This window comes from Novosphingobium indicum, from assembly GCF_014645195.1.
Lineage (GTDB): Bacteria > Pseudomonadota > Alphaproteobacteria > Sphingomonadales > Sphingomonadaceae > Novosphingobium > Novosphingobium indicum.
In genome coordinates, this window is the sequence record NZ_BMLK01000008.1 from 108,439 (window position 1) to 218,592 (window position 110,154).

Sequence of the window (110,154 nt, forward strand, 5' to 3'; positions counted from 1 at the left end):
GATATTCATGTGCGACGGCAGGACCGTCACGACGTTGCCGTCCTCGACCGCGATGCGATTGCCGCTGGCGAGGCGGATGTAGATCGAGCCGCGCGGCGCGAAGTCGACCGCTGCTGTCACCGCCGCGCTCTTGAGCAGAGCGAGCGCCTGCGCCTCGGACTTGAGGCCAGGGATCCGTTCCATGGCGCGGGCGATGGCATGGGCGGTGACACGGATCATTACAGCCCCGCCTCCTGCAGCGCGTTCTCGATCAGGTCCCGGTGCAGGTCCGTGAACCGGCCCTCCCTGATCCCGGCCCTGAGCTCGACGCGGGTGAACGCGCAGCGGCCTTCGCGGGCGTTCTGGATCAGGCCGAGGACGGTGCCGTTGCCGCCGCGATGATGCGTGGTCGAGGCCGGGGCGAAGAGGTCGGGCGGCATGGTCAGATGTTCCCGCCGGTGCGGCGAACATGCTCGTTGAACTCGTGCTGGGACCAGCCCTCCGAGACGAAGCGCGACACACGGATGTTGATGTCCTCGACCTCGCCCGGTTCCGGCTTCCAGTATCCGGACCGCTCCCCGGCATCGGTGCGGCGGGCTTCCTCGGCGCGCCAGCCTTCGAGCCGCTCGACGTAGCGCTGGCGCGAGCCGTCAGGCATGTGGCGAACCGCGATGCGGAAGAACCAATCCATGCCCTTGGCGCGAGCCTCTCGGTTGCCATCCTCGACCATCCGCTCGAGGTCGCAGAATGCGCCGGGTGCTTGGGCAGCCTGCATGTCCTCGATGATGGCGTGCAACTCGCTGGCCTTGGGCAGGTACGGCTTGACGTGAACCCAGCGCTCGATCGCGCGGGCCAGCAGGTCGGGATTGGCTTCGGCCATGTCCTCGGAGAGCAAGGCGATGCGTGCGCCATGGGCCTGCAGGTCAGCTTGACGGGAGGGCTCGTAGCGAAGACCGAGGCTGCCAATCAGCGTCCGAATCTGCGGTGGCACGGATTTCCTGCTCGGCGGCGAGGAACATGTCGAGGCAGGGATTTGGCCGCTCGCCACGCGGGCCGGCAGATCGTGAAACGGGCTGTTGCTGAGACTGTCGGTCATTTCGGGTTTCTCTCGGGTCGTAGGCTCCGCCCCATCCTCGGGCGACGATGGCTTCCAGCAGGCGGCCGGGTGGCCATTCGTCGTCGACCATGGCCATCAGGTCCCGGATGAACTTGGTGTGCGCCGTGGCGGTGTTGGTCAGCCGCTTGGACTTCCGGTTTTTCAGGAGATCGGACCACACTGCCGGGTCTGCCCACTCCGGACGAGGGAACGGGTCGGCCTTACGCGTGCGCGGGGATTCACATTCCGGGTGGGTATGGGTGGGGGGGTTAGAATTATTTTCATTGGGGGGGCGGGAAAGGGAGGGCTGATCGGGACAGTCCCCGGACGGTCCCGGTACTGTCCCGTCTGTGTCCCGGGACGGTCCCGGGACATCATCGGATTTGTCCCGGGACATCGAGCGCTGGCGGCGCTTCTTGTCCCGGGCGGCCGTGCGCTTCGCCTCGAGCTCTTCCAAGGCCATGCCTGCGCGTTGCTCGGCTTCTTCGATGGCCCGAACGGCGATGAGGATTGCCTCCATGGGCGCGCCCGCATCGCTCATGGCCTGCATGAGTTCCGACACCTTCACGACAGCACCCCCGCATCCCGCAGGATCTGCAACCCGCCCTCGGCGCTGCGCACGACATGGTGCGGCACGCCCATGGCCTCGCACCAGTCGCGGAAGTCCTTCTGCCCCTCCGTCATGCTGCCGTTCTTCGATTTGAACTCGATGGCGAGCGAGCTGTCGCACATCATGAACAGGTAGTCCGCCGTGCCGGTGATCAGACCCAGCGCACGGGCGAGGGCGACCTGTGCGGGCACGATGACCTTGCCTCCGGGCCCCTTGCGCACCATGCCGGCGAGTTCATTCGCCGGGTGGGTGAACACGGCCCGCAACCGCCCCTCCAGCGCTGCGGCGCGAAGCTCGGTCGCGAACGCCAGGCACTCGCTATCCTCCGGTCCGATCCGGACGGAGCGCGAGAGGCCCCGGTACTGCATCAGGCGCACGAGGAAGGCAGGCGTTGGCATCAGGCAGCCGCCCTCAGCGCCGCGAGGAGCGTCTGCGAGCCTTTGCCGATATCGGCGTGGAACCGGTGGGAATCGTCCTGCTCTTCGCCTTGTGAGGAAAAGTCGTTCCTCGGTTTGATCGACGGTTTGTAAGAGATGGCCGGTGGAGCAATGGGGCGACAAACGAGAAGCTTGCGTTCGTTCGGCACCGTTTCCGGCGGTGTCGTTTCGGTAGGCGCCTCTTCAATCGGCTTGGTGCGCACGGCATCGAGAAAATCTGCGTAGTCGGGGCGCGATGCCTCCAGATCACGCGCGCGCCGAATGCTGCTCAGAACGGTCGTATGGTCCTTGCGGCATACCGCTCGGGCTATCTGGGGTTGGCTATGGTAGCACTCCGCCCCGATCAGGCAGACCGCGTGACGGATCATCACAATGGGGCGCTTGCGCGAAGGCCCCTTGATATCGGCCACCGTGACGTTGGCATGGTAGGCAGCGGCTGCGAGAATGTCGGCCATTCGGCGCGTCCGGACACGCGGGGGCATGTTGTTCTCGGCGCAGCGGCGCACAGTATAGTCGGACAGGCCTAGCTCACGAGCCACCTGGGCGACGGGTAGCCCGGCGGAAAGCATCGTCACGATCCTGGCTTCGTTCAACAGCCGATTGACCGTGCGGGCCTCGTTGTGGTGCGTGACGCACAGGCCCCCTTTCGTTTCCGCCTTGATCGGGCGCCTGCAGATGTCGCAAATCTTCATGTACGGGCCTCACAGCATCATGAGTTGCGGATCGGGGTTGTTCGCGATCCATTCGGTCCGGGCCTCGCGCGCCGTGATGAGCGCTTCGGCGGCCTCAGCGAGTTCGGTCTGGGCCCGGTCGAGGCGTTCGGAGGCTCGGCGCACCCGGCGTTCAGCGCAGGCGACGATCTCCTCGTGCCGCTCAAGCGTCGGTTCGGCGGCCGTCAGGGCCTTGCGGAGATGGTCCTGATCGTCGGTCAGCATGGTCAAGCCGCCGGGCGAAGTTTGGAAAGCTGCTCCTCGATCGCATCGCGCGCGTTTTCGAGCACGGCGCGGTTGGCGCGGATCATCTCGAGCGGGATTTCGTCGCTCTTGGTCAGGGCGTCCGAGAGCGTCATTGCCGCCTGCAGCACGCTATGCGCGGCGAGACGGTCATCCACGGATCCGGGGCGGCTCTCGACGCACAGGCGGTCGAAGTACCCTGTGAACCGTCCGTTCCACTCCCGCTTGCCGCGACCGAAGGTGACGGCGTTCATGGTCGCGGTGCCCTCGGCATATTTCGAGGCCTGATCGTCGGAAACGCCGAGGATTGCGCCCACATCGGACCATGTCAGGCCGTCTTCGGCTTTGATCTCGGAGATAGCCCGGCCCAATGCTGCAAGTGCGTTGGAAGCGGAATAGGCCGGTCGTTTCCCGGCGATTGTCGGGTTAGACATAGTATATTCCCGTGGTATGAAATTTCTGAAACTCGCCTTGCACCGCAGCATCGTCGTTCGCGGGATGCGCGCACGCGGTGAAGTGATGGCGCCAGTGGGCCAGTGCTGCAGTGCGGACGATTGCGCGGCGGAAGTCGGCTTTCGTGGCCATCTATGCGGCCCTCCGCAGGGCGCAGGCGATCAGCGCGCCCGACAGGACGAGCATCGCAGCAAAGGGGCCGAAGGCTTGGGCGTATTGCTCGAGCATGGCCTAATGCCTCACGAACTCGACGGGACGGTCGAGCGGCATGGCCCAGCACAACGCACACGTACCGCAGCACCGCTTGCCCTTGGGGTCGGACTGCGCGGGGCAGACGACATGCTCGCTGTCCTCGTGCCGGTCGATCACGAGACTGTCCCGGCCCGAGAAGCGGATTGCGCAGCGGCCCGGGTTCTCGGCATTCATGGCCGTCACTGCGGCGCCGATGTCGGTTCCGGGCTGGCGCGCCGTGAAGCCGAACACGTGAAGGGCAGGGCACTCGGCGAGCAGGTGGCGCCACAGGTTCGCGTAGGCCACGCTGTAGAAGTCGCCCAGGATGTGCAGCCGCACAGCGAACCCGCTGGGATGCTTGCGCTCAAGCTCGACGATTTCGTCGATGAGGCGCACCTCGAGGTCGATGCCGTGCATGTGCCGGCGCGACCAGTTCATGTTCGAGCCGTAGCAAGTGGCCCACTCGCTGCAGCTGCGCGGACAGGTCGCGCGCTCCTCCAGCGTGAGGGTGTAGAGCGGGAAGCCCTTCCACCGGCCCTTGGTGACCTTCACGCCGATCTTGCGCTGGTTGGTGCCCGAGACGAGCAGGCGCGGGCTGTCGTCGGGATGGACGACGCGCGAAGGGAAGATGGTGCGGCCCTCGCGCATGGCGGGATGATCCGGCATCAGGGTGATGCGGGCCCCGGTGCCTTTGACCGGCTTGTTGGCGATGCGGTGGTGCGGGCCTCCGTACTGGATCGCGCGCGGAGTGGGTTGGCGGGCGGTCATGCAGCGGCGTCCTGCTGGTCAGGAGACCAGTCTCGCATCCAGTTGCGAGCCCGCAGTTCAGTTTCCGGCCAGAGCCGTCGACCATTGCGGATGTCGCGCACAAAGTGCGGATCGCTCATCGCTTTTCGGCCAAACGTGATCTCAGACATTCCGGCCTCAGCCACAAATGCCTCTATCTCTGCGAGCAGGTCAGGGTGATGCTTGGACATGACCAAGCTTCTAACGTAGGATCAGTCCTACGGTCAATAGGACAAAGTGGGATAAGTCCTAACCTTCCGCTTGGCGGCGGAAAGTGGGATGCGCCCTACATGAGCGACGACAGCACGCCTCTGCAGCGATTCATCCGTCAAGCCGTGGCTTTGATGCCGCAGAAGCGCGACTATTACGACCGAATGTTGCAAGAGAAGCTCGGCACCAAGGGTAAGCCGATCTACGATATCGATCGCGGCAAGAGTAAAAACCCCAGCCTGGCTCAACTGAATGCGATCTCCGAGGTATTGGAGCAGCCTAGAGACCTACTGGAGCGCGCGGTGGCCGGGGAGGACGTTGAGCCGCAAAGCCAATGGTCCGGGGGAGTTTCGGAAAAGAAGGAAGATCTCGACCTCAGAAGCGTCGAGCTTCACGCCTATGCGCTTGGGCGGGCAAGCGAGACTGAAACCGTAAACATCCAAAAGCTCGACTTATCCCTCTCAATGGGCCCCGGCACTTTGATCGACGAGTGGGTCGAGGCTGAGCCGGTTTCTTTCGACCTGGCATTCATCCGCGGCATCACCCGCTCGCCGCCCGACCGGCTTAAGCTGGTGACCGGCATCGGTGATAGTATGTATCCCACGCTCAATTGGGGTGATGTGATCCTGATCGACACCACCGACCGCCAGCTCGCCCGGCAGGACGGCGTCTACTGGATCGACCTCTTCGGCGCCTCCGGTATCAAACGCTTGCGAACCGTCGGGCAGGGCAGGGTGCTCGTCATCTCCGACAACCGCGACGTCCCCGATCAGGAAGTCGACGCCGCCGATCTGCGAATTCAGGGAAGGGCGATCTGGCTGGCAAGGGGGATCTGAAGCCATGTCCAAGGATGATTTATACGACCAATTGCGCAGGCAGCAGCTTGAGTTGGCAGTTGCTCAAAAACAAATGCACGATAGCTATAAGGAGGCGGTTGAATCGCATTTCTTGGCTGTCGAGAAAGAGATGGCGGTGATTGCTGCGCGCACGTCACTGGGCCTCAGGAATGTGGCGTTGGCGATGGATGCTTTGAGGCGCGATGCTCCTGAATTCGACAAGCGTCTCCGTGACATTTTGGAGTCTTCCAACGACTTATGGTCGATGGCTGAAAGACTGGCCGCCACGGGGGGCGAGAATGGTGGATCTTGATCTGAGGTTGCTTCGTGAAGCTTACGACCGGCAAACTGAAGAGTTGCGGCGATTGAAAAGTGGCGGTGGCGGTGGCACATCCGACGGCATGGAAGGTCGTGTAAATCGTGTTGAAGAACGTCTCGATAGAATCATTGACCGGCTGAGTGCCGTCGAAGTGTCTATCGCAACGCTGACGGAGCGCGTCGCCCATTTGCCAAGTAAGGGCTTCATTGTGACTGCCATGGGGTCGTCTGTCGCAATCCTCGGCGGCATCGTGCTCGCCGCGGACCGCTTAAAAGACTTCTTCAATTGAGCCTTATTCGCTTCACCATTGCCGTCATAGGCTCTAGCCATCAAAACAAATTTGGCCGCGGGTATCGCATGCACTGCCGCGCAATCTGGCTGGTGAATGGGAATTGAGCGCCGCAGCAAACCGATGGTTTGACGACGCCTGCAAGCTCAAGGAAGTCGGCGATTTTTGTGCGTTAAGAAATGACTGGCGCGGCGCTTACCGTAGCTATGGATCGTCAGTTGAGTACATGCTGAAGGCGTTATATCTTCGCAACACACAGCAAAGAAGTATGCCTTCACACATGAGAACAGCGGCTTCGCACGATCTGAATTTCGTGGCTCAACAGGCTGGGCTTGGGCAGGCATTAGGGAATTTGAAGGGTGCCCAGCTCTTTAATTGGCTTACTGTCCGAGACTGGGACCAAGGGCGCAGATATCCGAACCAAGCCTTCCCGGTAAAGGAAGGCAAGGACTTTAGACTTGCACTATTGCAGCCTGAATTGGGGATTTGGCAATGGCTATTGAACGAGTGGCACCGGACTTGATTGAGGCTGGTCGCACGCTGCTGGAGCACCTCGATGAGATGGGGATCGAGCCCCAGGGCGCGCTTTGGATTCATTTCTACCACCTCAAAGATTGGCGCTACACCGTGGTAACTGATTTTGTTGATGTTATTGGTAGAAGGAAAACCTATGCGCTGATCTCCAAGGCGCTTTCACAATTCGATCCTATCGACGGACTGAGTTTGGTAGACGTTCACCTGTCGGCGCCGTCTGAAGTGCTGCCCAAGGTGCTCGGAGGCATATTCCATATCGACGGCGATGGCACGGGTGTGGCTTCTGTGAAGGAATGCACGATCAATGACATGCCGGTGGATGCTGAAATCTACAGGCTCAGGCCGGCTCGGGAAATGGCACTAGCGCAAAGAGCCGCGAGGAAGACATTGCGCAAGTTGGAAAAACTCCCCGCCTGAGCCTTGCTCCCATTCTCCCTCGCCGTCGTCGGCGCTGACTACCCCAACAAGTCCGGACCCGACCGCCGCTTCGAGATCGCCATGTGCATCCCCGGCGAGCCGGTCGACCTGCGCCCCGAACCCGACAACGCGGCAGATGAGCGCGCCGTCGCCGTCTACTCCGCGCGCGGCATCCAGATCGGCTACCTCACCGCCGAGCGCGCGCCACGCATGGGACAGCTGATCCGCAGCGGGGTCGAGTGGTCTGCCATCTTCCAGGAGCCGGCACCTTACGGCGCGGTCGTGCGCGTCGCCTTTGATGGCGAGCAGCCGGAACTGCCTCTGCGACGAGAATCGGCTCAGCACGATCTCGATGAGGTTCGCGACTATGATCCGGGCTGGATGCCCGACGAAGAGTGGCCAGACTGAAAATGTGGGACAAGTCCTACTTATTAGATTGACACGTAGGACCAGTCCTACTATTCAGTCTCCAACAGCCCAGCGGTGAGCCGAAAGCGCAGACCCAACGGGCCCTTCGTTGGAGATCGTCATGGCACACCCCGCCAACATCACCGAAGCCCGCGCGATGCTCGCCCCGTTCGTGGGCGCTCGCCTGAACCGCAGCCGCAACGCTGACGGCTACCTGATCCCCCGCACCGTATTCGTCGACATCTTCACGCCCGGCGTGGCGTTCGTGGATGCCGATGTGCGCGCCGTGTCGGATGATGGCATCGAGGTCAGCCGCATGGGCGGGTTCGCCGAGGTCGCGCGCTGGTCCGACGTCGAGGAAATCCGGTTCAGCGGCGAAGGTCGCCCTGATCGTGTGCTCTACTTCGGCGACGATGAGCCGGAAGGCCGCGCAGCCGAGAGCAACATTCCGATGGGAGCGGCGGCATGAACATGACCCAGCAAGCCCGCGTCATGGTCGCTGCCGACCGCGACGCCCGCCCGGCTCCGAAGGAAGTCTTCGCGGCATGGCGCCTGTCCCCGGACAACCCGCGTGCCGAGGCCATCCCGTGCACGATCGGTGAGGTCCGCACGCTCGATGAGGCGGTGAATGCCGCGCTCGTCGGCAATGCCCTGCAGCACAAGGACGCGCTCGTTGTGCTGGTCACCGATACCGTCTCAGCCAAGCGCATGGCGCACTTCTACGCCATCAAGCAGGACACCAAGGCGCCCTACGTCTTCGACAAGGAGAAGGGCAGGGCGGTGAAAGCCAAGCGCTTCTATCCCGCCGCGCTGTTCACGATGGCCGTGTCCGAGTTCTCGCCGGTCGAGCCGTTCCGCTGGAGCCCCGGCGCCGATGTGGTGGGCGCTGATCGCGACCTGATCGATGGGAGGGCACGATAATGCCTGCAACCCGCGCCGATGGCCGCCCGGCCTACGTGAACGCTCCGCCCCGCCTGCGCCAGAGCACGGTCAACAGCACCCGTAGCTACTCGCAAAAGCTGCGCGAAATGCGCTGCGAGGAGGCCCAACTGGCCCGCGAGGCTGGCGAGGATCCGCAGCCGGGCCCCGGCAACGGCACGGCCTACGCGATCCTCGGCCTCCTCACGCTCGCCGTGTGGCTCGTCCTCTTCAAGGGCCTCGGCCTGATCTGACCCCCCGCAGCACCGACCGGCTCAGTCCCCCCTGCCGGATATGCTCAACCAGTGTCGCCCTTTCGGTGCAGGGCGACACACAGGGAATGACGCGATGAACGCTCAGACCGAGATCAAGCCTTCCATCATCGGCGCACTGGCGAAGGCGCTCGCCGATGTCGAGGGCGCGCAGAAGAACGCAGAGAACCCGCATTTTAAGAAGACCTATGCGGACCTCTCGTCGGTGATTGCCGCGATCCGTCCCGTAGCCAAGCATGGTATCTGGTACCGCCAGGTTCCGAAGCGCGATCCTGACGGTGCGCTGATCGAGACGTTCTACATTCACGAGAGCGGGGACGAACTGTCGGCGGGCGAAATGTTCGTTCCGACCAACAAGCGCGATCCTCAAGGCTTCGGCTCAGCAGTGACCTACTGCCGCCGCTACGCGCTGCAGACGGCCTTTGGCATCGCCACGGAAGACGATGACGCAGAAGCCGCCATGCGTGGTGCCGAGCGCCGCGATCCATCCAATGGACGGCAAGGCAACGGCAATCAGCGCCACGAGCAGCATCAGGACAGGCAGCAGCAAGGACCTGAGCTTATCAGCGAGGCGCAGTGGTCACGGATCGTCGACATTCTCGACAACCTGAAACTCAATCCGGCGCCGTATCTCGACCATTTCAAGGTCAACAACCTCAAGCAACTGACCTCCGCGCAGGCGATGAAGGTCATCAACAACCTTGAGGACAAGTTCGCCGAGAAGGCGAAGGAACAGACAAACCGCGCCGGCCAGTCCGATGGCGGCGACTTCAACGACATCAACCCGGACGATGTGCCCTTCTGAGGAGCCCTGCACGATGCTCACCCACTACAAATCCAGCAAGGGCGCGAAAGAGATCGCAACCATGCCGCTGCCCTACGCGAAGAACGCGCTTGCCAAGCTGCATCGCGAGGAGCCGGAGCGTACCGCCGAGATCGAAGCCCTGACCGCGCACGTCGAGCGGCTCGAAGCCGAGGCTGCCGAAAGCGACACGGAAACGCCGGTTCGCGACGGCCCGGCGCCGATGGGCGACAACAACCCGCCAACTCCGATACGCGACAAGGCCGCACCGAGCCCCACGGGCCGCAGTGCCATCGACGCCCATGTTGACGATCTGCTGACCGAGGCGGCGAATTGGGCCGATGGCTTCGTGATTGAAAGCCAGGAACAGGCCGACGCGGTCGGTCGCCTCATGCGCCAGCTGCAGCAAGCCGCAAAGCTGGTCGATGACAACGCTGCCGAGGAGAAGAAACCTCACAACGAAGCCATCGCGAAGATTGCGGAGTGGCAGAACGGCTACACGTCCAAGGGCAAGAAGACGATCCCGGACGGCAAGCTGACCAAGGCCATCCTCGCATGCGGCAACATGTCCACGGCATGGTTGACCAAGAAGGACGAGGAGCGCCGCCAGCGCGAAGCCGAAGCTGCCGCGGCTGCCCAGAAAGCCGCGCAAGAAGCCATCGCTGCACGCGAGGAGGCGAAGACCTCTACCGACCTCGCCGACATGGACAAGGCCGACGACATGCTCGCCAGTGCCGAGGACCTGCTCAGGCAGGCCAAGGGTGTGAGCAAGGAGCGTGTCGGCGCTGGCGGCGGCGAGGGCACGCGCTCGCTGGGCCTGCGGTCGTACTGGCGCGCCGAGATCACGGATCAGAAGGCCGCGCTGCTCCACTATCTCGCGCAGCAGCCCGAGGCTTTCCGCGAACTCATCCAGACGCTCGCCGACCGCGATGCGCGCAACGAAGCCACGCGCCGCAACATCCCTGGCGTGACATTCCACGAAGACAAGAAGGCCGCGTAGTTATGGCAGGCAGCGTCAACAAAGTAATCCTAATCGGCAACCTGGGCGCCGACCCGGAAGTGAAGTCGTTCCAGAACGGTGGCCGCATCGCGAACCTGCGCATCGCCACATCCGAGACGTGGAAGGATCGCCAGACCGGCGAGCGCCGGGAGCGTACCGAGTGGCACAGCATTTCGGTTCAGTCGGACGGCCTTGTCGGCATTGTCGAGCGCTATCTGCGCAAGGGCTCGAAGATCTATGTCGAGGGCCAGCTGCGCACCCGCAAGTGGCAGGATCAGCAGGGCAACGACCGGTACACGACCGAGGTCGCGGTCGGCGGGATGGGCGGCAAGATTACCATGCTCGACAGCGCCGGAGAAGGGCAGGGCGGTGGCCGGTCCAACGATGGCGGACGCGGTAACCAAGGCGGAAATGGCTGGGGCTCGCAGGGTGGATCGAGCGATTGGGGCTCTGGCGGCGGCAGTGGTGGCGGTGGCTTCGGCGACGACCTCGATGACGATATTCCATTTTGAGGGGATGACCGATGTCTGACCCCCTCAAGCGCACCATCTTCCTCGTTGGCGATACCCAGCGTCAGCACGCGAAGAACCTCATCGACCAGGCGCCGCCCAACTTCGTGATGCGGCTCGGCGAGGCGACCCGCAGCGATGCGCAGAACCGCAAGATGTGGCCGATGCTCGCCGATCTGCAGGCGCAGGTGCCCGAGTTCGCCGAGTTCAGCGCGAACGACATGAAGCTGCGGTTCCTGAACCTGCTCGGCATGGAGATGCGCTTCCTGCCAGCGCTTGAGGGGCAGGGCATGTTCCCGGTCGGCATGAGCTCATCGATGCTGACCAAATCGCAATTTTCCGGGCTGATCGAACTGATCTACGCCGTTGGCGCCAAGCATGGCGTGCAGTGGTCGGAACGCTCAGCCGCCTACTTCGCAGAGGAGCTTGGCCGCCATGCCGCTTAATTTCGTCAATATGCAAGTTGTGGTCGACGTCCGCGACGTAGACGATGCCAAGCGAGCCGCCGTTGAGGAGGGCCACGAGGGCATGGTCGTGACCGTGTCGGCCGACGTTGATATCGACGAAGCGCTTGAAGAGGCGACCGTCGAGCAGCTGCGGGAAGCCCTTGGGCGTGAACTTCCCGGTTACACGGCTGATCAGCTTGTTGCGATTGAGGCGTGCCTCAACGCTGTTGCTGCGCACGATATGACGACCGCGAGCGCGATGCTTCCGCGAATTTTCGAGCATACTGCCCAGATTGAAGCCGCTGAACGCGCCATCCATGCCAACCACTTCCGGAGTGTCGCTGCATGAGCTGGTCCCCGCAACAGGATGCCGCGATCCGCGGCGTGAAGGCATGGCTAGCCGATCCCGCTGCCAAGCAATGCTTCCGGCTGTTCGGCTATGCAGGCACCGGCAAAACGACGCTGGCTAAGGAACTGGCCGGGTCCGTGAAGGGCAAGGTGCTCTATGCCACCTTCACCGGCAAGGCCGCTCTCGTGCTCCGCAAGAAGGGCTGCGAAGGCGCCTCGACGATCCATTCCTTGATCTACTGCGTGGAAGTCGACGAGCGGACCGGTGAGGCGGAATTCAAGCTCAACGATGAGAGCGACCTCGTCGATGCCGCGCTGCTGATCGTGGACGAGGTGTCCATGGTCGGCGAAGCGCTGGCCCGCGATCTGCTCAGCTTCGGTACGCGCATTCTCGTTCTGGGCGATCCGGCGCAGCTGCCGCCCGTGAAGGACGAGGGCTTTTTCATCAACGCCGAACCGGACGTGATGCTGACCGAGGTCCACCGCCAGGCACAGGACAACCCGATCATCCGCATGTCGATGGACATTCGCGCGGGCAAGCGCCTGCAGATGGGCCAGTACGGCAACAGCCTTGTGACCCGCAGTCGCGACATTGGCCGCGACAAGCTGGGCGAACTCGTTCTCGGCGCTGACCAGCTGCTATGCGGTCTCAATCGAACCCGCACGTCCTACAACCAGCGCATCCGGGCCATGAAGGGCCTGCGCGGGTCGCTGCAGCCGTGGCATCCGACCGCAGGCGACCGCCTCATTTGCCTGCGCAACGACAAGACGAAGCACATATTCAACGGCGGCCTGTGGGATGCCGAGGTGATCGAGGACCTTGGCGGCAAGCTGGAAATCACGGCCAGTTCGCTCGACGAGAAGCGCGATCCGATCAAGGTCGAGGTGTTCGAGGAGTTCTTCAACGGCACCGAGCAGACCGTCCCATGGCAGGAGAAACGCGGCACGCAGGAGTTCACCTTCGGGTGGGCGATCACGTGTCACAAGTCGCAGGGCTCCCAATGGGACGACGTGATCATCTTCGATGAAAGCGGGGCTTTCCGGGATGCGAAGAAGAACTGGCTCTACACGGCCGTAACCCGTGCGGCCGAGCGCGTGACGGTGATCGTATGAGTGTTCCGCTTCTCTCCGATCTGCGCGTCCCGCCGGTTCCCGGACAGTTCTACATGGTCCCGGTTGTGCCCTACATCTACTGCGGCGTGAAAGGTGATTGGCCGGTCATCGGGCCGATGCACACCGATCTGGAGCACTTCAATTTTCCGGATGCGCACTATCACGTGGACCCGAGATTTCTAACTGAGCAGCAAGCGCGCCGCGTCGAGAGATACGGCGGAACCTTCTACGGCTCGCTGGCTGCGGTGACACAGGCGCAACCGCTGTTTCGTCGCGGTGAGCCGCACGAGAAGGGCCGGCCTATCCTCAAGCTTCGGAAGTGTCGGTCTGCGGACACGCCTTACGTGCATGGCGGCAAGCCGGTAATTCAGGCCTTGCGCGCCGACTATCCCAATCCAGCCGAACCCATCCGGCGTACCGATGGCCGCCTGCTGTGCCCGCACCGCAAGGCCGACCTCTCCAGTCTCGTACCGGATGACCAGGGCATTGTGACCTGCCCCCTGCATGGGCTGCACGTCGATTGCAGGAGGCCTGCATGACCGACTATCGCGCCTTCCTTGAAGCGAAGGCTCCGCTCGCACTCCCGGCCGGGCTACCTTGTACGCTCGACGACATACCGACACACCTTCGCACCGGCGACGAAATCAAGCCGCATCAGCGCGCGATCGTGCGCTGGGCCGTTGAGGGCGGGCGTCGTGCCCTTTTCGAAGCCTTCGGGCTAGGCAAGTCGATCCAACAACTGCTGATCTGCGACATCATCCTCAGCATTGTCGAGAGGATGCGCATTACCAATGATGATCCAGTGCGAGCGATCATGGGGTTGATCGTGGCCCCGCTTGGCGTGCGCCGGGAGTTCATCGCCGATGCCAATAAGCTAGGCATCCCCTTGCACTTCGTGAAGTCGGACGCCGAGATTGACGAGATCGGCGATGAGTGCGGGCTCTACCTGACGAACTACGAGAGCGTGCGCGATGGCAAGGTCGATGTCAGCCGGTTCACGGTCTGCAGCCTCGATGAGGCGAGCGTCCTGCGCAGCTACGGCAGCAAGACGTTTCAGGAGTTCCTGCCGCTTTTCGAGGCTGTCCCGTACCGCTTCGTCGCCACGGCCACGCCGAGCCCGAACCGCTACAAGGAACTGATCCACTATGCCGGGTTCCTCGGCATCATGGATACAGGGCAGGCCCTCACGCGCTTTTTCCAGCGCAACAGCGAGAAGGCAAACGACCTCAAGCTATACGAACATAAGCAAGATGAATTTTGGTTGTGGGTGAACAGCTGGGCGGTGTTTCTGCAGCGCCCCAGCGACCTCGGGTTCAGCGACGAGGGATACGACCTGCCTGAGATCACGGTCCGCTGGCACGAGGTGAAGACGGACATCTCCGGCGGCAAGGAAGTCGACAACTTCGGCCAGGCGGCGCTGTTCCGTGACAAGGCAGTCGGCGTGGTGGGCGCCAGCCGCGAGAAGCGCCGCACGCTCGACCAGCGCATCGGCAAGGTCGCCGAGATCATGGAGCAGGATCCGGACGCCCACTACCTACTCTGGCACGACCTCGAGGATGAGCGCCGCGCGCTTGAGAAGATCGCGGGCGTCGAGAGCGTCTATGGCGCGCAGGACCTCGACCGCCGCGAGGAGATCATCGGCCGATTTGCAGACGGTGAGCTCTCACGCCTCGCCGCCAAGCCGGTAATGCTCGGCAGCGGGACGAACCTGCAGCGCCATTGCCACCGGGCGATTTTCGCGGGCGTCGGCTTCAAGTTCAACGACTTCATTCAGGCGATCCACCGTCTGCACCGCTTCCTCCAGCCGTGCCCGGTCGAGATCGACATCATCTACGCCGAAACCGAGGATCAGGTGCGGCGCGAACTGCTGGCCAAGTGGCAGCGCGACGATGAGATGAAGGCCCGCATGTCGGAAATCATCCGCAAGTACGGCCTCAACCACGCCGCTGCCGCCGACGCCATGAAAAGGAGCATCGGAGTGGAGCGTACCGAAATGACCGGCGCCGGGTGGAAGCTTGCGCATAACGATTGCGTCGAGGAGGCTCGCACGCTGGCCGATGGATCTGTCGACCTGCTTGTCACGTCGATCCCTTTCAGCAATCACTACGAGTACACGCCGAGCTACAACGACTTCGGCCACACCGACGATGATGCGCATTTCTTCGCGCAGATGGACTTCCTGACGCCCGAACTCCTCCGCGCGCTGGCTCCCGGCCGTCTCGCCTGCATCCACGTCAAGGATCGAATCATGTTCGGCAACGTGACCGGGCATGGCGTACCCACGGTGAACCCGTTCCATGCCAAGTGCATCGATCACTATCTGCGCCACGGCTTCCAATACATGGGCATGATCCACGTCAACACCGACGTCGTTCGCGAGAACAACCAGACCTATCGTCTCTCCTACAGCGAAATGCTCAAGGACGGCACGAAGATGGGCGTGGGCTCGCCCGAGTATGTGCTGCTGATGCGCAAGCCGCAGAGCGACCGGAGCCGCGGCTATGCGGACCGACCGGTGCGCAAGGAGCCTGATGCCTATAGCCTCGCGAAATGGCAGATCGACGCGCATGCCTTCTGGCGTTCCAGTGGCGAGCGCCTCGCCATGCCAGCTGAACTCGGCGCAGCGGCTGAGCACTTCGGAGAGATGGGCGTCGGGCCGCTGGTCAAAGCCTTCACCGAGGGTACGCGGGCCATGATCTACAATTTCGACAAGCACGTCGCGATCGGCGAGCACATCGAGGCGCGGGACGTGAACGACACGCGCGGCCATCTTCCGCGCACCTTCATGAGCCTCGCTCCCGGTGCGCACGATCCCGACACCTGGGACGACATCGTCCGCATGCGCACGCTCAACGCCGAACAGGTCGCCAAGGGCCGCGAGAAGCACGTCTGCCCGCTGCAGTTCGATATCGTCGACCGCCTGATCGACCGGTTCAGCATGGAAGGCGAGCTCGTCTACGATCCCTTCTGCGGCCTTGGAACCGTGCCGATGCGCGCGATCCTCAAGAAGCGGCGCGGGCAGGGTAGCGAGCTCAACCCCGACTACTTCGCCCACAGCGTGCGCTACCTGCAGGAAGCGGAGCGGCAGGCGGCTATCCCGACGCTGTTCGGGCTCCTCGGTCTGGAGGATGCGGCATGACCGGAAACCGTCAGCAGAATCGCCACGCAGTCGCCCTTGAGCGCAAGGCATGGAAGACCGGCCATTGGGGCGCGTGGCGCTTCTCGAACCTGCCGTTCGGCCTGCCTGGTGGAAACGGTTGGTGCAAGGAGATCAGGTCGGCGCATGCCAACGACCTCTATGCGGTGCTCGTGCGCCCGGTGCGAACTGAATGGGGCCTCGTGCAGCACTGCGCGATCCGGACGGCCAGCAACCTTGAACCGCCATGGCGCGACAAGCAGCGCATCAAGAACGAACTGTTCGGCCCGGAGTACACCGCCGTCGAAGTAATGCCGCCGGACGCGGAGCTCATCGACCAGGCGGACATGTACCACATGTGGGTGCTACCGCCTGAGATGGTGCTGCCTTTCACGATCTTTGACCGGAGCAAGGAGGTGAGGGCAGCATGACCGTCTACGTAGACGACGTCCGCCACCGCTTCGGCAACATGGTCATGTGCCACATGTGGGCCGATACGCTCGATGAGCTTCTCGCCATGGTTGATCTGATCGGCGTGCAGAGGAAGTGGATACAGGGGCACCCGACGCTCTCTTTCGGCAAGCACCGCAATGCGAGCTGGGTCCACTTCGACATTGCGCTGAGCAAGAAAGCGCTGGCGATCCGCCACGGCGCGGTGCTGACCGATCGGTATGGCCCGGTCGAGCATGAGGCACGCCGCATGCTGGCATGGGACGGCGCCACGCCGGAGCAGCGCGAGCGGGCCCAGATGAAGCTCGATACTGTTGCGGCCATCAGGGAGCGTGACGCGGCATGACCGACAAAACCCCGCCCGTCGTCGAACAGGATTACCTCTATGGCTTGAAGGTCGTCGACATCGGCGATCTGCGCGTTGCGCGCGGCATGTCCCGCCGTCCGGTCAGCGCCTGCAAGCATCGGCCGCTGGTCTATGATCAGAAAGAGCGCCGGATCTGGTGCAAGGACTGCGAGACGGACGTAGAAGCGTTCGACGCCTTCATGCTGATCGTCGAGAACTTTGACCGCGCGGCCAAAGAGATTGAGCGGCGCCAGGCGGAGGTCAAAGAGGCCGTTTCGCACAACATCATCCGCATCGCCGCCAAGCGGATGGACGAACTGTTCCGCCGCAAGAAGATGGTCCCGTCCTGTCCGCATTGCGGTGAGGGCATCTTTCCCGAGGATGTGGCGAAGATGGGCAGCATCAACCGCGAGTGGGAAGAGGCAAGGCGAGCGAGAAAGGCGAAGGGGAATTCGGAATGAACCTCCTCGACCAAGCCACCGACTGGCGCAACCACACCAACGAGGAGCGTGCAGAGCACTGCGTCGCATTCCTCCACACCATGGGCGTCTTTTTCGACGCTCCTGCGGATTACCAGCGCGCGCTCAACCGGATTCGGGCGAGGGGCGACATCCAGCGAGAGGAGAGGGCGAGGCAATGAGCTCCGCAGCCCGCAAGCCCCGATCACGACACTACGCCACCAAGGCGAAGGTGAAATCGTATGTCGAGACGGCGCGCGAGCTCGGCATCAAGATCGGTGGCGTCGAACTCGCCCCCGATGGTACTATCCGCATCCTCGCTGAGCAGGCCGTTCGCGCCGCCAACACCGGCAGTGCTTATGACGACTGGAAGCGCGAAGGAAACTGAGCTTGGCACAAGGCCCGCACATCGTCACGAAACGCAAACCGGGCCGTCCGGTGCGTTACTACGTCTATGCGTGGCGCGGCGGGCCGCTCGTGCACAAGCAGGAGGGTGGGCAGCGCCCCAAGATCACCGGCGAGATCATCGACGCCATCGGAGCGGCTCGACAGAAGCACGGCGCATTCGTCGCGGCCGAGACAATGAAGGCGCTTGTCGTTGGCTATCGCGCCAGCCCGGAATGGAAAAAACTCGCCGACACGACGCAAAGTGGTTGGCGGCCTTGGCTCGATCGCATCGAGGCGAAGTTCGGCAAGGCCCGGCTCGCCGTCTTCAATGACCGCCGAATCCGTGGAGACATCCTCGAATGGCGCGATCAGTGGGCCGATAGGCCGCGCAGCGCCGACATGGCGATACAGGTGCTTTCGCGCGTCCTGTCGTGGGGTGTGGATCGCGGTCGGCTTGAGAAGAACCATGCCAGCGGCATCGAGCAACTCTACGATGTGAACAGGTCTGCCATCATCTGGGAGGCGACGGACTTCAAGGCCTTCAACCCGCAGGCGTCGGTCGAGGTGCAGGAGGCTGTCGAATTGGCGGCATGCACCGGCCTGCGGCGCGGTGACCTGGTCAAGCTGCCATGGGACGCCATCGGCGAACACGCCATCATCTGGCACACCGGCAAGAGCCGGGGGCGAACGCGCATCGTGATACCTCTACTGCCAGAGACACGCGCGGTTCTCGACCGGATCAAGGCCCGCCACGCCGAGGATATGGAAAGCAGGCGGCCGTCGCGCCGCAAGCCATTGCCCGAGACGGCGCTGTCGAACTCGTCATGGCGCCCTTGGACGCCAAAGGGATTCGGTAGCCGCTTCAACGACGCCAAGCAGGCGAGCGGGATCAAGGTCAACCTGCACGACCTGCGCGGCACTTTCGCCACGCGCTGCATGATCGCCGGTCTGACCGATCAGGAGATCGCAGACATCCTCGGATGGGACACCAAGGACGTGGCATCGATCCGGGTTCGCTATGTCGATCAGGCGCGCGTCGTGGTCGCTCTTGCCGACAGGATCAGCCGCGGAACAAAGTGAGACTGCGTAAACCGCGTGTAAACCGCCAGAAGTACGGAGACGCTAAGTGATTGAAAGAATGGTCGGGGAGACAGGATTCGAACCTGCGACATCCTGCTCCCAAAGCAGGCGCGCTACCGGACTGCGCCACTCCCCGACCCTTCGGGCGTGTATGTCCACGGTGGTGGTGGGCCCGGCAGGATTCGAACCCGCGACCTAGCCGTTATGAGCGGCCAGCTCTAACCGCTGAGCTACAGGCCCCAACCGCCGTGCGCCCGGCGGTACACGAGCCGACCGGGCCGACGCGCGTTAGCGGGATGTGCGCGATCAGGCAAGCGTCACGGACGACATGATTTCCCGAACACTGGTCGGTTTTACACCGCGCTGTTCGAGATGGCCGAAAAGCGTGCGCCACCAGTCGTAGAGCGCATCCAGATCCTCGTCGTTTCGGACATAGGGTGTGTGCCCCGGTGCCAGCGAGGGGCTGTGGAACGAGAACACCAGCACCGGCAGGCCTTCGTCGATGGCGATGTCGACGCCGCGCAGTGCTTCTTCGGCCTTCACGCCTTCCGGAGTGAGGGGAATACGCTCGAGCAGACCCGTGCGGGCGAGCACACCACGCATCTGGGGCGCGCGCCACAAGTGCGGATAGATGACATTGCCCATTTGCCGCAGCGGCCCCCAGTAGACGGTGGTGAGCGGCAGTTCGAGCAGCGTGTGCTCGGGGTCGATCCAATAGGGGTGCAGCGGATGTTCGCGGTAATTGGGGCCGCCCTTGCCGCTATAGTCGAAATGCGCGCGGACCGAGGTGTCGATGGCAAGGCCGCACTCGCGCAGGATTTCCGCGGTGCGCGGGCCGAGCCCGTAGCGGCCGGCGCGGTAGATCAGCGGCGCGGCGCCAAAGGCCGTTTCGATCTTGTCGCGAAGGGTGCGGAACTTGGCGCGCTCCAGTTCGAAGGGCAGATTGCCGGCGTAGCTGTTGAACTCGCTGACCTCCTCCTCGAAGGGAGGGGAGACCCAGGGATGAAGCTGCACGCCCACATCCGCCCGGCCGCTGCGGACCGCGTCTCCGATGGCTTCGGGCGCGAAGCTGGAGCAGGCGACGGGATAGTCGATAAGATAAGTCGGCGCAACGCCGAAGCCTTCGCAGAACTGCTGGAACTTGCGCAGGGCGGGCACAGTGACGACGCTATGCTTTTCCCGGTTGAGCGGGGCGTCCCAGTCGAACTCTTCCTCGGTGTCGACGGTGACGATGAAGCGCTGGCCAAAGCCCTCCTTGAAGGAGGCCCTGGCATCCTTGCCGGGTGGTTCCAGAAGATTGGGCCCTGGCAAAGAACGTCCCCTTGTTCCGCTACGGATGATCGGCACTGTTGAAACTGACGGCGCGCGGGCTGCTGTCAGGAAAGCTTGCGCGCCTGTGCCTTAATGCGAATGGTGTTCTGAAGAGCTATTGCCTGCATCTGCGAGGGTCAAGCAGGGGAGGGACAGGTGCAGAGAATTATCCTGTCTTTGCAGCGATCCACCGGCAGCTGCGGCCTCGGCAGCGGCGAGACGCAGGCTGAAGCCGATCCCGAACATCCCGGCTGAAAGCGACTGCCCGCGCCCGCCCGCAGGCGTGCCGAAAAGTTGGCCGTCCTCGCGCTCGGCCAGGGCGGCCGGCAAGGTGACATCGACCGTGAGGGCATCGCCTTCGCGCTTCCATGTCAGCGGCAAGGCCTCGTCGGGTGCGGTAGCGCCGGCCAGCGCGGCGAACAGCCGCCAGATCAGCCGATCGGCCTCGGTCGGATCGATGCCGACAGGGAGCGTGGCCGCGACTTGCGCAGGGTCGATGGTGAAGCCGGAGTGCCGGGGTTCGGTCCAGGAGCGCAACTGGTCGACCGTACGCGTCAGGACCTGAACGAGATCGCAGCTGCCCGACTCGATCTGCTGTGCGCCGGTTTCCAGCTTCACGAGACGGTCGAGTTCCTCGAACCCGGCAAGGATGTGGGCGCAGTCACTGGCAATGGCCGCGGCGAGGGCGCGGTATTCGTGCGGGGCAGGGCCGTAGAGCTGCTGCTGGATGATCTCGGCGGCGACCTGGATCGCATTGGCGGGCGTGCGCAGCTCGTGCAGAATTTCGCGCATCCGGTCGGCTTCGCGCCGGGTTGCCGCAGCGGCCTCCACGGAAGCGAGCACTACGGGGCGCCGCATGCGGCCGCAATAGCCGGTGAACTGGCCTGCAGGATCGAAGCGCGGCACAGCATCGACCTGCCATTCGCCGCTGACGGCAGGCGCGCCGTTGACCTGAAGCCGGGCGCCTTCGAGCGGCAGCCGTTTGCGCACGGCGGAACCGGGACCGGGCATGTCGCCGGGATCATCGTCGTTCGCCGCGATACTGAGACCGAAGACCGCCGGTGCATGCGGCCCGTCCGCCCAGCGAATCCGGCCCTCGGGATCGGTCGTGAAGTCGATGGTCTTCGCCCGACGCTCGGCGGCCGACTTCGTATCACCAAGCGGCAGGCGGGGATCTTCATTGGCTGCCTGCGGCAACGAGCGGGCTTCGCGCGCCTTGCGAAACTCCTCGATGCGCCGGACGATGGCGCCGATGCCGGCCTCGTCGGAGGCGCGCGATACCGGCGCGGCGGCGGAAAAAGGCTGCCTGTCGCGGACGGCCTTGGTGCGGGCCCATTCACTGAGCGAGGTGGGTTCGGGCGGATCGTCGGCTATGTCGAGCAGTTCGAGCACGTCGTCCGAGATGTACTCTTCGTTCGTGTCGTCGACGCCGGTTGCGACTACCGGGCTTTCCGGCACGGCAAGGCTTGCCGGAGGCAAGCCACGGTCGTGCACGCCCAACCGTTCGAGCAGCGCTTCCACAGGGGGCGAGAGATCGCGGCGATGACGCAGGAAGCCGCGAGCCCGCACGGGGAGGGCGGGTATCAGCTGCAGCCAGTGCGCATCGTCGAGCCGGGCCGAGCACACCGCCGCCGAGGCGACTTCGGGTTCGTCCTGCGCGAGCGTGTGGAGCAGGCGCACATTGGTGATCGGCTGCAGCGGCTGGCGCAGAAAACGGGCGCGTTCGGCAGCCGGAATGCGCTTCGCCAGCGTATGGAGCTGCGCGAATCCGGCATCGAGGGCATCGGACGAGACATGCGCGGGCAGGCGTCCGATGATGTCGATCAGCTGCCGGTACTGGATACGGGCCAGCCCGTCGCCGGAATCGGGTAGGCGCAGTACCGTTTCCAGGCGATCGTCGAAGTGCATCGATACTCCAGGCGCGGCCCCGCGAGCCCTCGATGATGGGCTCGCGGCAGCAGGTGAACCCCGCCTTTTACCCAACACGGGAAAGCGGGGAAGGTTTTCTCCTACCAAAGTGGTGGATGATCGAAAGCGTTCACTTTGAGGGCGTTGCAAAGCGGGACGATTACGCTATGGAACAATAATATTACAGGCTGGCGGTGTTTTCGATGTGGATGTTGCATCGAAGGGACAGGGAGAGGCCTGCAGGGGAATTTGAATGATCAATCTCGACGAAATTGACCGTCGCTTGCTCGCCGAACTCCAGGCCGAAGGACGGATCACCAACGTGGAACTCGCCCAGCGTGTCGGACTGACCGCGCCGCCGTGCCTGCGGCGCGTGCGCAGTCTCGAAGAAGCAGGCATCATTCAGGGTTATCACGCCGATCTCGATGCGTCCAAGCTGGGCTTCACGATCACCGTGTTCGCGCTCGTCAGCCTCAAGAGCCAGGCCGAGGAATCGCTGCGCGCGTTCGAGGATCACATGAAGACGCTGCCCGAAGTGCGCGAGTGCCACATGCTCAACGGCGAGATCGACTTCATCCTCAAGATCGTCAGCCGCGATCTCCAGAGCTTCCAGGAATTCCTGACCAGCAAGCTGACGCCTGCGCCCAATGTGGACAGCGTGAAGACGTCGCTGACGATCCGCACGTCCAAGTGTGTGCCAGGCGTACCGCTGGAGGGGTGATTCCCTTGCGGGCTCTCCTGCGCCGGATTTTCAAGCGGCCAGCAGCAAAAGCCTCGCCCCCCGTGCTCCAGCCCGAATGCGAATGGGAAATTTCCTGCACCGCCAGTTCCATAGAACTGCGCGATAGGGACGGATCTAAAAAGCGCATGCAAAAGAATGCTCTTCGCGGCATCGCTATCGAGACAAATGACAGCGGCCCTTGGGGCAGCGATGTCTGGTGGCTGCTTTTCGGAGAGGATGACCGGCTGGAGATTGTCTGGCCTCAGGGCGCAAGCGGCGAGCAGGCAGTGATCGATTGGATCATGGCGCTGCCCGGATTCGATAAAGATCATTTCACGGATGCGATGCGAAGCACGGGCAATGCCGTGTTTCCCGTTTGGCGGGCCTAGATCAAAGCCCCGCAGCGGCCTCCAGCGCCAGCAGGTAGCTCTGCGCGCCGAAGCCGGCGATGGTACCTTTCGCGGCCTGACCGACCCAGGATACATGGCGGAAAGCTTCGCGCGTGTGCGGGTTCGACAGGTGGACTTCGATCACCGGCACCGAAATCGCGCGGATCGCGTCGAGCACGGCGACGGACGTGTGGGTATAGGCGCCGGCGTTGAGCAGCACGGCGTGCGCGCCTTCGTCGTCGGCCTCGTGCAGCCAGTCGACGAGGTGGCCTTCGTGGTTGGTCTGGCGCATCTCGATGTCGCAATCGAGCGCCTGCCCGCGTTCGACGAGCAGGGCGGCGATGTCTTCCAGCGTCTGCGAGCCGTAGATTCCCGGCTCGCGCTTGCCGAGCCGATTGAGGTTCGGTCCGTTGAGGACATAGACCAGCTTGCTTGCCATAATTGCTTGGATCCCGGACCCGCTTTGACGATGGGCACGACCTTTAGCTGTCGTGCCGCCGCGCGCAAGCGTCGCGGTCAGCCCCCGGCGGCGGGCAGACCGGCGATGGGGGCATCCGCGAACGGGGCGGGCGGGCCGTCGGGAAGCGAGGCGGAGCCGCTGTTTGCTGCGGGGGCTTCTTCGGGCGCCTCGGGCGGTTCCTCGTCGGGGCCGCTCTCGCCGGCATAGAAATCGGCGAGTGCGGCATCGCGCGCCTTGGCCCGCAGCGCGGCGGCATCATGTTCGGCCGCCTTGCGCGCGGCGGCCTGCTCGGCCGCCGTGGCCTTGGCCTCTGCCAGTTGCTTGGCAAGCTCCTCCTCGCGCGAGGAATCGCATGCGCCCAGCGCAAGGGCAGGGCTCAAGAGAAGGGCGATGCGCGCGACTTTACCAAACACCGGACGTACCTGAATTGCCAAAAACACGAGAGTTCAGGCGGTCTGGTTAATCGAAAAGGCTTATCGTTTTCTTAGTGCCGCGCTCGCGCGACGCTTCGTCAGCGGTCCGATCCCTTGGTCTTGCCCCACTGCCGCATCGCCGAATAGCCGAGGTAGCCGGTGCCGAAGAGGGCATAGAGCGGCTCGGGGATGCCCGCGAGATAGTCCGTCATGCCCGAGGCGATGGCGCGTGCCGTGGCCGGACTGAAGGCGCCGATCAGGCCCATCGGCAGCGCCCAGAGGATCATGGCATACATGACATAGAGAAAGCTTGGCCGCGCGCGGCTGGTCCAGGGATCGGGCGAACCCGCCTCGGCAACGATCGCGGAGAGGCTCGCTTCCAGCTTCTGGAGTTCCTGCGAGCCGCCCAGCTTGAGCAGTTCCAGCTTCGCCCGGTCCCGGGCTTCGGGATCGGGAATGACCTTGTCGATGATATGCGTGACGGGGCCGAGTATCGAATCGAGCAGCGGCATGGACGAGTCTCCCGCGTGAGGTGATGACTCGTTCCCAGATAACCATATCGGTCGATGTAGGAAAACGGCGGCTCTCGTGCAGGAGCGCCGGGGTGTTTCGTGCTGTTCGGAGAAATTTGGTCGGGACGAGAGGATTCGAACCTCCGACCCCCACACCCCCAGTGTGATGCGCTACCAGGCTGCGCTACGTCCCGACCGGAGCCGCGGCCTATAGGCACCTCGTCGCGCTTAGGCAAGCGCTCCCGAAAAGAGTTTTGATCTTCGTCTTGTCGCGCCCCGCACAGGTGCGGTTAAGGCAGATGTCGCCAAGGGGCACCGGCTGGCCGCGCGTTGCCAGTGCCGCGCTTTGTTGCTAGTCGCCCGCATCCGGAAAGGTCGGGTGCACGGATTCCCGGCGAGATGTGCGGCATATCGGATGCCGCGTGTGAGTCGCCAGGCAAGCCGGTACCCGGTCGCACACGAGAAGGCCCCTCAGTTCAATGAACACCTCGATCCTCAACCAGCTTGCCGCCGCCGGCCCGACCGGCGCGCCCCCGGCCTGGATTCAGTACATGCCGTTCGTCGCGATGGCGGTGATCTTCTGGTTCCTCATCCTGCGTCCGCAGATGAAGCAGCAGAAAGAACACAAGGCGAAGCTCGCTGAGATGAAGAAGGGCGACGAGGTGCTCACCGGCGGCGGGTTCGTCGGCAAGGTGCTCAAGGTCGATGACAACTACGCCGAGATCGAACTGGCGCAGGGCGTCAAGGTCAAGGCCTTGAAGTCGACCATCGTCGATGTGATTCCGCCGGGCGGTGCGAAGCCCGCGAACGACTGAGGTCTCGCGAATTCGCGGATTTTCCGGGGCCGTCCCATGTAAGGGGCCCCGAATGGAGAGAAGCCACAGGCAATGCTCGAATTTCCCACCTGGAAGAAGGTCTGGTTCTGGGGGCTGACACTGGTCATCGCCGCCGCCGCGCTGCCTTCCCTGTTCAACGTCGCCAATTTTCCCTGGCCCAGGTTCCTGCCCGATCCGGAGATCAACCTCGGCCTCGACCTGGCCGGCGGTAGCCACATCCTGCTCGAGGCCGATGAAAGCCAGGTCGAGCAGCAGCGTCTGGAAAACATGGAAGAGTCGGTTCGTGGTCGGCTGAGGCTGGCCGAACCGCGTATCCGCATCGGCGACATTTCCAGTGCCAACGGCCGTCTCTCTTTCATGCTCAAGGACCCCTCGCAGGTCGATGCCGCGCGCGACGAGATCCTGCCGCTGACGACCGGCGCGGGCCTCACCGGCCAGCGCGACTGGGACATCCGCGTCGAGGACGGCAGCCGTTTCGTGCTGACGCCGACCCGTGAAGGTCTCGATCAGGCGGTTTCCAATGCCATGGACTCGGCCATTGAAGTCGTGCGCAAGCGTATCGACGCGCTGGGCACGCGCGAGCCGACGATCATCCGCCAGGGCGAGAACCGCATCGTCGTGCAGGTTCCCGGCCTCGACGATCCGCAGGCGCTCAAGAGCCTGCTGGGCCAGACCGCCAAGCTCGAATTCAAGCTCGTCGACGAAAGCGCGACGCCGAGCGACGTGGCACAAGGCATCGCACCTCCGGGTGACGAGATTGTCCCCTGGGCCGATCCCAGCTCGCCCGGTGCCGGCGGTGTTCCCGTGATCGCGGTGAAGCGTCTGGGCGGCATCAAGGGCGATCAGCTCACCAACGCCAAGCAGTCCTTCGATCAGCAGAACAACTCGCCTGTCGTTTCGATCACCTTCGACCAGACCGGCGGCGCCAAGTTCGCCAAGCTGACCAGCGAGAACGTCAACAAGCGCTTTGCCATCATTCTCGACGGCAAGGTGCTTTCGGCGCCCAGCATCAATGAGCCGATCCTGGGCGGCAGCGCTCAGATCTCCGGCAGCTTTTCGGTGCAGTCGGCCACGCAGCTCGCCATTTCGCTGCGGTCGGGCGCGCTTCCGGTAGACCTGACCGTTGTCGAGGAACGCACTGTCGGACCTGACCTCGGTGCCGACTCGATCCGCAAGGGCCTGATCGCCATGGGGATCGGCTCGCTGCTCGTCGTCTTGTTGATGATGCTCACGTACGGGCGTTTCGGGGTCTACGCGACCATCGCGCTCGTCTTCAACGTCCTGATGATCCTCGGCATTATGGCGGTCATGGGCACGACCCTGACGCTCCCCGGTATCGCCGGTTTCGTGCTGACCATCGGCGCTGCGGTGGACGCCAACGTGCTGATCTACGAGCGCATGCGCGAGGAGCGAAAGAAGGGGCGGCGTGTGATCGCGGCGGTCGAGAACGGCTACAAGGAAGCCAGCCGCGCCATCTACGACGCCAACATCACCAACTTCATCGCGGGCGTCCTGCTGTTTGCCTTCGGCTCGGGTCCGGTGCGCGGTTTCGCCGTGGTTCTCATCATCGGCCTGTTCACCTCGGTCTTCACCGGCGTGATGCTGACGCGCATGTGGGTCGCCAACTGGCTGCGCAAGGCGCGGCCGACCGAACTGAACGTTTAAGGGACTGCGATCATGCGTCTTCTCAAGCTTGTCCCCGACGACACGAACATCAAGTTCCTGCGCTGGCGGGTGCCGTTCTACGTGGTCAGCATCATCCTGATTGCCGCGAGCTGGGGCCTGATCCTCACCAAGGGCCTGAACTACGGCGTCGACTTCGCCGGCGGTCAGGAAATCGAGGCGACTTTCACCAAGCAGACCGAAGCGCCCGTCGCGGCGCTGCGCGATCAGGTGGGTAAACTCGGTTACGGCGATCCGGTGATCCAGCGTTTCGGCGCGCCCAACGAGGTCTCGATCCGCACCAAGCTGCCGGAAAGCGCCGAGGGTAACCCCGGCGCGGCCGAGGCAATCTCCAAGCAGGTGATTGGCGCGATCCGCGACAACAATCCGGATGTGCGCATCGAAAGCGTCAGTACCGTGTCGGGCAAGGTCTCGGGCGAATTCCGCCAGACCGCGCTCTATGCACTGGGCGCGGCGATGCTGGCGATCTCGATCTACATCTGGGTGCGCTTCGAATGGCAGTTCGGCGTGGGTGCGCTCTTCGCGCTGTTCCACGACGTGTCGCTGACGCTGGGCATGTTCGCGCTGCTCCAGCTCGAATTCAGCCTGCAGATCATCGCCGCCATTCTCGCGATCATCGGCTACTCGCTGAACGATACGATTGTCGTCTACGACCGTATCCGCGAGGACCTGAAGAAATACCGCAAGATGCCGCTGCCCGAGCTGCTCGACATGTCGGTGAACGAGACGCTGGCGCGTACGGTGATGACGTCGGCGACGCTGCTGGTGGCGCTGATCCCGCTGCTGGTCTTTGGGCCGGAAAGCCTGTTCGGATTGACCGCGGCCATCGTGCTGGGCATCTTCGTGGGTACTTACAGCTCGATCTACATGGCGGCCCCTATCCTGATCTGGCTGGGCGTGAGCGGAAGCAGCTTCGTGCCCACCGAATCGGCGGTGGACCGTCAGGAAAGGCTGGCGCGGGAGCGCAGCGCGAAGCCGTAACCCGGTTCCGCTCCTCGCCCGCCGCCGACCAGCGAGCGGGATGAAGGAGAGGGACGATGGCAAAGGTTCTGGTGGTCGAGCCGGAGAAGGCGGCGGAAGCATCCATGCCGGCGGGAATGCGCGGGCAGGGCAAGGTCTTCGCCGCCGTCACGGCGGACCGCTTTCCGCTGGAACTGCACCGTTTCGAACTGGAGCCCGGCGAGCGCGTGGCGATCGGCCCGCGCGAGGCCGATACGGTACTTTACGTCGTGAGCGGCGGCATCGGCGCGGGCGGGTGTTCGCTGCCCATCGGATCGAGCGTCATCGTCGAACGCGGCGCCAACGAGACTGTTCAGGCCGGGTTTGACGGCGCTGTCGTTCTGGCTTTCGCCGGAACCCGCGCGGGGCGGGGCGAGGGCGGTCATGTCCACCTGCTGCCCCGGTCGCGCGTCCCAGCCTGCAAGCGCATGAGCGAGCAGAGCGACACTGGCGGCGCCATCCACGCCGACTCGGATTGCCCGAGCTGCGAAGTGTGGCTGCACGAGAACCATTTCAGCGGTGCCGAGCCGCCGACCCCGGAAGAAGCCGCCAAGGGTGTCCATTCGCATAGCGAGGACGAGATCATCGTCGTGCTGGATGGGTCTATGCGGCTGGGCGGCAAGCTGGTCGGCCCGGGTACGGCGCTCGCGATTGCCGCGGATACCCTCTACAGCTTTACGCCGGGGCCCGAAGGCCTCTCCTTCGTCAACTTTCGCGCGCACCGGCCGGGCGACATCCGCTTTGTCGAGGGGCCGTCCATGAGCGAGACGGGAATCTGGCGCGAGATTCTGCCAAGGCCGGAATATCTCGAGCCCTTGGCTTAGGTCCGTCCATCCGGTTCATGTGAACCTAAACTCCACGAACGGAATGGACTGACGGAAAAAGGGTCTAGGCCTGCATCAGTTCTTGGTTACCGGCGATGGGCTTGCCTTCGAGCACATCGCGCCAGAAGTGCACGATATTGCTGGCATTGAGACCCCAGCTGAACCGGCTGGCGTTTTCGGCGACATCCTCCTGGCTCGGCGGGTTCGCGAGCAATTCGCGTACGGCGGCCGCAATACCTTCGGGGGTGCGCGGGACGATGCGTCCGGCGCTGTCGTCCTTCACGATTTCGCGGGCGCCGCCGATGTCGGGAATGACGATGGGGGTGCCGCAGGCAAGGCCTTCCACCCACACATTGGCGAGCCCTTCACTGGCAGAGGGCAGCACCAGCACATCGGCAGCGCAGAGCAGGTGCGGTAGGACCTCGTGGTCGACCAGACCGAGGAAGTGGACGCGGTCCGCAACGCCGAGGCGCTTGGCCATCGCTTTCAGCGCCGCTTCATCGTCGCCTGCACCAGCGAAAGCGAGCCGGGCCTCGGGGACCAGCTTGAGCGCCTCGATCACCAGCCGCTGGCCCTTGCGGGGTATCAGCGCGCCGGGTGTGACCAGCAGCGGGCCCTCTGACCAGATGCCGAGGTTGGGCATGGCCGACACGAGCGCGCGGGCTGCGCCGCGTTCCACCGGGTGGAATTTTTCGCGGTCGAGTCCGGTGTAGTGCACGCCGATGCGCTCGGCGGGCATGCCGAGCGCGATCATGTCTTCGCGCAGGGCAAGGCTGACGGCGAGCAGACCGGCGGCCTGACTTGCCGCCTCCTTCATCTGCGCTAGGGCACTGGGGCGTTTCCCCCAGAAGTGGATATCCGCCCCGCGCGACTTGATGGTCAGCGGCAGGTTCAAGTCGCGCGCAACCTTCGCGGCTGCCGGCCCGTCGGGAAAGAAGAACTGCGCGTCGATCAGATCGAACGGCTTTTCCGCGTGCAGTTTTCGCGCGAGCGGCAGCACCGCATCGGCAATACGGCCGGGGTTCGAATCGCCGCCGATCTTGGGGATGAGCGTGAAGCGCGGGTAGTGAACCTTGAGCCCCACGGCATCGCTCATTTCGGGCACGTTCTTCAGCCGGGCGTAGTTCGACCGCATCGACAGCGGCCAGGGCGGCATTCCGATGGGGCTGATCATCGTCAGGTCGACATCATCGCGCGCCACGACGGCACGCATCTGATTGCCGACGAAAACGCCGAACGAAGGCTTCACCGGATTCGGGAAGAGCGTGGAAATCGAAAGGATCCGCATGGGTTGGTGCCGTTGCTAACGCGCCTTACAGCTTTCTGACAAGCATTTCGGCAACGGCCAGCCATGCAGGATGTTCCACCACCACTTGCCGCTGCCCGCTGGAAGGAGGCAGAAGCGCGACGCGGTCCTTGTCGAGATCGATCAACCGGCCGAAGGAAAAGCGGCCTCCCGGGCGCGGTGCAAGCACGTCGCGGTTCATCAGCTTGCTCGATTCTGCGGGCTCGTGTTGCCGCAGCCAGACCTGATCACCACTGCGGTATTCGCCGCAGGAGGCTTCCACCACCAGTACCAGCCAGGGGGTGTCGGCGGAAAGCGCATTGGGCAGAATCGGTTCGACCTGATGGCGCGCCGCTTCGGCGCCCTGTTCGCCGAGCACCGCGACGATCCGGGGCGGCTCGCTGTCCTCGCTGCGTAGCAGCACTTCGGGCTCTACTTTCAGCGCGGCGGCAATGCGGTTCATCCACGTCAGCGACAGATTGCGCATACCGGTTTCGAGCCGTCCGATCGTCTGCGCCGTCGTGGGGGGATCGCAGGTTGCCGCGACGTCGGCCAGCGTGAGGCCTTTCTGGCGGCGGATGTCGCGGATGCGGTTGATCATCGTGCATGCCCCTTAACCGATATGGTTTCCAGCTTTCCTACAAATGGGCCGGTCTGGCAAGTTTGGCCTTCACTTTCAGGAGCCAGCCATGAAGCGAGAACTCGTCGAACGCGAACTGACCAGCGAGGGCCCGGCGCGGTGTAGGCCGCGAAAGGGTCGGCGCAGCGCGACGGTGAATGTCGCAGAATCCCCGCTCACGTGGCTGCATGCGCGTGGCCACCTTACCGATCGGCAACTGGCGGCGGGGGAGCAGTTGCGCGCCGACTGGGAGCGCGCGGCGCTTGCCCCGCGTGTCACTATGCGCTGGGATCCGGTGCGGGTCTCGGGCGGACGGGATGCCGATCTGTCGCCGGCCGAGCGGCAAGTGGCCGCCAAGGCGCGGTTCGATGGCGCGATTGCCAAAGCGGGGCCGGGCCTCTCGGACATCCTCTGGCGTGTGGCTTGCGCCGGGGAGGGGGTGCCTGTGGCCGAGAAGGCGCTGGGTTGGCCGGTGCGCAGCGGAAAGCTGGTGCTGGGGCTGGCGCTGGACCGGGTGGCCGCATTCTACCGGCTACCGGGGTAGGGGGAGACATGTTGCCAAGTGGCCCTTTCCGTTCGTGTCGAGCGAAGTCGAGACACGGTAGCGCGGACCTGACGTGTCTCGACTTCGCTCGACACGAACGGTGGGGTTGGGGTGCCGTGCAAAGTGACACTTCAACCCACAAGGTTACACATGCAGGCCAAGATGACACTTCTTCCCCTGGACACTGTAAACCGTGTCAACCGGGTGTCACCTTGCGCATCCTTCGACAGGCTCAGGATGAGCGGGGCATCATGCGCACTCCGCTCACCCTGAGCCTGTCGAAGGGTCAGCCCTCGACCTGTTCCGCCAGTTCCAGCCAGCGCTCTTCGGCCGCTTCCTTCTCGGACCGGGCCTTTTCGATGGCAGCGGTCAGCCTTGCGAACGTGTCCGGATCGCGGGTGTAGAGATCGGGGTCGGCCAGGGCCTCCTCGTCGCGGACTATAGCCGCTTCCAGCTCCTCGATCCGGCCCGGTAGCAGGTCGTAGTCGCGCTGATCCTTGTAGGAGAGCTTGGTCTTCTTCGGCGGCGGGGGAGGGGGCGGCGCAGAGCCCTCGGCTTTCGCCTTGGCCTTGGCGGAGACGGTGCGCTGCTTGCGCTTGGCTTCCCAATCGGCATAGCCGCCGGCGATGATGTCGATCTGGCCCGAGCCATCGAGGCCCAGCGTCAGGTTCACCGTGCGGTCGAGGAAGTCGCGGTCGTGGCTGACGATCAGTACGGTGCCGTCGTAGTCGGAGATCACTTCCTGCAGCAGGTCGAGCGTTTCGAGGTCGAGGTCATTGGTCGGCTCGTCGAGCACCAGCAGGTTGGAGGGCCGCGCGAATTCGCGGGCCAGCAGCAGGCGCGAACGCTCGCCGCCCGAAAGCGTGCCGACCTTGGCGTCGATCAGGCCTGGATCGAACAGGAAGTCCTTGAGGTAACCCTGCACATGCTTGCGCACGCCGCGCACATCGACCCAATCGCTGCCTTCGGCGATCACGTCGCGAAGCTGCATGTCGGGCTTGAGGAAGCTGCGCTGCTGGTCGATGACGATGGTGGTCAGCGTATTGGCGAGCGTGATCGTGCCTTCGTCGGGCTCCATCTCGCCGATCAGCACCTTGAGCAGGGTGGACTTGCCCGCGCCGTTGGCGCCGACGATGCCGATCCGGTCGCCGCGCTGGATGCGCAGGTTGAAGTCCTTGAAGATCGTGCGCTGGTTCTCGCCTTCGCCGAAGCGCTTGGTCACATGCTCGGCGACGATCACCGACTTGGTCTTGCTGCCGTCTCCGGAGACGGCGAGCTTGGCCGTCCCGGTGGGGCTGAGCATGGCGGCGCGTTCGGCGCGCATTTCCCACAGCTTGGCAAGACGGCCCTGATTGCGCTTGCGCCGCGCCGTGACGCCGCGCTCCAGCCAGTGCGCCTCGATCTTGAGCTTGGCATCGAGCTTTTCGGCGGCGCGCGTCTCTTCCTTCTGGACTTCCTCTTCCCAGGCCTCGAACCCGCCGAAGCCCACTTCCTTACGGCGCAGCGATCCGCGGTCGAGCCAGAGGGTCGCCCTGGTCAGGCGGGTGAGAAACGTGCGGTCGTGGCTGATGACCACGAAGGCGCCGGTATAGCGCTGCAGCCAGCTTTCCAGCCAGTCGATGGCGACAAGGTCGAGGTGGTTGGTCGGCTCGTCGAGGAGGAGCAAATCGGGATCGGAAGCCAGCGCGCGGCACAGCGCGGCGCGGCGGCGTTCGCCGCCCGAGGCACTGGCGGCCTCGCGAGACAGATCGATGCCGAGCTGGTCGGCAATGGCCTCCACCTCGTGCTGCTGCGGTGCATCGGGCCCGTGGATCGCGAAATCCAGCAGGGTCTCGTGTCCCTTGAAGAACGGGTCCTGCTCCAGCGTGACCACCCGGGTCCCGGGCTGGATCGAACGGTTGCCCTGATCGGCCTCGACATCGCCGGCGATCAGCCTCAGCAGCGTGGACTTGCCCGCGCCGTTGCGGCCGATCAGGGCCAGCCGGTCGCGCGGACCGATGTTGATGTCCAGGTCCTTGAAGAGCCAGCCGGAACCCTGGATGAGGCCGAGGCCCTCCCAGCTGAGGATTGGTGCTATTGCCATGGGCCGCGCCCTACAGGGCGTGGCATGGAGCTGGCAAGCGGGAGTGGGAATTCGGCAACACCTGAAAGCCCGTGCGGCTATCCGGACACATTCAGGGCTTGTTCAATGCCAGTAGCTTAGGCACCCAAGTCACCATGAAGATGCTTCTTGCCCCTCTCTCCGCGTTGTCGCTCCTTGCACTCGGTGTCGCTTCGCTCCCGCATCCCGCCCATGCCGAGAGCGGCGAGCAGGGCGAAGCGCGCAAGGAACGCAAGGCGGGCAATATCCTGTCGATTCGCCAGATCGAGAAGATCGTGCTGCCGCGCATGTCCGGAAAGCAGTACCTCGGCCCCGATTACGACCCGGCAGCAATGGCTTACCGCTTGAAGTTCATACAGGACGGCAAGGTCTATTTCGTCGATGTCGATGCCCGTACCGGGCGCATTATCGGACAGTCACGATGACTTCGCGTGTGGGGGGCGTCGCTTGACGCTGCCCGGCTTTGGGCCCATCTCGGGCGGGTTCACGAAGGGAGACCTGAATTGCGCATCCTGATCGTCGAGGATGAACCCACTCTTGGCAACCAGCTCAAGACCACGCTTGAGCAGAACGGCTATGCCGTCGACCTGTCCGCCGATGGCGAGGACGGCCACTTCCTGGGCTCGACCGAAGACTATGACGCTGTCGTGCTCGACCTCGGCCTGCCGGAGATCGACGGGCTGACGGTTCTGGGCATGTGGCGCAAGGAAGGCCGGAACTTCCCGGTTCTGGTTCTCACCGCCCGCGATAGCTGGTCCGACAAGGTGGCCGGTCTCGATGCCGGGGCCGACGACTATCTCGCCAAGCCGTTCCAGACCGAGGAACTGATCGCCCGCCTGCGCGCGTTGATCCGCCGCGCCTCTGGCAATACTTCCAGCGAGCTGACCGCCGGCGATGTGAGGCTGGACACCCGCTCGGGCCGCGTCACGCTGGCCGGCGAGCCGGTGAAGCTGACCGCACAGGAATACAAGCTGCTGTCCTACCTGATGCACCACAAGGGCAAGGTGGTCAGCCGCACCGAACTGATCGAGCACATCTACGATCAGGACTTCGACCGCGATTCGAACACGATCGAGGTCTTCGTCACGCGCATCCGCAAGAAGCTGGGTGCCGATGTCATCACGACGATCCGTGGCCTTGGCTACAGCCTCGACGATCCCGCCGACGCCCCGCGTCGCTGAGTCCCCGGTCGCTCCGGCCGAGGGTGCCGCCGCAGTGGCGGTGGCCTCGGAAGCAGCGGGCGGCCAGGAGGTTGCGCGCACGCCCCATACAGGTTCGCTTGCCCGGCGCATGATGCTGGTGGCCGCGGGGTGGATTTCCATCCTGCTGCTCGTCGGCGGCCTTGCCCTCGACCATACGCTGACCGGCCTGATTACCCGCAATTTCGACGAACAGCTCGGCTACATGCTGACCGGGATGATCGGCTCTGCCGAGATCGGCCCGGATGGCGAGGTGTTTTTCATCCGGCCGCTGGGAGACCAGCGCTTCCTCGAGCCCAATTCCGGTCTCTACTGGCAGATCCGCGGCAAGGGGCATGAGGATTTCCCCTCGCGCTCCTTGTGGGACCGCAGCCTCGATGTTCCCGAAGACCATTTCGATGCCAAGCCGCACGTTTACGACAGCGATCAGTTCGCCGGCGAGCCGCTGCGTATCATGGAGCGCTCGATCATCCTGCCGGGCAGCGATACCCGCTGGATGTTCACGGTGGCCGCAAGTCGCAAGGATCTCGACGAACAGATCAAGATGATCCGCTCGATCCTCGTCTACAGCTTCGTGGCGCTCGCGGTCGGGCTGATGCTGATGGCCGGGCTGCAGACCTGGTACGGCCTCTATCCGCTACGCCATGTGCGCCGCGCGATCCAGAAGCTGCGAACCACGGGGGCAGGACGGGTGACCGAACCGCTTCCGCAGGAAGTCGAGCCGCTGGTCGACGAACTCAACGCCCTGCTGGCGCACAACGAGCGGCAGGCCGAGGAAGCGCGCCGGCACGCGGGCAATCTCGCCCATGCGCTGAAGACACCGCTGACGGTGCTGATGAATGCCGCGACCGCGCGGGCGCCGGACCTTTCGGACACCGTCATTCGCGAGGCAGCGGTGATGCGGCGGCAGGTGGATCACCATCTGGCCCGGGCAAGGGCCGTCGGACGCCGCGCAGCAGGGATGTCCCGCGCCGAGGTCTGGCCGAGCCTGGAGGCGGTGCTGCGCGCCGTCGAGCGGTTGTACGAGGAGGCCCGCTTCGATCTGGACGGCAACCACGATGTCAGCGTGGCGATCGAAAAGCAGGATCTCGAGGAGATCCTCGGCAACCTCATTGAGAATGCGGCCAAGTACGGTGGAGGCAGCGTCTTCGTCACCGTCGATGTGGTCAGGAATTCGCGCTACTGCGAAATCTGGATCGAGGACGATGGCAAGGGAATCCCGCAAGCGGAGCGGACGCGGATTTTTGATCGCGGCGCGCGGCTGGATACCGAGAAGCCCGGCACCGGCCTTGGCCTTGCCATTGTGCGCGATGTCGTCGAAATCTATGGCGGTACGGTAGAACTGGACGAAAGCGAGGACCTTGGCGGTCTGCTGGTCAAGCTCAAGCTGCCCCGCGCGGTGGCCTGAGGGCCGTGGACAAGCTGCACATTACGGGTTGCAGCCGGGCGGTCGCGTCCTCATGTGCGCATCTGTGATTTTCAAGGAGCATCCATGAACAAGACCATCAACCTCTCATTGACCTCCGACGAGATCGAAATGCTGGTCGATGCGCTCGAGGTCGACATGGAGGGCTATGTCGAATCGGCCAAGGAAGCGCGCGGCAACGGCAACCGGGCCGACGTGCAGACCTTCACCGAAGCCGCCACGCGCATTCAGAACCTGATGGCGAAGCTGCAGGATGTCGTCGAGGACTAACCAGCTTCGGGCGGAGCCCGTCAGGCTTCGCCCTTTGCCTTTTCGTGGTGGCGGATCACCTCGTCGATCACGAAACGGATGAACTTTTCTCCGAAATCGGGATCGAGGTTGGCGTCTTCGGCCAGCTTGCGAAGGCGGGCGATCTGGCGTTCCTCGCGGGACGGATCGGAGGCGGGAAGCGCATGCTCAGCCTTGTAGGCACCCACCGCCTTGGTGATGCGGAAGCGCTCGGCCAGAATGTGGATCAGAGCAGCGTCGATGTTGTCGATGCTCGCGCGGAAACCGGCGAGAACGGGGTCGGGAGCGGTTGTGTCCTGGGTCATCGTGCGGCTGCGCTAGCACGGGTTTCGGGGCTCTGCCAGTCGGACAGTTTGTACATCTGGTGGTGTTTGCACTTGCGTTAATCGCGCGCAGCCCCCAATGCGCCCGACGATGAGTGCAGATGTCGTACCCCTGCGCCCGCGCAGGCAGCAGCCCTCCCTTGCTCCCATGCTGGCGCTTACCGCCCCGGGCATGAACAGCGTCAATTCCGTGATTCTGGATCGGATGCAGAGCGAGATTCCGCTCATTCCGGCACTGGCGGGGCACCTGATCTCGGGAGGCGGCAAGCGCATGCGCCCGATGCTGACGGTGGCAGCCGCGGAACTGTGCGGCTACCAGGGCACCCGCCATCACAAGCTCGCCGCCGCGGTGGAATTTATTCACACGGCGACGCTGCTGCATGACGACGTGGTGGACGGATCGGACCTGCGCCGCGGCAAGGCAGCCGCCAACATCGTCTATGGCAACCCGGCCACGGTTCTCGTCGGCGACTTCCTGTTTACCCGCGCTTTCGAACTCATGGTCGAGGACGGCAGCCTCAAGGTTCTCAAGATCCTTTCGAAAGCCAGCTCGGTCATTGCCGAAGGCGAGGTCGATCAGCTGACCGCCCAGCGCAAGATCGAGACGAGCGAAGAGCACTACCTGCAGATCATCGGCTCCAAGACGGCAGCCCTCTTTGCCGCTGCTACCAGGATTGCCGCCATCGTGGCCGAAAAGAGCGAGGCCGAGGAGCAGGCGCTCGATACCTATGGCCGCAACCTCGGCATTGCCTTCCAGCTTGTCGACGATGCCATCGACTACGATTCCGAAGCCGCCGAGTCGGGCAAGGACAAGGGCGACGACTTCCGCGAGGGCAAGATGACCTTGCCGGTGATCCTTGCCTATGCGCGCGGCGATGCCGAAGAGCGCAAGTTCTGGGAGGATGCCATCGCCGGTTTCCGTACCGAAGACGAGGATCTTGCCTACGCGGTGGAGTTGATCAATCGCCACGGCTGCGTCGAGGCGACCCGCGAGCGCGCCCGGCTTTATGCCCAGCGCGCGATCGATGCCATCGCCGGGTTCCCATCGGCCGAAGCGCGCGCGGCGATGTCTGAGGCTGTGGAATTCGTTGTCGCGCGGCGTTACTGAGGCAACTCGCGGTTTTCTGATGGCGGAAGCTGCAACATCGGCGTAATTGCAGTGCAACTCAGGCTTACAAATTTCACCGCGTGATGCGTTCTGAATCCGATCGGGCGGCAACGGGCTATCAACCCGGTTCGCCCCGCCAGCGTCTGGTCTCGACGGTGCTGTCTGCCAGCATCATCGTGCTCGGGCTGCTGCTGGCCATCTACCAGACCCAGGTCGCGCCGAAGCTCAAGACGCAGAAGAACCCTGTCACTTTCGACGTCGCCGGCGACCAGTCCGATGCCGGCCAGAAAGGGCAGGAGAAGAAGAAGGAGCCGGAAAGGCAGGAACGGGATGAGCCGAAGCCCGAACGGGCAGAGGTGAAAACGCCGGTTCCACCCGTCGAGACGCCCGTTACGCGGGAAAAGCCGGCCTTCACTTTTCTGAAGCTATCGCGGGCAGACATGGCAGCAGCCGACATCGGCAACATGACGAAGCCCGGCGGCGGTGATACCGCCAGTACCGGAGCTACTTATGGTCCCGGCGAAGGGCCGGGCGGAGCCATCCTCTACAATGCCGACTGGTATCGCGAGCCGACCAACGCACAGTTGGGCGGTTATCTGCCTGCCAGCGCGCCGCGTGAGGGATGGGGCATGATCGCTTGCCAGACGCTCGAACACTATCGCGTCGACAACTGCCAGATTCTTGGCGAATCCCCGCGCGGCTCCGGCTTTGGGCGGGCCGTGCTGGATGCTGCATGGCAGTTTCAGGTGGTGCCGCCGCGAATCAATGGCAAGCCGCAACTCGGGGCCTGGGTGCGCATTCGTATCGATTACGGTACGGCCAGGGCGACTGGCTGACCCGCCAATGCTTACTCGGCGGCAGTCTGACGGGTGCTTTCCTGTCCTGGAAGGTCGCTGAAGCGCTCGAGCAGATCGGATAGCGGCATCGGGCGATCGATGAAGAACCCCTGAACCAGCGTGAAACCGGCAAGCCGGGCACTGATCAGCTGGTTTTCCGTCTCGATCCCTTCAATCACGCACTCGAGAGACAGGGCGCGCGCGAGGTTGCGGATCGCGGTGATGAGGCGGCGGCCGGAGGACTCGTCGAGCCGTGCGGCAAAGCTGCGGTCGATCTTCACCATGTCCAGAGGCAGGCGATGGAGCGAGGAGAGGCTCGAATAGCCTGTGCCGAAATCGTCCAGAGCGATGCACGCGCCGGTTTCGCGCAGCCGGCGCAGGGCGCGGTCGGCCATTCTGAGGTCGGTGATGAGCGATGTTTCGGTGATTTCAAACATCAGCCTGGAGGGATCGCACCCGGCATCCGTCATGCGTTTCAGGAGCGCCGTGATCGTCTCCGCATCGCACAGATTATAGCCGGACAGGTTGAAGGTCATGCGCAACGAAGGCGGTAGCTGCGCAAGCGCGGCCAATGCGGTATCGAAAAGGAGGAGCGTGACTTCGCGGGCGCGGCCGACGCGCTCGGCAGAAGCAATCAGTTGCTCGGGCGATACTGCTCCGAGCGTGGGTGACGTCCAGCGGGCTAGGCACTCCACGGCGATTGGCGATAGGTCGTCGGTCGCGACGATCGGTTGATAGACCAGCGATACCTCGTTTGAGAGATCCGCCGTCTGGATCGCTGCATCGATGGCCTGCTCCGAGCGGATGAGCTTTTCAAGGTTTTCCGAGAAGCGGACCGACTGGCCGCGCTTGTTCCGCTTTGCATGATAGAGGGCGAAATCGGCCCGGTCGAACAGCAGGTCTGCCTGTCTCGCGGTTTCGGGATAAACGGCCAGGCCGGCAGAACAGCCCACTGAAACCAGCGTGTCGCCGATCCGTACCGGCTCGTGAATGGCCTTGCACAGGATCTGGGTGATCCCCTCGGTCTCTTCCGGGCCGGACATGACGATCATGCCGAATTCGTCGCCACCAAGCCGGGCAATGATTGCGCTTTCCGGGCACTGCGCCTTGATCCGACTGCCGATCACCTGAAGCAGCCGATCCCCGTGGGCGTGCCCGTGGGTGTCGTTGATCGGCTTGAACCGGTCGAGGTCGATGAGGCCCACTGTGAACACTTCGTCCGGACCGGCGTTTTCGAGCAGGTTTTCCAGCGTCGCGAAGAAATACCGGCGGTTTGGTAGCCCGGTCAGGGCGTCGGTCTGGGCCAGCCGTGCATTTTCCTCGCCCAGCGCCTGGGCCTGCCGCCGTTCTATTTGCAGTTCGCGTTGCGATACTTCGAGACTGACGAAGGAATCGTAGTAGTCGCGCAGGATCTTGACCACGACGGCGGTAACCAGTGTGATGTTGAGGGCACCAGCGATCGACACCTCCGAGCCTACGCTGAAACAGTAGACCAGAAAGGTGCCCAGCACGGCGACAGCGACGAGCAATGCCGCCAATGGCAGAAATGTTAGGCAGAAGATGCAGCCCAGAACGGTCACCGCCACGAAGATCGCGACATGTCCGTGCTCGTCTGGTCCTCCGTAGCGATCGAGCATCAGCGCCCAACTCACGTAGGCAACGGACAAGGCCACGGCGAGCGCCACGACCCGCGCCATGCGCATCTTCACGAGGGCCGGGTCGAGGTCCGTAGCGGTGATCGGGCGCATCCACACCAGCATCCTGATCATGCATATGGCGATGAGAATTGCCGGCACGGTGAGTACCAGCGGCCCCGGCGCCAGCCCCCGATGCGTGTACGCAAGGATCGCGGCGTTGACCGACAGTACCCCGTACAGGGCCGGGATATGCTCACGCAGTCGCAGATATTGCGCTACTAGGAGGGGATGTTGACCGGCGGGACTCATTGCATGAATGCTGGGGCTCTATGCTTGATCGGCGGTAAGTGCATTATCAAGTAATAAGGAAGTCTTTAGGAAACGTGGACAGATTTCAGCAACTGATGCTGATCGTGAAAAATCCGCGTTTTCATGCGATGACTGTCTGTAATGTTCGGCTGGCAGGTGCTTTCGCTTGCCTCTCCATACCCCTAAGAGCGGCGGCGTGACCCAATTGCCCGTCCATACCGTGCTGCCCGATCTGCTTGACGCGTTGCGGCGAGGTCCCGGTTCCGTGCTGATAGCGCCGCCGGGCGCGGGCAAGACGACGACAGTCGCGCCGGCCCTGCTGGGCGAGGCATGGTGCGCTGGCACCGTGATCCTGCTTTCCCCCCGTCGCGTGGCCGCGCGGGCCGCGGCAGAGCGGATGGCGGAGCAATTGGGGGAGAAGGCCGGCGAAACGATCGGCTATGTGACGCGTCTGGATGTCAAACGCTCGGCTGCAACGCGTGTGCTTGTGATGACCGAGGCGATCTTCGTTTCCACCATTCTGTCCGATCCCGAACTTGCCGGCGTCTCGGCGGTGTTGTTCGACGAGGCCCACGAGCGGCATCTCGACAGCGACCTCGGTCTGGCGCTCGCTATCGAAAGCCGGGATGTGCTGCGCGAGGATCTGCGGCTGGTTGTTATGTCCGCTACCATCGATGGCTCGCGCTTTGCGAACCTCCTGGGACCAGAGACGCCAGTCATCGAGAGCGAAGGCAAGGCCTGGCCTCTCGGCCTGCGCTGGCTTGGCAGCTCGCCCGATCAGCGGGTCGAGGATGCCATGGCCTCCGCTATCGCGACGGCATGGCGCGAAGAGCAGGGCGACGTCCTCGCTTTCCTACCCGGCGTGCGCGAGATTGACCGCGTGGGGGAGCGGCTGTCCGACCGTTTGCCGCAAGCCCTGGTGCTGCCGCTGCACGGCCAATGCGAACCGGCGGCGCAGCGCGCGGCGATCCGACGCGATCCGCAGGGCCGCCGCCGGGTGATTCTGGCCACCGCAATTGCCGAGACTTCGCTGACGCTGGATGGTGTGTCCGTCGTGGTGGACAGCGGCCTTTCGCGCCGGGCGGAGTTCGACAAGGCGGCCGGAGTTACCCGGCTGGTGACCCACCGCGCCAGTCAGGCGTCGGCCGCGCAGCGGGCAGGGCGTGCCGCGCGGCAGGGCCCCGGCGTTGCCTATCGTCTCTGGGAAGAGGCGGCCCATGCCGGGCGCCTCGCTTTCGATCCGCCGGAAATCGTCACCAGCGATCTGGCACCCCTGACTCTGGCACTGGCCAAATGGGGCAATACCGATCCCGCGGCTATGGCATGGCTCGATGCGCCGCCTGCACCGGCGCTCGATGCTGCCCGCAAGAGCCTTCAGGCGCTCGGTGCTCTCGACGAAGATGGGCGCATCACGCCGTTCGGAGCCAAGGTGGCGAGCTTGCCGATGGACCCGGCGCAAGCGGCCATGATCCTGAAGGCTACGGAACTGGGCGCGGGACCTGGGGCAGCGAAGCTGGCCCTGCTGCTGCAGGAGCGCGGGCTGGGCGGGCGCAGCGACGACCTCGTGCAGCGGCTGTCGCGCTGGAACGGGGACCGCTCGCCAAGAGCGGAAGCCTCGCGCAAGCTGGCGGCCGGATGGACCAAGCGGGCGCGTTCGCTCGTGTCCGGCGATCTGCGCGATGAAGACGTCCCTGTCGGCGTCCTCCTGGCGCTCGGCAGGCCGGACATGGTGGCCCGGCGCCGCGATGGTTCGGGTGAGAGCTGGTTGTCGGCCGGGGGCAGGGGCTACGTGCTCGATCCAGCATCGCCGCTGGCCACGCGCGAATGGCTGGTGATCGGCGACGCGCAGGGGCAGGCGAAAGGTGCGCGCATTCTCTCCGGAGCCTCGCTTGAGCCCTCGGAAGTGGAGCAATGGCTTGGGGGGGCGATTGAGCGCCGCTCGTTCCTGCGCTGGAACGAGGACGAAGGCCGCGTCGAAGCGCGGCTGGAGCGGCGTCTTGGCGCCATCACCCTGTCCAGCGGCCCCGATCCTTCACCGGACCCGGCGGCTATTGCGGCGTTCCTGCTCGACCGCGTGCGACAGAAGGGATTGGGGCTGCTGCCCTTCGGCAAGTCCAGCCTCTCGCTGCTGCGTCGCGCACGCTATGCCGGGATCGAGGCGCTGTCTGAGACGGCACTGCTGGACGACCTCGATATCTGGCTTGGGCCATTGTTGGGCCGCAGGCTCGATGCCGTGGACAAAGGGGCGCTTGGCGGAGCGTTGCGCGGCCGGCTGACGTGGGACGACCAGCAGACGCTTGAAAAGCTGGCGCCTGCCGAGTTTCGCAGTCCGGCGGGGACATCGCACGCGATCGACTACGAGGATGAGGGCGGCCCCAGCGTCGAGGTGCGCGTACAGGCGCTGTTCGGGCTCGATCGGCATCCCACATTCGGGCAGCCACCGCAGCCCTTGCTGCTCAAGCTGACGTCGCCGGCGGGGCGCTCGATCCAGACTACGCGAGACCTGCCCGGCTTCTGGCGTGGATCGTGGAAGGACGTGCAGCGCGAGATGAAGGGGCGCTATCCCAAACACCGCTGGCCGGACGAACCGTGGGCCGAAGATCCCAGCCTGAAGACGCGCAATGCCTTCGAGGCTTCGAAGAGAACGTAATTCCAGCTTGATTTTCGCCGCGATTCGGAGGCAAAGCGCTGGTTCATGAGTGCACGCATCTATCAACGCCCGAAAAACGCCATGCAGTCTGGCAAGGCGTTTCTCGACCAGTGGGTCCTCGAATTCGCGCCAGCCGAGGCCAAGAAGCCCGATCCGCTGATGGGCTGGGCCGGTTCGGGTGACACGAAGCAGCAGGTTCTCCTGCGCTTCCCGACGTGCGAGGATGCCAAGGCCTACGCCGAACGCTACGGTATCAACGCGGAAATTCATGCGACGCCGCCGCGCCGCCTGAAGATCCAGGCTTACGCAGACAATTTCCGCTGAGCCGGTGATCCGGTCCCGAGGGGGACTGGACAAACGGTCGGACGACAGCCATATGGCCGCCCGGGAGTCGGGTGGACGTTTGCGTCCGCCAACCTGGTCAGGTCCGGAAGGAAGCAGCCACAACGGATTGCGGCGGGTCGCTCGGCTCCTTCATCGCCGCATCGTAGCGTAAAACATGCCCGCCGGGCGTGACCTGATCGCGTTTGGTCCCTACCTTGAGAAGCGATGGACGATTCACGCGACACCTTTGGCGATTCCCCTCCCTGGAACGATGGGGAGGAAGGCAGCGCCGGACCCAGCGCCGGACCCAGCGCCGCCGAACTGGAGGCGGCCGGTCAGTCGTCGATGTTCGGTGCTCCCGCTCCCGAACCGCCTGAGCCCGAACAGCCCTCCGAGCCCACGACTGCGGAACTGGAAGCCGCGGGGCAATCGGCCATGTTTGCCGCTCCGGCAGAGGCGGCGCCTGCGCCCGTCGCTGCTGCCCCGGCAAGCCCGCCGACGGGTACACCCACGCAGCCCTATCGTGTTCTGGCGCGCAAGTATCGTCCGCAGACTTTCGGGCAACTGATCGGGCAGGAGGCGATGGTCCAGACCCTCGCCAATGCGATCAAGCGCGACCGACTGGCCCACGCCTTTCTGATGACCGGCGTGCGCGGTGTCGGCAAGACCTCTACCGCCCGTCTGATTGCCAAGGCGCTGAACTGCATCGGACCGGACGGGCTGGGCGGCCCGACCATCGATCCCTGCGGCGTGTGCGAGCCGTGCCAGGCGATTGCCGAAGGCCGGCATATCGACGTGATCGAGATGGATGCCGCCTCGCACACCGGCGTCGACGATGTGCGCGAGATCATCGAGGCGGTGCGCTATGCCGCGGTTTCCGCGCGCTACAAGATCTACATCATCGACGAAGTTCACATGCTCTCGCGCAATGCGTTCAACGCCTTGCTCAAGACGCTCGAGGAACCGCCGGCGCATGTGAAGTTCCTCTTCGCCACGACCGAGGTCGACAAGCTCCCGGTCACCGTGCTGTCGCGGTGCCAGCGTTTCGATCTGCGCCGCATTGCCACGCCGATGCTGGCGGAGCACTTTGCCTGGGTCTGCACCAACGAGGGTGTTGGCGCCGAGCAAGAGGCGCTCGCGATGGTGGCTGCCGCTGCCGAAGGCTCTGTGCGCGATGGTCTGTCGATCCTCGATCAGGCCATTGCCCATGCCGACCTAGACGGGGAGGGCAAGGTTCGCGCCGATAAGGTGCGCGACATGCTCGGTCTCTCGGACAAGTCGGTGCAGCGCAAGCTGCTCGGCGCGATCCTCGATGGCAATGGCGCGGATCTGCTCGCGCTCGTGGCACACCAGTTCTCGCTGGGCGTCGAACCGCTGGCGATGATGCGCGGGCTGATGGAACTGGCGCATCGTATCGCCGTCACCCAGGTGAGCGGCAGCGCCGATGCTCCCTCGACCGAAGAGCGCGAGGCCGTTGAAAGCTGGGCCAAGGCCTTGCGGGCCGGACACCTTCACCGCCTCTGGCAATTGCTGCTCAAAGGCTATGAGGAAGTGAAGTCCGCGCCCGATCCGCTGGTTGCCGCGCAAATGGCGCTGCTGCGGATCATGCACGCTTCGGACATGCCCGATCCGGGCGCACTGGTGAAAAAGCTCGAGGATATGGCTTCGCGCGCTCCCGCCCCGGCACCGGCGAGCGACGGCGGGGCTGCGCCGTCGGGCGCGCCTTCGGCTTCGGCGCCCTCTGCGGCTGCGCCGCGCTGGGAAGCGCTGGTCGACGAAGTCGAGCACTACGGGCAGCCGGTTGCGGCCAATGTCATGCGCATGCAGGTGCGGGTGGTCGAACTCGCGCCCGGCCTCTTGCGCTACACGCAGCCCCCCGGGTTCAGGGAAGACATTTCCGGTCAGCTGCGTTCCAGCCTTGCCGAGGCGACCGGCCAGCGCTGGCACGTCGAGCGCGTCGATGCCGAAGGCGCGCCGACGCTGGTCGAACAGGCCGAGGCGAGCAAAGCTGCCGATACCCAGGCCGTGCGCCGTTCGCCGCTTGTCGAGGCGACGCTGGCCGCTTTTCCCGATTCCGAACTGATCGAAGACGACCGGCCTGCCGCCATCGGCGGGTCCCGCAATTGGAGACGCTGAAATGAAGTCCATGGAAGAGATGATCCAGGCGGCCCAGCAGGCCGCCGAAACCATCCAGAAGCAGATGAACGAGACCCAGGCGAAGCTCGACCAGCTCGAGGTCGAAGGGCTTTCAGGTGGCGGTCTCGTCAAGATCCGTTGCACGGCCAAGGGCCGCGTCATCGGCGTTTCGATCGACGACAGCCTGCTGCAGCCGTCCGAAAAGGGCATGCTGGAGGACCTTGTCGCCGCCGCCTACAATGATGCGCGCGTCAAGTCGGACTCGGTCGCGAACGAGGAAATGGCCAAGGCGCAGCAGGGCATGGGCCTGCCGCCGGGCTTCAAGATGCCGTTCTGACCTGCGGGTGATGACTTGGGGGGAAGTCATGCGAAGCGCAGCGCGCGCTTCCACAGGCTTTCCTGCCCAATCCATTGCATGGCGGAAGAGACACCCCATATCCTTCGCTGAATGCTGCGGGAGGGGTACCGTCCTTTTTCGCAGGCGATGAAATGGATGTATTTGTAGTGAACCTGTTACCTCTTCTGCCGCTGCGCGATATCGTCGTTTTCCCCGGCATGGTTGTGCCGCTGTTCGTCGGCCGCGAAAAATCGGTCGCCGCTCTGGAAGCGGCCATGGCCGGCGAAAAGGACATCTTCCTGCTAGCGCAGCTCGATCCGGGCTGCGACGATCCCGATCGTGACGATCTCTACGACACCGGCGTCATTGCCAGCGTCCTGCAGCTTTTGAAGCTGCCCGATGGAACTGTGCGCGTGCTTGTCGAGGGGCAGGACCGGGCACGGCTGAACACTCTGCAGACCGAACCTACCAACGATGGCGACATGCTCATTGCCGAGGTCGAGAAGATCGATCCTCTCGAGGCCGAAGGCACCGAAGTCTCCGCGATGATGCGGTCGGTGATCGACCAGTTCAACGAGTACGCGAAGCTCAACAAGAAGCTGAGCCAGGATGCCGGCGATCAGCTCGACGACATCGAGGACCCCGCCAAGCTTGCCGACACTGTCGCTGCGCAGCTGTCGGCCAAGGTGTCCGACAAGCAGGCCGTGCTGTCCGAAGCTGATCCGCTCAAGCGCCTCGAGATGGTCTATTCCTTCATGGAAGGCGAACTCGGCGTCCTGCAGGTAGAGCGCAAGATCCGTGGCCGCGTGAAGCGGCAGATGGAAAAGACGCAGCGCGAATATTACCTCAACGAGCAGCTCAAGGCGATCCAGAACGAACTGGGTGGCGGCGATGGCGAGGAAGCCAACGAACTGCAGGAGCTGCAGGAAAAGATCGAGAAGACCAAGCTTTCGAAGGAAGCGCGCGAGAAGGCCACGGCGGAGCTGAAGAAGCTCAAGTCGATGCAGCCGATGAGCGCGGAAGCGACGGTCATCCGCAACTATCTCGATGTGCTGCTCGGCTTGCCCTGGGGCAAGAAGAGCAAGCTCAAGCGCGACATCGCGGCGGCGCAGGACGTGCTCGACGCCGACCACTACGCACTCGACAAGGTCAAGGACCGGATCATCGAGTATCTCGCCGTGCAGGCGCGTACCAACAAGCTGAAGGGGCCGATCCTGTGCCTTGTCGGCCCTCCGGGCGTCGGCAAGACCTCGCTCGGCAAGTCGATCGCCAAGGCTACCGGGCGCGAGTTCATCCGCCAGTCGCTGGGCGGCGTGCGCGACGAAGCCGAAATTCGCGGTCACCGTCGCACTTACATCGGCTCGCTGCCGGGCAAGATCGTGACGAACCTCAAGAAGGCTGGCAAGTCGAACCCGCTGTTCCTGCTCGACGAGATCGACAAGCTCGGCCAGGACTTCCGGGGCGATCCGGCATCGGCATTGCTCGAAGTGCTCGATCCCGAACAGAACGCGAAGTTCCAGGACCACTACCTGGAGCTGGATATCGACCTGTCGGACGTGATGTTCGTGTGTACCGCGAACTCGCTGAATCTGCCGCAGCCGCTGCTCGATCGCATGGAGATCATCCGGCTCGAAGGCTATACCGAGGACGAGAAGGTCGAAATTGCCGAGCGGCACCTGATCGACAAGCAGGTCGAGGCGCACGGGCTCAAGAAGGGTGAGTTCACGCTGACTCACGACGGCCTGCGCGACCTGATCCGCTATTACACACGCGAAGCCGGTGTACGTACGCTGGAGCGTGAAATCGCGCGTCTCGCCCGCAAGTCGCTGCGCCAGATCCTCGAAGGCAAGGCGACCGAGGTGGTCATTACGCCGGAGAACCTCGCCGACTTCGCTGGCGTGCGCAAGTTCCGTCATGGCGTGGGCGAGGAAGAGCATCAGGTCGGCGCGGTTACAGGCCTCGCCTGGACCGAAGTCGGCGGCGAACTGCTGACGATCGAAAGCGTCACCGTTCCCGGGAAGGGTGCCATCAAGGCGACCGGCAAGCTGGGCGAAGTGATGAACGAGTCGATCCAGACTGCGTGGAGCTTCGTGAAGGCGCGCTCACCCGCCTATGGCGTGAAGCCGAGCGTCTTCAACCGCCGCGACATCCACATCCACTTGCCCGAAGGCGCCGTGCCCAAGGACGGCCCGTCGGCAGGTATCGGTATGGTCACCTCGATCATTTCGACGCTGACCGGTGTGCCGGTGCGCAAGGACGTTGCCATGACCGGCGAAGTCACCCTGCGTGGCCGGGTGCTGCCGATCGGCGGTCTCAAGGAAAAGCTGCTGGCGGCACTGCGCGGCGGCATCACCACTGTTCTCATTCCCGAGGAGAACCGCAAGGACCTCGCGGAAATTCCCGAGAATGTGAAGGAAGGCCTTGAGATCGTGCCGGTTTCGCACGTTGATGAGGTTCTGTCGCGCGCGCTCACCGAGCCGCTCGAAGCCATCGAGTGGACCGAGGCGGACGAACTGGCCGCTGCGCCCGTGCACAGCGCTGTCCCTTCGGCCACCGCACACTGATTCGAACGGGCGGGGCTTCGCATTTCGTGGCGATGCCCCGCCCTTGCAATTTTCAGTCGCATAAGGCGGACTGAAAGCAATCGTCGTGCGCAGATGCTTGTCACGCGCACGTACTGGCGCTAACGCGCCGCCCTCGTGCGGAAACGCTTTTCCGCATGGGCCAAGAAAAAGGAATGTGAAATGGGTTACCGGGTAGCCGTTGTCGGTGCGACCGGAAATGTCGGCCGCGAAATGCTCAATATCCTCGCCGAACGCGAGTTTCCCTGCGACGAGATCGCGGCGGTTGCGTCGTCGCGCTCGACGGGTACGGAGATCGAATTCGGCGAAACCGGCAAAATGCTCAAAGTGAAGAACATCGAGCATTTCGATTTCACGGGTTATGATATTGCGCTGTTTGCCGCGGGCTCGGGGCCGACCAAGGCTTATGCGCCAAAGGCGGCTTCGCAGGGCTGCGTGGTGATCGACAACTCGTCGCTCTACCGTATGGACCCGGACGTCCCGCTGGTGGTTCCCGAAGTGAACCCGGACGCGATCGACGGCTATACGAAGCGCAACATCATAGCCAACCCCAACTGCTCGACCGCGCAGATGGTCGTGGCGCTCAAGCCGCTGCACGACAAGGCAAAGATCAAGCGCGTCGTCGTCTCGACCTACCAGTCGGTTTCCGGCGCGGGCAAAGCAGGCATGGATGAGCTGTTCGAACAGAGCCGTGCGATCTTCGTCGGTGATCAGGTCGAGCCCAGCAAGTTCACCAAGCAGATCGCCTTCAACGTGATCCCGCACATCGACGTGTTCCTCGATGACGGTTCCACCAAGGAAGAGTGGAAGATGGTCGTCGAGACCAAGAAGATCATGGACCCGTCGATCAAGGTGCAGGCCACCTGCGTGCGCGTGCCGGTCTTCGTTGGCCACGCCGAGTCGATCACGCTTGAGTTCGAGGACGAGATTTCGGCCGAGGAAGCGCAGGATATTCTGCGTGTGGCTCCGGGCTGCATGCTCGTCGACAAGCGTGAGGACGGCGGATACGTCACCCCCGTCGAGTGCGTCGGCGACAGCGCAACCTACATCAGCCGCGTGCGCGAGGACCCCACCGTGGAGAACGGCCTCGCCCTCTGGTGCGTGTCCGACAACCTGCGCAAGGGTGCTGCGCTCAACGCCGTGCAGATCGCCGAGCTGCTGGGACGCCGTCACCTCAAGAAGGGCTGATTTTTCAGGGCTATGCAATAGCCCGTTTAGATGAGAAGAAGGCCTCCGGGAGCGATTGCCGGGGGCCTTTTTTGTGCGATTTGAGCGATTTCTGGTGCGGGCCAATCTCGTGGCCCTTGCTGCCTTGCTGGTATTGTTGATCACTATCGTCGGTTTTGGAATTGCCGAGTACACTCGTTCAGACGACCGTTATTCGGAGCAGTTTGTTCGTTCCACTGAACCGCGAGGTGAAATTCTCAAAGGGCCTCAGGGCAAGATCACGCTTTATGCAAGGCAGGATTCTGACTCCGAGGCACAGCGCGATATCAGGTTCGTCGACATGCAAAGTGGCAAAGTGGTGGCGCTTGCTGATGATCGGGATGCCAAAATCTATGGGGCCGGAAGCGTTGCAACGTTTGGTTATGTCGGTTTGGTCAAGACGGGCGAGCAGAGCGGACGGCCAATTTTCGATTTCGTCTTTGTCCGGTTTTCAGACATGTCGCGCCACGTAGTGGCTTCTGCGATTGATGCACTTGATGCGGTAACCCGGCTTGATGATGCGTCGTTCAGTGCGATTGTTTGGGACAGCGCCATAAAGGCGCGCTTTGTCATAGTAGATGCCAAGGCAGCGAAAATTGTAACTTCGCGGTCGCTAGATTTTTCGGATGCGGATGCAGGCCGGACTGGTACCGGGTCAGCCGAACAAGGCGCTCAGCAAGCAGCGGCTGCTGCCCAAGAGGCAGCAAACGCTGCCGCGCCAATCAACAAGTTTGATTGAAACGAATTCACTTTCCTACGCTTCGTTTGATTTGTGCCAAGGCAACCCGCCCACAACACAGGTTAGCTTGATTTGAAGGAGGAAGCCTCATGTCGAAAAGCAACTTCAAGGACTGGCCGAACATGGCCAAGTCTCTCAATCCTGCGGTGGGTGAACTCAAGCGCTCTTCGCCGGGGCCAATGCAGGCATTTTCCGAAATGGGGAAGGCGGCGCTGGAACCGGGCGCGCTCGATACCAAAACCAAGGAGCTGATTGCGCTGGCCATTTCCGTGGCGGTGCGCTGCGACCCTTGCGTGACCTATCATTCGTCCGCCGCGCAGCGACAGGGCGCGACGCGTGAGGAAGTTGCCGAAGCGATGGGGGTTGCCGTCTATATGGGTGCGGGCCCCTCGGCGATGTATGCCGCGCAGGCGCTGGAAGCCTTCGACCAGTGGGACGAGAAGGCCAAAGGCTGAGGCGATGGTGAAGCGAAGTGCTGCGCGGAAAGCTTGCAGGAAGGCTGGCTGGGTACCAAGGAGCTACCGCGCCATCGCACAGCGGATAGCGCGAGTGTCGCCGCAAAGTGGAAAGCGGCCGGACTGGAGATTCCCGAGTGAGTGAAGTGCGCAAGGATTACGTGGAAGGTTTCGGCGGGACGCACCTGGCGGTCCATACCATGGGGCAGGGCCGGCCGGTTCTCTTGCTGCACGGTCTGTTTTCGAGCGCGCAGGTCAACTGGATCAAGTTCGGCAACGCCGAGATCCTGGCTGAGGCCGGGTTCGAAGTCATCATGCCCGATCTGCGCGCCCACGGCGAAAGCGAGGCGCCGCACGATCCGCCCCTCTATCCCGAAGACGTTCTGGTCGAAGACCTGCGTATCCTCGTAGCCGAACTGGGGCTGACCGATTTCGATCTGGGCGGTTTCTCGCTCGGCGCGCGGACCGCGGTGCGCGGCGTCCTCTCCGGACTGGCGCCGCGCAAGCTGATCCTTGGCGGCATGGGACTTTCGGGACTGGCCGGTTGGGCGCGGCGCAGTGCTCATTTCGTCGATGCCATCGACCGCTTCGGGAGTATCGAGCGGGGCGATCCGGCGTTTGTGGCACAGGCGTTCATGAAGACGATGAAAGTCGACCGCGTTGCCGCGCGTCTCCTGCTCGGCTCGGTGGACGACACACCGCCGGAAGCGCTCACCGAAGTGACCATGCCCACGCTATGTGTGTGCGGTGCCGACGATGGCGATAACGGCTCCGCGCCCGATCTGGCCCACGCGCTTCCCGATGGGCGTTACGAGGAAGTGCCGGGCAACCACATGTCCTCGGTCACCTTCAAGGAAATGGGCCGCGCAATGGCGGCATTTCTCAAGGACTGACCAGTCTTTGGCGTTCAGGCCGAACACTCGGTGTCTGTCGCGGACGCTGTCGCAGGCACTCGCTTGTCCCGGTTATAGATGTCCGGTTCGACAACGAAGGAGCCGTCTCCGAGACGCGTGGCCGTGAAGTAGGTGATGTAGACGGGCAGGGGCGTCGGCAGGTCTACAGTCGTGGTTCGCCGCGTCTCGACAATCTGGTCGACCTCTTCGCGTGACTTTGCTCCGTCCAGCAGGGTGGTGGCAAAATTCAGTGCATCGCCGACGCGTATGCAGCCGTGGCTGAATGCTCGCACGTCGCGAGAAAACAGGCTCTTGCTTGGCGTGTCGTGCATATAAACGCTGAATGGGTTGGGCATGACCAGCTTCATTTCGCCGAGCGCATTGTTGGGGCCGGGCTTCTGGCTGTAGCCATTTGCTGTTTTCACATACCCCAGGCGTGCCGGGAAATTGCCGCGTTTTTCTCGAATGATGCTGGCGGGAATGTGCCACCAGGGATTGAGCACGACACCGGTTATCGTGGCTGAAAACACCGGGCTCGGCGTCGAGCGCTTGCCGACGATGACCGGCCAGGTCTTCTGGCGGGCTCCGTTGCGCCAGAGGCTGGCCTCGAAACTCGCGGTGTTCACCAGCACGTAGGAGGACCCCAGCGAATGCGGCATCCAGCGCCAGCGTTCCATGTTGCGGGCTATCGTCTTGCGTCGTTCCGGATCGGTTTCCTCAGCATAGGCCGATCGCAAGGCGGCGTAGTCGGGGTGCGAGGGACGCATTCCGTTGAAGAAGCCGTCGACATCGTCTTTCGAGATGGCCGCTCGAAGACGCGACGGCAGGTCGATAGAGGTGTCGGTGTCCTTGATGCGCCAGCCTGCACGCTGGGCCGTGTCGGCAGTGCCGAAAAGGTGCAAGCGCGCGAGCTTGAGCGCCAATGCAGTCGCGGCCTCATCAATGGCAGCCTGGTCTCCACTGGCGACGGCTGCTTCGAGCGCGCCGGCATCCGGCGAGGGCAAGGCATCGCGCGGCGCGCAGCGGACCCACTGCCTGAGGCTGTCGATTTCACCGGTGCTCCAGCTGTCCGCTGCAATGGCGGGAGTTTGCGATGCGGTCACTGAGGGTGTGGGGGCATCGGTTGCGCCACAGGACATGAGGCCAAGGACCATCAAGACGATCGAAACGCGTCCTTTGATTCCCGCAGCGATGGCGCCGTTCTGAATTTCCATGCCCATGTGTAAGCATATCAGAGGATCGGAATACAACGGGTTTTCTGTAATTCTCGCCAGGGCAGGCGCTACGACGGATTGCCTTGCGAGATCGACCCTGACGCTGCGCGGTCTGGCGAAGCTGAAAGTGTGCATTCACCACAAATTTGTCTCTGAGAGAATGCTTCGTTCGGCGCGATTGTCTGACAATGCAAGTTTTTGCAAAAATTAGACACTTGTACAAATCTGTACTTGTTGAATTTCGGCTTCGCGGGCACCCCTTTCGCATAACAGGTTATGCCATCGGCTGACCGGAAAATCCGGCAGCGCGGACAAGTGCAAGGGAGAGGCATTTGTGATGGGCACCGGGATAGAGGAGCCGCAGGCTCTGACACGCTTAGGCTGCGTTTCGTGCACCCGTGACGTGTCACTGGTAGGCGGAAGCACACGCGCGCCAGGTTTCTCGGTCGTTTCATCACAGCATTATCGATCTCCTTTCTCTGGCCGTAGCGGGCCCTTCGATCGCAAGCGCCAAAGGCGGTGCCCGCTCATGTGAGCGGGGATCGGCAATCAACGTGACCCGGAACGGGCACGAAAACCAGGGGAGAGAGGATATGCTGCGAGAACTTCAAAGACCGGCTCATGGGCCGGGCAGCAGGATGCGTCGCTGGCTTGCCGTTATTGCCGGGGCAACTGCCCTCACGGCGCCGGTCTTCGCTGCTCCGGCACTCGCGCAGGAAACCAGCCGGGTCGACAACAGCGTTATCATCGTGACCGCGCAGCGGCGTTCGGAAGCACTGGAAGATGTGCCGATGTCGGTGGCCGTACTCAGTGGCGACGCGCTGCAAAGCGCGGGTGTAACCTCGCTGCGCGATATCCAGGCCGTCACCACGGGCATTCAGCTCGGGCAGGGCGGCGCCTTTCCGCAGCCCTCGGTCCGCGGTGTGACGACCGTGATCAACGGCACATTTGAAAACAACGTCGCCGTCTATGTGGATGGAATTTACCAGGTCAATCCGCAGACCATCAACATCGACTTGCCCAACATTGCGAGCGTTCAGGTTCTGAAAGGGCCGCAGGGCACGCTTTACGGACGCAATGCCACCGGCGGCGCGATCCTGCTTGAAACCATTACCCCTTCGGACTGGTGGCAGGGCGAGGCCTCGGCGACTTATGCGCGTTTCGATGACAAGCGGATCAGTGGCTATGTGGCCGGTCCTGTCTCCGATCGCGTGGGGATCAGCCTTTCGGGCTATATGCGCCGCAGCGATGGCTACATGAAGCTGGCCAGCCGTACGACGCCGGGTGAGACCGACGGCAATGCGGCGCCGCTCAAGCAGGACTCGATCCGGGCCAAGTTGAAGCTGGGCCTCACCGATACGTTCACGGCAACGTTGGCCTACAACTACACGCGCGTCAGCGACGGGCGCGGCAACATGTTCACGACTTTCGAGAATGTGCCGCCCACGTTCCTGCTGCCCGGCGGCGAACTGCAGCCCAACCGACTGGGCGTGGCGGCATACGATATCGGCACGGAAGTCACGACCAAACAGCACGAAGGTTCCTTGACGCTGCAACTGGATACCTCCGTTGGCGTGCTCAAGTCGATTACCGGCTATACCCAGACCCGCGCCCGGACGAGCTTCGACTTCGACGGCTCCTACATTCCGCTGTCGTGGTCGACGAGCCGCATTCAGAACCGCACCTTCCAGCAGGCTCTCGACTTCACGGTGACGGCGATCGACCGGGTCGACCTCATCGTGGGCGGCACCTATTTCCGGGATCGGACCAAGTACATCGATCCCAACCAGTTCTATCTCGGCCCGGCAGTCTTCGGTGCCCCTTATGATCCGGCGAACCCGCCCGGGCTCGACAGTTACGTGAAGTTCTTCGAGGCCGATTTCGCGCAGACCAAGGAAGCTTGGGCTGTCTACGCGGATGCCACTTTCCATGCGACCGATGCGCTCAGTTTGAACATCGGCGGTCGCTACAGCGAGGAGACGCAGGATCCCTGGGCGGTCCAGACGAGCATCTCGCCGACGTCGACCCGTCCGGAAACCAGCGCCCATGCCAAGTTCAGCAAGTTCACGCCGCGCGCCTCCATCCGGTACGAGGTGGCTCCCCGCACGAATATCTATGCTTCGTACTCGAAGGGCTTCCGTAGCGGCGCGTTCAATTCAACCTTGCCGGGCTGTCTGCTGACGGACCCGACCTGCTACCGGCCAGCCAGGCAGGAAACCATCGATGCCTATGAAATCGGCTTCAAGACTGCGGGGGCGACGCTTCGTGCAGAGGTCGCTGCTTTCTACTACGATTACAAGAATCTGCAGGTGAGTTCGACGGTCACTCTGGCCGACGGCAGTACCTTCGTCGATGTGACCAACGCGCCCAAGGCGAAGATCAAGGGCATCGAGGCCAGCTTGGAACTCGAGCCGATCGAGAACCTCAAGATCCGGGCGGGGGCGATCTACCTGCATGCGCGCTATGGATCGGGTTTCACCTTCAGCGGCACGGGTGTCAGCAACTCGCCTGCCGAAGGTGGCGGTGTCGGCGTGAATACCAATTCCGATCCGCTCAAGACCTACCTGAACGTTTCGCAGGTGCAGGATCTGTCGGGGCTGCAGATGTCCCGTGCGCCTGACTTCTCGGCCAATATCGGTGTCGATTACTTCGTGCCGATCGGCGAAGGCGGGGTGCTGTATGCAGCCAACCTGAAGTACACCGACAGCTACGTCGTCACCAATCCCGGCATCTGGGGCGACGGCGCCGGCGTTCCCGCGGATCGCCAGCGAGAGCAGCGCTACCGCGAAGGCAAGTACGCCCTGTTCAATGCCTCGGTCACCTGGACCGATCCCACGGACACCTATTACGTCCGCGTGTTTGGGACTAACCTGTCCGATCATCGCTATCGCCTGCACTACAGCGGGACGACTTCGTATGGCACCTATTCGCCCATGGCCGAACCGCGCACTTATGGTGTGACCATCGGCTACAAGTTCGACGGCGGAAGCTGATATGGCAGTGCGCCCGAGCCAAATGGGTTCGGGCGCACGTGTTGCGGATCAGCGGAAGGGCGGCTCGTTGAAGGCGCGCAGCTTGCGCGAATGCAGGCGTTCGCCCTGTTCACGCAGCAGGTCGCAGGTTATGAGGCCGATCTTGAGGTGGCTGGCGATGGCCTCCTCGTAAAAACGGTTCGCCTGCCCGGGCAGCTTCAACTCGCCGTGCAGCGGCTTGTCTGACACGCACAGCAGCGTGCCGTAGGGCACGCGGAAACGATATCCCTGGGCGCTGATCGTGGCGCTTTCCATGTCGATGCCAATGGCGCGGCTGAGGCTGAAGCGCTTGGCCGAGGCCGTGTAGCGCAGTTCCCAGTTGCGATCGTCGGTGGTGACGATGGTGCCTGTACGCATGCGCTTCTTGAGGTTCATGCCACCTCCGCCGCTGACCATTTCAGCCGCCTGCGCCAGCGCCTGCTGCACCTCGGCAATGGCCGGGAGCGGGATCTCGGGCGGCAGGACCGGGTCGAGCACGTGATCGTCGCGCAGATAGGCATGGGCAAGCACGTAGTCGCCGATGCGCTGGCTTTCGCGCAGGCCGCCGCAGTGGCCGATCATCAGCCATGCTTCCGGACGCAGCACCGCGAGGTGATCGGTGATGGTCTTGGCGTTGGAGGGGCCGACCCCGATGTTGACCAGCGTGATGCCAGAGCGGTCTTCCTTGATCAGGTGGTAGGCCGGCATCTGGTGGCGGCGCCATGCGGTGTCGGACAGGCGCGCGCGGGCATTCTCGGTCGGGGAATCGATGTAGAGCCCGCCGGCACCGGACAGCGCGACGTAGCCGTCCGAGCCGACCTGCTTGCCGGCCCAGTCCACGAATTCGTCGACGTAGCGGTGGTAATTGGTGAACAGCACGTAGCGCTGGCAGTGCTCGGGGCTCGTGCCGGTGTAGTGCGCCAGGCGCGCAAGGCTGAAGTCCGTGCGTAGTCCGTCGAACAGTGCCAGCGGTTGCGGGTCGCTCTCGCCGAAGACATGGATGCCGTCGGCGATTTCGTCGCCGATCATGGCGAGGTCGGTGCTCGGGAAGTGCTGCGCCAGCTCCTGCGGCTTCACCGTGCCGATGGCGACGCCGTCGAGCACATAGGGAAAGGGGATCTCCTGCGCCGAGCGGCTGACTTCGAATTCCACCTCGTACTCGGCTTCGAGCAGCGAGAGCTGTTCAGCGAGGTACTCGGCGAAGAGGCCGGGGCGGGTCACGGTGGTGACGTAGGTCCCCGGCGCCTCGAGACGGCCGAAGGCGCGCGATGCGGTCGCGGCGCGCTCCTTGCCGCGATAGGTCACGCGAAGCTCGGGATAAGACCAGAGCCGGTCGGCGCGGCGGTCGGACGGGGGCAGGGTGCCGTTATCGATGAAGGCGATGATATCGCCCTTCAGGCAGGCTACGGCGGCTTCATATACGCGGACCAATTCCGCGAGGGTTTCTTTCATCATTTGCATGGCCGTCTATCGCGCAATTCATGCTGCATCGCAATAGGTGGGCTTTTTGCATGCCAGTGTTGCAGAAAATGGAAGCGTTGCAGAAAAGGGAAAGGCCCCCGCTCCGGTGGGAGCGAGGGCCCTGAATTCCCTGACCAGGCAGAGGAAGCTCAGGCTTCCTCTTCGCCTTCGGCCGGAGCCTCGTCGGCGTCCTCGGTCGCGATCTCGCCGGGTTCGGCATTGGGATCGTAAGCCTCGGTGAAGCCCGAAGTGTCCTGTTCGAACATCTCGGCCATGACGTCGACGCCCTGCGCCTGCAGTTCGGCTTCGTCCGGCGAACGGGCGACGTTCACCTGGACGTTGACCGAAACTTCGGGGTGCAGGTTCACGCGCACGTCGAACACGCCGAGCGTCTTGATCGGGCGTTCGAGCACGACCATCTGCTTGGCGACTTCGGCGCCCTGTTCGTTGAGGGCTTCGACGATGTCGCGCACCGAAACCGAACCGTAGAGCTGGCCCGAGTTCGACGAGGCGCGGATCAGGACGACCTGCTTGCCTTCGACGTTGCTCGAGTGCTTCTCGGCGTCCGAACGCTTCTCGGCGTTCTCGGCTTCGATCTTCGCGCGGTTGGCTTCGAAGACCTTCTTGTTGCGTTCGTTGGCGCGCAGGGCCTTCTTGTTGGGAAGAAGGTAGTTGCGGGCGTAGCCGTCCTTGACGGAAACGACGTCGCCGATGGCGCCCAGCTTCTCGACACGTTCGAGGAGGATGATGTCCATGGGAAAGTCCTCCTTACTTGACGATGAAAGGCAGCAGGCCGATGTGCCGGGCGCGCTTGATGGCCTGGCTCAGCTCGCGCTGCTTCTTGGCGGAAACCGCGGTGATGCGGCTGGGGACGATCTTGCCGCGCTCGGACATGAAGCCCTGCAGCAGACGGACGTCCTTGTAATCGATCTTCGGCGCGTTCTTGCCCGAGAACGGGCAGGACTTGCGGCGACGGAAGAATGCACGTGCCATGGATCAGTTCTCCCGGTCGCGACGGCGACGCTGGTCGCGGTCGTTCTTGCGCATCATCACGGACGGGCCACCTTCGTGCTCGTCGACGCGGATGGTGATGTAACGGATCACGTCTTCGTTGATCTGCGTCTGGCGCTCGAGCTCGGCAACGACGTCGCCGGCGCACTCGATGTTCAGCATCACGAAGTGAGCCTTGCGGTTACGCTTGATCTTGTAGGCGAGGTTCTTGAGGCCCCAGGTCTCGGTCTTGGTGACCTTGCCCTGATTGCTCTCGACGATCTCGGTGGCGGCGGCGGCCAACGCATCTACCTGCGACTGGCTGAGGTCCTGGCGTGCCAGGAACACGTGCTCATATAGAGCCACGGGCGCTTCCTTTCATTCATCTAACCGATCGCTGGCTTGTCCGCGGGATTGCGGGGCCCCTCCGGCTTTCTTCAAACTCCCCCGAACAAGGGGAAGGCGGGCCCTTAGCGGATTGGCGGGTAAATGCAAGCGGTTTGGGGCCGGCGTGGTGCGGCGGAGGTTGCGTTTGGGAGCCCACCCCGCTGCGACTAGGCCCTGCGCCGCAGGACCAAGTCTCGCGGCCCTCCCGCCTGCGGGAGGGGCCGGGGGTGGGCTTCCAAGCGCAGCCTTTCCGCAAGGCCCCCGCAAGGTGACAGGTTGACACGCGTGACACGGTCCAGAGCCAAAACCCGTCACCTTGCGCCTCCATTGTCACCTTGCCGCCCGAAACCGTCACCTTGTGCTGCTATTGTGTCACCATGCGCGGAGAACCTGTCACTTTGCAGGCCGCCGGTGTCACCCTGTAAACTGCGCGTGTCACCATGCGGCTCGCGCACAAACCGCCCGTCCTGCACCAGCCCGTCCCGGCGCAGCGCGGCGCCGATCGCCAGCCCATCGTCCCAGATCCGCGCAAACTCCGCCCCCAGCCGCGCGCGCAGGCGATAGGCCGACTGCCGGCTCATCCCCACCTCGCGCGCCGCTTTTGCGACCGACCCGCGTAAGGCCAGCACGCGCAGAAAGGCGAGGATCTTGTCGCGGGTCCAGCGGTATTCGGCGTTGGACCGGCGGGGCGATGAGGCGGGAGAGGAGCGGCGCATCCGCGCAGAATACCGCGCGGCGGGGCGTGTAGGAAAATGGTTTGGGGGGCAGCAGATCAGGCGTTGGCGTTTGGTTTGCGCCCGAGCCGGCCGTTCAGCTGCCAAAGCAGCAGGTTGAAGTTTGGCGTGCTAGAAAACGCCGCCTTTCGGGAATTGTGCAGGGGGGTGATGGAATTGTGCTCGCGACAAGGAAATATAGTCGTGAAGGTCGTCTTCTTGTGCATTATACAAAACCTATGATCTTCATCAGAACGAAGACACGATTGGCTTCTGCGTATCGCCATTGGATGGCGCGGCGTGCAATTCAGCGAAGTATAAAGAATGTCCAGATGGGAACGCCCTGCGAAGTTATAGAGTTATTGATTGACAGCAATGTCCACTCTCACACAATCACCCACGAGACAGGCTGGGTCGTGACCGGCGAATCAAGATTTGGGTCAGCCGTCAGAGGAACGGGGTATGCGGCGAGGATTCCCGTCTACCCAAAGGGCTCGAAATCCGAGACATACGAGGACGTTTGCTATCTCGCCGCCATTGCTCAGCTGGCCAAGGTTGAAAGGGCAAAGCTCTGGACTTCACACCACCTGATACTTGAGCGGGACCCACACCCTCGGGCGCGTTATGCAGACGTAGGTTGGTTTGATTTCAATCTCTTCGGTCGCAACGAATTGCCTAGTATTGATGGAGATCCGTACGACAAAATCCTTTCAGTCCCATTCTCGCCTCAAGCTTGGACGGCGCCCGCATTGAAGGATGTCTTGCAGCAGTCCCAAGATGAACTGTATTTGGCCCTCTTAAAAGTTATGGGTCCAACAAACTCCCAAGATGCTTGGCATATTCGAACAGCCGAGGTGCATGGTTTGTATTCCTTTCTGACTATGGACAAGAAATTGCTCAACATTGTCCATAGTCAAAGAGATCGACCGGTTATGAAGAACCTAAAAACTAAGGTTATGTCTCCCAAAATGCTAGGAAAGGAGCTGGGGCTCAAGCCTATTGAGTTAAGGCACTTCGACCATGAAAGTTCTAGCTGGTTTGTAAGATCTGATTTAGATTGGGGAGGCGAACGTCGGCCAACTCGACGGCATCCGAAATAGAGATCCCCTGCCAAGGGAGGTATGCGATTTCATCATATGCAAGCCGCGCGGGTCGTCGCCTGCACTTTGTGCGGAGTGGGATGAAACATAAAACCTATAGGATTGAGAAAGCTTCAGAAACCCTCCCTGGCTAGGCTTTCTGGCATGGCCTTGCGACAGCAATTTGCGTAACAAATCCCTAAGTCGATTTTTTGCAACGGACCCGAAAATGCGTGATTAGCGCGGTAGGCGATAGCGCACAGTTAGGCTTGCCCCTTTGCCACTCGGCGGACTCGAAATGATTTCGTCTAATACACGACGTTCTTGTTCCATCACCTGACAACAATTCGGCATCTGATGATTGCCCCCGGGATAGCCGCCGAGTTTTCGGTGGAGTTCGCCCGCATTGATATCAACAAACTGTAGGCCTTGAAGCTCTGCTGCGCGGAGGATTGCGCCTACCTCACTCCGAAACTCATCTGCCGTCGGCATTGCTCGAATCCCTATATGCTTCCCCCTACGACGTTTTATCGTCATTCTGGGAAACTGCCTACCGGCCCATTGCAGCCTTACTTTCTCCCCACCTCACCCATGAAACGCCACCGGCACCGTAAAGGTCAGTCCGGCGTCATCTAGCTCCGCAGGCGGAGCCGGGAAGGGCGCGGCCTTGCGGACGGCTTGCAGCGCCAGCCGGTCGAGCAGGAACTGGCCACTCGAACCGGCAACTTCGGTCGAGACGAGCGCGCCCTGGCGGTCGATGCGGAAGCGGATGGTGACGGTGCCGGTTCCGCTCGCCCGGCGGGGACGGGCGGCGAGGATGCGGTGCCATAGCTGCTGGCGATAGGCGTCGAGGCGGTCGGCGTTCGGTGCTGGCCTGCCCGGTGGCGGCGCCATGGTCGGCGCGGCGGCGGGGAGCAGCGCCGGTTTCGGTTCGGGGAGCGTGGTCGCGGCGGTGTTCGCCGGTGGCGCGCCGCGTGGGGCTATCGGCAGCGGCGCGGGGTTGTCCTGCGGCGCGGGCCGTGTCGGGGCGAGGCTCGGCTTTTGCGCGGGCGGGGTATTCGACGGAGGCGGCGGCGGGGCCGTCTTTTGCGGTTTGGGCGTGATCGAGATCGATACGAGCGCGGGGTGGTTTCCCGAAGGCAGGAAATCGGGGCCCCGCATGGCGGCAACTACGCCGGCAAGCAGCAGGAGGTTCAGCAACAGGCTGCCTGCCAGCGCAGCGCCATGACGCGTGCGCGAGCCCCGGCCGGGGGCATAGCGGCCGGGGTCCCTGTCCGGGGGGGAGGCAGGGCGCACGCGCATGATCAGAACTTCGTGCTCACACCCAGATTGATCGACCGGCCGCGCCCGGCGACCGGGCGCAGCGTGCCGGTGCTGCGGTATTCGCCGATGGCCATGCCGCCGAGCGGCAGGTCATAGCCCTTGTCGAACAGGTTCGCCGCCTCGACGCTCAGGCGCACACCGGCGAGCGTATAGGCCGCGCGCAGGTTTACGAGGGCGTAGGAGGCGGTCTCCGGTTCGTTGCGGCGCGGGTCTACGCGGTCCTTGCGGTCCACCCATTCGACTTCGCCGCCCAGTTCCAGCGCACCGGTGCGGTGGGCCACGCCCAGCTTCGCATTGAGCGGCATCTGGTGATAGAGCGGCAGGTCCTCGGTGAGGTTCTCGCCATGGACCCAGGCCAGCGACGCGGTGACAAGCGTGCCCTGTTCGCGCGTGCCCGAAACGACGGCCTCGCCCGAAACGTCGACACCGTAGAATTCGGCATCGAGGTTGGCGAACTGCAGCTGCACGAACGGGGTGGGCATACCCATCATGTCGCGCAGGACCTGCACGTAGACCGCATCGATGTAGTCGTCGACGCGGGTGTAGTAGGGCGAGACCTTGAAGCTCAGCCCCGCCGCCGGGGCGAAGGACGCGGTGGCGCTGACGGTGTCGGCACTTTCGGGCTTGAGGTTCAGGTTGCCGACATAGCCGTTGCCGTCGCCGAACCAGCCGATCATCCGGCTCGCCATCGAGCCGCGGCCCCAGGTGTAGCGCTCGTAGATATTGGGCGAGCGGGTCTTGTGGGCATAGCCCAGCTCCAGCGCGAGGCTGTCGCTCGGCGCCCAGGTGAGGATGGCCGAACCGCTCCAGTTGTTGTCGTTGCGGCTGCGGTCGCTGGCGTTGAAGGCATTGGCCGCCATGACGTCGGCCATCTGCATCATCGACGTGCCGTAGGGCTGGACGTCGCCGGTGTTCATCTCGACCCGGTCATAGCGCACGCCGAACACGCCCGAGAGCGTTTCGGAGAACTGCGCCTGCCACTCGGCGTAGGCGCCGATGCGGTTGCGGTAGGCCTCGTTAACGTTCACGAAAGTGTTCGGGCCCATCATCATCGAGCCTTCGACCGGGGGCCAGTAATCGTCGAGCCACTGGTGGTTGTATTCCAGGCCGAACTTCGCGGTGTGGTTCGCGCTCACCGGGATCTGGAACTTCGCCGCGCTGGTGAAGGTGTGGACCTCGGTGTTCATCGGCATGTCGCCGGGAAGCTTGTCGGCGAGGAAGTTCATCTCGTGGTCGGTGTCGCGGTAGCTGGCCGACAGGTCGACGTCGCCCCAGTCGAACACGCCCCGGTAGCGGCCCTGCACGAACCAGCTCTTGTTGGAGGTCATGTCCATCCACTGGTTGGCGAAGCCTTCGTAGGGGCTGAAGTGGTAGCCGCCCTTGATCTCCCACAGGCCCGCCGCGTTCTGCCAGGCGAGGGCGAGTGCATGGTCGGTCTTGGCGTATTCGGTCGAGAGCACCTCGCCCTTGCTGCCGCCGCCCTTGTAGTTGTCGGCCTGCGTGTAGGAGCCGGTGTAGGTGGCCGAGAGGTTGGTGCCCGCTGCGGTCAGCGTGACCGCGCCGCCGAAGCCGTCGCCGTTGGAGCGGTAGAAGGCCGAGGCCTCGCCCGTCAGCAGCAGCGTGCCGTCGGTGGAAAAGCGCGGTTCGGGCGCGGTGACGGAAATGACGCCGCCGATGTTGTCGCCGCCCATGCTCACCGGCGCGACGCCGGGCACGACCGTCACCGAGGCGATGGTCTGCGGCATCGTGTAGGACAGCGGCGAGTTCATGTCGTTGGGGCAGGCGGCGTCGATCGGCTGGCCGTCGACCAGCACCGTGATGCGCTGTTCGGAGAGGCCGCGGATCGCCGGCATCGAGGAGAAACCGCCGCCGCCGTTGACGCTCACGCCGGGAATGGCGGTGAGAATGCCGGCGGTGTCACTAGAGGTTGCGTCGCCGGCGCGCAGGGTCTCGGCGGAAACACTGGTTTGCGAGAGCGTGGCGCCGGGCTGGACCTGTGCCGAAGTGTCGACATCGACGGTGGGCAGGGCGTTGTCCCCGTCCTGGGCATGGGCATTGGAGGCAAAGAAGACGCAGGTGGTCAGAAGGGCTGCGCGCAGGGCGCGGGTATGCCTAAGGCGAATAAGTTGGGGCATTGAATATTCCTGAAAATCGCACGGTAAAGCGGCATCGTCCGGCCGACGCGAAGGCGCGCGGGTTCGGCGATGGGCTGCGTCACGGCACGTGCGGTGCGCTCACTCGGCGCAGGCAACGGGCCGGTTTCAGGAAAGGGCTGGCGGTCCTCGCAGCGGAGGCGTGAGAAAGCCGATGCGCGGCAGGCACAGCTGCGCGACAGCGACGAAGCCGAGCGCCAGGATGAAGGCCAGCGCGATGAGCAGCAGGCCGTCGTCGGTGGCCGAGAGCGAATGCATCGAGAGCGCGGTGAAGGGGCAGTCCTTGGCCGCCTTGGCGTGGTCGCTGCCAGCATCCCCGGCCTTGCCCGGAATGGTCAGCTTCGAGAGCACCCGATCGCCCTGGCTGCCGCAGATCTCGATGGTGATCGATGTGGAATTCGATCCCACCATGTAGCCGGCGGGCACGAACGCCTTCATCGCCAGCGCCAGCGCCAGGATCGTGGCCGCGACCGCGAGGTGCCGGCTCAGGAAGGCTCGAATCGAGTGCATCTGGAAGCGCCCGTATCGCCCTTCACCGCATAAGTCATCGATTTGAATCAAAACATCGCGAGGCGGGTGCGCTGCGTCGACAGTCCGCTGGAGCCGCGATCAATGCCGCAATCAGTGCATAGCCAGAACGAGATTGCGGACCTGCGGATAGACCTGCTTTTCCCACTTCGAACCCGAAAACACGCCGTAGTGGCCGACGCCGGGCTGCAGATGATGGCGCTTCAGGTGCGGGCGCAGGCTGGTGCACAACAGGTGCGCCGCTGCGGTCTGGCCCACCGCGCAGATGTCGTCGCGCTCGCCTTCGACCGTGAGCAGCGCTGTCTTGCGGATCGCGCCGCAATCGACGGTGCGGCCGCGGTGGGTCAGTTCGCCCCTGGCGAGCAGCGCGCGCTGGAACACCTTGTCGATGGTTTCCAGGTAGAACTCTGCCGTAAGGTCGAGCACGGCGAGATATTCGTCGTAGAAATCGATGATCTTCGAGGCCTCGGCTTCCTCGATGTCCGCGATGTGCTGGTAGAGCTTGCGGAACTGGCCGACGTGGCGGCCCATATTCATCGACATGAAGGCCATGAGCTGGATGAAGCCGGGATAGACTTTCCGTCCCGCACCCTTGTAGCGCCACGGCACGGTGTGGATGAGATTGGCCTCGAACCAGTCGTAGGACTGGCCGATCGCCAGCTCGTTGACGACGGTCGGCGATTCGCGCGTGTCGATCGGGCCGCCCATCAGCGTCATCGTGCGCGGCTGGCACGGATCCTCGTTCTGCGCCATAACAGCCACGGCAGCGAGTGCCGGCACGCAAGGCTGGCACACGGCGAGCAGATGGGCGCCGCGCCCCGCTTCCGCATCGCCGATCTCCTGCAGGAACCGAATGATGTAGTCGACGTAGTCATCCAAGCCGAATTCACCGGCGGACAAGGGCACGTCGCGGGCATTCTTCCAGTCGGTGATATAGACGTCATGGTCGCGCAGCAGCGTTTCCACGGTATTGCGCAGCAGCGTCGCGAAGTGCCCCGACAGTGGTGCGACCACGAGAATTTTCGGTTGCGGTGCAGTAACTTCCGGCTTGGCGAAATGCAGCAGGTCGCCGAAAGGCATGTCGAGCGCCACTTCCTCGCGGACGTCTACCATGGCGTTCCCGCAGAGCACTTCGGTGATGTTGTAAGGCGGGCGCCGGTGGGTGATCTTGGACTTTTCGAACACTTCGGCGAGCGCAAAGAAGCGGCGCGCGAAGGGCATGGCGTCTGCATCGCCCAGAAAACGGTCGCGAAATCCGGTAGCCGCGCGTGCTGTAATCCGCGCGGGTTCCATCAGATCGCAATAGGCCTGATATGCCTGATAGAGCACGTGCAACATTCCTCCGACCGGCCAAATCCGCCTCGATTCATGAAAGGCAGATCGATTGGGCTGGATTCATGCTGCGCTGCATCATAAGCTGATGCAAGCAAAAGACGGCAATGGAGGTGAAGTCGATGTCCGGCAAGGCTGACCTTGGGGCAACCATCGGGGCGACGCTCACGATTTCCAGCAAGACCTATTCGGCATGGTCGCTGCGTGGCTGGCTATTGTGCAAGCTGGCCGGGCTCGATGTCGCCGAGCAACAGGTCGCCAACGACGCGGCCAATCGGGCCGAACTGTTGCTGCTGTCCCCGTCCGTGCTGGTTCCGCGCCTCAGCTACATGGGCGCGAGCGTATGGGATACGCTCGCGATCGCGGAATTTCTCAACGAACAGTTTCCCGATGCGCATATGCTGCCGGCCGAGCCGATTGCCCGCGCGCACTGCCGGTCCATTTCGGGCGAGATCCACTCGGGGTTCACCAACCTGCGTTCGGCGCTGCCAATGAACCTGAAAGTGCGGCACGCTTCATTCCCGGTCTTTTCCGGCGCCCGGCCGGACATCGAACGGATCGAGGCGATCTGGAACGAGTGCATGGAGCGTTATGGCGGACCGTTCCTGTTCGGCGAAAAGCCGACGGTGGCCGATGCCATGTATGCGCCGGTCGCGACGCGCTTCATCAGCTATGCCGTGGCGGTGTCGCCGGTGAGCGAGGCCTACTGCCAGACCATCGCCGAGTGGGAGCCGATGAAGGAATGGGCTGCCGCTGCACGCGCCGAGCCCGAGGAGATGGAAGAACTCGACGTCGAGTTCTGATCCGTCTGGCTTCGTTTCCGGCGAACGCGACCGTGTTTGCCCGTCGCGCTTCCGGAAACCTCTTGCCTTGTCCCGAACAGGAAAGTGACCCGGCGGACCTTAGTGCCCGCCGGGTGCTTTCGGGACCTGGTGTGGTCTCGCTGGGGATTACTTCAGCAGGCTTAGGACGTTCTGCTGGGCCTGGTTGGCCTGAGCGAGCATCGCTGTGGAAGCCTGCGAGAGAATCTGCGACTTCGCCATTGCGGTGGTCTCTTCCGAGTAATCCGCGTCCTGGATCCGCGAACGTGCGTCCGAGAGGTTCGTCACGTTGCTGGTGAGGTTGGTAATTGCCGATTCGAGGCGATTCTGGCCGGCGCCGAGCGTAGCACGGGTCGCGTTCACTTCGTCCAGAGCGGCATCGACGTTGTCGAGCGTGGTCTGGGCAGCGGCAAGCGAGGAAACGTCGAGAGCCGAAGCATCGATGTTGGTGCCGTCGATGGCGCTCGAGGTCAGCGTTACGGTTTCGCCCGAGTTCGCACCGGTCTGGATGTCGAAAGTGACGTCCGTGCCCGAGGTGGTCGAGAAGAGCGTGTTGCCGTTGAAAGTGGTCTGCGACAGGACGTCGTCGATCTGCTGCGTGAGAGCGGAGACTTCCGACTGCATCGCGGCGCGGTCAGTGTCCTGGTAGGTGCCCGAGGAGGACTGGACGGCCAGTTCGCGAACGCGCTGGAGCATGTTGGTAACTTCCGAGAGGGCACCGTCTGCTGTCTGGGCGAGCGAGATGCCATCGTTTGCGTTACGTATGCCCTGGTTCATACCCTTGATGAGCGAGGTCATCGAAGTGGCGATGGCGAGGCCAGCCGCGTCGTCCTTGGAAGAGTTAATGCGTTTGCCGGTCGAAAGGCGCTCCATCGAAGTCGCGAGAGCCTTGTTGGCAGAGATGGAAGCATTCGAAGCGCGAATGGCGCTGATGTTCGTGTTGATAACAGCCATGATTAATTCCCCAGTTTTCAGTCGCTTGGGAGCGCCTATAGGGAGCGCCCTTCGGACAAGGATGAGAACGGCCGCTGTTCACCAGCTTTAAGGGATTATTGCGATTTTGGTAAATTCTATGACCGTCCGGAGACCACGATTTGTGAAAAAATCGCGTAATTCCGTGGGTTTCGTTTTGTCGCCCTTGATTGAAGAAAAAAACGCCCGCATCCCCTGAGTTTGTCTTTCGCACACTAGGAACTGCGCGTTCATGCCATCCGGTCTTGTTGCTCTTCTTGACGACGTCTCGGTTATCGCCCGTGCCGCGTCCGCTTCCCTCGACGATGTCGGTGTCGGTGTCGCCAAGGCGGGCACCAAGGCCGCGGGCGTCGTGATCGACGATGCCGCGGTCACGCCGGGCTATGTCACCGGGTTTACGCCCGACCGCGAATTGCCGATCATCTGGAAGATCACCAAGGGGAGCCTGCGCAACAAGCTGCTGATCCTGCTGCCGCTGGCATTGCTCTTGAGTGCGCTGCTGCCGCAGGCGATCATTCCCATCCTGATGCTGGGCGGTTGCTACCTCAGCTTCGAAGGCGCGGAAAAAGTGATCGAGAAACTCGGCGGCGCCAAACACGGCGAAACGCTGGAGGACCCCATCGAAGACCCCGCCAGCTTCGAAGCGTCCCGCGTTTCCGGTGCGATCCGGACGGACCTGATCCTGTCTGCAGAGATCATGGCGATCTCGCTCTCGCAGGTGGAGGACGCGACCTTGCTGACGCGGGCGGTGGCTCTCGCGCTGGTCGGCATTCTGATTACCGTCGGTGTCTATGGCGCGGTGGCGCTGATCGTGAAGATGGACGATGTGGGGCTGCACCTGGCGAACAAGCCCGGTTCGGTTGCGCAGGCGACCGGCCGTTTTCTGCTGCGGGCGATGCCGGTGGTACTCAAGCTGCTGGGCAGTGTCGGCACGCTGGCGATGCTGTGGGTCGGTGGCGGAATCATTCTCCACGGTCTGGAGGAACTGGGCATTCCTCAGCCTGCACATCTCGCCCATGCCATCGAACACGGCCTTGCCGAAGCGACCGGCGCTTTGGGCGGTGTGATCGGATGGCTCGGTTACGCTACCGCCTCGGCACTGGTCGGACTGGTGCTGGGCGCGGTGATCGCCGTGGCCGTGCACATGATCGGCCAGATGCGGGGCAAGGCCCATTGATCACCGCGCCTGCTGCGGTCAGAATTCGGACCAGTCGTTGTCCGGCGCGTGAACCGGCTGCGGTTGCAGCGCGAGCGAACCGGCCATGCGGGGCTGGGCGGCCTGCGGCCTTCTTGGCGCCATGCGGGCTGGGGCATTAAAGGTTGCGGCAGGCTGCTGGTTGCGCAGCTTGAACGTCTTGACCAGGCGCGCGAGTTCCTCGGCCTGCGAAGCCAGGTTGCGGGCCGCCGCAGTGGCTTCCTCCACCATGGCCGCATTCTGCTGGGTCATGCGATCCATGTCGCTGATCGCCGAGTTGACGTGGCCGAGCTGCCCGGCCTGCTGCTGCGATAGTTCCGAGATCTCTGCTGCAAGACCGGTAATTCCGCTGACCTTCTCGGCAATGCGGTTGAAGACTTCGCCGGTGCGACCGACGAGTGTGACGCCGCGTTCGACCTGCTGCTCGGAATCGCTGATCAGGTTCTTGATGCTCTGCGCCGCTTCGGCAGAGCGTTGGGCCAGGGCACGCACTTCGGTGGCAACGACGGCAAATCCCTTGCCGGCATCGCCAGCACGCGCCGCTTCGACGCCCGCATTGAGCGCGAGAAGATTGGTCTGGAAGGCGATCGAGTCGATCACGTTCACGAAAGCGCCGATTTCCTGCGATGACTTCTGGATGCCGTCCATGGCGACGACCGCGTCCTCGACGACCTTACCGCCTTCGCGGGCTTCGCTTTCCGCTTCGCTGACCGACCTGTTGACCTTGCCGGCACCTTCGGCTGCGGTTTGCACGCCGGCCGTGAGCTGGTCGAGGGCTGCGGCCGATTCCTCGAGCGCAGCGGCCTGGCTTTCGGTGCGCCGCGAGAGGTCGTCGCTGGCGGTGCGGATTTCCGAAGCGCCGACGTGAACCTGCTCGGAGGATGCCGAGACACCGGCCAGGGCTTCGCAGATGCAATCGCGCATGGCGGCAAAGTCACGCTCGATCTGTTCGAATTCCTTGGGCAGTCCGTCCAGTTCGGCCGTGAGGTCGCCTTTGGACATGTCCTCAAGCGTGCGCGACAGGCTGGTCAGCGTGATTTCGCGGCTCTGGTCCTGCGCCTTGAGGTAGGCCGAGGTTGCCAGTTCCATGTCGAGCAGTGCCATCTTGACCAGCGTACCGATCCGGCGCGCCTTCGCCTTGCCAAGCGCGCCGCCGATGGAGCGGCCGAGTTCGTTTTCGATCAGTTCGGCGAGAATGCCGGCATAGGCACCGATATAGAAGGAGGGCTCGAGCCCGATGCGGGCGTGGGTCTGGCCTATCCGCTCTGCGCGTTCGAGATAGGCGTGGTCCACCGTGCCGGAAAACAGATCCATCCAGTGCTTGAACTGGCGCGAGCGGGCACTGTCCATGATCTGCTGCGACGGGAAGAACTTGGCACGCGCGGGGTCGGCGCGGACCTGTTCGTAGAAGCGGTCGAGAATCTTCGGCGCATAGCGCTCGATCGAACGGCCGATGTCGGCGAAGCGGGAGAAATCGTCGCCATCCAGCGAAAAAGCGCGGAGCTTGGCGGAGATGTCGTTTTTGGGGGGCGTAGTCGGCATGGAATTCCTCGCACTGATGCAAGGAATTCCTAGGGAGCTTATCGCGTATTTTGGGTATCCGCTCGGCTAGGTATTCTTCACAATATTACAAAATGATAACGCCCGTTGCCGTCCTTCGCGAGGCCACCGAACTACGGGCGGGCGAGCGCGCGTCAGCCGCCTGCCATCGCGAGGATGTCGGCCGCGAAAGCACTCAGAGTATCGTCGCGTGCGCCCATGATCACCACGCGGTCTCCGGGGTGGGCAATCTCGGCAATGCGTCGGCCGCAGTCTTCGCGTGACGCGATGTACTCGGCCTTGCCGCCCCCCTCGCCGATCAGCCGCACGATCCGCTCGCTGCCTTCGGAGCGATCGACGGTGCCGCCGAAATACGCCGGATCGCACAGGATCGTCATGTCTTCGGGGCCAAGCTCGCGGGCGAAGACTTGCGCCAGTTCCGCGCCCATCTGGCGCAAGGGGCCGTATCCGTGGGGCTGGAAGAAGGCGATGACCCGGCCTGGATGCGCCTTTAGCGTTGCCAGCGTGGCCGAGACCTTGTCCGGGTTGTGCCCGAAGTCGTCGATCACGGTCACGCCTGCCGCTTTGGTGCCGACAATGTCGAAGCGGCGCGCAAGGCCTGCGAAGCTCCCGAGAGCGGCGACCGCTTCTGCGACGGAAACGCCGGCGGCATTGGCAGCGGCGATGGCGGCGAGCGCGTTGTAGAGGTTGTGACGGCCCGGGACCTTCAGGGCCAGCGCATGGCTGCTGCCGTCGCGACGGTCGATGATCTTGGCGCTGAGGGTGGTCGGGTTCTCCACGACATCGGTCGCGCCGATCTGGGCATCCGGAGAGGTGATTCCGAACGTCACCTGCGCCTTGGCACGCGCTGCGAGGACAGCGGTTTCGGCATCGTCGAGGTTCACGGCGGCGACACCGGCGTGCGCCACGAAGTCGCCGAAGAGCTGGCGCAGCTCCTCCAGGCTCTTGTGATCGAGGCTGACGTTACCCAGCACCGCGACTTTCGGCCGGTACAGCGCAATCGAGCCGTCGCTTTCATCGACTTCGGAAACGAAGACATCGCCCTTGCCGACGCGTGCGCTGGCAAAGGGGGCGTCGGGGGCGACGAAGTTCTTCATCACCGCGCCGTTCATGATCGTGGGATCGCGGCCCGCCTGCGTCATGATCCAGCCAGTCATTCCGGTGACCGTCGACTTGCCCGAGGTGCCGCCGATGGCGATGCCAAAGGGCGCGGCATTGAAGAGCGTGGCGAGCAGTTCCGCCCGGCTCATCCGCGGGCAACCCAGCGCGTTTGCGCGCACCACTTCGGGCACGGTGTCTTCCACGGCCGCCGAGGCGACGAGTGTCTGGTCCGCCGAAGTCATCCCGCTGCCGTTCTGGGGATGCAGGTCGAACCCCAGGCGTTCTAGCCAGGCGAACTTTTCGGGTGTGCGCCCCTGATCGCGGCTGCGGTCGGACCCTGCGACCTGCGCGCCTTGTCCCTTGAGGATCAGCGCGAGCGGGAGCATGCCCGATCCGCCGATGCCGCAGAAGAACCAGGGATGATCGGTGAGGGCGGGCGCGTTCGTCATGGACGCTTCGGTATGCGGCCTTGCTCCGTCTGACAACCACGATAGGAAGCGGATATGGCCCGTATCGCAGTTTGTGCACCGTCCACCCCGATCGCCCGCGAAGACGCGGACCGCGTGCTGACGCTCGCCGCCGCCGAGTTTCCCGACCTGATGCTGGATATCCATCCTCAGTGCTTTGCCTCGCAGGGGCATTTTGCCGGCAGCGACGAGGAGCGACTCTCCGCGTTCGTCGAATGCGCGAACGATCCGCAGGTGGACGCCGTCTGGTTCGCGCGCGGCGGATATGGGGCCTGCCGGATCGCGGAAGACGCGCTCGCAGGTCTGACCCATGCGGCGCAGGACAAGCTGTTCCTGGGATATTCCGACGCCGGGTACATGCTGGGCGGTCTCTATCGCGAGCGGATCGGCAAGCCTGTCCACGCGCCCATGCTTGCCGATATTCGGCGCGAAGGCGGCGAGGACGCGATCCGCCGGACGCTGGCCTTTCTCTCGGGAGACCGCTCGGGGCTCGAACCCTCGCTGTCAGCGGAGAAGCATCCCGTCGTGGCCTTCAATCTGATGACGCTCGCCATGCTGGGCGGTACGCGGCTGATGCCGGGGCTCGCCGGCCACGTGGTCATGGTCGAGGAAGTCTCCGAATATCTCTATGCGGTCGACCGGTTGTTCTTCCATCTGACGGCGCATCTGGGGGGCATCGCCGGCCTCAGGTTGGGCCGCGTCAGCGCCGTGCCGGAAAACGACCGCCCGTTCGGGAGCGAAGCGTCCGAAATCGCCCGCTACTGGTGCGAGCGCCATGCGATCGCTTTCCTGGGCGAGGCCGACATCGGCCACGACTCAACCAATAGGATAGTTCCGTTCGGCTGACGCCCGGCGCACCATCGTCTCCACACAAAACGGGGAGAGACGATGCCAGACCTGCCGATCCGCCAGATCGCTTATTTCGTGCCGGATATCCGCTCGGCCGCGCAGGCGCATGCCGAGGCCTTCGGGTCCGGCCCCTATTTCGTGGCGGACAACATCCCGCTCAAGCGCTCGGTCCACCGGGGCGTGGAACGGGCGCTCGATCACTCCAGCGCCTATGGCCAGTGGGGCGAGGTGATGATCGAGTTCTGCCAGCAGAACAATCCCGGCCCCTCGGCCTTTCACGATGTCTACCCCGAGGGTTCGGGGCGCACGGGGTTGCACCATGTCGCGCTGTTCGTCGAGGATGTGGCGGAGGCGTCGGAGACATGGAAGGCGCGGGGCCACGAGATCGCGCTTGATGCGACGATGAACGACGGGTTCCGCTATGTCTTTGTCGATACCCTGCAGTGCTATGGCCACATGCTTGAACTCTATGCCCCGCTACCGGCCCTGACCGGCTTCTATGCGCTGGTGCGCGCCAGTGCCGGAGACATGTCGCAAGGCGTGCTGAGGGATATCGGGCTGGGCTGAAGCTGGTTAATGAACCTTACTTGGGGCTTGCCCTTAGCGCGCGAGGACAATAAGCGCTGCCGCTTTCCTCGTTCGGGCAGGTTCCGCAACGGGACGAGGGTCGCCAAACCCCGCGAGGATGGAGGACAGAAACGATGCGTGCATTCCTATTTCCGGGACAGGGAAGCCAGAAAGTCGGCATGGGTGCCGAACTCGCCGCGGCCAGCGCGGTGGCCCGCGAGGTCTTCGAGGAAGTCGACGACGCTCTGGGCCAGAACCTTTTCAAGGTGATGACGGAAGGCCCCGAGGATCAGCTGACCCTGACGGAAAACGCCCAGCCGGCGATCATGGCGAATGCCATCGCGGTGCTGCGCGTGCTCGAAAAGGAAGGCGGCATCGCGCTGGCCGACAAGGCGGACTTCGTCGCCGGCCACTCGCTGGGCGAATATACCGCCCTCTGTGCTGCCGGGGCCTTCAGCCTCGCCGACACCGCGCGTCTGCTCAAGCTGCGCGGCCAGTCGATGCAGGCCGCCGTTCCGGTGGGTGTAGGCGCCATGGCCGCGCTGCTGGGTGCCGACATCGAAAAGGCTACCGCGCTTGCCGAAGCAGCCGCCGAAGGGCAGGTCTGCACGGTCGCCAACGACAACGACCCGACGCAGGTCGTACTGTCCGGCCACAAGGAAGCCATTGAGCGCGCCGTTGCCATGGTGAAGGATCATGGCATCAAGCGCGGCATGCTGCTGCCCGTTTCGGCCCCGTTCCATTGCCCGCTGATGCAGCCGGCCGCCGAAGCCATGGCCGAAGCGCTCGACAAGACCCGGCCCGGCACGCTGCGCGTTGCGCTCTTCGCCAACGTGACCGCCAGCGTCGTGACCGACCCCGCCGAAGTGCAGCGCCTGCTCGTCGAACAGGTCACCGGCCGCGTCCGCTGGCGCGAAAGCGCCATCGCCATGAAGGATGCCGGCGTGGAGAGCTTCATCGAACTGGGCGGCAAGGTCGTCGGCCCGATGATCAAGCGCTCGGCAGGCGAAGTCGAGGTTACGGCTGCCCTGTCGATGGAAGACATCGAGGCGCTGGCCAAGGTGCTTTAAGGAAGTTTCACGCTTGGTTGCGAGCGATCTCGGATAGGTTCACGCGGAGGCACGGAGACGCGGAGGACCCATGACCGACATCGATCGCCTGAGTGCGGAAGTCGTGGATGCGGCTGTTCACATTCATCGAGATCTCGGTCCAGGCCTTCTTGAGAGCGTCTATGAATCCGTGTTGGCCGCCAGCCTCGAGCGGGCAGGTTTCTATGTCGACCGGCAAGTGCCGGTCGACATAGAATTCGATGGGATGCACTTTCCTGCAGCCTTTCGAGCCGATGTGATCGTGAACGGGCATCTTGTCGTCGAGATCAAATCTGTGGAGCATTTGGCCCGTGTCCATGGAAAGCAGCTACTCACATACTTGCGTTTGCTCCATCAGCCCGTAGGGCTGCTGTTGAATTTTGGCGGAGAGACAATGAAGGAGGGCATCCGGCGCATCGTCAACGGATACCAGTCGGCCGAAGGCCGCTCCGCGTCTTCGCGCCTCCGCGTGAAAAAAGAATACGGAGATTGAGATGTTCGACCTTCACGGAATGACTGCCCTGGTAACCGGCGCTTCGGGCGGGATCGGTTCTTCGATCGCGCGCGGCCTTGCTGCGCAGGGTGCGCGTCTGGTGGTCTCGGGCTCGAATGCAGAGAAGCTGCGCGTGTTCCGCGACGAGCTCGACGAGCACACGCCGCAGCATCTGCAGGAAGTCGATCACGTCGCCATCGCCTGCAACCTCTCCGATCCCGACCAGGTCGAGAAGCTCGTTCCGGCCGCGCTCGAGACGCTCGGCAAGATCGACATTCTCGTGAACAACGCCGGCATCACCCGCGACAACCTCGCCATGCGCATGAAGGACGAGGAATGGGACGCGGTGATCCGCGTGAACCTTGAATCCACCTTCCGCCTGATGCGCGCGGTGACCAAGCCGATGATGAAGGCGCGCTTCGGCCGCATCATCAACATTACCTCGATCGTCGGCACCACCGGCAATCCCGGCCAGATGAACTACTGCGCGGCCAAGGGCGGCATCACCGCCATGTCCAAGAGCCTCGCGCAGGAACTGGCGACCCGCAATGTCACGGTGAACTGTGTCGCCCCCGGTTTCATCCGCACCGCAATGACCGACGTCCTGCCCGACGCGCAGAAGGACGCGCTCAACACCAAGATCCCCGCCGGCCGCATGGGCGAGGGCGAGGACATCGCCGCTGCCACGGTGTTCCTTGCCAGCAAGGAAGCCGGCTACATCACCGGCCAGACCATCCACGTCAACGGCGGCATGGTGATGGTCTGACGGCTGATGGTGGGCGGGGCTTATGAAAGGCCCTTGCCCGCCTCGTCGTAGATCGCGGCGTTGAGTTCCGTCGCCAGCTTGCCGGCCAGGGGCAGGATGGTGTCGTCCTCGCTCTCCGGCGCGGCAAAACGGATCGTGCCCTCGGGCGTCCAGAACATGGTGCGCATCCAGGTCTGGCAGTCCTCGCGGTAGACTTCCGCGTCGCCGCCTCGGTTGGGCAGCGTGACGACGGTTTCGTCCAGTGGGTTGGCGGCTACGGCATCGCCCTGGGCCAAGCGTATGCCCTCGATGTGGTCGACGGCCTCGGTCCATTCCTCGAGAGTGATGGCATCGCGGTTGCCGGCGGTGTCCTGCCGTTGGATGTGAAGATTCTCGACCAAGTGTCTAGCCTCCCATAATTCCGCCCGTTCGTGGGATGTTCACGCAGCGGGCATGCGGCGCCCTGCAAATATAGCACATTAAACCCCGATTTTATCCCCAGATTCGCGGTTTTGCAGGCACATCATGCTTGCCGCACGCCATGGCCGCGTTAGAGATATCTGTCCTGTATTCGGGGATCTTCAGTATCCCAGGCCTACCAAGGGGGACCCGAGGCTGTCATGAAGGCCACAATCGAACGTTCCACGCTTCTGCGCTGCCTGTCCCACGTGCAGTCGGTTGTCGAACGGCGCAACACCATTCCCATTCTGTCGAACGTTCTGATCGAGGCTTCGGCCGGCGGATCGGTCAAGATCATGGCGACCGACCTCGATCTTCAGGTGATCGAGACGCTCGGCGCCGTGTCGGTCGAGCAGCCCGGCGCGATTACCGTGTCGGCGCACCTGCTTTTCGACATCGCCCGCAAGCTGCAGGAAGGCAGCCAGGTCAGCCTGGATGCCGCGGAAAACCGCATGATCGTGAAGGCTGGCCGCAGCCGCTTCACGCTGCCGACGCTGCCGCGCGACGACTTCCCGGTGATTGCCGAGGGCGAGCTGCCGACCAGCTTCGAGATTCCGGCGGCGACGCTGGCGCAGATGATCGACCGCACGCGCTTCGCGATCTCGACCGAGGAAACGCGCTACTACCTCAACGGTATCTTCCTGCACGTCGCCGATGACGAGCTGAAGGCTGCGGCCACCGACGGCCACCGTCTCGCCCGTTTCACCATCAAGCGCCCCGATGGCGCGGAGGGCATGCCTGACGTGATCGTGCCGCGTAAGTGCGTGGCAGAGCTGCGCAAGCTGCTCGAAGAGGCACTGGATACCAACGTGCTGGTGGATCTGTCCGCCAGCAAGATCCGCTTCACGCTGGGCGGCGAGCACGGCGTCGTGCTCACCAGCAAGCTGATCGACGGCACGTTCCCGGACTACAGCCGCGTGATCCCGACCGGCAACGACAAGCTGCTCAGGATCGATCCGCGCAGCTTCTTCGAAGGCGTCGATCGCGTGGCGACCATCGCCACCGAAAAGACCCGCGCGGTGAAGATGGCGCTGGAGCCGGACCGCGTGACGCTCTCGGTAACCTCGCCCGACAACGGCACGGCGGCCGAAGAAGTGCCCGCGCAGTATCAGGCGGATGGCTTCGAGATCGGCTTCAATGCCAATTACCTCAAGGACATCCTCGGCCAGATCGAAGGCGACTCGGTGGAACTCCACCTCGCCGACGCCGGTGCGCCTACGCTGATCCGTCAGGACGAAAAGAGCCCCGCGCTCTACGTGCTGATGCCGATGCGGGTGTAATCCTGGCCCAAGCAAACAGATAGGAAAGGCCGGGGCTTGGCTCCGGCCTTTTTCGTCAGGCGACGGTGATCGTCTTGCCGTCCTCGGCCGTTTCGAAGTGCGCGAGGTCGGGGTGGACAAGCATCTCTTCGCTCATGTGCGTCAGGACAAGGCGCTTTGGTCGCAGTTCCTCATGGTGTGCCTCGATTGAATGGAGGCTGAGGTGCGTGACCACTGTCTTGTCGCGGAAGTAGGCTTCGGCGATGAACAGGTCGGCGTCGCGCGCGATCGGGATCAGGGCCTCGGTCCATTCAGTGTCGCCGGTATAGGCAACCGATCGTCCTTCGGCCTCGACCCGCACGCATAGATAGGGACCGCCTGGCGGTCCGTGGAGCGCTTGTTCGCCAAGCACCCGTATGCCTCCGATGTCGACACAAGTTCCCGCCGCCAGCTCGCGCAAATGCAGATCGAACTTGCGGGTAGCCTTGGCCGAGCCGGGAAAGGCGGTTTCCATGACGCGTTCGAACCAGTTCTCAAGTCCGACAGGGCCGACAATCGTCAGAGGCTCGCGGCGTTTACTGAAGAACTGGGCATCGAGGAGGAAGAAGGGGATGCCGCCGAAGTGATCGGCGTGAAAGTGCGTGACCACGATTGTCGTGATAGCGTTGCGGTCGATATCGAACTGCTTCATCGCCACGAGCGCCGTGGCGCCGCAATCGATCAGCAGGTTCGTCGTTTCACCAACGAGATGAAAGCAGGTGTTGAAGCGTCCGCCTGAGCCGAAGGCATCGCCGCAACCGATGAATTGCAGCGATAACGCCACCGGCTCAGTCCTTGCTCACGACATCGATCATGTGCTCGACGGCCACGAATTTCTCGCGGGGAGATCCTTCGCGGGCATTGGCGATCTCGGCCTCGTTGATCTTCTGCCAATCGGTGAACTTCACGTAATCCACACCGCGTGAATCCGCCAGGGCATCGAAGCCGGGGCGCCCAGCCTTGCCGGAGCCTTCGCCGATGTCCTCGGCGACCTTCTCGACGATGGCGAAGCCGTCCGGGCGGTTGGTGCCGATGGTGCCGGTAGGGCCGCGGCGGGCCCAGCCCACGCAATAGAGGCCCGGCGCAATACGCCCCTCCTGATTGGCGAAGTGGCCTGCCTTGTCGTCATAGGGCACGTCGGGGATTTTCGAAGTCTGGTAGCCGATGCAGGCGACCACCAGCCCGGCGGGAATGCGATAGGTCTCGCCGGTCCCCACGGCCTTGCCGTCCTCCAGCCGGGTGCGTTCGACTTCCACTTCCTCGGCGCGCTCGGTGCCCAGGATCGCCTTCGGCGAGGCAAAAAAGTCGAATTCGATGGCGATGTCGTGGTCTGCGCAGGGCTCGGCCGCCGCGAAGGTGCGCAAGTGGCCAACCGACTTGCGTTGGCCGGGATCGAGCGCGGCATCCTCGGCTTCGTCGGGCAGGTCGCCAGCATCTACGTGAGGGCAGGCCCGCGCAAGCTTTCCGAGTTCGCCCAGTTCCTTGGGGGTCATGGCGATCTGGTGCGGCCCCCGCCGCCCTAGAATGACGATGCGGCGGATCTGCGACGCATCGAGCGCGCTCAGCGCATGGGCGACGATATCGGAGCCTTCGAATTCCTCCTGCGATTTGGCGAGGATGCGCGCCACATCGAGCGCGACGTTGCCATTGCCGATGATGACGGCCGTATCGTGGCTGAGCGCGGGATCGAGTTTGGCGAAGTGGGGATGACCGTTGTACCATCCCACGAAGGAAGCCGACCCGAATACGTTCGGCAGTTCCTCACCGGGCAGTCCCATCTTTTTGTCGTTCGGCGCGCCCGTCGCAAGGACTACGGCGTCATACAGGTCCTGCAGTTCGGCAATCGCAATGTCCTTGCCGATGGTCACGTTGCCCACGAAGCGAACGTTTTCGCTGAGGGCCGTCGTTTCATACCGGCGCGAGACGCCCTTGATCGACTGGTGATCCGGAGCCACGCCGGTGCGGATCAGCCCGAAGGGGACGGGGAGGGTATCGAAAATGTCGACCCGTACGTCCTCGCTCCACTGCTTGAGCGCGGCTTCCGCCGTGTAGTAACCAGCGGGTCCGGAGCCGACGATTGCTATGTGCCGCACGAACATGTCTCCCTTTGGCCGGACTGAGTTTGGTCCGTTTGTATGCAAGCAAGCACGGCCAAGGTAGCAGGGGCAAGTAAAATTACGCTGGGCCAAGGGTATGGCAGCATTACGGCCTGTCGCCTTTCCACAAGAATGCAAACGATTGGAAAAAGCGTGCTTAACGGTTTGGAAATGGCCTTTCGGGCAATAGCGTTCCATGGCCAGAACGGCGTCTCGCTCACTTCCTGAATCGGCTCGATCCGACGAAAATTCCGCACGCACTCAAATGCGTCACAGGCGGAAAGGTGGCAAAGCGTCTCCAATAGACACGGAATCCAAGGAGCTGGCGAACTTTGCGCGCCTGCTTTCCGGACCTGTCAGCGATCCGCTGCACTTCTTTGTGCCGTCGAGTTGGGCGGTCATGGCGCCTTCGCTGCTGGGCGTTGCCGTCTTGCTGGCGCTGCTGTCCGGCACGATACCGGGTGCTGCATCGATTGCGATTCTTGTCGGGGCGGCGCTGATTTGCCTCCTGGCACCGACGCTATCGCGGCTGGAGGCCAAGCTACACCACCGCGACTGGCGCCGCTATCTGCTCATGGTCACCGTCGTGGACTGGCCCATGGTGCTGTTCGGTGCAGCGACTGCGCAATGGGCGGCGGACGGATCGGCTTTTCATTGGGAAATGACGATCCACGCTTATGTGTTCATGGTGCTCATCGCCACGGCACTGCTCGAAGGACGGATGACTTCGATCATTTCCGCCACCATCGCCCTGTGGGCCGGGGTGACGTTCGTCGATGGTTCGGGCACATCGTTCCTGATGCTGGCCGCAGGTACATTCTTCGGGTTGTACCTCATCATCCGGCAGTCGCGCTTTGCGGCCGATGAAGCTGCCCGTCTGGCGGAGAGAGAGCGCGAACATCGCCGTGCCGAAGAACTGCTCAACGAATATGAGGAAACCGGGCAAGGCTGGTTCTGGGAAACCGATCGCCGCGGCAACATAACTTACGTTTCGCCCCGCATTTCCCACCTGCTGGGCAAGGCGCCTCACGAATTCGACGGCAAGCCGTTCACCAGTCTGTTCTCGCTCGAAGCCAATGCGCAGGAAAGCGAGCGCACGCTGCCGTTTCACCTCTCGACACGGTCATCGTTCAAGGAATTGTCCGTTCGGGCGGCAACGGGCGAGCAGGATGAACGCTGGTGGTCCATTTCGGGCCGACCGGTCATGGACCAGTTCGACAACTTCATGGGTTTTCGCGGTTCGGGCACCGACCTGACCGAGACGCGCAAGTCGCAGGAGCACGTGACGCAGCTCGCGCGTTTCGATTCGCTCACCAAGCTCGCCAACCGCTTCCAGATGTCGGAATGGCTGGAAAAGGTCCTCAATGCCCCGCGCGTCGAGAGCCGGGCTTGTGCGGTCTTTCTGCTCGATCTCGACCGGTTCAAGCAGGTGAACGATACCATGGGGCACCCGGCGGGCGATGCCCTGTTAAAGCAGGTTGCCGAACGCCTGACGACGACGGTCGGCGACATGGGCCGTGTGGGCCGTCTCGGCGGTGACGAGTTTCAGGTCATTCTGCCCGGTCATCACCAGCGCGAAGGGCTGGCCCATATAGCTCGCAGAATCATTGAAAACCTGTCGCAGCCTTATTCGATCGACGGGGCCCGTGTGATCATCGGCGCCTCCGTCGGCATTTCGATCTGTCCGGAAGATGGCGTCAATTCGGAAGACCTGATCCGCAATGCCGACCTCGCGCTCTACGCGGCGAAGGGGCGTGGACGAGGCCGCCACCACTTCTACGACGAGGACCTGCATTCCGACGCGAAGGAGCGTCAGCAGCTCGAGGAAGACCTGCGCGATGCCATCGCCAGCGGCTCGCTGGAGTTGCACTACCAGCCGCAGGTTCGCACGACGACCGAGAAGATTACCGGCTTCGAGGCCTTGCTGCGTTGGAAGCATCCCAAGCACGGCTACATCTCACCCGCCAAGTTCGTGCCGATTGCCGAGGAAACCGGTCTGGTCGCGCAGATCGGCGAGTGGGCGCTGCGCACGGCCTGCAAAGACCTGGCCCAGTGGCCGGAAAGCGTGCGTGTCGCCGTCAACGTGTCACCGCTGCAGTTCGCCAATCCGGCGCTGCCCGCCATCGTCACCAATGCGATTACGGCAGCCAGAATCGCACCGGAGCGGCTGGAACTGGAAATCACAGAGAGTGTGTTTCTGGGCGATGACAAGTCCACCGAAGCGATGTTCGCGTCGCTCAAGAACGTGGGCGTGCGTCTGGCACTCGACGACTTCGGCACGGGCTATTCTTCGCTCGGCTATCTGAAGCGGGCGCCGTTCGACAAGATCAAGATCGACCAGAGTTTCGTTCGCGGGGCGACCGTGAAGGGCAGCCGCAACGGTGCCATTATCTCTTCCATCGTCAGCCTTGCCGAGGCGCTGGGCATGGAAACCACGGCCGAAGGCGTCGAGACGCTCGACGAGCTGGATCTGATCCGCATGCTCGGGTGCAGCCACATTCAGGGCTACATCTACGAGAAGGCGCTCAGCATGAAGGCGGCGACGGAGCGTCTGAGCCATGGGCTGAGCGCGGTGGCCAAGGGGCCGCGCTCCGCCCGCGCTCCGCGCCAGACGATGCTGCGCAAGGTCCTGCTGGAACACGGAAAGCATGCGTACAACGGCACGATCCGCAACATCTCGCAGACCGGGGCACTGATCGAGGGGCTCTGGAACGTGCCGGTGGGAACGCAGTTCGGCGTGCATCTGGCCAAGGACTACGTGATGATCGCCACGTCGCGCTGGTGCAAGGAAGACCGCATGGGCGTGCAGTTCGCCCAGCCGCTGGAGCTGGACGACAACGGCAGCGTGCTGTTTACACCGCCCCGGCCGAAGCGGGAGGACGGTGAACAGCACAAATTGCGGCGGTCTGCCTGAAAGGGGCTGCTGACAGGCTCGTAAAGCGCTGCTAACGGCGCTTTCATGACCGAACTCTCGCAGATCCGTAATTTCAGCATCATTGCCCACATCGACCATGGCAAGTCGACGCTCGCCGACCGGCTGATTCAGTTCACCGGCGGCCTCACAGAGCGCGAAATGTCCGCGCAAGTCCTTGATAACATGGACATCGAGAAAGAGCGCGGGATCACCATCAAGGCGCAGACGGTGCGCCTCCACTATACCGCCAAGGACGGCGTGACCTATGAGCTGAATCTCATGGACACCCCCGGCCACGTCGACTTCGCCTACGAGGTCTCGCGCAGCCTCGCCGCCTGCGAGGGCGCGCTGCTGGTGGTGGACGCGGCGCAGGGCGTGGAAGCGCAGACGCTTGCCAACGTCTACCAGTCGATCGAGCACGACCACGAGATCGTCCCCGTCATCAACAAGATCGACCTGCCCGCCGCCGAGCCCGAGAAGGTCAAGACCGAGATCGAGGACATCATCGGCATCGACGCCAGCGACGCGGTGCTGACCAGCGCCAAGTCGGGCATCGGCATCGAGGAAGTGCTCGAAGCCATCGTCGCGCGCATCCCGCCGCCCACAGGCGACCGCGACGCCCCGCTCAAGGCCATGCTCGTCGACTCGTGGTACGACCCCTATCTCGGTGTCGTCATCCTCGTGCGCGTCTACGACGGAGTCATCAAGAAGGGGCTCAACGTCAAGTTCATGCAGGGCGGCACCGAGCATCTGGTCGACCGCGTCGGCTGCATGAACCCCAAGCGCATCGACCTGCCGGAAATCGGCCCGGGCGAGATCGGCTTCATCACCGCGCAGATCAAGGAAGTGGAGCAGGCCAAGGTCGGCGACACCATCACCACCGTGAAGAACGGCGCGCCCAAGGCGTTGCCGGGTTACAAGGAAGTGCAGTCCGTGGTGTTCTGCGGCCTCTTCCCGGTCGATGCGGCAGACTTCGAGAAGCTGCGCGAATCCATCGGCAAGCTGCGCCTCAACGACGCCAGCTTCACCTACGAGATGGAAACCAGCGCCGCGCTCGGCTTCGGCTTTCGCTGCGGCTTCCTGGGCCTGCTGCATCTGGAGATCATCCAGGAACGCCTCAGCCGCGAATACGACCTCGACCTCATCACCACCGCGCCCTCGGTCGTCTACCGCATCCAGCTCTCGCACTCGAAGACCGAGGATGCCGAGACCATCGAACTGCACAATCCGGCCGACTACCCCGATCCCAACCGGATCGAGGAAATCGAGGAGCCGTGGATCAAGGCTGTGATTTACACCCCCGACGAATACCTCGGCCCGATCCTCAAGCTGTGCCAGGACCGGCGCGGCATCCAGAAGGACCTCACCTACGTCGGCGGCCGCGCGCAGGTGACCTACGAACTGCCGCTCAACGAAGTGGTGTTCGACTTCTACGACCGCCTCAAGTCGATCAGCCGCGGCTATGCCAGCTTCGACTACGAACAGATCGGCCTGCGCCCCGGCGACCTCGTGAAGATGAACATCCTCGTCAACAACGAGCCGGTCGACGCGCTCTCGATGATCGTCCACCGCTCGGTCGCCGAGGAACGCGGCCGCGGCATGTGCGAGCGCCTGAAGGACCTCATCCCGCGCCACCTGTTCAAGATCCCCATCCAGGCTGCGATCGGCGGCAAGGTGATCGCCCGCGAAACCATCTCCGCCATGCGCAAGGACGTGACCGCCAAGTGCTACGGCGGCGACATCACCCGCAAGAAGAAGCTCCTCGAAAAGCAGAAGAAGGGCAAGGCGAGGATGCGTGAATACGGCAACGTGAGCATCCCGCAGGAGGCGTTTATCGCTGCGCTGAGGATGGGGGAAGAATAGCCGCAGCGGCGTGAGCGAGGCTCGCGCAGCAATCCCAGTTTTAGCAGGCAGTTGCGGTCCTGCTGGCGGCTATTCCGGCTGGCCTCGCGTAGCTGGAACGCGCAAAACCTCCAGCCTGCGCGGAAATTACGATAAATAGATAGTTCCATTGCGATTGTAGCCTACGCAACTGCGTCAGACCCCAGCCAGCAATACATCTATTGCACCAATGATTATGTCGCGGTGATCCGAGAGAGAAGCGATAGCAGGCCCCAGATCGCTCCGACGGACCGCCGCAGCAGACTGCGTTAGCATCACGAACTCTTCACCATTCAAATCGAATAGCGGATTAAGGCGCGTTATGGGTTTCGGGGCGTGCTCGGCAGATAGAAGCGGTACGACGAAACGACTATCGATGTGATCAAGCAAATCTGACTGGCAGTCGATCACAAGGCTTTGGCCTTTGGTGAGCCTGTGTACGTCGAATTGCGCCATGTCAGAACAAGCGCAGGTTTTCGAGTGGTAGTCCGTTCTCGTCGACGTAGCGATTATAGGAATCCATCGCCTCGCGGTTTTCCGCCAGCCAGCGTTGAGTCCGCTTTTCCGCAATCGCTGCTGTTAAACCCCGCTCACATGCCTGGGAAATGTTGATCCCCAGTTCACGCGCTTCCGCCAGATGGTCGCGGTTGAGGGACACGTTGGTTGCGCGGCGTCCCGTATTGGGTTTTGTGTCTGCGGAATGCGGGGGGGGCATGTGCATATTTTATGCGCATATCTATGCGCATGCAAGGCAAAAGTTCGTACATGGGCAAGGACTAACGTAAAAGGCGCAACGGAGCAGCCGGGGTGACCGTCCAAGCTGCAGGGGCCGGATGCCGGGCGATTGTGACTCAGGTCCGGGGCTGTAGGACAGGAGAATGGGCGTAGCCATTTTGTGCCAACTATCGGAAAACGTTCGATAGTGGACACAACCGCAGTGACATTTTTGTAATCTGGGGGGTGCCGCCGTTGCCTAACATGCGTTATCTATGGGTCGAACATTGGCGGAACGGTATCGATCATGGGGCAGCGTGGCGGCGCGCTGAAGCATAATGACAAGTGAGGACGAGGCTGCGGGCGATCGCATTGCCGATCTGGCCCGGGCTTCCGATTCGACGCAGCGGCTGCTGGAGGCCTTTCCCGGGCTGACGGCAAAGCAGCACGAGGTGCTGCGCTTCGTGGCGGAGAATCGCACCAGCAAGGAAATCGCCTTCGAGCTGGGCATTTCGGAAAGTGCCGTGAACCAGCGGATCGAGGGTGTGCGCAGCCGCACGGGCTCTCCGCCGCGGGCCGAGCTGGCGCGTGCCTATCGGCTCTACCAGCAGGATGGCGAGGGCGCGGAGGCGCAGGAAACCGCGGATGAGGACGATGAAACCTGTAAGCCGCTAACAGGCAAGATTACTCAGGTTCCCTCCGGGTCGGGTCAGCAGCAATCTCGATGGCAGGACGCGATGGCCGACGATGCCTCCGTTGCCGAAGCGGTGATCTACAGGCTCACAGCGGAACGGCAGCGGGAGCGCGAAGGCCGGGTCGTCCCGGAGGCGCTCGACGGTGCCCATGCCGGGCTCAGCCGCACCGCCGCGATGATCGCGATTGCCGTGGGGATACTCCTCGCGGGGCTCGTCGGTCTGAGCGTGGTGCAATCGCTGAGCCATATCATCTGACCGGCCTGGGCGCGGACCTCCTGACATGACTGCTGTGATGGGCACATCGACCGGGCCGATGCTGCCGAGGGAGGAATTCGATGACCATGACGATCGCCGCCGCCACGGCCCGTATCTCTCGTCAGCTTCCCGATGCGGAGCTGTCGCTCGATGCCGCGCTGCTCGCTTCGACGCGGCTGATGGAATCCATGCTGCTCGCCCGCCAGAGCGACGGGGTGGAGACCTTTGCAGGCCAGGCCGCGCTGCTGCGGCTCGCCCGCTCGCAGCGCTCGCTGATCGAGAGCCAGAACGACATGATCCGCGTCCACCGGGAACTGCTCGACACCGGGCGCGAGGTGAAGGCGATCGACGACGATCCCGGCTCCTGCCCGAACCAGGCCTCGCTGGAAGACGCCGCCCGGTTCGTCCGCACCGCCTGACGGGGGTGCCATCCCCGCGCTTCCCCGCGAGAGGGGAGCCGGGGCGCGGGGGAGCGTGGCAGGGGCCGCGGGATGCTTGACATACTGTGGTACAACAAGGCCTACATCGAGCACGCGTGCTTCGTGCTGCTGTTCCTTGTCGCCCTGCGGCGCGGCGCGGCTCCCGAACGCATTCTGACGGGGACGATCGCGGGCATCGTGATCGTCCACCGCATCTATCACCTGATCGTTGGGAACGAAGGCATCATCTGGCGCGAGGCGGACATGGGCCACCTCGCGCTCGATTGCGTCTCGTTCGCGGTCGTCATTCCCGTCGCGCTGCGCGCCAACCGGGTCTATCCGCTGTGGATCGGAGCGGCGCAGATCATCGCGATGATGGCGCATGGCTACCGGCTCTCGCTGACCGACATCAACCTGTTCGCCTACCAGATGATGTCGATGATCCCCTCCTACATCCAGCTTGCGGCCCTGACGCTGGGGCTGATCTGGCACATCTCGCGGCACAAACGGATCGGCGACTACCCCTCGTGGAGCAACGCGCTCCCGCCGCCGCGCTGACCGGGATTTCGCGCTGTCCGAACGGCTCCCGCGATTTTTCGCTCCGGCAAGGCTGCGAACGTTTGACATCGTCGATGCGACACGAAACTGTCGAAAGCGCAGTCTAGAGCCGCGCCGACCGAATAGCGGCGGGTACCATGGAGTATAACGCTTGAGCGAGATCGTTACCGTTTCCACCACGCCTTTCGAAGGTCAGGCCCCCGGTACTTCCGGTCTGCGCAAGAAGGTGAAGGTATTTCAGCAGCCGAACTACGCCGAGAACTTCATCCAGTCCGTTTTCGATGTAGTCGCGCCCGAGCCCGGCGCGGTGCTGGTGATCGGCGGCGATGGGCGGTTTCACAACCGCACGGTGATCCAGGAAGCGATCCGCATGGCCGCGGCCAACGGCTACGGCAAGGTCCTGGTCGGCAAGGGCGGTATCCTCTCGACCCCGGCAGCCAGCCATGTGATCCGCAAGTACAAGGCCAGCGGCGGCCTCGTGCTCTCCGCGAGCCACAACCCCGGCGGTCCGGACGAGGACTTCGGCATCAAGTACAACATAGCCAACGGCGGCCCGGCTCCCGAAAGCGTCACCGGGGCGATCCATGCCCGAACGCAGGAAATCGACCGCTGGCTGACCGTTTCGGCAGAGGACATCGACCTCGATACGCCGGGCGACGTGCAGGTGGCGGGCATGACGGTTTCGATCATCGATCCGGTTGCCGACTACGCCGATCTGATGGAAACGCTCTTCGATTTCGACGCGATCCGCGCCGCGGTGCAGGGCGGCTTCACGATGCGCTTCGATGCGATGAGCGCGGTCACCGGTCCCTATGCGCACGAGATCCTCGAAAACCGTCTTGGTTTTGCCAAGGGCACCGTGATCAACGGGACGCCGCTGGAGGACTTCGGCGGTCATCATCCCGATCCCAACCTGATCCACGCCGAACCGCTCTATCTGGCGATGATGGCGGATGACGCGCCGGACATCGGCGCCGCCTCCGACGGCGATGGCGATCGCAATCTCATCATCGGTCGCGGCCGTTTCATCACGCCGTCGGACTCGCTAGCTATGCTCGCCGCGAACATCGAATGTGCGCCGGGCTACAAGGGCCGGCTTGCCGGTATCGCCCGGTCCATGCCGACCAGCGCTGCAGCCGACCGCGTCGCCGAGGCGCTGGGTGTCGGCTGCTTCGAGACGCCGACGGGCTGGAAGTTCTTCGGCAACCTGCTCGATGCCGGCAAGGTCACGATCTGCGGCGAGGAAAGCGCGGGGACCGGGTCCGACCACGTACGCGAGAAGGATGGCCTCTGGGCCGTGCTGCTCTGGCTCAATATCCTCGCCGTGCGCAAGATCAGCGTCGATGCGCTCGCCCGCGAACACTGGGCGAAGTACGGCCGCAACTACTATGCGCGCCACGACTTCGAGGGCGTGGACAAGGCCGGCGCCGATGCGCTGATGGAAGGCCTCAAGGCGCAGCTCGATACGCTGCCGGGCAAGGCTTTTGGCCCGCTGACCGTGGCTGTGGCGGACAGCTTTTCCTACACCGATCCCGTCGATCAGTCGGTCAGCGCCAACCAGGGTATCCGTGTGCTGTTCGAAGGCGGCAGCCGCGTGGTCTTCCGCCTGTCGGGCACCGGCACGCAAGGCGCGACGCTGCGTGTCTATCTGGAAAACTACACCGGACCGGACGGCGATCTGGATGCACAGACGGCCGACATGCTCGCACCGCAGATCGCCGCTGCGGAGGCCATTGCCGGGATCGAAAAGCATACCGGACGCACGAAGCCCGATGTGATTACCTGACCGCGTAAATTCAGGTCTTAAACCCACAAACGCGGAGCCAAGGGCGCGTGCTTGACCCGCGTCAATGCCCGTAGCGGGAGGCATGCCATTGGACATTTGCCGCGATTGGAGAAAAACTCTCGCGGCAAATGGAGGGGCGCAAGACGTGAACATGCGAAGCCGCTTGGCACGGCTCTATGATGACAGCGGCGTGGTGTCTCGCCGTTATGGCTACTTCCTGCTGGCCTTCGATGCGGCGATGATCCTCTACGTGGTCATCTCGTCGTTTTTCTGGGGCTCGCAGGTCATCGAGATCATCGACCTCGTTCTGGGCCTCTTCATTGCCTTTGATTACACCGCCCGGGTTATCGTGAGCCGCAACCGTATACGCACGGCGTTCGGTTTCTGGGGGCTGGCAGACCTCATCGTGATGCTCTCGCTGCTGGCGCCGATTGCGGGCGAGGGCTTCGCTTTCCTGCGCGTGGTGCGCACCTTCCGCCTGTTGCGCTCGTATCATCTGCTTCGGCAGCTGCGGAACGACTTCCACTATTTCCGCCGCAACGAGGCGACGGTGTTCGCGGTCATCAATCTCGCGCTCTTCATTTTCGTGACCACGGCGCTGGTGTTCGAAACGCAGCACGGCAACAACCCCGATATCCAGCACTATGCCGATGCACTCTATTTCACGGTCACGACGCTGACGACCACCGGCTTCGGCGACATCACCCTGCCAGGGCCGACCGGAAGGCTGCTATCGGTCGTCATCATGATCTTCGGCGTGTCGCTGTTCGTGCGGCTGATCCAGGTGCTGTTTCGTCCCCCCAAGCTGGAATACGAGTGCCCCGACTGCGGGCTGTTCCTGCACGAGCCCGATGCAATCCACTGCAAGCACTGCGGCCACCTGCTGCATATCCCCAACGAGGGAGCGTATTAGCCCTGGCCGGGCCGCCTCACTTGCGCGGGCAAGAGCGGGGCCAGGTCGATCTGCATTTCCGGCAGCATCGCGACTTCGGGTCTGGCGAAGAAGTAGCCCTGACACAGGTCCAGTCCCAGATCACGCACGGTTTCCACCTCTTCGCGCGTCTCGAGCCCTTCGGCGAGGCAGGTGATGCCAAGCTGGCCGGTGATGTCGGCAATGCCCTTCACAATGGTCTGGCGCGCCGGGGAACCGTCGATCCCCCGGATCAGCGCCATGTCCAGCTTGATGAGATCGGGCAGGAGATCTGCCAGCAGGGCGAGCCCGGCGTGCCCGGCGCCGAAATCATCGATGGCCGTGGTGAAGCCGAAAGTACGGTAGGCTTCGATGATGTGCCGGACGTGCGGAATGTCGGTCATCGGCTCGTCTTCGGTGAATTCGAACATCAGCTGCGACTTGTCGAACCCGGTCCGGTTCGCCGCATCGAGCGTGGCACGGATGCAGGCGCTGGGTTCGTAGACGGCGTTCGGCTTGAAGTTGATCGACAGCTTGGTCTTGCCGTCGTGCGGGATAAGCGGGGCGGCGAGTTCGATGGCCTTCACGCGGCAGGCCTGATCGAAGGCATAGACGGTTTGCGGATCGACCTGTTCAAGGATCGATGCGGCCGATTCGCCATTGGGGCCGCGGACCAGCGCTTCATATCCCCAGACGTTGCCGGAGGACAGATCGACGATCGGCTGGAAGGCCATGGTGAAGGAAAACGGCAGGCGCGTGCCATCCTTGCATCCCGAACATTTCGGTCGTTTCGTGACCGTTTCAGCCTGTGCCGGAAAGGCCGGATCCAGGTAACTCACGCAGCAGCCCTTTGATAACCAAGGAACCTGTGTCCCAGAACTTGCTTGAAAAATTGCTAAGCCCGAAATCCGCGGCGATCGGGCCCCTTCAGCCGAGCATCAACTTGCCGGTCGCGCATGCGATTTTAACGCCATATTTACCCCGAATGGCCTCTAATACCCGCGATGCAAACGTTTGTTGATCATGCGCGCAAGTGGGGTTGGTTCGGCTTTGTCGGGCTGAGTTACTTCGTCACGGCAATCGCTGCGCTGAAACTCAGTCATGGGCCCAACGACACGGCAACGATCTGGGCGCCCAGCGGGATTGTTCTGGGTGCGCTTCTGGTCGCCACGCGCGGCGCGTATCGGCAGATCTTGGCGGCTGTGGCGGTCGCCAGCATTTCCGCGAACCTTGCCTCGGGCAGCGGGATTGTGACTGCCGTCACCTATACCGGGGCGAATTTTCTCGAGACCCTGATCTCGATGGGGCTGGTTCGGGTCATCACGTCGCGCAAGCTGTCGTTCAGCGACCCGATGGCCGTGCGTCGGTTCGCCATCGTCGTCGTGTCGTCTTCGACGCTGAGCACGGCTGCCGCTGTCATTCTGAGCGGCGAGTACAGCCGAGACTTCATCGGTTCGTGGTTCATGACGGTCTTGCTGGGGCAGCTGATCTTCGCTCCGCTGGTGGTCACGATCCGGCGCAAGGCGCCCCGGTTCTTCAGCCGCAATGCCGAGTGGCGTCTGGGGCAGGCGGTGGTCCCGCTCGCGCTTGTGGTGGGCACCTCGCTGGCCGTCTTTTCCCAGTCCGACTTTCCTGTCCTCTTCGTTCCTGTCCTTCCCATTCTGTTTGCGACTTACCGGTTCGGCCCGCTCGGTGCTGCCTTCAGCGTTCTTGTCGTCGCGGCAATCGGGTCGTTTGCGACCGTGGCAGGTCTGGGGCCCTGTACCGAGGTAGCCGCGATGGGCGTCTCGCCGATCACGTTCCTGCAGCTTTACCTCGTAACCCTGCTGCTCGCCGCGCTGCCGCTGGCTGCTGCGCTGGCAGCCCGCAACACCAGCTACAACGAGCTGATGCGGCAGAAGGGCTTTTTCGAAATGGCTTCGCAGACCGCGCATATCGGTCACTGGCGTCTGGTTCTGGAAGGGCAGAAACTGACCTGGTCGGACGAGGTCTTCCGCATTCACGGCCTTCCGATCGGCGCCCCGCCGCCGCTTGAATCGGCCATCGACGCCTATCACCCCGACGATCGCGAAACGGTGGACAGTGCGCTCTCGAAGTGCATCGAGACTGGCGGCGATTTCAATTTCGACGCCCGGATCATCACCTCGCAGGGCGAGGCTCGCCACGTCAACAGCCGCGGCCGGGCCGAGGTGGATGCCAACGGCAAGATCTTCGCCGTGTTCGGTGTGTTTCAGGACATCAGCCAGCGCGTGAAGGTCAACCAGCAGCTGGAAAGCGCCCGCCAGATGGCGGTGGACGAGGCGACGCACGCACGCGTGCTTGCCAATACCGACCAGCTTACCGGGCTGCCGAACCGCCGGCGCACGATGGCCGAATTCGAAGCGGCCCTGAGGCAGGCCGAGGCCGCCGGTACTGACCTTGTGGTTGCCGTGCTGGATGTGGATCACTTCAAGGTCGTCAACGACAACTACGGCCACGTGATGGGGGACCGGGTCCTTCGCGAGGTAGCCGACATCGGCACCGGTTGCCTGCGCAGCACCGACACCTTCGGCCGGATCGGGGGTGAGGAATTCCTCGTGGTGTTGCCCGGCGCCACTGTCGAGACGGCGCAGTTCGTGGCCGAGCGCATCCGCATTCGTGTGATGGAGATTACAGAGCAGAAAGTCGGGATGCCTGCAGTGACCACCAGCATCGGTCTCGCGGAGTTCAAGCCGGGCATGTCGCTCGAAACGCTGTTCCAGTCGGCAGACCGCGCGCTCTATGACGCCAAGCATGCCGGCCGCAATCTGCTCAAGGTCGCCTGAGTTTCCGCGCTTCGGGGTGCCCTTGGCGCCTGTGATGTTCTAACGTGGCATCCATGGAATTCGAGATCCTCCCCGTTACCCGGTTCGAGCAGAACTGCTCGATCCTGTGGTGCGAGGCGACGCGGCGCGCTGCGGTCATCGATCCGGGCGGCGACATTCCCGAAATCCTGAACTTTATCGAACTGCTGGATCTGGAGCCCGAACTGGCGCTCGTCACCCATGGCCATTTCGACCATTGCGGCGGCGCGGCGCAGTTCGCGGCGCTGACCGGCGCGCGGATCGAGGGGCCGCATCGCGGCGATGCGGCCCTGCTGCGCAATCTCGGCCAACAGCCCGCTTTTCATGCGGCGCGGGCTGGTCTGGAAGGTCCGCTACCGAGCGCGCGCGAAGTGGCCGTGCGCAGCGGGGAGGGGGAGGTCCCGCCTCCGGCCTCGGGCGTGCGCAGCTTCACCCCCGACCGCTGGCTGGAGCATGGCGAGCGTGTCCGCTTCGGCCGGGAGGAGCTGGAAGTGCTGCATTGCCCCGGCCATACGCACGGACACCTCGCCTATTTCCATGCGGGGCGCCGCCAGGCTTTCGTCGGCGACATCCTTTTTCGCCATACGATCGGCGCCTGGGACCATCCGCACGGCGACCTGAAGACGCTGGTCCATTCGATCCGCGAACAGCTGTTCCCGCTGGGCGACGACGTCGCTTTCGTGCCGGGGCACGGTGAGACCTCGACCTTCGGGCACGAGCGGCAGACCAATCCCTTCGTCGGTGACGCCGCCTATGCCCGCTGGCGCGACCGCCTCGCGACGTCTTCCGACTGACCAGCACCCAAATTGGATATGCTGCGCTGCCGAAAATGGCGGTTATGCCCCCGATTTCGGTTGCCTGCACGATTAATGTATACATAAACTGCAAAAAGTCCTTGCCCCGGACCGGCCGAGGTTCCATCACCCGCTCACGAGAGGAAACGCGAAGAACGGGCAAAGACCATGAGCAAGAAAATCCACCTGATCAGCTTTCAGATCCATTCACCGATCAACCACACGGTGCTCAGCTGGGCCGCCCCGGGCGACAACCGGCTCGAGGCCATGGCGGACCTGAAGAAGTGGCAGGACCTCGCCCGCACGCTGGAGCGAGGCATGTTCGACGGGTTGTTCTTCGCGGATACGCCGGGCGTGTTCGACCGCTACCGCGACAGCCACGAGGATGCCGTGAAGTACGGCGTGTGCTGGCCGAGCCACGATCCGGTGGTGCTGCTTTCCGCGCTCGCGGCCTCGACCACGCACCTCGGTCTTGCCGCGACGATGTCGACCACGTCGTACAAGCCGTGGTCGATCGTCCGCCAGCTTTCGACCGTCGATTACCTGTCCGGAGGTCGCGTCGGCTGGAACATCGTGACCGGCCACTTGCGTGGCGAGCACCGCGCGATCGGATACAAGGACGTGATGGAACACGACCGCCGCTACGACGCGGCGGACGAGTTCATGGAGGTCTGCTACGCGCTCTGGGATTCCATCGGCGAGGGCGCGATCCTCGCCGACCGGGAGAACGGCGTCTATGCCGACCCGTCCAAGGTGAAGTTCGTCGACTACCACGGTGAGTTCTTCAATTGCGAGACGGTCGGCCCGGTGCTGCCGAGTGCGCAGGGTCGGCCGGTGCTGTTCCAGGCGGGTACCTCCGGGCGCGGCCTCAAGTTCGGCATCGAGCACGGTGACGTGGTGTTCTCGATCCAGCCCAACCTGCCGGGCATGATGCGCTACATGGGCCAGCTCCGCGACGCGGCGGCGGAAATCGGTCAGCCCGCGCCCGGCGTGGTCTTCGGCATTCAGCCGATCCTCGGCGGTACCGAGGAAGAGGCGAAAAGGAACCTCGACGAGCTGATCGAGCGCATGCCGCTCGACGCGTGCCTTGCGCGCCTCTCGGGCACCATGGGCGTCGACTTTGCGGGCATCGATCTCGACAAGCCGATGCAGGAGCAGAAGACCAATGCCTCGCAGGGGCTGATGAAGGCCTTTACCTCTGTGCTGGGCGACCGGCCTTTCACCTTGCGCGAAGTGGCGCAGAAGTGGGGGCTTTCGGTGGGCATGCCGCAGCTTGTCGGCACGCCCGAGCAGGTGGCGGACCAGATGGAGCACATCTGGCGCGAAACCGGCTGCCACGGCTTCAACATGACGCCCAACGTGATGCCCACTTCGATCGAGACCTTCGTCGACGAAGTCGTGCCGATCCTGCAGAAGCGCGGCATCTACCGTACCGAATACGAAGGCACGACCTTCCGCGAGAATCTGGAACTGGCCTGAGCATGGGGGACATTTCGCGGCGCGCGCATAACATTGCCCAGGTGCGCGACCTCGCGCGGCGGAGGCTGCCGCGCGCGATCTGGGAATTTATCGAGCGCGGCACCGAAGACGATCTGCTGACGGGCCGCAACGTGGAGGCGCTGCAGAAAGTGCAGCTGCTGCCGCGCACCCTGCGCGACGTGTCGGGGCGTTCGAGCGAGATCGAACTTTTCGGGCGTAGACAACCGCTGCCGCTGGTGATTGCGCCGACGGGCGTGTCCGACCTGCTGTGGCATCGCGGCGAGCGGGCGATCGCCTCCGCCGCGGCCTCTGCCGGTATTCCCTTCACCCAGACAACCAGTTCGACCACCAGTTTTGCCGACATCGCCAAGTGCGCCACCGCCGGGCACTGGATGCAGATGTATCTGTGGGAACGCCGCGACTTGTCCTGGCGCGTCGTCGAGAATGCCGCAGAGAACGGGGCCGAAGTGCTGGTGCTCACGGTCGATACGCCGATGTGGCCGCTGCGCGAGTTCAACAAGCGCGCCGGTATGGGCAACCCGGTGCGGATCAACCGTACGCTGGTTTCCGACTTCCTCAAGCGGCCCTCGTGGTTCGCGTCGGTGATCGCCCGCTACTACTTGCAGGGCGGGCTGCCTCAGTTCGCCAATTATCCCCCGGAAGTGGGCGGCAAACTGACCGGCACGGTCAGCCGCGTCGCCAATTCGGCCTCGGTCTGCTGGGCGGACGTGGACGAGCTACGCAAGCGCTGGTCGGGCAAGCTGGTGATCAAGGGCGTGCTCAGCGCGGAGGACGCGAAGATCGCGCTCGATCACGGTGTCGATGGCATTGCCGTCTCCAACCACGGCGGGCGCAATTTCGATTCCTCGCCGCCCGCCATCGATGTGCTGGCCTCGGTGGTCGATGCGGTGGGAGACCGCGCCACCGTGCTGTTCGACAGCGGCGTGCGGCGCGGGGCGGATGTGGTGAAGGCGCTGGCGATCGGAGCCAAGGCGGTGCTGATCGGCCGGGCCACGCTCTATGGCTGCGCGGCGGGCGGACAGGCAGGCGCGCGCCATGCCATCGACCTGCTGGCGAACGAGATCGACGTTGCCATGGCCATGGTCGGGGTGAACCGGCTGGATGAACTGGATCGCAGCTATCTCCTTCCGGGGACTATCCGCGTCTGACAATCGCCCATAGCCTCCCGCGCAAACCAGACGGGAGAGTTCGATGTACCGGGCGATTCACCTCATCAAGCGCAAGCCGCACCTTACGCATGAGCAGTTTCGCGACCACTTCGAGCGCAGCCATGCGGCGATGGCGCTGAAGTTCTGCGGGCACCTGTTTACCTCGTACCGGCGCAATTACGTGAACACGGTGCTGGGCGGCGGCGATCCGCGCGAGGAAGGCAGCGGTTTCGGCCCGATGGAGTGGACCTGGGACCTGCTTTCCGAATGGACGCTGCCCGACGAGGCGACCTTTTGGGAAGTGCAGGCGATCATGGAATCGCCGGGCATCAAGCGTCTGTTCCAGGAAGACGAGGACCGCATCATCGACCGCAAGCATATCGTGATGATGCCCTGCACGGCGGTCTGCGATACCGGTACGGTCTTCGATCCCAAGGGGACGGTGTTCGACACGCCCGATGGCGAGCCGCGCTGGGATTAGGCTTGCACGGGCGCGCCGCTCCCGCCAAGCAGCCGCGATGCGCATTGCTCTGTTCGAACCTGAAATTGCCGGAAACGTCGGCGGCATTCTGCGGCTGGGCGCCTGCATGGGCACGCCGGTCGATCTCATCGAACCCATGGGCTTCGCCTGGGACGACAAGCGCGTCCGCCGCGCCGCCATGGACTACATCGATCATGTCACTTTCGCGCGGCATGACGGCTTCGAAGCGTTCCGGTCGACCGTGGACGAGAGCAGGCTGGTGCTGTTCACGACCAAGGCCACGCAATCAGCCTATGACTTCGTCTATCAGCCCGGCGACGTGCTGCTGTTCGGCAAGGAAAGCGCCGGCGTTCCCCCGCATGTCGCCGAGGTCTGCGATGCGAAAGTCCGCATTCCGCTACGTCCCGAAGTGCGCTCGCTGAACCTCGCCACGGCAGCCGCGCTCGCGTTGGGCGAGGCCTTGCGGCAGACGGGCGGCTTGCCGGGGTAGAGACCAGAGCGCCAAAACCAACGCAACCCCCGCTCACCCTGGTCGGGTCAGTCCTTGCGCGCCCTATCCAGCGTCTCGATCCGCGCGGCGGTGTCGGGTTGGTCCAGCAGGTCTGCCAGCGGCGCGTCGAGGCGGCGGCGCCAGTTGGGGTGCTCGGTGATCGTACCGGGCAGGTTGGGCTGTTCGCGCTCGGCCAGCAGGTCTTCGAGCGGGGCTATCGCAAGTTGCGATGCGGACCGGCCGATATGGCGCAGCGCGGCGTCGACGACCGGTTCGGGATCGTCGGGCTTGGGTCGCGGGCGGGTGTTGTGGGTGAGGGTGCCCCAGAGGCGGGCGCGGTCCTCGTCGCGGCGCTCCGCTTGCTGTGCCAGAGTGGTGTCTGCGGGGAAGCGGCTCAGCTTTTCCGCCCATTCGAGATCGCGCCCGGTCCACCATCCGGCCACCGTCGTGGTGTCGTGCGTGCCGGTCATGGCGACACTGGCGGGCGGATAGTCCTGACCGCCGATGAAGCCCTCATCCTTTGCGCGCTCGAACCAAAGGACGCGCATGCCCAGCATCTTGGCAGCGGCGACCGGGGCGGCAAAGCCCATGGGCATGGTGCCGAGGTCTTCCGCGACGATCAGTGCGCGGGCGCGGTGCGCTTCGAGCGCGACGAGGCGGACCATGTCCAGAAAGGGATAGGTCACATAGCCTCCGGCGCTGGCTTCCTCGCCCGCAGGTACCAGCCATAGGCGTGCAAGGCCAAAGGCATGGTCGATCCGCAGCCCTCCGGCGCGGTCGAGCGCGGCGCGCAGCGTGGCGATCCACGGCGCATAGCCGGCACGCTTGAGGCCCTGCGGCGAGAAGCTCGTGAGCATCCAGTTCTGCCCGTGCGGGCCGAGTGGATCGGGCGGCGCGCCGATCGTGAGGCCCTGCAGCATGGCATCGCGCATGGACCAGCTATCGGCGCCGCCGGTGTGGACGCCCACGGCAAGGTCGGCGAGCAGGCCGATGGCCATGCCGGCCCCTGTCGCGTTGGCCTGCACTTTCGCCATGCTTTCGCGCGCCAGCCATTGGGCAAAGAGATGGAATTCTATCTCCTCGCGGTTTTCTGCGGCGAACTTCGCCACGGCAGGGCCATCGGGGTCGTGGAAGGCGGCCGGCCAGTCCTGCCAGCCGCCCGCGCCCTGGGCGCGGAAGCGCACATCGAGCGCGTCGAACAGCGCCTGGCGCTGCAGGCCTTCGCCGTGCGGGGCGTTGTCCAGCGCGATCCGCGCGCGGGTCGCCGCATCAAGGCCAGCGAAGGTCTTGCGCAGGTCGGCGAGGCGCCGGGGCAGAGCGCCTTCCCAGTCGATCAGGGCGCCGCCCGGCTGTTCGGGAAGCGGGGGCAGACCCATCAGCTCGGGCGCGCCCATGGCGGTGTTGAGATAGAGCCGGCTGGAGGGTGAATAGGGGGAGAAGCCTTGGCCGTTGCCGGGAAACAGCGCGTGGACCGGGTTGATCGCCATCACGTCCGCCCCGCGCGCCGCGAAGAGCTTCACGGCCTCGTCGAGTTCGCCGAAGTTGCCGAAAGGATGGCTTGCCGCGCCGCGCAGGGCCGGAATCTGGACCGCCGGCCCCCAGAGCTTGCCGGGTGCGAAGTCGTGAACCGTCGGGCAGCTTTTCGGCGCGACGGCAAGCGTCAGCTCGTGGCCGGCCAGTGAAAGCCGGTAATAGCCCGGCACGTCGACCGGAGGCAGCGTCCAGTTCTCGACCGGAAGCGCGGTGGTGAACCCGTGCTCGTCGGTCAGCTCGGCGCGGGCGAGGCTGGCGGGCAGCACCGTCGGCAGGCCCGCTTCGGTGACGATCATCGCTGGCGGCTGGCGCTGTTCTGCGTCCAGTTGCTCCAGACTGTGGGCAATGTCGCGTTCGTTTTCGGCCGGATAGCCCAGCGCGGACGCGATCGTTGCGAGCGAGGCGTCGGAGACGGTCTGGCGCATGCCGTCGACGTCCCACCACTGGCGGGCAATGCCGATTGCCTCGGCAAGCTGGTACAATTGCTCGATGCCTGCCTCCACCGGCTGCGCAGGCTTGGTCTCGGTCCGAGCAAGCCGCTGCCCAGCTTAGCCATTCCGCTGCATTGCGGCAATCGCCGTGACTGGCGCTGCCGGCTGGCTCTGCACGGGATGGCGCGCACGTTCCAATCTAGGGACTTGCGTGCATGGCATGGGCGGTCGACGATGCGGCCAAACTGCTTGGGAGAGATACATGCCAAAGACCAGCATCGCCGTGACCGGCGGCGAAATCGGGATTGCCTACGAGCTGCTCGGCAAGGAAGGCGATCCGGCGGTCGCCCTGACGCCGGGCGGCCGTTTCACCATGGACGTGCCGGGCCTGCGCGAAATGGCGGAGGAATTCGTCAAGGCCGGCAAGCGGGTGCTGATCTATGACCGGCCCAACTGCGGCCTGTCTGACGCCTGCCTGCTCGGCGACAGCGAGTCCGAGATGCAGGCCGAGGCACTGACCGGTCTTATCCGCAAGCTCGACCTAGGCCCCACGGTGATCGCGGGCGGCTCGGGCGGCAGCCGTGTCTCGATGATTGCCGCCGCGCGCGATCCGGAGATCTGTTCGCACCTCGCGATCTGGTGGATCTCGGGCGACCCCATCGGTCTCATGCAGCTTGCCACCTACTATTGCGGCGAGGCGGCGACGATGGCCAGCGCGGGCGGCATGGAAGCGGTGCTGAATGCGACGAGCTGGGCCGAGAACTTCTCCAAGAGCGAGCAGGCGCGCGAGTACATCCGCAACTACGATCCGGACCGGTTCATTGCCGTGATGCAGAAGTGGGCCGCCGCCTATGTGCCTTCGCCGATCACGCCGGTGCCGGGGATGACCCAGCGCGATTTCGCGCGGCTGACCATGCCCACGCTCGTGTTCCGCAGCGGCAAGAGCGACCTGTCGCATACCCGCGCGACCTCTGAATGGGTGCACCGTCTGATCCCGCAGTCGGTCATGCTCGATCCGCCGTGGAACGATGACGAGTGGAACTACCGTTCCGCCCAGACCATGGGCGGCAAGGACGGCCACACGCTGTTCCGTTCGTGGCCCAAGCTGGCTCCGATGATTCTCGATTTCATCGGTGACTGACCGCTCTGTCTTGTCGCCTCGCCTTGAGGTGACAAGACGCTTGTCTATGCCCGCCATCGTGGGTGCGGCTACGCGAAATGGCGGTTTATTTCCTGAGCGACCGTCAAATTTATCCGATCTAAAATACAGAAATACATGAATAATAGGGTCAAGTAATTTCGGGGCTGCGGGATGGGTATGGACGATCTGGCAATGCCGGCGGACCCTGCAAATTATTGACACCTGTGTAGAATGTCAGGCAAAGAAGCCGCGTTGCATGAGAGGTGCCTCGAAGGCGCCCTTGGGAGGATGACAGCCGGACGCAGGTGTTTGGCAAAGGCTTGCGGCGGTTTGGCAAGGGACCGCGCGTTCGGAGTTTTCTCCCCCATGCGCTGACTGGATTTTGCGGGCCACGGCTTGCCCGGCGTCCGTGAACATAGGGAGGAAATGCATGAAGGGTTTCACCGGCAGGTTCGCGATTCTCGCGGCGACCGGAATGGGCGTGGTGCTGTCGGCACCGGCCATGGCGCAGGACTCGGGTAGCGAGGCAATCGAATCCGGTGCCATCATCGTGACCGCGCGTCGCACCGAGGAACGGCTTCAGGACGTTCCGATCTCGATTTCGGTCTACAGTCAGGAAGACATCTCCAAGCGCAACATCGTCAACTCGGCAGACCTTGCGACTTACACACCATCGCTTTCGGTGAACTCCAAGTTCGGCCCGGAGAAGGCTTCGTTCTCGATCCGTGGCTTCGTGCAGGATCTCGGCACGGTGCCGTCGGTGGGCGTCTACTTCGCCGACACCGTCGCCCCGCGCGGCGGCGGCGCTACGACGTCGGGCGAAGGCGCGGGCGTGGGCAGCCTGTTCGACCTGCAGAACGTGCAGGTGCTGAAGGGCCCGCAGGGTACGCTGTTCGGCCGCAACACCACCGGCGGCGCGGTGCTGCTGGTGCCCAACAAGCCGACCGACTATCTCGAAGGCTATGTCGAGGGATCGATCGGCAACTTTGACATGCGCCGCGTCCAGGCCGTGCTCAACGTGCCGCTTTCCGATACTTTCAAGGTCCGCCTCGGCGTCGACCGCATGAAGCGTGACGGCTATATCAACAACCTGACCGATATCGGCCCGAGCAACTTCAACGACACCGACTACATTGCCGCGCGCCTGAGCATCCTGGCCGAACTGACGCCCAATCTTGAAAACTACACGGTCGCGAATTTCAGCCAGTCGGACACCAACGGTACGGTGCCCAAGGTCATGGCCTATAACCCGAACTCCGGCTTCGGTGGCTTCGCAGCGCGGCAGATTGCCGGTGAAGCATCGGTCGGCGGCGGCTGGTGGGACGTTTCCAACACCGATCCCTATGCGCGCAACAAGTTCACCACCTGGCAGATCATCAACACCACGACCTGGCAGGCAAGCGACAACCTAACGATCAAGAACATCGTCAGCTACGGCCAGTTCAAGGAAATCGCGCGCCAGACGCTGGAAGGCGAATACTATTACATCCCGGACGGCACGAGCCCCTACGGCACGATCGATCCGTTCATCAACCTGATCCATCTGGGCAACTTCCCGGGGTTCAAGAGCACCGATCAGGAGACGATCACCGAGGAGCTGCAGTTTCAGGGTCGTAGCTCTGACGGCAGGCTCACCTGGCAGGCGGGCGGCTATTTCGAGCAGTCGAACCCGCTGGGCTATGCAGTGCAGTTCACGCCGTTCCTGCTCAACTGCGTCGATCCCTATCAGTACCAGTGCTTTGGTATCAGCCCGACGTCCTCGAGCATTTCGGCGCCTTGGCAGAAGCGGTGGTACAAGAGCCGCGCGGTCTATGCGCAAGGTACGTACGACCTGACCGACAATCTCGCGATCACGGCCGGTGCCCGCTACACCTGGGACAGCCAGAGCTACGAGTACGATGGTACCGGCATCTTCTTCGAAACGCCGTTCGTGCCGTCCTGGTACTGCAACAACCCGCTGCTGAACGGGCTGATCGTCGATGGCGTGAACACCGGTCAGAAGAAGCCCATCGCGCCGATGGACTTCAAGGAATGCTACGCGAAGGACACGGCCAAGTCGGACAAGCCGACCTGGACGATCGACCTCGAGTACAAGCCGACCAACGATATCCTGCTGTTCGCCAAGTGGACGCGCGGCTATCGTGCCGGCGGCGTGAACCCGACCTACGTTCCCTTCAATCTGTGGGGACCGGAAAAGGTCGATACCTATGAGCTGGGCACCAAGACCTCGTTCTACAGCGGGGCTCTGAAGGGTTACTTCAACCTCACCGGCTTCTACAACGACTTCCGCGATCAGCAGATCCAGGCCACTCTCGTGGCGAAGGAAGGGGCTCCGCTACTGGGCGGAACGGCCATCATCAATGCAGGTAAATCGCGCATATGGGGCCTAGAGGCTGACGCTTCGGTGTCCATCGGCGGCATCTTCAAGATCGATGCCGGGTATACCTATCTCAACACCAAGCTGCAGGAACTCGCGGGCATTCCCGACGACGAACTGGTGCCCTGGGAGCCGGGTGCAAGCTCGTGGGCGCGCGTCGTGCCGACGGCGGTCGTCGGCGGCCCGCTCAGCCTTTCGCCCAAGCATCGCCTGACGGTGACCGGCACGCTGAACATTCCGGTTCCCGATAGCGTGGGCAAGATCTCGGTCGGTGCCACCTATGTCTATACCGCCAAGCAATACGCCTCGCGGGCCGACGACCAGGCCTGGGCTAACTACCAGAACCCACCTGAGGGCACGACGCCGGAGGACTGGATCGGTTTTGCCGACGTCATGCCGCCGCGCAATCCGGGCCTGATGCCGGCAACCAACCTGCTCAATCTCAATGCCAACTGGGATTCGATCTTCGGCAGCCCGATCGATGCCGCGTTTTTCATGACCAACGTCACCAACGAGAAATTCCCGGTGAACGTCGTGAACGGCTTCAACTCGTTCGGCCTGGAATCGCAGCTCGTCAATCCGCCGCGGATGTACGGTATGCGCCTGAAGGTCCGTTTCGGAGGCTGATCTCCTTCTCCTGACCTGGCGACGGCGGCTTCCCTCGTGGAGGCCGCCGTTTGTTTTTCCGGCGTTTTGTGCAACAAGAACGCCAGAAAAAAGGGGGGAGTCGATGGTGACGTCAAGCGGCGACGCGGGCGGGCCTGTGCGCGTTTTCATGCGCGTGGTAAAAGAGCCGCTGGTGCACTTTCTGCTGGTGGGCGTGGTCTTGTGGGTAGCGTCTTCCCACTATCGTGCAGCGCATGACGACTACCGGATCGTGGTGACGGCGCAGACGATCGAGCGGATCAAGGCGGACTACCGCGCCGAGTACGGTTCCGACCCGGCGCCCGGGCGGCTCCGCAATCTGGTGAATGCCTATGTGGATGGTGAGATCCTCTATCGGGAAGGGCAGGCCCGTGGTCTTGCCGCGGACGACGAGATCGTGCGGCGGCGGATCATCCAGAAGACGGCTTTCATGATCGAGGGCGTCGATACGCCGGCACCGCCGTCAGACGACGTCTTGCGGGCGTGGTACGATGCCCGTGCCGAAAGCTACGCCTCGCAGGGCAAAGTGAGTTTCACGCACGTCTTTTTCGCGGCAGAGCCAGGCACGGAGCAGCAGAGCCGGAAGCGGGCGCTCGCGGTTCTCGATGGTCTGAAGCCCGGTACGCTGCGGGCACCGGTCAGGGGCGATCCGTTCCCGGACCTCAGCGACTTCACCGATTTCACTTCCGCGGACGCCCGACGCCTGTTCGGTACCAGTGCCATGGCGACCGCACTGTTTGCCGCGCCGGTCGGGAGATGGGCAGGGCCCTTCCGGTCGGCCTATGGCTGGCACCTCGTGCGCGTCTCCTCCGCGCAGGCGGGGCGGCCGCAGCCGTTCGAGAGAGTACGCGATCAGGTCCGCGAGGACTGGATCGAGCAGGCGCGCAAGGATGCGAATGCCCGACATCTCGCTGAAATCCGCGCGCGCTACACCGTGGTGGGAGCCGACATATGAGGGCTTTGCTTGTCCTTCTGCTGGTGCTGCTGGCTTTTGGGCCGCAGGCGGCGAGCGCACACGAAGTGCGTCCCGCGCTGTTTCAGGCCGTCGAGACCGTGCCCGGTCGGTGGCAGGTGACGTGGAAGCAGCCGGTCATGGGGGATCGCGCGGTGCGGCTGGAACCGCACCTGTCCAACGGATGGCTTGCGAAGACCCCGTTGCGGGAGGAACTGACCTCCAGTTACTATCTGCGCCGCTGGTCGATCAAGGCGCCGTCGGGCGGTCTCGACGGCGCGCGTTTCTCGGTCGGCGGGCTAGACGGCACGATTACCGACGTCATCGTCCATGTCCGCAGCCGGTCGGGAACGGGGATCGACACGATCCTGCGGCGTGACCGGACCGCGATCGATCTCGCCCTGACGCAAGCCCCGCCGATGGCCGTGCCGGCCTATTTCCGCCTTGGCGTCGAACACATCCTGTCCGGCATCGACCATCTCGCGTTCGTAGCGGGGCTGGTGCTGCTGGTCGGTGCGGGGCGGCGGCTGATCGGGGCGATTACCGCCTTCACGGTCGCGCATTCGGTGACGCTGGCAGCCGGTACGCTGGGATGGGTTCATGCTCCCGCCGCGACGATCGAGGCGTTGATCGCGTGGAGCATTCTGTTCCTCGCCTTCGAACTCACGCGCAAGGACGGCGGTGCGAAGGGGATCACCGCAAGGCTGCCGTGGATCGCGGCTTTTGCCTTCGGCCTGCTGCACGGTTTCGGCTTTGCCGGCGCGCTGGCGGAAACAGGCCTGCCGCATCAGGAAATCCCGGTCGCGCTGCTGCTGTTCAATCTCGGTGTCGAGGCAGGGCAGCTGTTCTTCGTCGGTGTGCTGCTGGCACTGGCCTGGACCTGGCGGCGCATCGCTCGGGCGGATTGGCGCGGCGCCGAGCCAGTGATGCTGCGAAAGGTCGCTCCATACGCCCTGGGCTGTTACGCTGGATTTCTGTTCGTCGAGAGAACGGCCCGGGTCTTCACCTGAGCGCCGTCCGGTACGGGAGAGGGAATGATGATCGATACCCGCATGAGCGCCCTTGCGGCTCTGGCTGGCCTTGCCGCCTGTTCGCAGCCGGTGCCGCCCGAGACGCCGCCGCCGGCTATACAGGCACAGCGGGCCTCCCCCCCGGTCACAGCCGCGCCCGAGACGCGCCGCGCCTATTTCGGCGAACTGCACCTGCACACCGGTTATTCGTTCGATGCCTATGCCCTGATGGGCAGCCGCGCCGATCCCGATGCGGCCTATCGCTTCGGCCGGGGAGAGGCGGTGACCTATCTCGGCGACACGGTGCGCCGCTCGCGCCCGCTCGACTTCATGGCGGTGACCGATCACTCCGAGTACCTCGGCAGCTTCATGCGCATCGACAAGGAGCCGCAAGGCGGGCTCGCACAGAGCAAGGGCGGCAAGCTGATGGCATCGAACCCGCTCGCCGCCGCGCTCGGCCAGCTGGTATCGGTGCTGAGCGGCGACGAGCCGACCAGCGCGGCGATGGACGATGCCATGGCCTCGGCCTGGAAGTATGAGGTCGATACCGCCAACCGCTACAACCAGCCGGGCAAGTTCACCACTTTCGTCGCCTACGAATGGACGACCATGCAGGAGGGTAAGTACAACCTGCACCGCAACGTGATCTTCGCCGACGAAGGGCCTGCCGCGCCCTTTACCGCGACCGACAGCCGGCGGCCGGAGGATCTCTGGGACTTCCTCGATGCCCAGCGCGCCATGGGGATCGAGGGGCTGGCCATCCCGCACAATTCGAATGCCAGCGGCGGCCTGATGTTCGACTGGAAGAAAAGCGATGGCCGCCCCATCGACGAGGCCTATGCCCAGCAGCGCGCGCTCAACGAGCCGCTGGTCGAGGTCTATCAGCACAAGGGCCAGAGCGAGACCTCGCCGCTGCTCTCGCCCGAGGATGACTTTGCCGACTTCGAACGCTCCGAAGCGCTGCTGACCGGCGGCAAGGGCGAAGTGAACGGCAGTTTTACGCGGCAGGCGCTGGGACGAGGGCTGGTGCTCGAAAAGAAGCTGGGCGCGAATCCCTTCGCTTTCGGGTTCGTGGGATCGAGCGACTTTCACAACGGCCTCTCGGATTCCGCCGAAAGCGCTTATGCGGGTAACGGCCTCAACAGCACCGACCCGCAGGTAAACCTGCCCGACAAGGCTTTCGCCAGGCAGATCCTGTCGCAGAAGGTCGATCCGACGGGGGCAGGGGCACCGGCGGCGAACATGAACCGGCCAACCGATCCCGAGGCGCTGCGCCATACGGCGGCGCTGCTCAACTGGTCGAGCGCGGGGCTGACCGGTGTCTGGGCCGAGGAGAATACGCGGCCCGCGATCTATGCCGCGCTGCGCCGCCGTGAGACCTTCGCGACATCGGGCACACAGTTGCGGCTGCGCATGTTCGGTGGCTGGAACCTGCCAGGCGGGATGATGCAGCAGGCGGGCTGGGTCGCCCGCGCCTATCGCATGGGTGTGCCGATGGGCGCGGACCTGCCGCTCCGCCGCGAGGGCAATCCTGCGCCCACGCTGCTGCTGGAAGCTGCCAAGGACCCGATCGGGGCCAATCTCGACCGCTTGCAGGTGATCAAGATCTGGCTCGATGGCGAAGACTACAAGGAAAAGGTCTTCGACGTTGTCTGGTCGTCCGAGCGTCAGCGTGATCCGCGCACCGGCAAGGTGCCTGCGGTGAAGAACACGGTCGATCTCGCCACGGCAAAGTACGAGAATTCCGTCGGCGCGACAATGCTGCGCGCGCTGTGGCAGGACCCCGAGTTCGATCCTGCCGTGCCTGCGGTCTACTACGCCCGCGCTCTGGAGATCCCGACGCCGCGCTGGCCGACCCTGCTGGCCGTGGCGCGGGGCCTGCCGCTGCCCGAAGGCATCGCGCCGACCCTGCAGGAGCGCGGCATCAGCTCGCCAATCTGGTACACGCCGGGCAAGGGAAGCTGACCCGCGAGAGGTCAACATTCCCGTCCGAGGTTGCCTCTCAGGCGAAGGCGAAGCCCGAGATCACCGTCTTCATCACGGTCTCGCGATAGATCTGCTCGCCCGGTCCATCGGCGGCTCCGGCAGCGATGAAGAGGGGGATCAGATGCTCTTCGCGCGGGTGCGACTGGCGCGCGCCGGGGGCGCTTTCCCAAGCGCGCAGGCGCTCGTCGCGGGCCGCCGGTTCCAGCGCTACGCTTTCGGAAAGCCAGTGGTCGAAATGCTCCGAGGGCTCGGTGAAGCGCGCATCGCCATAGCCGCGCATGTTGTGGAAGCTCATGCCCGAGGTGACGATGACGACGCCTTCGTCGCGCAGGGGCGCCAGCGCCCGGCCGGCTCCGATGTGCAGCGCGGGATCGAGATGGCGGTCTAGCGACATCTCGATCACCGGAATATCGGCATCGGGAAAAGCGACCTTGAGCGGCACGAAGACACCGTGGTCGAGCCCGCGCTCAGGATCGATCCCGGCGGGAAGGCCGGCTGTCTCCATCAGCGCAACGGCCCGAGCGGCGATGTCCGGCTCGCCCGGCGCATCGTAGCGCAGCTCATAGGTGTGCTGCGGAAAGCCGTAGTAATCGAACAGCAGGTCCGGCTTGGCGCTGCCGGTGAACAGGAAGCGGCCTTCGCTTTCCCAGTGGCCGGAGATCATCAGGATGGCGCGCGGGCGCTCGGGCAGCCGCGAGGGGAGGGTACGCAGGAATGCCTCCATGCCGGTCCAGGTGCCCGCCGGGTCGTCCATGAAGAAGCAGGGGCCGCCGCCATGGGGGATGTAGAAGACCGGTTGGCGCATCATGTCAGGTTCCTTTCACGGACAGGCTGTGTCTCTCGCGCGGGACAGCGTTGTCTACCGCTGTCATCGTGAGCCAAGACCAGGACATAAGGCCTGTCCTTCGTTCGAAATACCGGGTTAAGTTCAATGTAAATGTTCAGCTTATGCGAATGAGCCGCCGGGCGGATCGGTGCATCGGTGCACACCCGGTCCACACGATATCCACAGGCTTGCCCACCGGGGCGTCCACAGCGTAAGCGCGGCCCATGGATCTTGATCGCTATTTCGCCCGTGTCGGCATGGAAAACCGGCCGGAAGCAACCCCGGAGGGACTCGCCGTGCTGCAGGCCGCGCACCGGCAGGCGATCGGGTTCGAGAACCTCGATATTCCGCTCGGTCGCGGTATTCGCATCGACGGGGTGAGCGTGTTCGACAAGCTCGTTGCGAAAGAGCGCGGGGGCTACTGCTTCGAGCAGAACCGGCTCTACGCCGATGCGCTGACCGCGCTTGGCATTGCCAACCGGCCCTTGCTGGCGCGCGTGCGGCTGGGCAATCCTATGGGCATCACCCCGCCGCGCACGCATGTGCTGTTGCTGGTGGAGCTGGATGGCAGGCAGTGGATTGCCGATGCCGGGTTCGGCGGGAGCTTCGTTCCGCCCCTGTCGCTGGAAGACGGCGCCGAAGCGACTACGGCGGATGGCGCGGGTCACCGTTTGCGCAAGACGGGTATTGCCGGCTCGCTCGTCGGCGAATGGCTGCTCGAACGCGCAGGCCCGGCCAGCGCCACCGACGGCCGCAGCGCCCCGCATGGCGACTGGCAGCCGCAATATACCTTCGATCTGGGCGAAGTGGCACCTGACGATCTTGAACAGGGCAATCACTGGACCTCGACCCGCCCGGACACGCGCTTCACCACGCTGCGTGTCGCCAGCATCGCTTTGCCCGAGGGCTTCGCCGCGCTGACCGACCGACAGATGACCGTCTATTCCGGTGGGACCAGCGAAACGCGCACGATTGCCGACGCAGCGGACTATGCCCGCACGCTGCGCGAGGTGTTTCGCATTGCCCTGGCCGAAGAGGACGCCGCGCGGCTGGGCCTTTTCGACTGAGCGGTCAGTCCCAGGCGAGACGCAGGTCGGTGATCGCGCCGACATTGCCGGCCCGATAGGTCGGGCTGGTGCCTTCGCGTACGCGGAACGGCGGGATCGCGGCGAGCCATTCCTCAAGGAACAGAATCGCTTCCAGCCGCGCGAGGCCGGCGCCGACGCAGCGGTGTGCGCCCACGCCCATGGTCGTGTGGCGCACCGGCGACAGGGTGCGCTCGAAGTCCACGGAAAGCGGATTGTCGAAGCACTGCGGGTCGAGGTTGTGAATCGAGCTGTTGAGGTAGACGAGATCGCCTTCCTTCAGCGTCACCCCGTCCATCTCGACGTCGCGCACGACGTTGCGGGTGACGGAGACCATCGGATAGCGGCGCATCAGTTCATCCGCGGCCTGCGGGATGAGATCGGGTCGCTCGCGCAGAAGTGCCTGATCCTTCGGGTTGCGGGCGAGGTGGAGCGCGATGTTGCCGAACATCGAGACGACGGTGTCGAGCCCGCCGAAAAGCAGGTTGCGGCACATGCGCTGGGCCTCGTCGAGCGTCCAGGGCCGCCCTTCGATGGGGATCGCGAGAATGCGGCTGAACAGGTCCGGCCCCTGATCGGCAAGGCGCTCCTCGATGTAGGGGCGCAGGTAATCGTCGGCGGCATCGCGCAGCTGCTCGACGGTCATCGTGCCGTCGGGGCGGGTCAGCTGCTGGCCGAGCGGGCGCAGCTTCGCGCGGTCTTCGGTGGGCACGCCGATCAGCGTCAGGAAGACGTGGATCGGAACGATCTCGGCGAATTCCTGCATGAACTCGCAGCCCTGCCGGGGGCGCAGATCGGCGATAAGGTCGCGCGTGACCTTCCGGATCACCGGCTCCATGGCCATCACGTGATTGTTGCCGAAGCCCTTCATGATCGCGGCCCGGAACGGCTTGTGCTCGGGCGCGTCCTGCTGCAGCGGAATGAAGCGCATGGCTTCACCGAGGCCGGGCGTGACCGCGAGCGCTTCGCTGGAGAACGCCTCCGCATCGCCCCAGATCTGGCGGGTCAGCTCGCCATCCGCCG

116 protein-coding genes, 3 tRNA genes, 1 other RNA gene and 1 pseudogene (2 of these 121 cut by a window edge) are annotated in these 110,154 nt (G+C 63.7%); 75 read left to right on the forward strand and 46 right to left on the reverse strand.

From position 1 onward, the window contains the following. The 11 genes and pseudogenes from IEX64_RS10150 to IEX64_RS10195 form a co-directional block, all read right to left on the reverse strand. A protein-coding gene (locus tag IEX64_RS10150) for a hypothetical protein (protein ID WP_188819551.1) crosses the window boundary here: on the reverse strand, positions 1–219 show its 5' portion. It extends 81 nt beyond the left edge of the window; 219 of the gene's 300 nt are visible here — the first part of the coding sequence; it begins with the start codon at positions 217–219; its stop codon lies off the left edge, out of view. Continuing rightward, complete coding sequence (locus IEX64_RS10155) at positions 219–419, reverse strand: hypothetical protein (protein WP_188819552.1); 201 nt, start codon at positions 417–419, stop codon at positions 219–221. The genes IEX64_RS10150 and IEX64_RS10155 overlap by 1 nt, the downstream gene beginning before the upstream one ends. 2 nt (positions 420–421) lie before the next feature. Next, positions 422–1,075, reverse strand: coding sequence for a hypothetical protein (locus IEX64_RS10160; RefSeq protein ID WP_188819553.1), 654 nt, complete (start codon positions 1,073–1,075; stop codon positions 422–424). A gap of 46 nt (positions 1,076–1,121) precedes the next feature. Next, a pseudogene (locus IEX64_RS24885) lies at positions 1,122–1,625 on the reverse strand (hypothetical protein); the annotation flags it as partial. A gap of 14 nt (positions 1,626–1,639) precedes the next feature. Next, the gene (locus IEX64_RS10165; RefSeq protein WP_188819554.1) at positions 1,640–2,083 is read right to left on the reverse strand and encodes a hypothetical protein; all 444 of its coding nucleotides are present in this window, start codon (positions 2,081–2,083) and stop codon (positions 1,640–1,642) included. After that, positions 2,083–2,814, reverse strand: coding sequence for a helix-turn-helix domain-containing protein (locus IEX64_RS10170; protein WP_188819555.1), 732 nt, complete (start codon positions 2,812–2,814; stop codon positions 2,083–2,085). The genes IEX64_RS10165 and IEX64_RS10170 overlap by 1 nt, the downstream gene beginning before the upstream one ends. Before the next feature lie 9 nt (positions 2,815–2,823). Beyond that, positions 2,824–3,057, reverse strand: a complete 234-nt coding sequence (locus IEX64_RS10175; RefSeq protein WP_188819556.1) for a hypothetical protein — start codon at positions 3,055–3,057, stop codon at positions 2,824–2,826. A 2-nt stretch (positions 3,058–3,059) separates the two neighbouring features. Beyond that, positions 3,060–3,509, reverse strand: coding sequence for a hypothetical protein (locus IEX64_RS10180; protein WP_188819557.1), 450 nt, complete (start codon positions 3,507–3,509; stop codon positions 3,060–3,062). Beyond that, positions 3,502–3,660, reverse strand: a complete 159-nt coding sequence (locus IEX64_RS10185; protein WP_188819558.1) for a hypothetical protein — start codon at positions 3,658–3,660, stop codon at positions 3,502–3,504. Before IEX64_RS10185 ends, IEX64_RS10180 begins: the two co-directional genes overlap by 8 nt. A 99-nt stretch (positions 3,661–3,759) precedes the next feature. Then, positions 3,760–4,527 carry a hypothetical protein gene (locus IEX64_RS10190; RefSeq protein ID WP_188819559.1) on the reverse strand — a complete coding sequence of 256 codons (768 nt, stop codon included), beginning with the start codon at positions 4,525–4,527 and terminating at the stop codon, positions 3,760–3,762. After that, a complete protein-coding gene (locus IEX64_RS10195; RefSeq protein ID WP_188819560.1) occupies positions 4,524–4,736 on the reverse strand; it encodes a hypothetical protein in 213 nt (70 codons plus the stop codon). The genes IEX64_RS10190 and IEX64_RS10195 overlap by 4 nt, the downstream gene beginning before the upstream one ends. A gap of 99 nt (positions 4,737–4,835) precedes the next feature. Between IEX64_RS10195 and IEX64_RS10200 the strand changes: the two genes are divergently transcribed. From IEX64_RS10200 to IEX64_RS10310, 23 genes are all read left to right on the forward strand, one after another. Further along, positions 4,836–5,591, forward strand: coding sequence for a S24 family peptidase (locus tag IEX64_RS10200; protein WP_188819561.1), 756 nt, complete (start codon positions 4,836–4,838; stop codon positions 5,589–5,591). Positions 5,592–5,595: 4 nt separating this feature from the next. After that, entirely contained in the window at positions 5,596–5,904 is a 309-nt protein-coding gene (locus tag IEX64_RS10205; RefSeq protein ID WP_188819562.1) for a hypothetical protein, read from the forward strand. Then, complete coding sequence (locus tag IEX64_RS10210; protein ID WP_188819563.1) at positions 5,891–6,199, forward strand: hypothetical protein; 309 nt, start codon at positions 5,891–5,893, stop codon at positions 6,197–6,199. Before IEX64_RS10205 ends, IEX64_RS10210 begins: the two co-directional genes overlap by 14 nt. 103 nt (positions 6,200–6,302) lie before the next feature. Continuing rightward, a complete protein-coding gene (locus tag IEX64_RS10215) occupies positions 6,303–6,722 on the forward strand; it encodes a hypothetical protein (RefSeq protein WP_188819564.1) in 420 nt (139 codons plus the stop codon). After that, positions 6,692–7,150: a hypothetical protein gene (locus IEX64_RS10220; protein WP_188819565.1), complete on the forward strand. Its 459-nt coding sequence runs from the start codon at positions 6,692–6,694 to the stop codon at positions 7,148–7,150. Before IEX64_RS10215 ends, IEX64_RS10220 begins: the two co-directional genes overlap by 31 nt. 3 nt (positions 7,151–7,153) lie before the next feature. After that, positions 7,154–7,558 (forward strand): HIRAN domain-containing protein, encoded by a 405-nt coding sequence (locus IEX64_RS10225; protein WP_229710185.1) that lies wholly within the window; start codon positions 7,154–7,156, stop codon positions 7,556–7,558. Between the two features lie 121 nt (positions 7,559–7,679). Beyond that, entirely contained in the window at positions 7,680–8,027 is a 348-nt protein-coding gene (locus IEX64_RS10230; protein ID WP_188819566.1) for a hypothetical protein, read from the forward strand. Then, a complete protein-coding gene (locus IEX64_RS10235) occupies positions 8,024–8,479 on the forward strand; it encodes a hypothetical protein (RefSeq protein WP_188819567.1) in 456 nt (151 codons plus the stop codon). Before IEX64_RS10230 ends, IEX64_RS10235 begins: the two co-directional genes overlap by 4 nt. Further along, positions 8,479–8,730 carry a hypothetical protein gene (locus tag IEX64_RS10240; protein WP_188819568.1) on the forward strand — a complete coding sequence of 84 codons (252 nt, stop codon included), beginning with the start codon at positions 8,479–8,481 and terminating at the stop codon, positions 8,728–8,730. The genes IEX64_RS10235 and IEX64_RS10240 overlap by 1 nt, the downstream gene beginning before the upstream one ends. Before the next feature lie 94 nt (positions 8,731–8,824). Continuing rightward, on the forward strand, positions 8,825–9,553 hold the full coding sequence (locus IEX64_RS10245; RefSeq protein WP_188819569.1) for an ERF family protein: 729 nt from the start codon (positions 8,825–8,827) through the stop codon (positions 9,551–9,553). Between the two features lie 13 nt (positions 9,554–9,566). After that, positions 9,567–10,550 carry a hypothetical protein gene (locus IEX64_RS10250; protein ID WP_188819570.1) on the forward strand — a complete coding sequence of 328 codons (984 nt, stop codon included), beginning with the start codon at positions 9,567–9,569 and terminating at the stop codon, positions 10,548–10,550. 2 nt (positions 10,551–10,552) lie between these two features. Continuing rightward, the gene (ssb, locus tag IEX64_RS10255; RefSeq protein ID WP_188819571.1) at positions 10,553–11,062 is read left to right on the forward strand and encodes a single-stranded DNA-binding protein; all 510 of its coding nucleotides are present in this window, start codon (positions 10,553–10,555) and stop codon (positions 11,060–11,062) included. Between the two features lie 11 nt (positions 11,063–11,073). Then, positions 11,074–11,505: a recombination protein NinB gene (locus IEX64_RS10260; protein ID WP_188819572.1), complete on the forward strand. Its 432-nt coding sequence runs from the start codon at positions 11,074–11,076 to the stop codon at positions 11,503–11,505. Beyond that, complete coding sequence (locus tag IEX64_RS10265) at positions 11,495–11,854, forward strand: hypothetical protein (protein ID WP_188819573.1); 360 nt, start codon at positions 11,495–11,497, stop codon at positions 11,852–11,854. The genes IEX64_RS10260 and IEX64_RS10265 overlap by 11 nt, the downstream gene beginning before the upstream one ends. Beyond that, a complete protein-coding gene (locus tag IEX64_RS10270; protein WP_188819574.1) occupies positions 11,851–12,966 on the forward strand; it encodes an ATP-dependent DNA helicase in 1,116 nt (371 codons plus the stop codon). The genes IEX64_RS10265 and IEX64_RS10270 overlap by 4 nt, the downstream gene beginning before the upstream one ends. Next, complete coding sequence (locus IEX64_RS10275; RefSeq protein WP_188819575.1) at positions 12,963–13,505, forward strand: Rieske (2Fe-2S) protein; 543 nt, start codon at positions 12,963–12,965, stop codon at positions 13,503–13,505. Before IEX64_RS10270 ends, IEX64_RS10275 begins: the two co-directional genes overlap by 4 nt. Further along, positions 13,502–16,105, forward strand: coding sequence for a DNA methyltransferase (locus tag IEX64_RS10280; RefSeq protein ID WP_188819576.1), 2,604 nt, complete (start codon positions 13,502–13,504; stop codon positions 16,103–16,105). The genes IEX64_RS10275 and IEX64_RS10280 overlap by 4 nt, the downstream gene beginning before the upstream one ends. Then, a complete protein-coding gene (locus IEX64_RS10285) occupies positions 16,102–16,533 on the forward strand; it encodes a DUF7694 domain-containing protein (RefSeq protein WP_188819577.1) in 432 nt (143 codons plus the stop codon). The genes IEX64_RS10280 and IEX64_RS10285 overlap by 4 nt, the downstream gene beginning before the upstream one ends. Continuing rightward, positions 16,530–16,898, forward strand: coding sequence for a DUF4031 domain-containing protein (locus IEX64_RS10290; RefSeq protein ID WP_188819578.1), 369 nt, complete (start codon positions 16,530–16,532; stop codon positions 16,896–16,898). Before IEX64_RS10285 ends, IEX64_RS10290 begins: the two co-directional genes overlap by 4 nt. Beyond that, complete coding sequence (locus tag IEX64_RS10295; protein ID WP_188819579.1) at positions 16,895–17,359, forward strand: hypothetical protein; 465 nt, start codon at positions 16,895–16,897, stop codon at positions 17,357–17,359. The genes IEX64_RS10290 and IEX64_RS10295 overlap by 4 nt, the downstream gene beginning before the upstream one ends. Next, positions 17,356–17,538: a hypothetical protein gene (locus IEX64_RS10300; RefSeq protein ID WP_188819580.1), complete on the forward strand. Its 183-nt coding sequence runs from the start codon at positions 17,356–17,358 to the stop codon at positions 17,536–17,538. Before IEX64_RS10295 ends, IEX64_RS10300 begins: the two co-directional genes overlap by 4 nt. Further along, positions 17,535–17,744, forward strand: coding sequence for a hypothetical protein (locus tag IEX64_RS10305; protein ID WP_188819581.1), 210 nt, complete (start codon positions 17,535–17,537; stop codon positions 17,742–17,744). The genes IEX64_RS10300 and IEX64_RS10305 overlap by 4 nt, the downstream gene beginning before the upstream one ends. Positions 17,745–17,746: 2 nt before the next feature. After that, on the forward strand, positions 17,747–18,823 hold the full coding sequence (locus IEX64_RS10310; RefSeq protein WP_188819582.1) for a site-specific integrase: 1,077 nt from the start codon (positions 17,747–17,749) through the stop codon (positions 18,821–18,823). Between the two features lie 59 nt (positions 18,824–18,882). Here the strand turns inward: IEX64_RS10310 and IEX64_RS10315 are convergent. From IEX64_RS10315 to IEX64_RS10330, 4 genes are all read right to left on the reverse strand, one after another. Further along, positions 18,883–18,959, reverse strand: a tRNA-Pro gene (locus IEX64_RS10315). A 28-nt stretch (positions 18,960–18,987) separates the two neighbouring features. Then, positions 18,988–19,063: transfer RNA gene (locus IEX64_RS10320), tRNA-Ile, on the reverse strand. Between the two features lie 66 nt (positions 19,064–19,129). Further along, positions 19,130–20,134, reverse strand: a complete 1,005-nt coding sequence (locus tag IEX64_RS10325; protein ID WP_188819583.1) for a polysaccharide deacetylase family protein — start codon at positions 20,132–20,134, stop codon at positions 19,130–19,132. Between the two features lie 90 nt (positions 20,135–20,224). Further along, complete coding sequence (locus tag IEX64_RS10330) at positions 20,225–22,042, reverse strand: sensor histidine kinase (RefSeq protein ID WP_188819584.1); 1,818 nt, start codon at positions 22,040–22,042, stop codon at positions 20,225–20,227. Between the two features lie 253 nt (positions 22,043–22,295). On the opposite strand from IEX64_RS10330, the gene IEX64_RS10335 reads away from it, so the two are divergent. Beyond that, positions 22,296–22,763 (forward strand): Lrp/AsnC family transcriptional regulator, encoded by a 468-nt coding sequence (locus IEX64_RS10335; RefSeq protein ID WP_188819585.1) that lies wholly within the window; start codon positions 22,296–22,298, stop codon positions 22,761–22,763. Positions 22,764–22,768: 5 nt separating this feature from the next. Beyond that, positions 22,769–23,152, forward strand: a complete 384-nt coding sequence (locus IEX64_RS10340) for a hypothetical protein (RefSeq protein ID WP_229710186.1) — start codon at positions 22,769–22,771, stop codon at positions 23,150–23,152. Position 23,153: 1 nt separating this feature from the next. On the opposite strand, the gene aroQ is transcribed toward IEX64_RS10340, so the two are convergent. The 4 genes from aroQ to IEX64_RS10360 form a co-directional block, all read right to left on the reverse strand. Then, positions 23,154–23,591 carry a type II 3-dehydroquinate dehydratase gene (gene aroQ, locus IEX64_RS10345; RefSeq protein ID WP_188819586.1) on the reverse strand — a complete coding sequence of 146 codons (438 nt, stop codon included), beginning with the start codon at positions 23,589–23,591 and terminating at the stop codon, positions 23,154–23,156. A 77-nt stretch (positions 23,592–23,668) separates the two neighbouring features. Beyond that, positions 23,669–24,025, reverse strand: coding sequence for a hypothetical protein (locus tag IEX64_RS10350; RefSeq protein WP_188819587.1), 357 nt, complete (start codon positions 24,023–24,025; stop codon positions 23,669–23,671). Positions 24,026–24,123: 98 nt separating this feature from the next. Continuing rightward, positions 24,124–24,537: a holin family protein gene (locus IEX64_RS10355; protein ID WP_188819588.1), complete on the reverse strand. Its 414-nt coding sequence runs from the start codon at positions 24,535–24,537 to the stop codon at positions 24,124–24,126. A 117-nt stretch (positions 24,538–24,654) separates the two neighbouring features. Further along, positions 24,655–24,731, reverse strand: a tRNA-Pro gene (locus tag IEX64_RS10360). Between the two features lie 285 nt (positions 24,732–25,016). Between IEX64_RS10360 and yajC the strand changes: the two genes are divergently transcribed. The 4 genes from yajC (at position 25,017) to IEX64_RS10380 (ending at position 28,879) form a co-directional block, all read left to right on the forward strand. Continuing rightward, positions 25,017–25,352: a preprotein translocase subunit YajC gene (gene yajC / locus IEX64_RS10365; protein WP_188819589.1), complete on the forward strand. Its 336-nt coding sequence runs from the start codon at positions 25,017–25,019 to the stop codon at positions 25,350–25,352. Positions 25,353–25,424: 72 nt separating this feature from the next. Further along, positions 25,425–27,038, forward strand: a complete 1,614-nt coding sequence (gene secD / locus IEX64_RS10370; RefSeq protein ID WP_188819590.1) for a protein translocase subunit SecD — start codon at positions 25,425–25,427, stop codon at positions 27,036–27,038. Positions 27,039–27,050: 12 nt separating this feature from the next. Next, on the forward strand, positions 27,051–28,037 hold the full coding sequence (secF, locus tag IEX64_RS10375; protein ID WP_188819591.1) for a protein translocase subunit SecF: 987 nt from the start codon (positions 27,051–27,053) through the stop codon (positions 28,035–28,037). Between the two features lie 56 nt (positions 28,038–28,093). Continuing rightward, positions 28,094–28,879 carry a hypothetical protein gene (locus IEX64_RS10380; protein ID WP_188819592.1) on the forward strand — a complete coding sequence of 262 codons (786 nt, stop codon included), beginning with the start codon at positions 28,094–28,096 and terminating at the stop codon, positions 28,877–28,879. Between the two features lie 64 nt (positions 28,880–28,943). Here the strand turns inward: IEX64_RS10380 and IEX64_RS10385 are convergent, their stop codons facing one another. Both IEX64_RS10385 and IEX64_RS10390 read right to left on the reverse strand, forming a co-directional pair. Then, complete coding sequence (locus tag IEX64_RS10385) at positions 28,944–30,167, reverse strand: glycosyltransferase (protein ID WP_188819593.1); 1,224 nt, start codon at positions 30,165–30,167, stop codon at positions 28,944–28,946. A gap of 25 nt (positions 30,168–30,192) precedes the next feature. After that, the gene (locus IEX64_RS10390; RefSeq protein WP_188819594.1) at positions 30,193–30,765 is read right to left on the reverse strand and encodes a helix-turn-helix domain-containing protein; all 573 of its coding nucleotides are present in this window, start codon (positions 30,763–30,765) and stop codon (positions 30,193–30,195) included. A gap of 88 nt (positions 30,766–30,853) precedes the next feature. Between IEX64_RS10390 and IEX64_RS10395 the strand changes: the two genes are divergently transcribed. Next, on the forward strand, positions 30,854–31,327 hold the full coding sequence (locus tag IEX64_RS10395) for a DUF6456 domain-containing protein (RefSeq protein ID WP_188819595.1): 474 nt from the start codon (positions 30,854–30,856) through the stop codon (positions 31,325–31,327). Positions 31,328–31,613: 286 nt separating this feature from the next. On the opposite strand, the gene IEX64_RS10400 is transcribed toward IEX64_RS10395, so the two are convergent. After that, positions 31,614–33,410, reverse strand: coding sequence for an ABC-F family ATP-binding cassette domain-containing protein (locus IEX64_RS10400; RefSeq protein ID WP_188819596.1), 1,797 nt, complete (start codon positions 33,408–33,410; stop codon positions 31,614–31,616). Positions 33,411–33,544: 134 nt separating this feature from the next. Between IEX64_RS10400 and IEX64_RS10405 the strand changes: the two genes are divergently transcribed. From IEX64_RS10405 to IEX64_RS10420, 4 genes are all read left to right on the forward strand, one after another. After that, positions 33,545–33,853: a PepSY domain-containing protein gene (locus IEX64_RS10405; RefSeq protein ID WP_188819597.1), complete on the forward strand. Its 309-nt coding sequence runs from the start codon at positions 33,545–33,547 to the stop codon at positions 33,851–33,853. Between the two features lie 78 nt (positions 33,854–33,931). Next, positions 33,932–34,609 carry a response regulator transcription factor gene (locus tag IEX64_RS10410; protein ID WP_039284584.1) on the forward strand — a complete coding sequence of 226 codons (678 nt, stop codon included), beginning with the start codon at positions 33,932–33,934 and terminating at the stop codon, positions 34,607–34,609. Positions 34,610–34,718: 109 nt separating this feature from the next. Continuing rightward, entirely contained in the window at positions 34,719–36,035 is a 1,317-nt protein-coding gene (locus IEX64_RS10415; protein WP_229710193.1) for a sensor histidine kinase, read from the forward strand. Between the two features lie 84 nt (positions 36,036–36,119). Next, positions 36,120–36,323: a hypothetical protein gene (locus tag IEX64_RS10420; protein WP_188819599.1), complete on the forward strand. Its 204-nt coding sequence runs from the start codon at positions 36,120–36,122 to the stop codon at positions 36,321–36,323. A 20-nt stretch (positions 36,324–36,343) separates the two neighbouring features. On the opposite strand, the gene IEX64_RS10425 is transcribed toward IEX64_RS10420, so the two are convergent. Next, on the reverse strand, positions 36,344–36,646 hold the full coding sequence (locus tag IEX64_RS10425; RefSeq protein WP_188819600.1) for a chorismate mutase: 303 nt from the start codon (positions 36,644–36,646) through the stop codon (positions 36,344–36,346). A gap of 109 nt (positions 36,647–36,755) precedes the next feature. Between IEX64_RS10425 and IEX64_RS10430 the strand changes: the two genes are divergently transcribed. Further along, complete coding sequence (locus IEX64_RS10430) at positions 36,756–37,772, forward strand: polyprenyl synthetase family protein (protein WP_188819601.1); 1,017 nt, start codon at positions 36,756–36,758, stop codon at positions 37,770–37,772. 83 nt (positions 37,773–37,855) lie between these two features. After that, positions 37,856–38,608, forward strand: a complete 753-nt coding sequence (locus IEX64_RS10435; RefSeq protein ID WP_188819676.1) for an energy transducer TonB family protein — start codon at positions 37,856–37,858, stop codon at positions 38,606–38,608. Positions 38,609–38,619: 11 nt separating this feature from the next. Here the strand turns inward: IEX64_RS10435 and IEX64_RS10440 are convergent, their stop codons facing one another. After that, positions 38,620–40,554, reverse strand: a complete 1,935-nt coding sequence (locus IEX64_RS10440) for a putative bifunctional diguanylate cyclase/phosphodiesterase (protein WP_188819602.1) — start codon at positions 40,552–40,554, stop codon at positions 38,620–38,622. Between the two features lie 196 nt (positions 40,555–40,750). Between IEX64_RS10440 and hrpB the strand changes: the two genes are divergently transcribed. From hrpB to IEX64_RS10490, 10 genes are all read left to right on the forward strand, one after another. Next, positions 40,751–43,204, forward strand: a complete 2,454-nt coding sequence (gene hrpB, locus IEX64_RS10445; RefSeq protein ID WP_188819603.1) for an ATP-dependent helicase HrpB — start codon at positions 40,751–40,753, stop codon at positions 43,202–43,204. Positions 43,205–43,249: 45 nt separating this feature from the next. Further along, positions 43,250–43,528 carry an ETC complex I subunit gene (locus IEX64_RS10450; protein WP_188819604.1) on the forward strand — a complete coding sequence of 93 codons (279 nt, stop codon included), beginning with the start codon at positions 43,250–43,252 and terminating at the stop codon, positions 43,526–43,528. Between the two features lie 60 nt (positions 43,529–43,588). Then, positions 43,589–43,683, forward strand: an RNA gene (ffs, locus tag IEX64_RS10455) — signal recognition particle sRNA small type. A 70-nt stretch (positions 43,684–43,753) separates the two neighbouring features. Continuing rightward, positions 43,754–45,664: a DNA polymerase III subunit gamma/tau gene (locus tag IEX64_RS10460; RefSeq protein WP_188819605.1), complete on the forward strand. Its 1,911-nt coding sequence runs from the start codon at positions 43,754–43,756 to the stop codon at positions 45,662–45,664. Position 45,665: 1 nt separating this feature from the next. After that, a complete protein-coding gene (locus tag IEX64_RS10465; protein ID WP_188819606.1) occupies positions 45,666–46,001 on the forward strand; it encodes a YbaB/EbfC family nucleoid-associated protein in 336 nt (111 codons plus the stop codon). A gap of 152 nt (positions 46,002–46,153) precedes the next feature. Next, entirely contained in the window at positions 46,154–48,565 is a 2,412-nt protein-coding gene (gene lon, locus IEX64_RS10470) for an endopeptidase La (protein WP_188819607.1), read from the forward strand. Between the two features lie 180 nt (positions 48,566–48,745). After that, positions 48,746–49,771, forward strand: a complete 1,026-nt coding sequence (locus IEX64_RS10475; protein WP_188819608.1) for an aspartate-semialdehyde dehydrogenase — start codon at positions 48,746–48,748, stop codon at positions 49,769–49,771. A gap of 94 nt (positions 49,772–49,865) precedes the next feature. Next, entirely contained in the window at positions 49,866–50,528 is a 663-nt protein-coding gene (locus IEX64_RS10480; protein ID WP_188819609.1) for a hypothetical protein, read from the forward strand. 89 nt (positions 50,529–50,617) lie between these two features. Continuing rightward, complete coding sequence (locus IEX64_RS10485) at positions 50,618–50,983, forward strand: carboxymuconolactone decarboxylase family protein (protein ID WP_188819610.1); 366 nt, start codon at positions 50,618–50,620, stop codon at positions 50,981–50,983. 137 nt (positions 50,984–51,120) lie between these two features. Beyond that, the gene (locus IEX64_RS10490; RefSeq protein ID WP_188819611.1) at positions 51,121–51,876 is read left to right on the forward strand and encodes an alpha/beta fold hydrolase; all 756 of its coding nucleotides are present in this window, start codon (positions 51,121–51,123) and stop codon (positions 51,874–51,876) included. A 14-nt stretch (positions 51,877–51,890) separates the two neighbouring features. Here IEX64_RS10490 and IEX64_RS10495 read toward each other — a convergent pair whose 3' ends face one another. After that, positions 51,891–53,096, reverse strand: a complete 1,206-nt coding sequence (locus IEX64_RS10495) for a L,D-transpeptidase family protein (RefSeq protein WP_188819612.1) — start codon at positions 53,094–53,096, stop codon at positions 51,891–51,893. A gap of 587 nt (positions 53,097–53,683) precedes the next feature. On the opposite strand from IEX64_RS10495, the gene IEX64_RS10500 reads away from it, so the two are divergent. Then, the gene (locus IEX64_RS10500; protein ID WP_188819613.1) at positions 53,684–56,083 is read left to right on the forward strand and encodes a TonB-dependent receptor; all 2,400 of its coding nucleotides are present in this window, start codon (positions 53,684–53,686) and stop codon (positions 56,081–56,083) included. Between the two features lie 48 nt (positions 56,084–56,131). Here IEX64_RS10500 and IEX64_RS10505 read toward each other — a convergent pair whose 3' ends face one another. The 5 genes from IEX64_RS10505 to IEX64_RS10525 form a co-directional block, all read right to left on the reverse strand. Continuing rightward, positions 56,132–57,562: an AMP nucleosidase gene (locus tag IEX64_RS10505; RefSeq protein WP_188819614.1), complete on the reverse strand. Its 1,431-nt coding sequence runs from the start codon at positions 57,560–57,562 to the stop codon at positions 56,132–56,134. A gap of 149 nt (positions 57,563–57,711) precedes the next feature. After that, positions 57,712–58,317 (reverse strand): 50S ribosomal protein L9, encoded by a 606-nt coding sequence (gene rplI / locus IEX64_RS10510; RefSeq protein ID WP_188819615.1) that lies wholly within the window; start codon positions 58,315–58,317, stop codon positions 57,712–57,714. 13 nt (positions 58,318–58,330) lie between these two features. Beyond that, positions 58,331–58,555, reverse strand: a complete 225-nt coding sequence (gene rpsR, locus IEX64_RS10515) for a 30S ribosomal protein S18 (protein WP_039284546.1) — start codon at positions 58,553–58,555, stop codon at positions 58,331–58,333. 3 nt (positions 58,556–58,558) lie between these two features. Further along, entirely contained in the window at positions 58,559–58,918 is a 360-nt protein-coding gene (rpsF, locus tag IEX64_RS10520; RefSeq protein WP_188819616.1) for a 30S ribosomal protein S6, read from the reverse strand. A gap of 332 nt (positions 58,919–59,250) precedes the next feature. Beyond that, positions 59,251–59,655, reverse strand: a complete 405-nt coding sequence (locus IEX64_RS10525; RefSeq protein WP_188819617.1) for a hypothetical protein — start codon at positions 59,653–59,655, stop codon at positions 59,251–59,253. 41 nt (positions 59,656–59,696) lie between these two features. Here IEX64_RS10525 and IEX64_RS10530 point away from each other — a divergent pair, with 41 nt between their 5' ends. Next, a complete protein-coding gene (locus IEX64_RS10530; RefSeq protein WP_188819618.1) occupies positions 59,697–60,752 on the forward strand; it encodes a hypothetical protein in 1,056 nt (351 codons plus the stop codon). Positions 60,753–61,316: 564 nt separating this feature from the next. Here the strand turns inward: IEX64_RS10530 and IEX64_RS10535 are convergent. From IEX64_RS10535 to IEX64_RS10550, 4 genes are all read right to left on the reverse strand, one after another. Continuing rightward, complete coding sequence (locus IEX64_RS10535) at positions 61,317–62,033, reverse strand: energy transducer TonB family protein (RefSeq protein ID WP_188819619.1); 717 nt, start codon at positions 62,031–62,033, stop codon at positions 61,317–61,319. Positions 62,034–62,035: 2 nt separating this feature from the next. Further along, positions 62,036–64,189, reverse strand: a complete 2,154-nt coding sequence (locus tag IEX64_RS10540) for a TonB-dependent receptor plug domain-containing protein (RefSeq protein ID WP_188819620.1) — start codon at positions 64,187–64,189, stop codon at positions 62,036–62,038. A gap of 126 nt (positions 64,190–64,315) precedes the next feature. Further along, a complete protein-coding gene (locus IEX64_RS10545; protein ID WP_188819621.1) occupies positions 64,316–64,717 on the reverse strand; it encodes a DUF2946 family protein in 402 nt (133 codons plus the stop codon). 111 nt (positions 64,718–64,828) lie between these two features. Further along, a complete protein-coding gene (locus IEX64_RS10550) occupies positions 64,829–66,073 on the reverse strand; it encodes a polyhydroxyalkanoate depolymerase (RefSeq protein WP_188819622.1) in 1,245 nt (414 codons plus the stop codon). A 116-nt stretch (positions 66,074–66,189) separates the two neighbouring features. Here IEX64_RS10550 and IEX64_RS10555 point away from each other — a divergent pair, with 116 nt between their 5' ends. Further along, positions 66,190–66,870 carry a glutathione S-transferase gene (locus IEX64_RS10555; protein ID WP_188819623.1) on the forward strand — a complete coding sequence of 227 codons (681 nt, stop codon included), beginning with the start codon at positions 66,190–66,192 and terminating at the stop codon, positions 66,868–66,870. Between the two features lie 147 nt (positions 66,871–67,017). Here IEX64_RS10555 and IEX64_RS10560 read toward each other — a convergent pair whose 3' ends face one another. Further along, the gene (locus IEX64_RS10560; RefSeq protein WP_188819624.1) at positions 67,018–67,842 is read right to left on the reverse strand and encodes a flagellin N-terminal helical domain-containing protein; all 825 of its coding nucleotides are present in this window, start codon (positions 67,840–67,842) and stop codon (positions 67,018–67,020) included. 250 nt (positions 67,843–68,092) lie between these two features. On the opposite strand from IEX64_RS10560, the gene IEX64_RS10565 reads away from it, so the two are divergent. Next, positions 68,093–69,037 carry a DUF808 domain-containing protein gene (locus IEX64_RS10565; protein WP_188819625.1) on the forward strand — a complete coding sequence of 315 codons (945 nt, stop codon included), beginning with the start codon at positions 68,093–68,095 and terminating at the stop codon, positions 69,035–69,037. 18 nt (positions 69,038–69,055) lie between these two features. On the opposite strand, the gene IEX64_RS10570 is transcribed toward IEX64_RS10565, so the two are convergent. Beyond that, the gene (locus IEX64_RS10570; protein ID WP_188819626.1) at positions 69,056–70,597 is read right to left on the reverse strand and encodes a globin-coupled sensor protein; all 1,542 of its coding nucleotides are present in this window, start codon (positions 70,595–70,597) and stop codon (positions 69,056–69,058) included. Between the two features lie 152 nt (positions 70,598–70,749). Further along, positions 70,750–72,165, reverse strand: a complete 1,416-nt coding sequence (locus tag IEX64_RS10575) for a glutamate ligase domain-containing protein (protein WP_188819627.1) — start codon at positions 72,163–72,165, stop codon at positions 70,750–70,752. A 54-nt stretch (positions 72,166–72,219) separates the two neighbouring features. Between IEX64_RS10575 and IEX64_RS10580 the strand changes: the two genes are divergently transcribed. The 5 genes from IEX64_RS10580 to fabG all read left to right on the forward strand — a co-directional run bounded on the left by IEX64_RS10580 (position 72,220) and on the right by fabG (position 75,946). Beyond that, a complete protein-coding gene (locus IEX64_RS10580; protein ID WP_188819628.1) occupies positions 72,220–73,029 on the forward strand; it encodes an LD-carboxypeptidase in 810 nt (269 codons plus the stop codon). A 42-nt stretch (positions 73,030–73,071) separates the two neighbouring features. Beyond that, complete coding sequence (locus IEX64_RS10585) at positions 73,072–73,599, forward strand: VOC family protein (protein ID WP_188819629.1); 528 nt, start codon at positions 73,072–73,074, stop codon at positions 73,597–73,599. 134 nt (positions 73,600–73,733) lie between these two features. After that, positions 73,734–74,669: an ACP S-malonyltransferase gene (fabD, locus tag IEX64_RS10590; protein ID WP_188819630.1), complete on the forward strand. Its 936-nt coding sequence runs from the start codon at positions 73,734–73,736 to the stop codon at positions 74,667–74,669. Between the two features lie 70 nt (positions 74,670–74,739). Further along, positions 74,740–75,180: a GxxExxY protein gene (locus IEX64_RS10595; RefSeq protein ID WP_188819631.1), complete on the forward strand. Its 441-nt coding sequence runs from the start codon at positions 74,740–74,742 to the stop codon at positions 75,178–75,180. Position 75,181: 1 nt separating this feature from the next. Further along, positions 75,182–75,946 carry a 3-oxoacyl-[acyl-carrier-protein] reductase gene (gene fabG / locus IEX64_RS10600; RefSeq protein ID WP_188819632.1) on the forward strand — a complete coding sequence of 255 codons (765 nt, stop codon included), beginning with the start codon at positions 75,182–75,184 and terminating at the stop codon, positions 75,944–75,946. A gap of 20 nt (positions 75,947–75,966) precedes the next feature. Here fabG and IEX64_RS10605 read toward each other — a convergent pair whose 3' ends face one another. Next, a complete protein-coding gene (locus IEX64_RS10605; protein WP_188819633.1) occupies positions 75,967–76,326 on the reverse strand; it encodes a hypothetical protein in 360 nt (119 codons plus the stop codon). A 219-nt stretch (positions 76,327–76,545) separates the two neighbouring features. On the opposite strand from IEX64_RS10605, the gene dnaN reads away from it, so the two are divergent. Then, a complete protein-coding gene (gene dnaN, locus IEX64_RS10610; protein ID WP_188819634.1) occupies positions 76,546–77,664 on the forward strand; it encodes a DNA polymerase III subunit beta in 1,119 nt (372 codons plus the stop codon). A gap of 55 nt (positions 77,665–77,719) precedes the next feature. Here the strand turns inward: dnaN and IEX64_RS10615 are convergent, their stop codons facing one another. Together IEX64_RS10615 and IEX64_RS10620 are read right to left on the reverse strand one after the other, a co-directional pair. After that, positions 77,720–78,466 (reverse strand): MBL fold metallo-hydrolase, encoded by a 747-nt coding sequence (locus IEX64_RS10615; RefSeq protein ID WP_188819635.1) that lies wholly within the window; start codon positions 78,464–78,466, stop codon positions 77,720–77,722. 4 nt (positions 78,467–78,470) lie between these two features. Continuing rightward, entirely contained in the window at positions 78,471–79,775 is a 1,305-nt protein-coding gene (locus IEX64_RS10620) for an FAD-dependent oxidoreductase (RefSeq protein ID WP_188819636.1), read from the reverse strand. Positions 79,776–79,974: 199 nt separating this feature from the next. On the opposite strand from IEX64_RS10620, the gene IEX64_RS10625 reads away from it, so the two are divergent. After that, positions 79,975–82,692, forward strand: coding sequence for an EAL domain-containing protein (locus IEX64_RS10625; RefSeq protein ID WP_188819637.1), 2,718 nt, complete (start codon positions 79,975–79,977; stop codon positions 82,690–82,692). A 45-nt stretch (positions 82,693–82,737) separates the two neighbouring features. Beyond that, positions 82,738–84,555, forward strand: a complete 1,818-nt coding sequence (lepA, locus tag IEX64_RS10630; protein WP_188819638.1) for a translation elongation factor 4 — start codon at positions 82,738–82,740, stop codon at positions 84,553–84,555. Between the two features lie 174 nt (positions 84,556–84,729). Here lepA and IEX64_RS10635 read toward each other — a convergent pair whose 3' ends face one another. Next, entirely contained in the window at positions 84,730–85,029 is a 300-nt protein-coding gene (locus IEX64_RS10635; protein ID WP_188819639.1) for a CcdB family protein, read from the reverse strand. A gap of 1 nt (position 85,030) precedes the next feature. Then, on the reverse strand, positions 85,031–85,294 hold the full coding sequence (locus tag IEX64_RS10640; RefSeq protein ID WP_188819640.1) for a type II toxin-antitoxin system CcdA family antitoxin: 264 nt from the start codon (positions 85,292–85,294) through the stop codon (positions 85,031–85,033). 331 nt (positions 85,295–85,625) lie between these two features. Between IEX64_RS10640 and IEX64_RS10645 the strand changes: the two genes are divergently transcribed. The 5 genes from IEX64_RS10645 (at position 85,626) to IEX64_RS10665 (ending at position 89,913) form a co-directional block, all read left to right on the forward strand. Then, positions 85,626–86,237: a helix-turn-helix transcriptional regulator gene (locus IEX64_RS10645; protein WP_188819641.1), complete on the forward strand. Its 612-nt coding sequence runs from the start codon at positions 85,626–85,628 to the stop codon at positions 86,235–86,237. Between the two features lie 80 nt (positions 86,238–86,317). Then, the gene (locus IEX64_RS10650) at positions 86,318–86,656 is read left to right on the forward strand and encodes a hypothetical protein (protein ID WP_188819642.1); all 339 of its coding nucleotides are present in this window, start codon (positions 86,318–86,320) and stop codon (positions 86,654–86,656) included. Between the two features lie 72 nt (positions 86,657–86,728). Then, positions 86,729–87,214 carry a hypothetical protein gene (locus tag IEX64_RS10655; protein ID WP_188819643.1) on the forward strand — a complete coding sequence of 162 codons (486 nt, stop codon included), beginning with the start codon at positions 86,729–86,731 and terminating at the stop codon, positions 87,212–87,214. A gap of 151 nt (positions 87,215–87,365) precedes the next feature. Continuing rightward, complete coding sequence (locus tag IEX64_RS10660) at positions 87,366–89,000, forward strand: alpha-D-glucose phosphate-specific phosphoglucomutase (protein WP_188819644.1); 1,635 nt, start codon at positions 87,366–87,368, stop codon at positions 88,998–89,000. A 151-nt stretch (positions 89,001–89,151) separates the two neighbouring features. Continuing rightward, complete coding sequence (locus IEX64_RS10665) at positions 89,152–89,913, forward strand: ion channel (protein ID WP_188819677.1); 762 nt, start codon at positions 89,152–89,154, stop codon at positions 89,911–89,913. On the opposite strand, the gene IEX64_RS10670 is transcribed toward IEX64_RS10665, so the two are convergent. Beyond that, complete coding sequence (locus tag IEX64_RS10670; RefSeq protein WP_308422598.1) at positions 89,910–90,749, reverse strand: EAL domain-containing protein; 840 nt, start codon at positions 90,747–90,749, stop codon at positions 89,910–89,912. The two genes, IEX64_RS10665 and IEX64_RS10670, sit on opposite strands and share 4 nt — an antisense overlap. A 165-nt stretch (positions 90,750–90,914) precedes the next feature. Between IEX64_RS10670 and IEX64_RS10675 the strand changes: the two genes are divergently transcribed. The 6 genes from IEX64_RS10675 to IEX64_RS10700 all read left to right on the forward strand — a co-directional run bounded on the left by IEX64_RS10675 (position 90,915) and on the right by IEX64_RS10700 (position 97,145). Beyond that, positions 90,915–92,714, forward strand: coding sequence for a sensor domain-containing diguanylate cyclase (locus IEX64_RS10675; protein WP_188819645.1), 1,800 nt, complete (start codon positions 90,915–90,917; stop codon positions 92,712–92,714). Positions 92,715–92,767: 53 nt separating this feature from the next. After that, on the forward strand, positions 92,768–93,526 hold the full coding sequence (locus tag IEX64_RS10680) for an MBL fold metallo-hydrolase (protein ID WP_188819679.1): 759 nt from the start codon (positions 92,768–92,770) through the stop codon (positions 93,524–93,526). Between the two features lie 168 nt (positions 93,527–93,694). After that, positions 93,695–95,005 (forward strand): NtaA/DmoA family FMN-dependent monooxygenase, encoded by a 1,311-nt coding sequence (locus IEX64_RS10685; RefSeq protein ID WP_188819646.1) that lies wholly within the window; start codon positions 93,695–93,697, stop codon positions 95,003–95,005. 2 nt (positions 95,006–95,007) lie between these two features. Further along, positions 95,008–96,174: an alpha-hydroxy acid oxidase gene (locus IEX64_RS10690; protein ID WP_188819647.1), complete on the forward strand. Its 1,167-nt coding sequence runs from the start codon at positions 95,008–95,010 to the stop codon at positions 96,172–96,174. 43 nt (positions 96,175–96,217) lie between these two features. After that, a complete protein-coding gene (locus tag IEX64_RS10695) occupies positions 96,218–96,655 on the forward strand; it encodes an EthD domain-containing protein (protein WP_188819648.1) in 438 nt (145 codons plus the stop codon). A 37-nt stretch (positions 96,656–96,692) separates the two neighbouring features. Further along, positions 96,693–97,145 (forward strand): tRNA (cytidine(34)-2'-O)-methyltransferase, encoded by a 453-nt coding sequence (locus IEX64_RS10700; RefSeq protein WP_188819649.1) that lies wholly within the window; start codon positions 96,693–96,695, stop codon positions 97,143–97,145. Between the two features lie 47 nt (positions 97,146–97,192). Here the strand turns inward: IEX64_RS10700 and malQ are convergent, their stop codons facing one another. Further along, positions 97,193–99,160, reverse strand: coding sequence for a 4-alpha-glucanotransferase (gene malQ / locus IEX64_RS10705; RefSeq protein ID WP_229710190.1), 1,968 nt, complete (start codon positions 99,158–99,160; stop codon positions 97,193–97,195). 211 nt (positions 99,161–99,371) lie between these two features. Here malQ and IEX64_RS10710 point away from each other — a divergent pair, with 211 nt between their 5' ends. The 5 genes from IEX64_RS10710 (at position 99,372) to IEX64_RS10730 (ending at position 107,199) form a co-directional block, all read left to right on the forward strand. Further along, a complete protein-coding gene (locus IEX64_RS10710) occupies positions 99,372–100,250 on the forward strand; it encodes an alpha/beta fold hydrolase (RefSeq protein WP_188819650.1) in 879 nt (292 codons plus the stop codon). 430 nt (positions 100,251–100,680) lie between these two features. Beyond that, complete coding sequence (locus IEX64_RS10715; RefSeq protein ID WP_188819651.1) at positions 100,681–103,254, forward strand: TonB-dependent receptor; 2,574 nt, start codon at positions 100,681–100,683, stop codon at positions 103,252–103,254. Between the two features lie 103 nt (positions 103,255–103,357). Beyond that, the gene (locus IEX64_RS10720; protein ID WP_188819652.1) at positions 103,358–104,227 is read left to right on the forward strand and encodes a peptidylprolyl isomerase; all 870 of its coding nucleotides are present in this window, start codon (positions 103,358–103,360) and stop codon (positions 104,225–104,227) included. After that, positions 104,224–105,234, forward strand: a complete 1,011-nt coding sequence (locus IEX64_RS10725) for a HupE/UreJ family protein (RefSeq protein ID WP_188819653.1) — start codon at positions 104,224–104,226, stop codon at positions 105,232–105,234. The genes IEX64_RS10720 and IEX64_RS10725 overlap by 4 nt, the downstream gene beginning before the upstream one ends. A 24-nt stretch (positions 105,235–105,258) precedes the next feature. Beyond that, on the forward strand, positions 105,259–107,199 hold the full coding sequence (locus tag IEX64_RS10730) for a DUF3604 domain-containing protein (protein WP_188819654.1): 1,941 nt from the start codon (positions 105,259–105,261) through the stop codon (positions 107,197–107,199). Positions 107,200–107,236: 37 nt separating this feature from the next. On the opposite strand, the gene IEX64_RS10735 is transcribed toward IEX64_RS10730, so the two are convergent. Beyond that, the gene (locus IEX64_RS10735; protein ID WP_188819681.1) at positions 107,237–108,025 is read right to left on the reverse strand and encodes a DODA-type extradiol aromatic ring-opening family dioxygenase; all 789 of its coding nucleotides are present in this window, start codon (positions 108,023–108,025) and stop codon (positions 107,237–107,239) included. A 245-nt stretch (positions 108,026–108,270) separates the two neighbouring features. Here IEX64_RS10735 and IEX64_RS10740 point away from each other — a divergent pair, with 245 nt between their 5' ends. Beyond that, positions 108,271–109,113 carry an arylamine N-acetyltransferase family protein gene (locus IEX64_RS10740; RefSeq protein WP_188819655.1) on the forward strand — a complete coding sequence of 281 codons (843 nt, stop codon included), beginning with the start codon at positions 108,271–108,273 and terminating at the stop codon, positions 109,111–109,113. A gap of 4 nt (positions 109,114–109,117) precedes the next feature. Here IEX64_RS10740 and IEX64_RS10745 read toward each other — a convergent pair whose 3' ends face one another. Then, positions 109,118–110,154, reverse strand: the 3' portion of a protein-coding gene (locus IEX64_RS10745) for a cytochrome P450 (protein WP_188819682.1). 160 nt of this gene lie beyond the right edge of the window; 1,037 of the gene's 1,197 nt are visible here — the last part of the coding sequence; its start codon lies beyond the right edge, outside the window; the stop codon is at positions 109,118–109,120.

What these genes read in the sequence shown, in the direction of transcription:
- IEX64_RS10155 (WP_188819552.1), bottom strand. Translation starts at nt 419, where the DNA reads ATGCCGCCCGACCTCTTCGCCCCGGCCTCGACCACGCATCATCGCGGC.
- IEX64_RS10160 (WP_188819553.1), bottom strand. Translation starts at nt 1,075, where the DNA reads ATGACCGACAGTCTCAGCAACAGCCCGTTTCACGATCTGCCGGCCCGC.
- IEX64_RS10165 (WP_188819554.1), bottom strand. Translation starts at nt 2,083, where the DNA reads ATGCCAACGCCTGCCTTCCTCGTGCGCCTGATGCAGTACCGGGGCCTC.
- IEX64_RS10170 (WP_188819555.1), bottom strand. Translation starts at nt 2,814, where the DNA reads ATGAAGATTTGCGACATCTGCAGGCGCCCGATCAAGGCGGAAACGAAA.
- IEX64_RS10175 (WP_188819556.1), bottom strand. Translation starts at nt 3,057, where the DNA reads ATGCTGACCGACGATCAGGACCATCTCCGCAAGGCCCTGACGGCCGCC.
- IEX64_RS10180 (WP_188819557.1), bottom strand. Translation starts at nt 3,509, where the DNA reads ATGTCTAACCCGACAATCGCCGGGAAACGACCGGCCTATTCCGCTTCC.
- IEX64_RS10185 (WP_188819558.1), bottom strand. Translation starts at nt 3,660, where the DNA reads ATGGCCACGAAAGCCGACTTCCGCCGCGCAATCGTCCGCACTGCAGCA.
- IEX64_RS10190 (WP_188819559.1), bottom strand. Translation starts at nt 4,527, where the DNA reads ATGACCGCCCGCCAACCCACTCCGCGCGCGATCCAGTACGGAGGCCCG.
- IEX64_RS10195 (WP_188819560.1), bottom strand. Translation starts at nt 4,736, where the DNA reads ATGTCCAAGCATCACCCTGACCTGCTCGCAGAGATAGAGGCATTTGTG.
- IEX64_RS10200 (WP_188819561.1), top strand. Translation starts at nt 4,836, where the DNA reads ATGAGCGACGACAGCACGCCTCTGCAGCGATTCATCCGTCAAGCCGTG.
- IEX64_RS10205 (WP_188819562.1), top strand. Translation starts at nt 5,596, where the DNA reads ATGTCCAAGGATGATTTATACGACCAATTGCGCAGGCAGCAGCTTGAG.
- IEX64_RS10210 (WP_188819563.1), top strand. Translation starts at nt 5,891, where the DNA reads ATGGTGGATCTTGATCTGAGGTTGCTTCGTGAAGCTTACGACCGGCAA.
- IEX64_RS10220 (WP_188819565.1), top strand. Translation starts at nt 6,692, where the DNA reads ATGGCTATTGAACGAGTGGCACCGGACTTGATTGAGGCTGGTCGCACG.
- IEX64_RS10230 (WP_188819566.1), top strand. Translation starts at nt 7,680, where the DNA reads ATGGCACACCCCGCCAACATCACCGAAGCCCGCGCGATGCTCGCCCCG.
- IEX64_RS10235 (WP_188819567.1), top strand. Translation starts at nt 8,024, where the DNA reads ATGAACATGACCCAGCAAGCCCGCGTCATGGTCGCTGCCGACCGCGAC.
- IEX64_RS10240 (WP_188819568.1), top strand. Translation starts at nt 8,479, where the DNA reads ATGCCTGCAACCCGCGCCGATGGCCGCCCGGCCTACGTGAACGCTCCG.
- IEX64_RS10245 (WP_188819569.1), top strand. Translation starts at nt 8,825, where the DNA reads ATGAACGCTCAGACCGAGATCAAGCCTTCCATCATCGGCGCACTGGCG.
- IEX64_RS10250 (WP_188819570.1), top strand. Translation starts at nt 9,567, where the DNA reads ATGCTCACCCACTACAAATCCAGCAAGGGCGCGAAAGAGATCGCAACC.
- ssb (WP_188819571.1), top strand. Translation starts at nt 10,553, where the DNA reads ATGGCAGGCAGCGTCAACAAAGTAATCCTAATCGGCAACCTGGGCGCC.
- IEX64_RS10260 (WP_188819572.1), top strand. Translation starts at nt 11,074, where the DNA reads ATGTCTGACCCCCTCAAGCGCACCATCTTCCTCGTTGGCGATACCCAG.
- IEX64_RS10265 (WP_188819573.1), top strand. Translation starts at nt 11,495, where the DNA reads ATGCCGCTTAATTTCGTCAATATGCAAGTTGTGGTCGACGTCCGCGAC.
- IEX64_RS10270 (WP_188819574.1), top strand. Translation starts at nt 11,851, where the DNA reads ATGAGCTGGTCCCCGCAACAGGATGCCGCGATCCGCGGCGTGAAGGCA.
- IEX64_RS10275 (WP_188819575.1), top strand. Translation starts at nt 12,963, where the DNA reads ATGAGTGTTCCGCTTCTCTCCGATCTGCGCGTCCCGCCGGTTCCCGGA.
- IEX64_RS10280 (WP_188819576.1), top strand. Translation starts at nt 13,502, where the DNA reads ATGACCGACTATCGCGCCTTCCTTGAAGCGAAGGCTCCGCTCGCACTC.
- IEX64_RS10285 (WP_188819577.1), top strand. Translation starts at nt 16,102, where the DNA reads ATGACCGGAAACCGTCAGCAGAATCGCCACGCAGTCGCCCTTGAGCGC.
- IEX64_RS10290 (WP_188819578.1), top strand. Translation starts at nt 16,530, where the DNA reads ATGACCGTCTACGTAGACGACGTCCGCCACCGCTTCGGCAACATGGTC.
- IEX64_RS10295 (WP_188819579.1), top strand. Translation starts at nt 16,895, where the DNA reads ATGACCGACAAAACCCCGCCCGTCGTCGAACAGGATTACCTCTATGGC.
- IEX64_RS10300 (WP_188819580.1), top strand. Translation starts at nt 17,356, where the DNA reads ATGAACCTCCTCGACCAAGCCACCGACTGGCGCAACCACACCAACGAG.
- IEX64_RS10305 (WP_188819581.1), top strand. Translation starts at nt 17,535, where the DNA reads ATGAGCTCCGCAGCCCGCAAGCCCCGATCACGACACTACGCCACCAAG.
- IEX64_RS10330 (WP_188819584.1), bottom strand. Translation starts at nt 22,042, where the DNA reads ATGCACTTCGACGATCGCCTGGAAACGGTACTGCGCCTACCCGATTCC.
- IEX64_RS10335 (WP_188819585.1), top strand. Translation starts at nt 22,296, where the DNA reads ATGATCAATCTCGACGAAATTGACCGTCGCTTGCTCGCCGAACTCCAG.
- aroQ (WP_188819586.1), bottom strand. Translation starts at nt 23,591, where the DNA reads ATGGCAAGCAAGCTGGTCTATGTCCTCAACGGACCGAACCTCAATCGG.
- IEX64_RS10355 (WP_188819588.1), bottom strand. Translation starts at nt 24,537, where the DNA reads ATGCCGCTGCTCGATTCGATACTCGGCCCCGTCACGCATATCATCGAC.
- yajC (WP_188819589.1), top strand. Translation starts at nt 25,017, where the DNA reads ATGAACACCTCGATCCTCAACCAGCTTGCCGCCGCCGGCCCGACCGGC.
- secD (WP_188819590.1), top strand. Translation starts at nt 25,425, where the DNA reads ATGCTCGAATTTCCCACCTGGAAGAAGGTCTGGTTCTGGGGGCTGACA.
- secF (WP_188819591.1), top strand. Translation starts at nt 27,051, where the DNA reads ATGCGTCTTCTCAAGCTTGTCCCCGACGACACGAACATCAAGTTCCTG.
- IEX64_RS10380 (WP_188819592.1), top strand. Translation starts at nt 28,094, where the DNA reads ATGGCAAAGGTTCTGGTGGTCGAGCCGGAGAAGGCGGCGGAAGCATCC.
- IEX64_RS10385 (WP_188819593.1), bottom strand. Translation starts at nt 30,167, where the DNA reads ATGCGGATCCTTTCGATTTCCACGCTCTTCCCGAATCCGGTGAAGCCT.
- IEX64_RS10390 (WP_188819594.1), bottom strand. Translation starts at nt 30,765, where the DNA reads ATGATCAACCGCATCCGCGACATCCGCCGCCAGAAAGGCCTCACGCTG.
- IEX64_RS10395 (WP_188819595.1), top strand. Translation starts at nt 30,854, where the DNA reads ATGAAGCGAGAACTCGTCGAACGCGAACTGACCAGCGAGGGCCCGGCG.
- IEX64_RS10400 (WP_188819596.1), bottom strand. Translation starts at nt 33,410, where the DNA reads ATGGCAATAGCACCAATCCTCAGCTGGGAGGGCCTCGGCCTCATCCAG.
- IEX64_RS10405 (WP_188819597.1), top strand. Translation starts at nt 33,545, where the DNA reads ATGAAGATGCTTCTTGCCCCTCTCTCCGCGTTGTCGCTCCTTGCACTC.
- IEX64_RS10415 (WP_229710193.1), top strand. Translation starts at nt 34,719, where the DNA reads ATGATGCTGGTGGCCGCGGGGTGGATTTCCATCCTGCTGCTCGTCGGC.
- IEX64_RS10420 (WP_188819599.1), top strand. Translation starts at nt 36,120, where the DNA reads ATGAACAAGACCATCAACCTCTCATTGACCTCCGACGAGATCGAAATG.
- IEX64_RS10425 (WP_188819600.1), bottom strand. Translation starts at nt 36,646, where the DNA reads ATGACCCAGGACACAACCGCTCCCGACCCCGTTCTCGCCGGTTTCCGC.
- IEX64_RS10430 (WP_188819601.1), top strand. Translation starts at nt 36,756, where the DNA reads ATGAGTGCAGATGTCGTACCCCTGCGCCCGCGCAGGCAGCAGCCCTCC.
- IEX64_RS10435 (WP_188819676.1), top strand. Translation starts at nt 37,856, where the DNA reads ATGCGTTCTGAATCCGATCGGGCGGCAACGGGCTATCAACCCGGTTCG.
- IEX64_RS10440 (WP_188819602.1), bottom strand. Translation starts at nt 40,554, where the DNA reads ATGAGTCCCGCCGGTCAACATCCCCTCCTAGTAGCGCAATATCTGCGA.
- IEX64_RS10450 (WP_188819604.1), top strand. Translation starts at nt 43,250, where the DNA reads ATGAGTGCACGCATCTATCAACGCCCGAAAAACGCCATGCAGTCTGGC.
- IEX64_RS10460 (WP_188819605.1), top strand. Translation starts at nt 43,754, where the DNA reads ATGGACGATTCACGCGACACCTTTGGCGATTCCCCTCCCTGGAACGAT.
- IEX64_RS10465 (WP_188819606.1), top strand. Translation starts at nt 45,666, where the DNA reads ATGAAGTCCATGGAAGAGATGATCCAGGCGGCCCAGCAGGCCGCCGAA.
- lon (WP_188819607.1), top strand. Translation starts at nt 46,154, where the DNA reads ATGGATGTATTTGTAGTGAACCTGTTACCTCTTCTGCCGCTGCGCGAT.
- IEX64_RS10475 (WP_188819608.1), top strand. Translation starts at nt 48,746, where the DNA reads ATGGGTTACCGGGTAGCCGTTGTCGGTGCGACCGGAAATGTCGGCCGC.
- IEX64_RS10485 (WP_188819610.1), top strand. Translation starts at nt 50,618, where the DNA reads ATGTCGAAAAGCAACTTCAAGGACTGGCCGAACATGGCCAAGTCTCTC.
- IEX64_RS10495 (WP_188819612.1), bottom strand. Translation starts at nt 53,096, where the DNA reads ATGGGCATGGAAATTCAGAACGGCGCCATCGCTGCGGGAATCAAAGGA.
- IEX64_RS10500 (WP_188819613.1), top strand. Translation starts at nt 53,684, where the DNA reads ATGCTGCGAGAACTTCAAAGACCGGCTCATGGGCCGGGCAGCAGGATG.
- IEX64_RS10505 (WP_188819614.1), bottom strand. Translation starts at nt 57,562, where the DNA reads ATGCAAATGATGAAAGAAACCCTCGCGGAATTGGTCCGCGTATATGAA.
- rplI (WP_188819615.1), bottom strand. Translation starts at nt 58,317, where the DNA reads ATGGACATCATCCTCCTCGAACGTGTCGAGAAGCTGGGCGCCATCGGC.
- rpsR (WP_039284546.1), bottom strand. Translation starts at nt 58,555, where the DNA reads ATGGCACGTGCATTCTTCCGTCGCCGCAAGTCCTGCCCGTTCTCGGGC.
- IEX64_RS10525 (WP_188819617.1), bottom strand. Translation starts at nt 59,655, where the DNA reads ATGCGCCGCTCCTCTCCCGCCTCATCGCCCCGCCGGTCCAACGCCGAA.
- IEX64_RS10535 (WP_188819619.1), bottom strand. Translation starts at nt 62,033, where the DNA reads ATGCGCGTGCGCCCTGCCTCCCCCCCGGACAGGGACCCCGGCCGCTAT.
- IEX64_RS10540 (WP_188819620.1), bottom strand. Translation starts at nt 64,189, where the DNA reads ATGCCCCAACTTATTCGCCTTAGGCATACCCGCGCCCTGCGCGCAGCC.
- IEX64_RS10545 (WP_188819621.1), bottom strand. Translation starts at nt 64,717, where the DNA reads ATGCACTCGATTCGAGCCTTCCTGAGCCGGCACCTCGCGGTCGCGGCC.
- IEX64_RS10550 (WP_188819622.1), bottom strand. Translation starts at nt 66,073, where the DNA reads ATGTTGCACGTGCTCTATCAGGCATATCAGGCCTATTGCGATCTGATG.
- IEX64_RS10555 (WP_188819623.1), top strand. Translation starts at nt 66,190, where the DNA reads ATGTCCGGCAAGGCTGACCTTGGGGCAACCATCGGGGCGACGCTCACG.
- IEX64_RS10560 (WP_188819624.1), bottom strand. Translation starts at nt 67,842, where the DNA reads ATGGCTGTTATCAACACGAACATCAGCGCCATTCGCGCTTCGAATGCT.
- IEX64_RS10565 (WP_188819625.1), top strand. Translation starts at nt 68,093, where the DNA reads ATGCCATCCGGTCTTGTTGCTCTTCTTGACGACGTCTCGGTTATCGCC.
- IEX64_RS10570 (WP_188819626.1), bottom strand. Translation starts at nt 70,597, where the DNA reads ATGCCGACTACGCCCCCCAAAAACGACATCTCCGCCAAGCTCCGCGCT.
- IEX64_RS10575 (WP_188819627.1), bottom strand. Translation starts at nt 72,165, where the DNA reads ATGACGAACGCGCCCGCCCTCACCGATCATCCCTGGTTCTTCTGCGGC.
- IEX64_RS10580 (WP_188819628.1), top strand. Translation starts at nt 72,220, where the DNA reads ATGGCCCGTATCGCAGTTTGTGCACCGTCCACCCCGATCGCCCGCGAA.
- IEX64_RS10585 (WP_188819629.1), top strand. Translation starts at nt 73,072, where the DNA reads ATGCCAGACCTGCCGATCCGCCAGATCGCTTATTTCGTGCCGGATATC.
- fabD (WP_188819630.1), top strand. Translation starts at nt 73,734, where the DNA reads ATGCGTGCATTCCTATTTCCGGGACAGGGAAGCCAGAAAGTCGGCATG.
- IEX64_RS10595 (WP_188819631.1), top strand. Translation starts at nt 74,740, where the DNA reads ATGACCGACATCGATCGCCTGAGTGCGGAAGTCGTGGATGCGGCTGTT.
- fabG (WP_188819632.1), top strand. Translation starts at nt 75,182, where the DNA reads ATGTTCGACCTTCACGGAATGACTGCCCTGGTAACCGGCGCTTCGGGC.
- dnaN (WP_188819634.1), top strand. Translation starts at nt 76,546, where the DNA reads ATGAAGGCCACAATCGAACGTTCCACGCTTCTGCGCTGCCTGTCCCAC.
- IEX64_RS10625 (WP_188819637.1), top strand. Translation starts at nt 79,975, where the DNA reads ATGGCCAGAACGGCGTCTCGCTCACTTCCTGAATCGGCTCGATCCGAC.
- lepA (WP_188819638.1), top strand. Translation starts at nt 82,738, where the DNA reads ATGACCGAACTCTCGCAGATCCGTAATTTCAGCATCATTGCCCACATC.
- IEX64_RS10635 (WP_188819639.1), bottom strand. Translation starts at nt 85,029, where the DNA reads ATGGCGCAATTCGACGTACACAGGCTCACCAAAGGCCAAAGCCTTGTG.
- IEX64_RS10640 (WP_188819640.1), bottom strand. Translation starts at nt 85,294, where the DNA reads ATGCACATGCCCCCCCCGCATTCCGCAGACACAAAACCCAATACGGGA.
- IEX64_RS10645 (WP_188819641.1), top strand. Translation starts at nt 85,626, where the DNA reads ATGACAAGTGAGGACGAGGCTGCGGGCGATCGCATTGCCGATCTGGCC.
- IEX64_RS10650 (WP_188819642.1), top strand. Translation starts at nt 86,318, where the DNA reads ATGACCATGACGATCGCCGCCGCCACGGCCCGTATCTCTCGTCAGCTT.
- IEX64_RS10655 (WP_188819643.1), top strand. Translation starts at nt 86,729, where the DNA reads ATGCTTGACATACTGTGGTACAACAAGGCCTACATCGAGCACGCGTGC.
- IEX64_RS10665 (WP_188819677.1), top strand. Translation starts at nt 89,152, where the DNA reads ATGCGAAGCCGCTTGGCACGGCTCTATGATGACAGCGGCGTGGTGTCT.
- IEX64_RS10675 (WP_188819645.1), top strand. Translation starts at nt 90,915, where the DNA reads ATGCAAACGTTTGTTGATCATGCGCGCAAGTGGGGTTGGTTCGGCTTT.
- IEX64_RS10680 (WP_188819679.1), top strand. Translation starts at nt 92,768, where the DNA reads ATGGAATTCGAGATCCTCCCCGTTACCCGGTTCGAGCAGAACTGCTCG.
- IEX64_RS10685 (WP_188819646.1), top strand. Translation starts at nt 93,695, where the DNA reads ATGAGCAAGAAAATCCACCTGATCAGCTTTCAGATCCATTCACCGATC.
- IEX64_RS10690 (WP_188819647.1), top strand. Translation starts at nt 95,008, where the DNA reads ATGGGGGACATTTCGCGGCGCGCGCATAACATTGCCCAGGTGCGCGAC.
- IEX64_RS10695 (WP_188819648.1), top strand. Translation starts at nt 96,218, where the DNA reads ATGTACCGGGCGATTCACCTCATCAAGCGCAAGCCGCACCTTACGCAT.
- IEX64_RS10700 (WP_188819649.1), top strand. Translation starts at nt 96,693, where the DNA reads ATGCGCATTGCTCTGTTCGAACCTGAAATTGCCGGAAACGTCGGCGGC.
- IEX64_RS10710 (WP_188819650.1), top strand. Translation starts at nt 99,372, where the DNA reads ATGCCAAAGACCAGCATCGCCGTGACCGGCGGCGAAATCGGGATTGCC.
- IEX64_RS10715 (WP_188819651.1), top strand. Translation starts at nt 100,681, where the DNA reads ATGAAGGGTTTCACCGGCAGGTTCGCGATTCTCGCGGCGACCGGAATG.
- IEX64_RS10720 (WP_188819652.1), top strand. Translation starts at nt 103,358, where the DNA reads ATGGTGACGTCAAGCGGCGACGCGGGCGGGCCTGTGCGCGTTTTCATG.
- IEX64_RS10725 (WP_188819653.1), top strand. Translation starts at nt 104,224, where the DNA reads ATGAGGGCTTTGCTTGTCCTTCTGCTGGTGCTGCTGGCTTTTGGGCCG.
- IEX64_RS10730 (WP_188819654.1), top strand. Translation starts at nt 105,259, where the DNA reads ATGATGATCGATACCCGCATGAGCGCCCTTGCGGCTCTGGCTGGCCTT.
- IEX64_RS10735 (WP_188819681.1), bottom strand. Translation starts at nt 108,025, where the DNA reads ATGCGCCAACCGGTCTTCTACATCCCCCATGGCGGCGGCCCCTGCTTC.
- IEX64_RS10740 (WP_188819655.1), top strand. Translation starts at nt 108,271, where the DNA reads ATGGATCTTGATCGCTATTTCGCCCGTGTCGGCATGGAAAACCGGCCG.